This is a genomic window from Campylobacter concisus (assembly GCF_902460715.1).
Lineage (GTDB): Bacteria > Campylobacterota > Campylobacteria > Campylobacterales > Campylobacteraceae > Campylobacter_A > Campylobacter_A concisus_AK.
In genome coordinates, this window is the sequence record NZ_CABPUX010000002.1 from 415325 (window position 1) to 530667 (window position 115343).

Annotated in this window: 106 protein-coding genes, 2 pseudogenes and 2 CRISPR repeat arrays (1 of these 110 cut by a window edge); of the genes and pseudogenes, 42 read left to right on the plus strand and 66 right to left on the minus strand. The window is 37.2% G+C overall.

What is annotated here, in order from left to right:
• The 3 genes from F3G91_RS07930 to F3G91_RS07940 all read left to right on the plus strand — a co-directional run.
• Positions 1-1133: Cj0814 family flagellar-dependent secreted protein (locus F3G91_RS07930; RefSeq protein WP_223227848.1), on the plus strand; the 1133-nt coding region annotated here is incomplete at its 5' end.
• 25 nt (positions 1134-1158) lie between these two features.
• Positions 1159-1962: a Cj0814-related protein gene (locus F3G91_RS10470; protein WP_103606165.1), complete on the plus strand. Its 804-nt coding sequence runs from the start codon at positions 1159-1161 to the stop codon at positions 1960-1962.
• Between the two features lie 11 nt (positions 1963-1973).
• Positions 1974-2690 carry a cell surface protein gene (locus tag F3G91_RS07940; protein ID WP_508610254.1) on the plus strand — a complete coding sequence of 239 codons (717 nt, stop codon included), beginning with the start codon at positions 1974-1976 and terminating at the stop codon, positions 2688-2690.
• Between the two features lie 164 nt (positions 2691-2854).
• On the opposite strand, the gene F3G91_RS07945 is transcribed toward F3G91_RS07940, so the two are convergent.
• Both F3G91_RS07945 and F3G91_RS07950 read right to left on the minus strand, forming a co-directional pair.
• Positions 2855-3691, minus strand: a complete 837-nt coding sequence (locus tag F3G91_RS07945) for a Cj0814-related protein (protein WP_149701216.1) — start codon at positions 3689-3691, stop codon at positions 2855-2857.
• Between the two features lie 115 nt (positions 3692-3806).
• The gene (locus F3G91_RS07950; RefSeq protein ID WP_411160731.1) at positions 3807-4802 is read right to left on the minus strand and encodes a Cj0814 family flagellar-dependent secreted protein; all 996 of its coding nucleotides are present in this window, start codon (positions 4800-4802) and stop codon (positions 3807-3809) included.
• A gap of 74 nt (positions 4803-4876) precedes the next feature.
• Between F3G91_RS07950 and F3G91_RS10810 the strand changes: the two genes are divergently transcribed.
• The 3 genes from F3G91_RS10810 to F3G91_RS10820 are packed head-to-tail and all read left to right on the plus strand — an operon-like array spanning position 4877 to position 6719.
• Complete coding sequence (locus F3G91_RS10810; RefSeq protein WP_021092745.1) at positions 4877-6061, plus strand: recombinase family protein; 1185 nt, start codon at positions 4877-4879, stop codon at positions 6059-6061.
• A 6-nt stretch (positions 6062-6067) separates the two neighbouring features.
• A complete protein-coding gene (locus tag F3G91_RS10815; RefSeq protein WP_429800343.1) occupies positions 6068-6463 on the plus strand; it encodes a DUF4368 domain-containing protein in 396 nt (131 codons plus the stop codon).
• Positions 6405-6719: a hypothetical protein gene (locus F3G91_RS10820; RefSeq protein ID WP_429800342.1), complete on the plus strand. Its 315-nt coding sequence runs from the start codon at positions 6405-6407 to the stop codon at positions 6717-6719. The genes F3G91_RS10815 and F3G91_RS10820 overlap by 59 nt, the downstream gene beginning before the upstream one ends.
• Before the next feature lie 2 nt (positions 6720-6721).
• Here F3G91_RS10820 and dcm read toward each other — a convergent pair whose 3' ends face one another.
• Positions 6722-7903, minus strand: coding sequence for a DNA (cytosine-5-)-methyltransferase (dcm, locus tag F3G91_RS07970; RefSeq protein ID WP_009495138.1), 1182 nt, complete (start codon positions 7901-7903; stop codon positions 6722-6724).
• Positions 7904-8005: 102 nt separating this feature from the next.
• Between dcm and F3G91_RS07975 the strand changes: the two genes are divergently transcribed.
• The 8 genes and pseudogenes from F3G91_RS07975 (at position 8006) to F3G91_RS08010 (ending at position 12429) form a co-directional block, all read left to right on the plus strand.
• Complete coding sequence (locus F3G91_RS07975; protein ID WP_009495139.1) at positions 8006-8923, plus strand: type II restriction endonuclease; 918 nt, start codon at positions 8006-8008, stop codon at positions 8921-8923.
• Between the two features lie 77 nt (positions 8924-9000).
• Entirely contained in the window at positions 9001-9354 is a 354-nt protein-coding gene (locus F3G91_RS07980) for a cupin domain-containing protein (RefSeq protein WP_009295467.1), read from the plus strand.
• A 501-nt stretch (positions 9355-9855) separates the two neighbouring features.
• A pseudogene (locus F3G91_RS10480) lies at positions 9856-10044 on the plus strand (DUF3847 domain-containing protein); the annotation flags it as partial.
• 769 nt (positions 10045-10813) lie between these two features.
• Positions 10814-11158: a hypothetical protein gene (locus F3G91_RS10485; RefSeq protein WP_009295465.1), complete on the plus strand. Its 345-nt coding sequence runs from the start codon at positions 10814-10816 to the stop codon at positions 11156-11158.
• A gap of 201 nt (positions 11159-11359) precedes the next feature.
• Complete coding sequence (locus F3G91_RS10825) at positions 11360-11584, plus strand: hypothetical protein (protein ID WP_009295464.1); 225 nt, start codon at positions 11360-11362, stop codon at positions 11582-11584.
• Positions 11538-11897, plus strand: a complete 360-nt coding sequence (locus F3G91_RS10830; protein ID WP_009295463.1) for a P-loop NTPase family protein — start codon at positions 11538-11540, stop codon at positions 11895-11897. Before F3G91_RS10825 ends, F3G91_RS10830 begins: the two co-directional genes overlap by 47 nt.
• Positions 11898-12194, plus strand: a complete 297-nt coding sequence (locus tag F3G91_RS10835) for an ATP-binding protein (RefSeq protein WP_107698022.1) — start codon at positions 11898-11900, stop codon at positions 12192-12194.
• A gap of 61 nt (positions 12195-12255) precedes the next feature.
• Complete coding sequence (locus F3G91_RS08010; RefSeq protein WP_009295461.1) at positions 12256-12429, plus strand: transposon-encoded TnpW family protein; 174 nt, start codon at positions 12256-12258, stop codon at positions 12427-12429.
• A 667-nt stretch (positions 12430-13096) separates the two neighbouring features.
• On the opposite strand, the gene F3G91_RS08015 is transcribed toward F3G91_RS08010, so the two are convergent.
• From F3G91_RS08015 to F3G91_RS08060, 10 genes are all read right to left on the minus strand, one after another.
• Entirely contained in the window at positions 13097-14689 is a 1593-nt protein-coding gene (locus F3G91_RS08015; protein ID WP_009295460.1) for a relaxase family protein, read from the minus strand.
• A 47-nt stretch (positions 14690-14736) separates the two neighbouring features.
• Complete coding sequence (locus tag F3G91_RS08020) at positions 14737-15066, minus strand: plasmid mobilization protein (RefSeq protein WP_149701217.1); 330 nt, start codon at positions 15064-15066, stop codon at positions 14737-14739.
• Positions 15067-15410: 344 nt separating this feature from the next.
• Positions 15411-15698, minus strand: coding sequence for a type II toxin-antitoxin system RelE family toxin (locus tag F3G91_RS08025; RefSeq protein WP_149701218.1), 288 nt, complete (start codon positions 15696-15698; stop codon positions 15411-15413).
• Positions 15688-15939 carry a type II toxin-antitoxin system Phd/YefM family antitoxin gene (locus F3G91_RS08030; RefSeq protein WP_084042015.1) on the minus strand — a complete coding sequence of 84 codons (252 nt, stop codon included), beginning with the start codon at positions 15937-15939 and terminating at the stop codon, positions 15688-15690. Before F3G91_RS08030 ends, F3G91_RS08025 begins: the two co-directional genes overlap by 11 nt.
• A gap of 396 nt (positions 15940-16335) precedes the next feature.
• The gene (locus F3G91_RS08035) at positions 16336-18363 is read right to left on the minus strand and encodes an AIPR family protein (protein ID WP_084042016.1); all 2028 of its coding nucleotides are present in this window, start codon (positions 18361-18363) and stop codon (positions 16336-16338) included.
• A 9-nt stretch (positions 18364-18372) separates the two neighbouring features.
• The gene (locus F3G91_RS08040; protein WP_084042017.1) at positions 18373-19281 is read right to left on the minus strand and encodes a PD-(D/E)XK motif protein; all 909 of its coding nucleotides are present in this window, start codon (positions 19279-19281) and stop codon (positions 18373-18375) included.
• Positions 19274-21937 (minus strand): Z1 domain-containing protein, encoded by a 2664-nt coding sequence (locus F3G91_RS08045; RefSeq protein ID WP_149701219.1) that lies wholly within the window; start codon positions 21935-21937, stop codon positions 19274-19276. Before F3G91_RS08045 ends, F3G91_RS08040 begins: the two co-directional genes overlap by 8 nt.
• The gene (locus F3G91_RS08050; RefSeq protein WP_084042019.1) at positions 21927-23330 is read right to left on the minus strand and encodes an ATP-binding protein; all 1404 of its coding nucleotides are present in this window, start codon (positions 23328-23330) and stop codon (positions 21927-21929) included. The genes F3G91_RS08045 and F3G91_RS08050 overlap by 11 nt, the downstream gene beginning before the upstream one ends.
• Positions 23311-24336 carry a DNA cytosine methyltransferase gene (locus tag F3G91_RS08055; protein ID WP_149701220.1) on the minus strand — a complete coding sequence of 342 codons (1026 nt, stop codon included), beginning with the start codon at positions 24334-24336 and terminating at the stop codon, positions 23311-23313. Before F3G91_RS08055 ends, F3G91_RS08050 begins: the two co-directional genes overlap by 20 nt.
• Positions 24337-24561: 225 nt before the next feature.
• On the minus strand, positions 24562-26343 hold the full coding sequence (locus tag F3G91_RS08060; protein ID WP_149701221.1) for a site-specific integrase: 1782 nt from the start codon (positions 26341-26343) through the stop codon (positions 24562-24564).
• 763 nt (positions 26344-27106) lie between these two features.
• On the opposite strand from F3G91_RS08060, the gene F3G91_RS08065 reads away from it, so the two are divergent.
• Positions 27107-28522, plus strand: coding sequence for a plasmid recombination protein (locus F3G91_RS08065; protein WP_149701222.1), 1416 nt, complete (start codon positions 27107-27109; stop codon positions 28520-28522).
• A gap of 119 nt (positions 28523-28641) precedes the next feature.
• Here the strand turns inward: F3G91_RS08065 and F3G91_RS10590 are convergent, their stop codons facing one another.
• Entirely contained in the window at positions 28642-28767 is a 126-nt protein-coding gene (locus tag F3G91_RS10590) for a hypothetical protein (RefSeq protein WP_262974806.1), read from the minus strand.
• Between the two features lie 413 nt (positions 28768-29180).
• Between F3G91_RS10590 and F3G91_RS08070 the strand changes: the two genes are divergently transcribed.
• Genes F3G91_RS08070 through F3G91_RS08090 form a run of 5 tightly spaced genes read left to right on the plus strand, consistent with a single transcriptional unit; the run spans position 29181 to position 35010 of the window.
• Positions 29181-31355 (plus strand): TonB-dependent receptor, encoded by a 2175-nt coding sequence (locus F3G91_RS08070; protein WP_149701223.1) that lies wholly within the window; start codon positions 29181-29183, stop codon positions 31353-31355.
• Positions 31356-31365: 10 nt separating this feature from the next.
• A complete protein-coding gene (locus F3G91_RS08075; protein ID WP_149701224.1) occupies positions 31366-32217 on the plus strand; it encodes a class I SAM-dependent methyltransferase in 852 nt (283 codons plus the stop codon).
• Positions 32210-33220 (plus strand): FecCD family ABC transporter permease, encoded by a 1011-nt coding sequence (locus tag F3G91_RS08080; protein WP_149701225.1) that lies wholly within the window; start codon positions 32210-32212, stop codon positions 33218-33220. Before F3G91_RS08075 ends, F3G91_RS08080 begins: the two co-directional genes overlap by 8 nt.
• Positions 33217-33993 carry an ABC transporter ATP-binding protein gene (locus tag F3G91_RS08085; protein ID WP_122873919.1) on the plus strand — a complete coding sequence of 259 codons (777 nt, stop codon included), beginning with the start codon at positions 33217-33219 and terminating at the stop codon, positions 33991-33993. Before F3G91_RS08080 ends, F3G91_RS08085 begins: the two co-directional genes overlap by 4 nt.
• A gap of 9 nt (positions 33994-34002) precedes the next feature.
• Complete coding sequence (locus F3G91_RS08090; protein ID WP_149701226.1) at positions 34003-35010, plus strand: ABC transporter substrate-binding protein; 1008 nt, start codon at positions 34003-34005, stop codon at positions 35008-35010.
• Between the two features lie 580 nt (positions 35011-35590).
• Here F3G91_RS08090 and F3G91_RS08095 read toward each other — a convergent pair.
• A complete protein-coding gene (locus F3G91_RS08095; protein WP_149701227.1) occupies positions 35591-35893 on the minus strand; it encodes a type II toxin-antitoxin system RelE/ParE family toxin in 303 nt (100 codons plus the stop codon).
• Positions 35886-36149, minus strand: a complete 264-nt coding sequence (locus F3G91_RS08100) for a type II toxin-antitoxin system prevent-host-death family antitoxin (RefSeq protein ID WP_103614475.1) — start codon at positions 36147-36149, stop codon at positions 35886-35888. The genes F3G91_RS08095 and F3G91_RS08100 overlap by 8 nt, the downstream gene beginning before the upstream one ends.
• Before the next feature lie 202 nt (positions 36150-36351).
• Here F3G91_RS08100 and F3G91_RS08105 point away from each other — a divergent pair, with 202 nt between their 5' ends.
• The gene (locus F3G91_RS08105; RefSeq protein WP_149701228.1) at positions 36352-40152 is read left to right on the plus strand and encodes a hypothetical protein; all 3801 of its coding nucleotides are present in this window, start codon (positions 36352-36354) and stop codon (positions 40150-40152) included.
• Between the two features lie 3 nt (positions 40153-40155).
• Positions 40156-41523, plus strand: coding sequence for a thioredoxin reductase (locus F3G91_RS08110; RefSeq protein ID WP_149701229.1), 1368 nt, complete (start codon positions 40156-40158; stop codon positions 41521-41523).
• A 74-nt stretch (positions 41524-41597) separates the two neighbouring features.
• Here F3G91_RS08110 and F3G91_RS08115 read toward each other — a convergent pair whose 3' ends face one another.
• Positions 41598-43532, minus strand: coding sequence for a site-specific integrase (locus tag F3G91_RS08115; RefSeq protein ID WP_223227850.1), 1935 nt, complete (start codon positions 43530-43532; stop codon positions 41598-41600).
• 1115 nt (positions 43533-44647) lie between these two features.
• Here F3G91_RS08115 and F3G91_RS08125 point away from each other — a divergent pair.
• The 4 genes from F3G91_RS08125 (at position 44648) to F3G91_RS08140 (ending at position 48437) form a co-directional block, all read left to right on the plus strand.
• Positions 44648-44950 (plus strand): hypothetical protein, encoded by a 303-nt coding sequence (locus tag F3G91_RS08125; RefSeq protein WP_149701230.1) that lies wholly within the window; start codon positions 44648-44650, stop codon positions 44948-44950.
• Positions 44928-45476 carry a ferritin family protein gene (locus F3G91_RS08130; protein ID WP_149701231.1) on the plus strand — a complete coding sequence of 183 codons (549 nt, stop codon included), beginning with the start codon at positions 44928-44930 and terminating at the stop codon, positions 45474-45476. Before F3G91_RS08125 ends, F3G91_RS08130 begins: the two co-directional genes overlap by 23 nt.
• A gap of 158 nt (positions 45477-45634) precedes the next feature.
• Positions 45635-45997, plus strand: coding sequence for a plasmid mobilization relaxosome protein MobC (gene mobC / locus F3G91_RS08135; protein WP_149701232.1), 363 nt, complete (start codon positions 45635-45637; stop codon positions 45995-45997).
• Between the two features lie 91 nt (positions 45998-46088).
• Positions 46089-48437, plus strand: a complete 2349-nt coding sequence (locus F3G91_RS08140) for an aminotransferase (protein WP_223227851.1) — start codon at positions 46089-46091, stop codon at positions 48435-48437.
• A 397-nt stretch (positions 48438-48834) separates the two neighbouring features.
• On the opposite strand, the gene csm5 is transcribed toward F3G91_RS08140, so the two are convergent.
• The 6 genes from csm5 to cas6 are packed head-to-tail and all read right to left on the minus strand — an operon-like array spanning position 48835 to position 54135.
• Positions 48835-49872 (minus strand): type III-A CRISPR-associated RAMP protein Csm5, encoded by a 1038-nt coding sequence (gene csm5 / locus F3G91_RS08150; protein ID WP_149701234.1) that lies wholly within the window; start codon positions 49870-49872, stop codon positions 48835-48837.
• Entirely contained in the window at positions 49862-50749 is an 888-nt protein-coding gene (gene csm4, locus F3G91_RS08155; protein ID WP_149701235.1) for a type III-A CRISPR-associated RAMP protein Csm4, read from the minus strand. Before csm4 ends, csm5 begins: the two co-directional genes overlap by 11 nt.
• The gene (gene csm3, locus F3G91_RS08160; RefSeq protein WP_149701236.1) at positions 50749-51387 is read right to left on the minus strand and encodes a type III-A CRISPR-associated RAMP protein Csm3; all 639 of its coding nucleotides are present in this window, start codon (positions 51385-51387) and stop codon (positions 50749-50751) included. Before csm3 ends, csm4 begins: the two co-directional genes overlap by 1 nt.
• 9 nt (positions 51388-51396) lie before the next feature.
• Positions 51397-51807 (minus strand): type III-A CRISPR-associated protein Csm2, encoded by a 411-nt coding sequence (gene csm2 / locus F3G91_RS08165; RefSeq protein WP_103607999.1) that lies wholly within the window; start codon positions 51805-51807, stop codon positions 51397-51399.
• Positions 51804-53312: a type III-A CRISPR-associated protein Cas10/Csm1 gene (gene cas10, locus F3G91_RS08170; protein WP_149701237.1), complete on the minus strand. Its 1509-nt coding sequence runs from the start codon at positions 53310-53312 to the stop codon at positions 51804-51806. Before cas10 ends, csm2 begins: the two co-directional genes overlap by 4 nt.
• A complete protein-coding gene (cas6, locus tag F3G91_RS08175) occupies positions 53299-54135 on the minus strand; it encodes a CRISPR system precrRNA processing endoribonuclease RAMP protein Cas6 (RefSeq protein WP_149701238.1) in 837 nt (278 codons plus the stop codon). The genes cas10 and cas6 overlap by 14 nt, the downstream gene beginning before the upstream one ends.
• 473 nt (positions 54136-54608) lie before the next feature.
• Positions 54609-55022: direct repeats of the CRISPR family, unit length 37 nt; unit sequence ATTTAAACAAATTTGACCCGATTAAGGGGATTGAAAC.
• A 105-nt stretch (positions 55023-55127) separates the two neighbouring features.
• Between cas6 and cas1 the strand changes: the two genes are divergently transcribed.
• Positions 55128-57362 (plus strand): CRISPR-associated endonuclease Cas1, encoded by a 2235-nt coding sequence (cas1, locus tag F3G91_RS08180; protein WP_149701239.1) that lies wholly within the window; start codon positions 55128-55130, stop codon positions 57360-57362.
• Positions 57362-57637 (plus strand): CRISPR-associated endonuclease Cas2, encoded by a 276-nt coding sequence (gene cas2 / locus F3G91_RS08185; protein WP_149701240.1) that lies wholly within the window; start codon positions 57362-57364, stop codon positions 57635-57637. Before cas1 ends, cas2 begins: the two co-directional genes overlap by 1 nt.
• Here the strand turns inward: cas2 and F3G91_RS10595 are convergent.
• Positions 57634-57768 (minus strand): hypothetical protein, encoded by a 135-nt coding sequence (locus F3G91_RS10595; RefSeq protein WP_262974807.1) that lies wholly within the window; start codon positions 57766-57768, stop codon positions 57634-57636. The genes cas2 and F3G91_RS10595 overlap by 4 nt on opposite strands.
• A gap of 313 nt (positions 57769-58081) precedes the next feature.
• A CRISPR array of direct repeats spans positions 58082-60447; the repeat unit is 37 nt; unit sequence ATTTAAACAAATTTGACCCGATAAAGGGGATTGAAAC.
• Positions 60448-61187: 740 nt separating this feature from the next.
• Here F3G91_RS10595 and F3G91_RS08190 point away from each other — a divergent pair.
• Positions 61188-62147 (plus strand): helix-turn-helix transcriptional regulator, encoded by a 960-nt coding sequence (locus F3G91_RS08190; protein ID WP_149701241.1) that lies wholly within the window; start codon positions 61188-61190, stop codon positions 62145-62147.
• Here the strand turns inward: F3G91_RS08190 and F3G91_RS08195 are convergent, their stop codons facing one another.
• The 4 genes from F3G91_RS08195 to csx20 form a co-directional block, all read right to left on the minus strand.
• Positions 62148-62831 (minus strand): macro domain-containing protein, encoded by a 684-nt coding sequence (locus F3G91_RS08195; RefSeq protein ID WP_149701242.1) that lies wholly within the window; start codon positions 62829-62831, stop codon positions 62148-62150.
• Between the two features lie 10 nt (positions 62832-62841).
• Positions 62842-63462: a DUF4433 domain-containing protein gene (locus tag F3G91_RS08200; protein WP_188116818.1), complete on the minus strand. Its 621-nt coding sequence runs from the start codon at positions 63460-63462 to the stop codon at positions 62842-62844.
• A gap of 69 nt (positions 63463-63531) precedes the next feature.
• Positions 63532-64854: a CRISPR-associated DxTHG motif protein gene (locus F3G91_RS08205; protein ID WP_149701244.1), complete on the minus strand. Its 1323-nt coding sequence runs from the start codon at positions 64852-64854 to the stop codon at positions 63532-63534.
• Between the two features lie 94 nt (positions 64855-64948).
• Positions 64949-65323 (minus strand): CRISPR-associated protein Csx20, encoded by a 375-nt coding sequence (gene csx20 / locus F3G91_RS08210; RefSeq protein ID WP_149701245.1) that lies wholly within the window; start codon positions 65321-65323, stop codon positions 64949-64951.
• A 166-nt stretch (positions 65324-65489) separates the two neighbouring features.
• Here csx20 and F3G91_RS10295 point away from each other — a divergent pair, with 166 nt between their 5' ends.
• On the plus strand, positions 65490-65630 hold the full coding sequence (locus tag F3G91_RS10295) for a hypothetical protein (RefSeq protein ID WP_188116819.1): 141 nt from the start codon (positions 65490-65492) through the stop codon (positions 65628-65630).
• A gap of 240 nt (positions 65631-65870) precedes the next feature.
• Here the strand turns inward: F3G91_RS10295 and F3G91_RS08220 are convergent, their stop codons facing one another.
• From F3G91_RS08220 to dnaG, 12 genes are all read right to left on the minus strand, one after another.
• Positions 65871-67070 carry an ATP-binding protein gene (locus F3G91_RS08220; RefSeq protein ID WP_149701246.1) on the minus strand — a complete coding sequence of 400 codons (1200 nt, stop codon included), beginning with the start codon at positions 67068-67070 and terminating at the stop codon, positions 65871-65873.
• Between the two features lie 137 nt (positions 67071-67207).
• On the minus strand, positions 67208-67576 hold the full coding sequence (locus tag F3G91_RS08225) for a tyrosine-type recombinase/integrase (protein ID WP_317454221.1): 369 nt from the start codon (positions 67574-67576) through the stop codon (positions 67208-67210).
• 97 nt (positions 67577-67673) lie between these two features.
• Complete coding sequence (locus F3G91_RS08230) at positions 67674-68438, minus strand: DUF996 domain-containing protein (protein ID WP_149701247.1); 765 nt, start codon at positions 68436-68438, stop codon at positions 67674-67676.
• Positions 68439-69027: 589 nt separating this feature from the next.
• Positions 69028-69177: a hypothetical protein gene (locus F3G91_RS08235; RefSeq protein ID WP_223227852.1), complete on the minus strand. Its 150-nt coding sequence runs from the start codon at positions 69175-69177 to the stop codon at positions 69028-69030.
• Positions 69178-69279: 102 nt separating this feature from the next.
• On the minus strand, positions 69280-70854 hold the full coding sequence (locus tag F3G91_RS08240) for an Ig-like domain-containing protein (protein ID WP_149701248.1): 1575 nt from the start codon (positions 70852-70854) through the stop codon (positions 69280-69282).
• A gap of 190 nt (positions 70855-71044) precedes the next feature.
• Positions 71045-72034, minus strand: a complete 990-nt coding sequence (locus tag F3G91_RS08245; protein ID WP_149701249.1) for an argininosuccinate synthase domain-containing protein — start codon at positions 72032-72034, stop codon at positions 71045-71047.
• A gap of 59 nt (positions 72035-72093) precedes the next feature.
• Positions 72094-73317 carry a peptidase T gene (gene pepT / locus F3G91_RS08250; RefSeq protein WP_149701250.1) on the minus strand — a complete coding sequence of 408 codons (1224 nt, stop codon included), beginning with the start codon at positions 73315-73317 and terminating at the stop codon, positions 72094-72096.
• 9 nt (positions 73318-73326) lie between these two features.
• Positions 73327-74637: a C4-dicarboxylate transporter DcuC gene (dcuC, locus tag F3G91_RS08255; protein WP_149701251.1), complete on the minus strand. Its 1311-nt coding sequence runs from the start codon at positions 74635-74637 to the stop codon at positions 73327-73329.
• A gap of 14 nt (positions 74638-74651) precedes the next feature.
• The gene (pepE, locus tag F3G91_RS08260) at positions 74652-75350 is read right to left on the minus strand and encodes a dipeptidase PepE (RefSeq protein WP_149701252.1); all 699 of its coding nucleotides are present in this window, start codon (positions 75348-75350) and stop codon (positions 74652-74654) included.
• Positions 75347-76666 carry an amidohydrolase gene (locus F3G91_RS08265; protein ID WP_149701253.1) on the minus strand — a complete coding sequence of 440 codons (1320 nt, stop codon included), beginning with the start codon at positions 76664-76666 and terminating at the stop codon, positions 75347-75349. The genes pepE and F3G91_RS08265 overlap by 4 nt, the downstream gene beginning before the upstream one ends.
• Positions 76667-76668: 2 nt before the next feature.
• On the minus strand, positions 76669-77907 hold the full coding sequence (locus F3G91_RS08270; protein ID WP_149701254.1) for a M20 family metallo-hydrolase: 1239 nt from the start codon (positions 77905-77907) through the stop codon (positions 76669-76671).
• A gap of 98 nt (positions 77908-78005) precedes the next feature.
• Complete coding sequence (gene dnaG / locus F3G91_RS08275) at positions 78006-79718, minus strand: DNA primase (protein ID WP_188116826.1); 1713 nt, start codon at positions 79716-79718, stop codon at positions 78006-78008.
• A 61-nt stretch (positions 79719-79779) separates the two neighbouring features.
• Here dnaG and F3G91_RS08280 point away from each other — a divergent pair, with 61 nt between their 5' ends.
• From F3G91_RS08280 to F3G91_RS08310, 6 genes are all read left to right on the plus strand, one after another.
• Positions 79780-80805 carry a tetratricopeptide repeat protein gene (locus F3G91_RS08280; protein ID WP_107936624.1) on the plus strand — a complete coding sequence of 342 codons (1026 nt, stop codon included), beginning with the start codon at positions 79780-79782 and terminating at the stop codon, positions 80803-80805.
• Positions 80783-81217: a ribonuclease HI gene (gene rnhA / locus F3G91_RS08285; RefSeq protein WP_087583474.1), complete on the plus strand. Its 435-nt coding sequence runs from the start codon at positions 80783-80785 to the stop codon at positions 81215-81217. The genes F3G91_RS08280 and rnhA overlap by 23 nt, the downstream gene beginning before the upstream one ends.
• On the plus strand, positions 81214-81885 hold the full coding sequence (rnc, locus tag F3G91_RS08290) for a ribonuclease III (protein ID WP_107936622.1): 672 nt from the start codon (positions 81214-81216) through the stop codon (positions 81883-81885). Before rnhA ends, rnc begins: the two co-directional genes overlap by 4 nt.
• Before the next feature lie 8 nt (positions 81886-81893).
• The gene (gene aroC, locus F3G91_RS08295) at positions 81894-82961 is read left to right on the plus strand and encodes a chorismate synthase (protein WP_149701256.1); all 1068 of its coding nucleotides are present in this window, start codon (positions 81894-81896) and stop codon (positions 82959-82961) included.
• A 564-nt stretch (positions 82962-83525) separates the two neighbouring features.
• The gene (locus tag F3G91_RS08305) at positions 83526-84794 is read left to right on the plus strand and encodes a Y-family DNA polymerase (RefSeq protein ID WP_149701257.1); all 1269 of its coding nucleotides are present in this window, start codon (positions 83526-83528) and stop codon (positions 84792-84794) included.
• On the plus strand, positions 84787-85119 hold the full coding sequence (locus F3G91_RS08310) for a YolD-like family protein (protein ID WP_149701258.1): 333 nt from the start codon (positions 84787-84789) through the stop codon (positions 85117-85119). The genes F3G91_RS08305 and F3G91_RS08310 overlap by 8 nt, the downstream gene beginning before the upstream one ends.
• Here the strand turns inward: F3G91_RS08310 and F3G91_RS08315 are convergent.
• The 11 genes from F3G91_RS08315 to F3G91_RS08365 all read right to left on the minus strand — a co-directional run bounded on the left by F3G91_RS08315 (position 85112) and on the right by F3G91_RS08365 (position 91797).
• On the minus strand, positions 85112-85558 hold the full coding sequence (locus F3G91_RS08315; protein ID WP_107965478.1) for a pyrimidine dimer DNA glycosylase/endonuclease V: 447 nt from the start codon (positions 85556-85558) through the stop codon (positions 85112-85114). The genes F3G91_RS08310 and F3G91_RS08315 overlap by 8 nt on opposite strands.
• Positions 85559-85776: 218 nt before the next feature.
• Positions 85777-86019: a helix-hairpin-helix domain-containing protein gene (locus tag F3G91_RS08320; protein WP_149701259.1), complete on the minus strand. Its 243-nt coding sequence runs from the start codon at positions 86017-86019 to the stop codon at positions 85777-85779.
• Positions 86020-86219: 200 nt separating this feature from the next.
• Positions 86220-86900, minus strand: coding sequence for an orotidine-5'-phosphate decarboxylase (gene pyrF / locus F3G91_RS08325; protein ID WP_149701260.1), 681 nt, complete (start codon positions 86898-86900; stop codon positions 86220-86222).
• Positions 86897-87292, minus strand: coding sequence for a transcription antitermination factor NusB (nusB, locus tag F3G91_RS08330; RefSeq protein WP_004317696.1), 396 nt, complete (start codon positions 87290-87292; stop codon positions 86897-86899). Before nusB ends, pyrF begins: the two co-directional genes overlap by 4 nt.
• 1 nt (position 87293) lies before the next feature.
• Positions 87294-87764: a 6,7-dimethyl-8-ribityllumazine synthase gene (ribH, locus tag F3G91_RS08335; protein WP_004317743.1), complete on the minus strand. Its 471-nt coding sequence runs from the start codon at positions 87762-87764 to the stop codon at positions 87294-87296.
• Between the two features lie 17 nt (positions 87765-87781).
• Entirely contained in the window at positions 87782-88900 is a 1119-nt protein-coding gene (locus tag F3G91_RS08340; protein ID WP_149701261.1) for a cation diffusion facilitator family transporter, read from the minus strand.
• A 9-nt stretch (positions 88901-88909) separates the two neighbouring features.
• Positions 88910-89233 (minus strand): DMT family transporter, encoded by a 324-nt coding sequence (locus F3G91_RS08345; protein WP_149701262.1) that lies wholly within the window; start codon positions 89231-89233, stop codon positions 88910-88912.
• Positions 89230-89559: a DMT family transporter gene (locus tag F3G91_RS08350; protein WP_103558934.1), complete on the minus strand. Its 330-nt coding sequence runs from the start codon at positions 89557-89559 to the stop codon at positions 89230-89232. The genes F3G91_RS08345 and F3G91_RS08350 overlap by 4 nt, the downstream gene beginning before the upstream one ends.
• Before the next feature lie 4 nt (positions 89560-89563).
• Entirely contained in the window at positions 89564-90082 is a 519-nt protein-coding gene (locus F3G91_RS08355; protein ID WP_149701263.1) for a hypothetical protein, read from the minus strand.
• A 13-nt stretch (positions 90083-90095) separates the two neighbouring features.
• Positions 90096-90896 (minus strand): 3-deoxy-8-phosphooctulonate synthase, encoded by an 801-nt coding sequence (kdsA, locus tag F3G91_RS08360; RefSeq protein WP_004317708.1) that lies wholly within the window; start codon positions 90894-90896, stop codon positions 90096-90098.
• Positions 90897-90906: 10 nt separating this feature from the next.
• A complete protein-coding gene (locus F3G91_RS08365) occupies positions 90907-91797 on the minus strand; it encodes a DMT family transporter (RefSeq protein WP_149701264.1) in 891 nt (296 codons plus the stop codon).
• 151 nt (positions 91798-91948) lie between these two features.
• Here F3G91_RS08365 and der point away from each other — a divergent pair, with 151 nt between their 5' ends.
• The 6 genes from der (at position 91949) to F3G91_RS08395 (ending at position 99523) form a co-directional block, all read left to right on the plus strand.
• Positions 91949-93337, plus strand: a complete 1389-nt coding sequence (der, locus tag F3G91_RS08370; RefSeq protein ID WP_148824440.1) for a ribosome biogenesis GTPase Der — start codon at positions 91949-91951, stop codon at positions 93335-93337.
• Positions 93318-93839 (plus strand): shikimate kinase, encoded by a 522-nt coding sequence (locus tag F3G91_RS08375; protein WP_149701265.1) that lies wholly within the window; start codon positions 93318-93320, stop codon positions 93837-93839. Before der ends, F3G91_RS08375 begins: the two co-directional genes overlap by 20 nt.
• A 648-nt stretch (positions 93840-94487) precedes the next feature.
• Complete coding sequence (gene trpS, locus F3G91_RS08380) at positions 94488-95453, plus strand: tryptophan--tRNA ligase (protein WP_149701266.1); 966 nt, start codon at positions 94488-94490, stop codon at positions 95451-95453.
• 8 nt (positions 95454-95461) lie between these two features.
• Positions 95462-95902 (plus strand): copper resistance protein CopD, encoded by a 441-nt coding sequence (locus F3G91_RS08385; RefSeq protein ID WP_149701267.1) that lies wholly within the window; start codon positions 95462-95464, stop codon positions 95900-95902.
• Positions 95903-95912: 10 nt separating this feature from the next.
• A complete protein-coding gene (gene serS / locus F3G91_RS08390; RefSeq protein ID WP_149701268.1) occupies positions 95913-97157 on the plus strand; it encodes a serine--tRNA ligase in 1245 nt (414 codons plus the stop codon).
• Entirely contained in the window at positions 97157-99523 is a 2367-nt protein-coding gene (locus F3G91_RS08395; RefSeq protein ID WP_149701269.1) for a tetratricopeptide repeat protein, read from the plus strand. Before serS ends, F3G91_RS08395 begins: the two co-directional genes overlap by 1 nt.
• Positions 99524-99570: 47 nt before the next feature.
• On the opposite strand, the gene F3G91_RS08400 is transcribed toward F3G91_RS08395, so the two are convergent.
• The 15 genes and pseudogenes from F3G91_RS08400 to selA all read right to left on the minus strand — a co-directional run.
• Positions 99571-100149 (minus strand): hypothetical protein, encoded by a 579-nt coding sequence (locus F3G91_RS08400; RefSeq protein ID WP_087583491.1) that lies wholly within the window; start codon positions 100147-100149, stop codon positions 99571-99573.
• A gap of 8 nt (positions 100150-100157) precedes the next feature.
• Positions 100158-100652: a TlpA family protein disulfide reductase gene (locus F3G91_RS08405; RefSeq protein ID WP_009294896.1), complete on the minus strand. Its 495-nt coding sequence runs from the start codon at positions 100650-100652 to the stop codon at positions 100158-100160.
• On the minus strand, positions 100642-101331 hold the full coding sequence (locus F3G91_RS08410; protein WP_004317741.1) for an ABC transporter ATP-binding protein: 690 nt from the start codon (positions 101329-101331) through the stop codon (positions 100642-100644). The genes F3G91_RS08405 and F3G91_RS08410 overlap by 11 nt, the downstream gene beginning before the upstream one ends.
• A 1-nt stretch (position 101332) precedes the next feature.
• On the minus strand, positions 101333-102475 hold the full coding sequence (locus F3G91_RS08415) for an ABC transporter permease (RefSeq protein WP_103598595.1): 1143 nt from the start codon (positions 102473-102475) through the stop codon (positions 101333-101335).
• Positions 102462-103754, minus strand: a complete 1293-nt coding sequence (locus F3G91_RS08420) for an ABC transporter permease (protein ID WP_149701270.1) — start codon at positions 103752-103754, stop codon at positions 102462-102464. Before F3G91_RS08420 ends, F3G91_RS08415 begins: the two co-directional genes overlap by 14 nt.
• Complete coding sequence (locus F3G91_RS08425) at positions 103751-105130, minus strand: Fe-S-containing protein (protein ID WP_149701271.1); 1380 nt, start codon at positions 105128-105130, stop codon at positions 103751-103753. Before F3G91_RS08425 ends, F3G91_RS08420 begins: the two co-directional genes overlap by 4 nt.
• A gap of 51 nt (positions 105131-105181) precedes the next feature.
• Positions 105182-105703 carry an iron transporter gene (locus F3G91_RS08430; protein WP_004317727.1) on the minus strand — a complete coding sequence of 174 codons (522 nt, stop codon included), beginning with the start codon at positions 105701-105703 and terminating at the stop codon, positions 105182-105184.
• A 20-nt stretch (positions 105704-105723) separates the two neighbouring features.
• A complete protein-coding gene (locus F3G91_RS08435; RefSeq protein ID WP_149701272.1) occupies positions 105724-107667 on the minus strand; it encodes an FTR1 family protein in 1944 nt (647 codons plus the stop codon).
• A 315-nt stretch (positions 107668-107982) separates the two neighbouring features.
• Positions 107983-108543, minus strand: a complete 561-nt coding sequence (gene fdh3B, locus F3G91_RS08440; RefSeq protein ID WP_149701273.1) for a formate dehydrogenase FDH3 subunit beta — start codon at positions 108541-108543, stop codon at positions 107983-107985.
• 10 nt (positions 108544-108553) lie between these two features.
• Positions 108554-111208 carry a formate dehydrogenase subunit alpha gene (locus tag F3G91_RS08445; protein ID WP_223227859.1) on the minus strand — a complete coding sequence of 885 codons (2655 nt, stop codon included), beginning with the start codon at positions 111206-111208 and terminating at the stop codon, positions 108554-108556.
• A gap of 60 nt (positions 111209-111268) precedes the next feature.
• A pseudogene (locus tag F3G91_RS10505) lies at positions 111269-111529 on the minus strand (hypothetical protein); the annotation flags it as partial.
• A gap of 11 nt (positions 111530-111540) precedes the next feature.
• Positions 111541-111747 carry a twin-arginine translocation signal domain-containing protein gene (locus tag F3G91_RS08455; protein ID WP_009294906.1) on the minus strand — a complete coding sequence of 69 codons (207 nt, stop codon included), beginning with the start codon at positions 111745-111747 and terminating at the stop codon, positions 111541-111543.
• Positions 111748-112027: 280 nt separating this feature from the next.
• The gene (locus F3G91_RS08460) at positions 112028-112735 is read right to left on the minus strand and encodes a thioredoxin domain-containing protein (RefSeq protein WP_149701274.1); all 708 of its coding nucleotides are present in this window, start codon (positions 112733-112735) and stop codon (positions 112028-112030) included.
• 53 nt (positions 112736-112788) lie between these two features.
• Complete coding sequence (selB, locus tag F3G91_RS08465) at positions 112789-114609, minus strand: selenocysteine-specific translation elongation factor (protein ID WP_149701275.1); 1821 nt, start codon at positions 114607-114609, stop codon at positions 112789-112791.
• Positions 114606-115343 carry the 3' portion of an L-seryl-tRNA(Sec) selenium transferase gene (selA, locus tag F3G91_RS08470; RefSeq protein WP_149701276.1) on the minus strand. It continues 588 nt past the right edge of the window, so 738 of the gene's 1326 nt are visible here — the last part of the coding sequence; its start codon lies beyond the right edge, outside the window; its stop codon occupies positions 114606-114608. The genes selB and selA overlap by 4 nt, the downstream gene beginning before the upstream one ends.

Consider the following 115343-nt stretch of genomic DNA (forward strand, 5'->3'; position numbering starts at 1 on the left):
TAGAGCAGAACATAAAGGTATCAACCAAAGTTGCCACCAAACAAACCAGCTCAGAGGTTTTAGGCTACAAGGTAGATAAGGATGGCTACTTTACAGATGAGTTTAATAAACAAGCTGGCATCCCAAGTGAATATAAAATTCACTCAAGCACGCTGGAGTCTTTAGTCAATGTTGCAGAGGGGACATCATTTTTTAGTCGCACCTTTAAAAGCATAGATATAGCAAAGACTGCTGGCAATGCCTACAAAATTCTCTGCCAAGTCGTTGGCGAAGACACGCTAAATTCAAAAGATAGCTTTAGCATTGACGAGATAAGAAATTTCCCACAAGGCTTTTCTTATAACCGCCAAAGTATGCAAGTAACTAAGATCCATAACTCCATTTATGACTTTGATGCAGCTGCTTCTAGCTTTAACTACAAAGAGTCAAACAAGCAGATGATAAGCACGCTCTTTTTCAACCCAAGCTTTGATGGCGGAGATGGCATGCAGCCACTAAAGCCAACAACAGATATCTTTAACAACAATAATGGTGGCAAAGAGAGTGTGGGAAGTGGTGTTTTTATCGATCCACACGGCGAAAGATACACAAACAAAGATGGCTCTATAACTAGAGGCGGACTTTTAGCAGCCGTTATAAATAGCAACCTTGACGTCAAAGAAGGTGAAACCACCGTTTTTGGAAAGAAGCAAGGCTTTGATAAGAGCGTAGATAGTAAAGAATTTAGTAGGGCATTTGAGCTATTTGAGCTTATGGGTGAGATGAAATTTGGAGCAAATTTCAACAAAGCAAGCGACTCTGATCTATCTGGTATGCCTGAATATATGCAAGAGTATGTTAAGTATAAAAGAGACCTTGTCTATGTAGATCTAACGACTGGGTTTGTCGGTAAGTATTCAGATGAAGAAGACGAACTCTCATTTAAAAAGATGATGGAGCGTAATCTAAAAATGCTAAAGCTACTTTTTGGTGAGATAGATAAGGACGGCAAAAAGAGCAAGGACTTTATGGATAGCTTTTTAAAATTTAGCATACCACCTTTAAATTTAGTAAAAGAGCTAAATGAAAAACCAGCTGGTAAATACCTAGTAGATATGCTTGGTATAAAAAGAAATGTTGATATAAAGGCGTAAATTTAAAAAAACTAAGGATAGTAAAATGCAAATTTCTAATAATCTTTCAACTCCTAACTACCTCTCAAGAGAGAATATAGCAAGAGAGATGGGCTTTAAATTTAACGATATAAACGAGATACTTAGTAACGATATGGGTCATGGTATGACATTTCCTAAGTATGCAATGCTAGATGACAAAGAAAGAGCAAGAGAATACGACAGATATGATCACTCACTAACTGGCTTTGTAAAAGGCGAAGGAGAGGCAAGAGTAAGCATACTTGGCAAGCTAATGGGCTATGACGACTCTTTTTCAAAAGATGAGATAGATGAGCTAAAGAAATTTATAGATGATAGCGGTGCTTTAGGGCTTGAGAGAAATCCAGCGTTTGAGCCAAAGGGAATTTTCAAAGATCCATTAAATAGTAAAAAGCTTAGTGTTGATGATTTTATAGATCAGTTTGCAAATAAAAAAATCCTCTCTTTTATAGCTTTTGGTGGTAGCAAAACAGCTGAACTGCTTGATAGCGATATGAGTGTTGATGAGTTCAAGGGCAAATGGGCTAAATTTGCACTAAAGGAGCGCTTTGGTTTAGAGCTTGACGAAGAGCTAGCAAAAGAGACCATAAATTCCATAAATGATCTTGAAACACAAAATGAAGAAGAGAAGAAAGAGAAGAAATTTACGCCTATACAAGTTACTAAAAAATCTCAAACCTATAAGCTTGAAGCCGATGAGAGATTTAAGGAGCTTTATAAATTTATAAAGAGTGAATTTGATAGTGGCAAGAGTATGTTTGAGATTTTAGAAAAAGTGGCAAAGCTTAAAGTGGATAAGATGGCGTAAGGGGAGCTGAAATGATAAGCATAAACGGACTTAGCAACACATCGATACAAGATAACACTATTCAAAAAGAAAATGCAACAGAAAATATAACCAAAGAAGGTAAGCAAGACAAAAACGCTACCGAAGAAAAATTTGACTACTCAAAGAATCTTTTTAAACCCTGGAGCGAAACTATAAAAGAATTTATTGATATAGACCAAAGTAAAGAGGGCTGGATAACAGATACTATAAATCGAATAGATAATATGCTATCTGATTACCCCATGAAAGAAAGAAGAGCTTTAGCATCAAAATATCCTCCAGAAACTATGGAAGAATTTAGAGTTGGAGAGTTACAAAGCTATATGGATTGGCTACTTACAAACTCTGTTGATGGCAAGCCAACAATAAATGGCTTTATGATTGGTCTTTGCACAGCAGAAGAGGAGGCGGAACTAGAAGCTTTTGTAAAATCATTTCCTGAAGGCACTATGATGAGTAATGATGGTGCTGCTTTATTTGTTAGAGCTGATCTAAGCATAGAAGAGTTTAAAAAGCTTTATAGAGAAGACGTAGAAAAAACTACAAAAGAGCATAAAGAATTTCTAGCCAAACTACACAAAGAAGAACAAGAATATAATGCAAATTTTGCCAAAGAGCAAAGTGAGAAGAAATTTAAACCTATGCAGGTTAAAAAGAAGTATGAGACCTATGATATAAACAAGGATTCTATGCAAGAGAGCTTTTAAATTTCAAAGAAAAAAGAGGCATAGACGTCTTAGAGCTTATGCAAAAGATAGATAAGAAGCAAATTTTAAATAAGATGGTTTGATGAATAAAACAGAATGAGGATAATCCTCTATCTTGTCATAGGATGACTTAGTGGCGGCTTGCGCTAAATACAAAGATAAATTTAAACCTTTTTATCGACAACCTTTTTACCATTTTCTTCAAGTTTTTGCATGATACGAAGCACATCGATACCTCGTTCTCTCTCAAGTTCTTGAAGCTTAAGTAAATATGAGAATTTCTCATCCTTAGTAATGTCATAAGTTTCAGTGTTTTTGCTTTCAGCTTGGATGGGAGTAAATTTTTTCTCTTTGGTGTCGTCTTTTTCTTCTTCAACGCTCTCTATATCCTGAAGACCTTTTTCATTCATCTCTTTTAGTATATTGACAGCATTTTTGGCATCTTCGCCAGATAAAGTTATGTTAAACCGCTCTTTTAATGCATATTTAGCCCACTCCTCTTTAAACTCATCAACGCTCATATCGCTATCAAGCAGATCAACAGTCCTTGAGTTTTGCATAAATAGCAGTTGTCGATCGCCACTATATTCATTTAAAAATTCATTTACAGTGTATGGGATATCTCTTAAAATTTTTGGCTTATCACTGTCTGGTTTTGCTTGCTGACCTTGTATATACTCTACAAACAAACCCTTGCTTTCATTTATGAAATTTTTAAGATCTGATAGCTGCTCGCTTGTAAAATCAGGATCATAGCCTCTAAGCTTTCCTATGATAGTGACTTTTGCTTCATCGCCTTTTGTAAAGCCAGATAGTGGATATATGTGTCTATCGTAAGCCGCAGCTTGAGCTTTTCTATCAAGCCTTGCGTATTTAGGAAAGCTCATACCATATCTCATGTCGTTACTAAGTATCTCGTTAATATCGTTAAATTTAAACCCCATCTCACTAGCTATGTGTTCTCTAGACAGATAAGGATATGGTGAGCTAGAAATTTGCATTTTACTATCCTTAGTAAATTTTAAACTACTCAACGATTTTCAAAATTTGTTTGAGTAAGGTTTTTCTTTGATTTAAATCGACCTTTCAACAATTTAGTTTATATATAGCCTATCTCTACACAAAAGTATTGCTGATAGCGCTTATCCTCCCACTCCAAGAATTTGCTAGAGAATTTATATCCTCGCTAGTTGGCTTAAATTTCTCATATTCGTTTGAGGTAACACTTTCTGCGCTAGTGTTCTTTGATCTTGCATACATTAAAAGAGTTAGCTCTTTAAGTCTTTCTTTTATGAGCGCTTTTATGCTCTCACTATCTTTACCCACTTTTTCAAAATCCACAAAGTACTCTTTATGCTCTCCAGTGCTTGAGATATCATTTAAGGCAGCGCTACTTAGCTTAGTCTTTGCACTATCACTTGGTAGCGGTCTAGAGCTGCGCAAAAATCCCATAAAAAGAGCCTCTTTACTGTAACCTTCATCTGCTTGATATACCGACATATCAGGGTTAAAGCTAAACTCATCACCTGCTTCGCTCATCGTAAAATCAACCTCTTTTACTATGAGCCTAACGCCTGCACTTGAAAGCTCTTTGCTAAGAGATTTAGCGCTATTTAGCTCATCAGTGCTAGAGTAGATGTTTGAGATAGTAGAGTTTGATAGATCTTTTAGCAAGTGTCCTTTGGCATCATAGCGAGTGCCTTTTGTGCTGTAGCCTTTTGGTAGTTTGCCTATATCTGCAAGGGTGTAGCTCTTTTTATCATCACCTAAGGCAGAGGTCATTTGGTCAAATAGTCTGTAGTAGTGCTTTATGGTGTCAGCCATATCAATATTATCAAAGATCTTTATCTGCTCGTCCTTGCTCTTGATGCGATTTAGCACATGGTTATGTTCGGCAAATCTACTAAGCTCATCAAGCGTGCTTTTGTGGATTTTAAAGTCCTGCGGCAAACCTGCAGCTTTATTAAAATCAGCTCCCATAAAGCCTGCCTTATCCACTGTGTAGCCATAAGCTTGAAGGTTATAAAAATTTAAAGAGGCGAGGCTATTTTGTGAAGAAGTAGTATAAGTAAATTTAGCTGGCTCTTGGAGTAATAGAATTAAGGAGAACACTTAATCACTATATTAGTGAAATATGTACTTCTTAATTCTTTTTTATTTAAGAAACTAAGAGAAAGGGGGTAAAAATGAGGAATTATGAAAAGATAACAGCACTCTATGAGAGATTAAGTCGTGATGATGAACTTCAAGGAGAAAGCAATTCTATTGTAAATCAAAAGAAAATCCTTGAAGAATATGCAGGTAAAAATAATTTAAGCAACATCATACATTTTACAGATGATGGAATAAGCGGAACACAGTTTGATAGACCGGGCTTTATGGCAATGATGAACGGAGTTAATCAAGGTAATATAATAGGTTGTATAATCGTAAAAGATATGAGTAGACTTGGCAGAGACTATCTTAAAGTCGGTCAATGTATGGAAATCTTAAGACAAAAGGGAGTTAGGCTCATTGCTATCAATGATAATGTAGATAGCTTTTATAGAGAAGATGATTTTACCCCTTTTAGAAATATTATGAATGAATGGTATACAAGAGATACTTCAAGAAAAATACAATCTACATTCAGGTCAAAGGGGGAAAGCGGAAAGCATACGGCAAGCTCTCCACCTTATGGATATATCAAAGATGAAAAAGACAAAGATAAGTGGATTGTAGATGAAAAAGCAGCGGAGATAGTAAGGAGAATATTCAATCTGACCATGCAAGGCAATGGTCCGTATCGAATAGCAAAGATATTGGAAAGTGAAAAAGTAGATATACCTGCTTACCATCAGCAAAAATTAGGATATGGACTACATCAAAGCAAAGTGTTTGAACATCCTTATCGTTGGTGCAGTTCTACAATTGTAAGTATCTTAAAGAAACAGGAATATTTAGGTCATACTGTAAACTTCAAAACAAGAAAGCATTTCAAGGATAAGAAAAGCAAATATGTATCTGAAGAAAACTGGCTGATATTTGAAAATACCCACGAGGCAATTATAGACCAAGAAACCTTTGATAATGTGCAAAGGATAAGAGGAAATGTAAAAAGGTATCCCGATGGTTGGGGAGAATATCACCCTTTAACTGGGCTTATGTATTATGCAGATTGTGGCAGTAAAATGTATGTTCATAGAACAAGTAATTACAAAAATATTCCCTACTACACTTGCAGTGCTTACACGAAAGTACCCTGTGGAACGCTTTGTCCATCTACTCACAGGATAAAAGCGGAAGCAGTCTTAAACCTTATACAGGAAACCTTAAAAGACATTAAAAAATATCTTGATGAAGATCACGAAGCCTTTATCCGTTCCATTTAAAATGAAATGGAAGAAAAGGAAAAAGTAGAGATAGAAAAGAAAAAAATAAGATTAATGGAAAGTAAAAACAGGCTTCAGGAACTTGAACGATTGATGTGCCGTATTTACGAAGATATGATACTTGAAAAAATACCAAGTAATAGATATGAGATACTTAACAGTCAATATGAAACAGAGCAAATAGCTTTAAGCAAAGAAATTAAAGACTTAGAGTTTGCAATATCAAGATATGAAAAAGAAACAGATAAGGCGAAAAAGTTTATATCTCTAATAAGCCGATATGAAAATTTTGATGAACTTACAACTACAATGATAAATGAGTTTGTAGAAAAGATTATTGTTCATGAAAGGAATAGAAAAGGTAGTCAAACATCAAAGCAAAAAAATAGAGATATATTTTAATTTTATCGGTAACTATGAGCCACCAAAAGAAGAATTGACTGAAGAAGAAGAAAGATTAAAAATTGAGGAAGAAAAGAGAAAAATCAAGGAAAGAAAAGATAGACTTCATCAAAACTACTTAAAGCGTAAAGTAAATGGAAAACAACAGGAATATGAGGAAAGGTATAAGGCAAGGAGAGAACAGAGAAAACAAGAAAAATTAAAGGTTCTGAAAAGGGCAGGTATACAAGTTAATAAGTTAGAAAAAAGAGATTGAAGTTAGTCAATCTCTTTTTTAGTACAGGTATCAAGTATATCAATTATGTTATTTGCAATTGCATGGATAACAGTAACGGCAACAGAATTACCAAACTGTTTGTAACTTTGAGTATCACTTACAGGAATGATATAGTTTTCGGGGAAGCCTTGAAGTCTTGCAGCTTCACGAGGTGTTAGTTTTCGTGGATTTTTTCCTTTTTGCTCAATAAGTATTTCACTCCCGTCTTTATAATATCTTGCAGATAATGTATTTGTATAAGGACTGTTTTCATTGAACAATGTGTAACCAAATCCATTTCCCTTTATTTTATGTTCTTTCTTTCGTCGTTGATGACCTTGCCAAAGTGCATTTGAAATGGTGTATTTAGTATCAACATTTTGCTCTAAAATATTTCCCACAGAAACATCTGGGCAGGGAGGAATTGGAAAAGAAAAATCTTTATAGTTATCTATTTTATCCTTATCAAATCCAACAATGTAAATACGCTCTCTATTTTGTGGAACACCGAAGTCTTTTGCTTTAAGTATAATAGAATGAACATCGTAGTTTAAATCCTTTAATGTTTTTTCTATTGTTTTATAGGTACGACCTTTATCGTGAGATTTTAGGTTTTTGACATTTTCAAGAAGAAATGCCTTAGGTCGTTTCTCTTTAATAATTCTTGCAATTTCAAAAAATAATGTTCCACGAGTATCTTCAAAACCAAGCTTTTTACCGGCTTGACTAAATGCTTGACAAGGAAAACCACCGACAATAATATCATGATTAGGAATATCTTTTTCAGATATTTTTGTAATATCTCCAAAAGGAGTTTCACCAAAATTTGCCTTATATGTTTTTACTGCAAATTTATCAATTTCACTACTGAATACGACATTTGTTTTACCTGTTTGGTAAAATCCAAGCCTTGTACCACCAATTCCGGCAAATAAATCAATGATTTTATAGGGGGCATTTTCATTATTAGGGAAAGGTACTTTTTCAGGAAATGATAAAATATGTTTCAGCTCAATGGACGATGGCTGACTTTCTCCATTTTCCCATCTGCGAATTGTCCTATCTCCGAATTTGGACATACCAACAGCATCAGCTAATTCTTTTTGAGTCATTTGTAATCTGATACGCTTATTTTTTATTAAAATAGCAGGGGAATTATCTATGATTTGTGGTATAATATTCATATATATTCTCCTTTTTATATATGTTATTTCAAGGACTAACTGTCCTCTATTTGACACTATTGTACCATATAGAAGAAAATTTTTCAAGAAAGGAAAAGAGTTATGGCAAATATTTCTCTTGATGAATATAAAAACTTAGTTAAAGAAAAAAGGAAAGAAGGCTTTAAACAGCCTTATGACTTAGTTTATGATAATTTTATTACATTAGGATACGACAAAGTCCCTAAAGAATTCTTTTTAAGTAATGCAAGTGAAGTTGTTGAAAAACTTAGAAATAGCTGTTGGAGTGAATTTCAGCCATTAGAAAAAGACTTTACTTCAAAAATGCTAAAAGAGTTAGTTGATGATGAGTATATCAAAACTCTTACACCAATAGAGGCAATTACTTGGTTTGTGGAAGAATTTCCGGAACATATATATGCTTTGACTTTGTCAAATACTCAAAGTAGGAGGAGTAGAGCAGGTAAAGAATTTGAAAGTATTATAGAACTCATTTTGATTGGTGCAGGGATTCCACTTGACAGTCAAGGTAATATAGGTAAACAAGAGTTTGTCAATAAAGGTCTTGGTAAATTGGTAGATTTAGTTTCTCCGGGTGTTTTAGAATACATTGTAAATAAGAGAAATACTGTCTTAATTAGTGCAAAAACCACATTAAGAGAAAGATGGCAAGAAGTACCTGAAGAAATGGGAAGAACAGGTGCAAGAGAAATGTTTTTAGCAACTCTTGATACTTCTATTAGCTCTGATGTATTGAACACTCTATATGAGGCTAATATACAAGTTACAACAACAAAAAATATAAAAGAAACATATTATTCCGATAATGAAAGGGTATTAACCTTTGAAAAGTTGGTTGAAATATGTTTAGACAATGTTTCTCATTGGAAAAATTTCAACTACACAGTAGAACAAAATGAGCAAATGATAGAGCTTATCACTAAGCAAATTGAAAAACACCAAAATCATAAATTTGTAGAAGAATATTATGATGAACGATTAAAAAACATAAAGAAGTAGACAAATTAGAATTTGTCGGTATATCATTAAATCGCATTTTTTCGATTAAACTATGGAATACAAAGGAGCAAATAATCATGAGCGAACAGAGAATCTATTGCATGGACCTTGTAAAAAAAGAGGATCCGGAAAAGGCTGTCAGAACACCGTTTTATCAGACAGAATCTACAGGCGGATCGGTCTGGGTTATCAAACCCGGTCAGACATTGCAAAAGCACTATCACCACAATTCCGACGATATATGGATCGTCCTTCAGGGAGAGGGAATATTCTACCCCCAGCCTAATGAAGAGGTTCCATTCAAGAAAGGCCATGTCATAGTATCGAAGAAAGACTCCTGCCACGGAGCAAAAAATACTGGAGATGAGGATATCATCTTTGTAAGTATAGTAGCACCTGTCCCTTCCGACTATGATCCTATAAACGAGTGACAGGAGAATAAAATTCCCGTTTGACAAAGGATTGTGATTATACTTGAGAAAGAAAAATGTTTATATAACATTGGGATACATAGCTGTATATCTGGTGATATATTGGTGAGAGCAACTTGATTGGTTGGCTATTTACTAATATTCCAACTGGTGAGCATAGTTATTTATATGGTTGGTTGCTCAGTAGTAATCTGTTTTGGTATGCACTTGCGATTTCTGCGCTTCCTTCTCTTTGGGGTAAGTTTAAGTTTTCGGCTGTTACTACGGCGGGATTTATTGTAGGTATTGTAGCAGGCATAATCGTTGAGAAATACAAGAAGTAAGTCAAATTTCAGTTTGTCTAGCTGAATAATACAGATTCAAGACGATAGAAAGTAAAACATCTATCGTCTTTTCTTATGAAAAAAACTTGAAAGGAGATGAAATTTATGGACAATAAAAACAGAATTAGAAAAAGTAAAAGAAAAGATTGAAAGCAAGTAAGAAGAAAAAAAATATGAAAAGAAACTATCTCAGCTTAAAAATCAGGAAAAGAAAATCAGAAAGCAAACGAGCCTTGAAGAAAGAAAAAAGCGAAACCATAGATTGATAGAGCGAGGAGCAATCTTAGAAAGTTTAATTGAGGGAGCAAGCGAGAAAAGTAATGAAGAAATAAAGGCTATTTTGCAAAGAGCATTTCAAAAAGACTAAGAAACGCAAGGACATAGTATAATTGTAATTCCCTTAGATTTTCTAAGGGCGCAATTATACACCCTTTAGGTGTCCTTGCGACCTGCGGTGCTTTTACCCTTGCGGGGAGCAAAGAAAAAAGCCGAAGCATTTTTCCGTATTAAAGGCAAAAGACAACTGAATATAATTCATTCGCTTTTTTATCATCAAGGGTAAAGCGCATTCACTATCGCTCACCCTTGACAATAAAAATTTGAAACAGATAGCTTACATTAAGCCGACATACTGAAACAACAAAAGTTAAAAGTATAGTCGGCTTTTTCTATTGTACCGTTTCAAAACGCTCATTCAGTTTATAGAAAAGCAAAAGTATTTTTAAGACCGACATCTAAAACAACAAAAGAAAAATAAGAAGATGACAAATGCCACATTCCCAAAATGGGAGTGTACCTAAATCAAAGACAGTACTAATCAAAGGGGGTAGTGAAACACGACTTCCTTAAAAGATAAAAGGAGTAACGATTTGTTGCTACATTTTCATAACAAAAGATAGGAGAGAAAAATGGCAGATAAAAGGATGTTTTCAATAAAGATAGTGGATAGCGACTTATTTTTGGATATGCCATTAAGTAGCCAATGCCTGTATTTTCATCTATCTATGAGGGCAGATGATGATGACTTAAAAATTCTAATTACAAAAGGTTTTGTAATTGTCTTTTAAAGAGGGGTTATAGTCATTACCTATTGGAAGATAAATAACTACATCAGAAATGACAGACGAAAAGAAACGATGTATCTTGAAGAAAAGCAAAGTATAACGCAAACGGAAAATGGAGCATATATCAAGGTTGAAAATCTTGGTATACCAAATGACAACCAAGTGTCAACCGTTTGTCCGCATAGTATAGTTAAGGGTAGATTAGATAAGAGGAGAATAGAACAGGTTGCCCCAGTGTCCCTTTATGGAGAGTATCAAAATATTCATTTAACCGATGAAAAATACCAAAATCTAAAAGATAGGCTGAAAGGTCATACAGATACAATGACTGAAAAGCTATTAAGATATATCAAAAGTAAAGGCACAGACTACAAAGACCACTATGTAACAATCCTTAATTGGTATGAATTGGTATGAACAGGATAAAAAAAAGCTATCACAGAAAAATAATCAAAATAAAAGCCATAGAACCTATTCAACCAACTATGAAGACAGCGACAGCCTATAAAAGGTGTTTTTAAGGGTTTAATCATAAAAGAGGTGTCAGACTATGGTTAAGATAAAAATAAGCCTTAAAAACGCATTATAGAGCCTGATGTAGAAAAGGAGACTAAAATTATGAATGATAAAGAAAATATGATTACTACAAAAATTCAAGGGACAGATTTTATCTACAACAAAGATACTCACTATGAAGAAGACGGACATATCTATTGCAAGATTTGTAATGAAAGAATAGACGGTAAGGTAATTCCGATGTTGGATAAGCCTATGATTATCAGAACGGCTTGTAAATGTGATAGAGATAGAGCTGAACAAGAAAAAACTGTTAAAACAAGATAGGTTGAGACAAAGCTGCTTTATATCCAAAAATCAAATAGCCTACACCTTTAAAAATGCCGATGAAGATACAGATAAGGAAATCATCAAAAAAGCAAAGAACTATGTAAAACATTTTGAAGAAATGAGAAAAGATAATGTTGGACTGTTACTTTACGGAAATGTAGGAAGTGGCAAGACCTATGTAGCTTGTGCTATTGCCAACGCTATAATTACAGAATATAGCCATACAGTAAAAATGAGGAACTTTGCACAGATATTAAACGACTTACAAAAAGGCGGCTTTAATCTTGATAGAAACGAATATATCGAATAGATAACAAGCCCTACCCTACTAATTCTTGATGATTTTGGAATAGAGAGAAATACAGAATATGCCTTAGAGCAAATTTACAATGTAATCAATGCAAGATACCTAAAGGCAAGACCAACCATTATAACTACTAACCTTAATTTCAAAGATATAGAAAAAGAACAGGAAGATATAATGCTTGGCAGAATTTATTCAAGGATAATCGAGATGTGTTTACCTCTTAGGATAACGGGACTTGATAGAAGAAAAATACAGAGCAAAGAAAAGCTGAAGAAAGCACAAAACTTAATAGATGAATGAGAGCGATTGGAAAAGTAAAAAATTCTAATCGCTTTTTAATTGCAAGAAAAGGAATGATGATATGCAAAAAAATAATACAGAAACAAAAACAATAAAGAAGATTGGAAAAACTACCTATGAAGTTGTTGTACATTTTAATAAAAATACTACTGAAACAATGCAAGACAAATTGAAACGCATAATGCTTAGAGAAATTGAGAGTGAAAAACATCAAAAAAATGATAAAAATGATTAGAAAGTCCTTGACAAGTTGTTACAGGTTTGGCTCGCTAATCTTTTCTTTGGTCTTTTGGTTAAAAATATCACTAAAATTTGCAGACCTGCCTTGTTTGTGCTGTTGCTTAGTGTATGAATTTATATTGGTGCTTAAGATGCTAATATCATTCGTGGTTTGCCTCCTAGCTTCTTGCTTTTTAAGTTTTAATTAAAGTAACCATAAAATAATTGACTATCCAAATTTATCAGTCAAAATAAACAAGTGACAAATATGCCAATCACAAAAATTACAAAAATTTACTTTTACTAAGTCATTCTTTGGTGGGACTGATTTAATTCCAGTATGCGCCAAAATTCAATTCAGATATTAGGGCGAGCATACTCTATGTAGCTACAAAATGTTACCATTTGCATCTCCATAGAGGCTCGCAAGGATAGCTTGCCGCTCCCTTGACCCACGCTTAAAAAATATTTTCTTTATTAAAGTGGCCATGCAAGATAGGCTTTTTTTAATAAAAGCTTAAGTTGATTAAAGGCAGCCATAAGAACAAAAATAATTAGACTAAATTATTTTTTATGATCTACAAAATATATTTTAGTATATTTTTAAAATGGCAACGTAACAAATAATGTTTGGAAGTAATAAATGAGATGATTATGTAATAAACTTAGTAGAGTCTCTACGTTTAAAACATATCTAGACTTTGAGTTTTTTCCTTGCATACATCACCCACATGGTGATATATGCTGGCTTTTTGGGAGTATTCACGCTCCTCTATAAATTCTCTACATATTCTTGTAGCATCTTGTGCTCTATCTGTAAGCTCTCGTATTCTTCTCTCAAATTTTGGAATTTTTCTTCTAAATTTTCTAATTTTTCTTCCAAGCAAGATATTGAACTCTCGTACATATCTCTTTGTTGCTGCAAAGATTCCGTTAAGGCGTCGTTGCAATCTTTGTTCAAGCTCTTGACTTTCTTTGTTAGCTCTGTCACATTTGTCTGTAATATCGCGAGCTTCTTCTCGCAGTCTTGTTGCAAATTCATTGTTTCTAATTCGTGCTTGCTCCTTTCGTCTTCGATCGTCTTCGTCAAGCGCTCGTTCTCTTCTAGCAATGCTTTCTCTAATGCTGTCATCCTCTACTCCATTTTCATTAATATAAATTTCCTGCTCTCGTTCTCTATTATCTCTTTGTCTTTTGGAATCGATATGTAATACTCCCTCTGGGTCTTGTCCGCAGTAGGTTGGCTGTATCTCCATTGTTTTGGTATCGTCCAAGCTACTTCTTCCTTTAATATCATTGCGTGCACTACCCAGCCAATTGCTATTCCCAAAATTAGTGCGGTAGCCGCTGATAGCGAGATTATCACCGATCTGTCCTTGTGATGCAAGGATATTGTTTTTTGAAGTTCTTTCGACATATCTTTCTTGATTAAATCTATCTCTTTTAGCAATAAGCTCCTCAAGTTTTCGCCTATTTTCTCTGCACTCTGCTTGTGTATTTCTATCATGGAATTCTCTAATTCTTCTGCTTGAGCTTTGGCTGAGTTCTCCAAGTCTTTGAGCACTGGTGAAGTCTGCATCGTATATTCCTCCTTTTAGACGATTTTTTGTTTTTTTAGTAGGCAGTATGATCGTTATGCCTTTTTTGTTGATCCTGGTTATTTCGATACCATTTTGTTTAAGAAGTTCAATCATGTGGTCTCTATTTTTAATATAGCCTTGCTTAACCAGATCGTGCAACTTTTGGTCTAGCTCTTCTAAATTTTTATAATGATTGATGTTTTTCTTGCTAGACAATATAGTTTGCTCTTTTGCTGGATCATCTGGACTTGATAGTCCATACTCATCGTTAATGATCTTTTTGATTAGATCTATTCTCGTTTGATCATATTTGGCAAAATAAGGATTAAATGACCTGTCTGTTTCAAGATCTATCTTAGGGATAAGGAAATTTAACTCAAGCCGTCCATCCTTGTCTGAGTGTTCTACCCATAATACATTTGTACGTTCAAGCATATATTCACCCAAAAGAGCATATTCAAAATCCTTAATAATTTTTAGTTTTTGCTCTTCAGTTAAAAAGTCATGCCTCTCTTCAAATGATAAAACACCAAAACAGGTCTTTTGTTTATAGGTGATGCCTTTTATAATAGCTCTAGTTAAATTTTCATCACCTTTTATAACTCTTGCTGTTCCAGCAGCTTTTCTCTCATTTAAAAGATAATTTATGCTCCCAAGGCCACCACCAGTATAAGTACGAAGAAATTTAACTAGCATCACTAGTGCCTTTATTTGTATTGATACAAGGCAAATCAAGCAACATATTATTTACCCAATGCTTCATAAACTTTATGTAAGACATCGTTATCATCCGCTATGATCTTGATACCAACTCTATCTAGGCTTTGCCCACTATTTAATTTGGCGGCTATTTGATTTATGTTTTGTCCATGTCTAGATAATTCAGCTAAAAGCTCTCTTCTAATTGGTGCATAAATCTGCTTAGACAACATAGCTCTTAAGGCAAATTTTGAGAAAGTTAGGCCACTTTCTTGTAATTTATCATTAATTACCAACCATTCTTCATTACTTAGCCTAAGTCTTTTAGTTATGACTTTGGTTACCTTGCGCTTTTTTGTCTTTTCAGAACTCACGTAAATTTTCTCCTAATCTAAAAAAGAAGCCACTCAAAAATCTTATGTCATAAAAAGTTTGGCAGACTTGCTCTTTAAATATCTTTTAAGATTATTTTATAAAATTTCACAGCCTAAAACAAGGAATTCGGTAGGCTTCAGGCCGCTAAAATGCGTGTTTTTAAAAAATACTATGAAATATATAATATAATTTTTGTAGCTTTTAAATTTCTCTTAGAAATTTAGTCTAGTATGAAATTAAGAAAATAAAATAATAAAAATATAGAGATTGCGCTCATCATAAAAGAAGCACTACAAGTTAGTCAAATTTAGTCATTGGTAGTTAAAGATAAGGGACTTAATGCTTAGTTAAATTTATCCTTTAGCATCTCATACACTTCGTTGTTCTCTCTTTTGCCGACAACTAGCACTAACACTACGATCTCATCATCTTTAACTTGATATGCCAAGCGATAGCCGACATCTCTTAGTTTGATCTTATAGACATCTTCATAGCCTCGTAGCTTGTCCTTGGCAACCTTTGGGTTTTCTAGACGCTCACTTAGCTTCTTTTTTAACTGCACCTTTATGCTATTGTCAAGCTTTTGCCACTCTTTTAAAGCACTTGGCAAGAACTCTAACTCATAACTCATCTAGACTTACTTTTACTGGTTTTTCACCACTTGCTAAAGCAGCGTCTACTGCTTTGCTTAGATGATACTCTTCTATTATCTCTGCCATTTTTTCATAGACAGAGCTGGGTACTAGATAGGCACTAGGGACATTGTGGTTTAGTATAGCTACGACATTATCTCCAGCTTGTTTTAAAATTTGAGCTGGAGACTTTTTTAGCTCGCTTATGCTAGCTGTGAAATTTGCTTGTATGGTTTGCATTTTTATCCTTTATTTAATACCTAAAATAATACTAAATAAGATATAATAATAGTCTTAAAACTCATGCTTTAAAATTTACTCCTATTCATTTTCATACGTCACTATCTCTACTAAAGACTTTAAAAATCTAAGACAATATTTCTAGGGTTACAAGCCCTCAGTAGTACATTCTAACGCAAGATCCTAAATTTAACATACCATGAACTTGATATCTTGAAGCACGACACTTAAAAAGGAATACCAAAAATTCTCTTCTATTTAATTTTATACATTTTTAATATTCAGTTAAGATTCATTTTTATCTACAATCAAAGAAGTATAGCTTCCAAAATAGTTTTAACACTATACATACAATTACTGAAGTATATCCTTATTGACTGGTATAAAATATAGCCATTATATCAAAAAACCTTCTTTTATAGCATTCTCATAAAGATCATATAAAATAATAGCTTGCTTTATAGAAGGAAGTCCTATACTTCCATTTGCAATTTTTGCCAATATATCCATTTGCTTCATAGATATTTGGTGTCTTATTTCATCTTTTTCATAATATTTTAAAATCTTGTCCCAATCTTTAAATTTAACGACAAACGATTGAACTTCTATATTGTCATCAAGTTTCTTGTCTTTTCTTGCTTCTTTTTTTATATACTTTTCTTCTTCTGCACTACTTAATATCTCATCATCAAATCCTAAACTCAATTCAATATCTTTTATACTATCCCAGCATAACTTCTTTTTACACCATTGACCTATATTTGCATTGCCTTCCGGCGGGTTAGTTATGTTAGTATATATTTTGCTAGCAACTATAGAGATTATATTCTCTAAATTATTAGATATTTTTTGTTCATCCCATATTTTAGAAAAATTTAAAAATAATCTATTTTTTTCTAAATAATACGATAAGTACGATAGGGTATAGGCTACGCATTGTGCCCTATAACCACCATTGTACCAAGTGGCGTAAGAAACAAGTTTTTCAACTTGTTTAAACATTATAATTCTAGATACTGCTTCTTTAAAATAGTTGCTCGTTATACAAAGCTCATCTTTTTCTAACATTTGAGTAATATGTTTTGCAAAAGCCATAAAGCTATATTGTGCGCCTTTTGATACAATATCCGGCGATTGTAGCCAAGCGATTTCGCTTTTAGCTAAAAATGTTTTATCTATAAGTTGTGACTTGGGGTTTTCTATTTGAAATTTCTTTTTATCTGTGCCACTTAAATATGCTTGTTCATTTAAGTATTCGCCCCTTACCCTCTCATAAAACCAATGAGTTCTTACTTGTATTCCATCAACAGCTGGTGCCAAATTTCTTCTTGAGCATTCTTTGAAATCTTTATGGAAAGGACTATTTGAAAAGAAATCCGATTGATTTATCTTGTTTTGGGTATTTGCGTATTCGCTAACTTTTGAGACAAATTCATCTTGTTTTTCGGCGTCAGCAACTACAGATAGTTTCATCTGAACATAAATTTTTGATACGTCTAGCTTTGAATTTTTACTTGAAGCATATATGGCCGATACGGTCTGACCTCCATTGACAATCTGAAAATTTGATATTTTTATAATTTTGCCATCTTGTAAAATAACATCATTAGCTGTTGCAGTTATGCCATTATTGTATGCGAAAAACATCTCTGGCTTATATTCTATAGTGTTTCGCAACCCCTTATTGACGTTGCCTCTAAACTGCAAAAAAGTTCTGACGTTTTGTTCTAAAAGTCTAGAGCCAAATGTATCATAAATTTCAACTATTGTCCTACCATCTATTACGCTTAAATAAGATCTGTAGTCTTTCGCCGGCGTGTCTACTACAAGCGCCGGCAAATCAACCTCAACGTCAAAGTTGTTTTTTGAGTTATTTATAGTATAGATTTTATATAAAAACTCAATATCTATGATGCGATATTCCGCATCAATGCCAGATAGTACTTTATTTGGGATGCTTGCTAAATTTTTAGTAATTTTTCCATCTGTTATAATGATAAGGCGGATTTTTTTAATTTCATTTTTAATTAAATACGAATATATATTATAGGCCATTGAGTAATGCTCAAAACCCTCCTCCATAGTATCATAAAGTTTTTGGAAACTCCTTAAAAGGAAATTTTCCAGCTTTTTAAATTTTGATTCTATCTGCGCTTTTATGAGAGTTTGTATATCATCACTTTGAAAAAAACAATGCACTAGAAGACTAAGCTTACCACGCTCTACATCAAAGTCATATCCACTTACTTCCATATCTCTTTTATTGTATTCAGCAATCATGTAGTCTTGCGATAGCTCTCCTTCGTCAACAAGAGAGTCACAGACCGACTCAAAAAATGCTTCTTGTTTGCTTATACCTCGGCTTTGGGCTTGACTCACGATATCCTGCATAAAATCTTGATGAAAGTCATCTAAACTAACCATTTTTTGCCTTTAAAGTTTTATTCTATCCAACAAAAATTCATTGCATTTTAATAAATCTACCGTATATTTTACGTTATGAATTCTGGAATCTATATCTATGGAAGTAATTTTTGGAAATTTATTATCTACATTAAAAAATAAAATTTTATCTATTTTAAATTTTAATAGTTCTACTTGGAAATTTGATTTATAGCCATACGAAAAAAGCTTTTTATAAAATGATTCTACGTCAGCGACCTTTACTTCTATACTCTTTATGATATCCTCAACACTAAGTCCTTGCGAATTTATAGATAAAGAGTATACCGCGAGATATAATTTTTCTTTAGTTGTATAAAGTTGATAAGCAGATGAAATTATAACATGTGGTGACTTTGAAGCTTTATACGTTTTAATCTCAACAGCGCAGTCATTAAATAAAAAGTCTTGTTTATCAAAATCTGCCCCAACCCAAGAACTTAATGCCTCTTCAAAACCAACTTGTTTAGCTGCAATATTATTTAAAAAACTAAGTTCACCAAATAGCCCCATTTGCCTTTCTGTCCCAAAATCATCATCATTTGAAATAAAAAATTTTTTCCATTTTAGAAGTCTTGCTTCTATATTGTCTAAAACATTTTCATTATTATTGCAAGTATTTAAAAGAGAAATAATATCGTTGCAAACCAATACAAATAGTTGCCAATTGGAATTATCGTTTAGTGCTATATAAAATTTGGTAGCATCTTTAAAATCTTTTCTTAGTGTATTTAAACCAATAAATTTTATACTCTTTTTACTAGTTTTTATACAAAAATCTAGTTCAATGCCAAAAGTATATCTTCCATCCAAATCCACTATCCAAAAAATATCATATCTATTGTCACCATTAATCCTTCTTCTGGTATTATTTTTCATATCATTCCAAGGATTAATCATCTTGCTCTTCTAATTCTTCAAATTCAAAAAGCATCTCTTCTTGATATACCTTATTGATTAAATATTTAATAGTTTGAGAGCTACTACAAACACCATCATTAGGAAAACAAACGCCATAGGCTGGTAATATATCGCAACCAAAGCCGATTTGATTGTTCTTAGTGTCTAGTATATGTAACATTAAAATTGGATTTTTCAAATTTTTTCTTAAAAATGAAGACCTGTCGCCCCTTTTTTCTTTCTTGCTTTGTTCATAAATTTCATCATCTAGTAATGCTTTCTCAGGATCTCCTGCCGATAGTTTTCTATTCCCAAGTTCTATGTAATCACCCTTGTCTTGCAATTTTGAGCGCTCTTCCATATTTATCCCAAATTTTTCTAAAAACATACCCCTTCCTCCATAAAGAACAACATCCCACACTGTATTCTTATCTTCCAGATACGCCTTTATAAAATCTAACTGCATATGTGCTTTTATAACACTAAAGTTATTTATAAATTTTAATATTTCCATTTTATCTATATTTTTATATATAGTGGCGCTTCCTTTTTTACTACCTCTATTAAGTGATTCTATAAGCTCTTTTAAAATATTTAAATTATTATCGTGTAGTTGTGGGTTTTTAGCAAATCTTACGGTTTCTATTAGCTTTCCACTTAAATCCAATGACATACATTTTTCTTCTGCGTTTTTCATCTTATTTTTGGCTGTAATTTGTAATTGACTGTTTGGATCTTGTCTGACAGCTAGTCCAAAATTATAAGGAGTTAGACCATCTTCCGCCATCTCTTTAAATTTATACATAAGCTCATTTGTAGCCTCAATAATAAATCTAAAATAGTTTTGAATATCTTTTGGCATATAAATTTTACATAAATCCTCATAGCCTTGTCTATACCCAAACCATCTACCCATCTGCATAAGCGTATCATAGAATATTGTACTTCTTATAAAATAACTAACACTGAGTCCTTCTAGAGTAAAGCCACGTGATAGGCTAAGTCCTCCAACCGCAATGACATTTACTCTTTCGCCAGTATTATATTTAAGCGGCTTCTTACTATTTTGGTAAACCGCTATTACTTGAATACTATTTGCGATTTCGGATAATTTTTTTGAAATCTCTAACCATGAAAATTCTATATCAAATTTTGTCTCAAAAATATTCTTTAAGTTTAGTATCAAGCTACTTTGTTTTACTGAATTTGGAAGTAAAATAAAAGCATTAATATCATTTTTTAACGCTTTTAAATATTCATCTATCAAACATTCAATTTTTTCGTGCACATCAGAAAAGCGACTAATATTAACAAGCATGCTATTATGCTTAATTTGACCCCTTAAATCCCTTGTTGCCACATTTAGTATAAATACATTTATAGCCTCGTATAGACTTTGTGGCAATTCTGATATAAGGTGATCTTTTTTATGTTTTAAAGGAATCTTTTCATCATAATCATTAATATCTATTAAATATTTATCAGGATTATCTATAAAAATCTTTTCGGCGCCGAAATAATTAGTTGGTGCATCAAGGGCATATATAAAATCTCTTGGAAATAAATCTTTAGAAATCTGCTCATTCATGTTTTTAATTTTTACGCTTTGCTCATCTTCTATTGTATGATCTATAAAAATATTTGCATAAGGTGTGGCAGTATATGCAACATAAGAGCTTTTTTCGAAAAGCTCCAAAAGAGCCCTTAATTCTTTATTTATAGTGGTTGGATCACCCTCCTCTTTTGTATTTATGGAGGCATAGTCAGACTCGTCATCTATCAATAACATGGCATGTTTTGAAATTTTATTATTATAATGAAACTTGATCCATCTTATGACATTGGAAAGAGTGCTTGCGTTTTTCTTTATAACCAAAAGTACTGGCGTATTAATATTATCAAAATTTACACCTTGTGAGTTTTTACGTGCATCTGTTGTATTAAAATCGCTTATTTCCGTAGTCAAGCTAATGGGTTGCATTCTATTTGCATTAGGCAAATCATCAAGTCCAACCCCGACTATTTTTGAGTCATTTTTACCAACAAAAGCCTCATTTATACGAATTTGAGTCTGGTTTCTAAGATTGTTTTTATCTCCAGCAACAATAACTATAAATTTATAACCAATATCGGCAGCCTTACATATCAAGGAAGCATAGTTTGAAGTTTTGCCAGACTGAACATGCCCTACAACCATACCGTATACACTAAATTTATTCTCTCTTGGATCTCCAATTTGATTCATTATCATATCAGTATCATCATCTACAGTCTTGATAACTTGCGGAGGCAATAAGCCTTTATAAAATTTTTCCAATCTATCCCAGTAAAAATTACTATTATTGGCTTTTGTGTTTATGCTATACCAAGACGTATTGCGTCGTTTTTGTTCATCGCCTTTTATTACTAAGCCCGTACTCATACTTACATTAAAATATTTCTCTAAGTCGTCTTTTAGTTTTTCATAATCATTATCTGAAAAATCGCCGTCTTGGTTAAATATATCAACTTTAATGTCGGACTTAATAAATCTTTTTACTCGAGATATTTCGTTGTCAATATCTTCCTCTTGTAAAACCTCATTCTGTTTAGAGTACTTGTTGGTCAAACTACTTTTTGAAAAATTAAAAACTTCTTCATAAAAACTACATTCCATCCAACGGCTCCTTATATTTTTTAAAAATCTCTATTTTTTTAATTTCATCTTCGCTAAGTCCTATATTTTTTAGATATTCCAGTATTTTAACCGCTTCTGTATTTGAAATAATACCCTCTTGCCTAAAATTATGTGGATTTTGCTGGACCTGTACCTGTATAGCTTCTAATGGTATGCATGCCTCAAGTGATTTTAGGTATAGCTGAAATAGTTCTCTCGTTTGCAAATCCAATAAATCTAATAATTTTTGATGCATTGGATTTTCTTTATTTATTGCAAAATAAATTTTGCTATCTTCGCAAACTAAATCCCAAAATCTAATAACATTTTTGTCATTTATTTTACGACCACGAGTGAAAAAGGGCTTTACCCCATCTTTTATGGAGTATAGAGCAACTCTTTTAAGCTCTTCTTTCAAGCCAGCAACTGGATTTGCGATAGACTTTTTTACATCAATATTCCACAACTCGTCTTGATCGTTTGAAATTTCAATCTTTATACGAACAAGCTTTGTTGTATCGCTAGATTTAAGAATACCCCACCATTTACCGTAAACAAGTAGCCTGTGGGCTCTGTATAGATAAAAACCTTGAGATTTTATATAGCCTTCTCTCCCACTATATTTTTCCCATTCCGATAAAGTCACTTTTGAATGATGCGGTAAGATAAATGGAGTAATTTTTATTTCTTTTTCGTTGTATTTAATTATTTCTGTAGATTTCATAAAGGTTGCATCATGTGTTGGATTAAACGGATTAAAAGGTATTAATGGATTATTGTTGATGGATATTTTTATTTTTCTTGCGCCGTCAGCTCCCTCTAAAAATTGATGAAAAACCAAAGACAAATGCTCTCTTAGCGGTTCTAAACATTCTGAAATTTGCTCGATTTTGTCCATATCTTCCCATACAACAAGAGTAGAATTATCGTTTTTATAAAAATCTTTAAAGATTTCAAGATTTTTATACTCGCTCAACTCAGGCGTCAAAAGTAGCCATTTATCGCTTTTAGAGATATAGTCCAAGTCCCATTGTTTAATGTTTATCTGATTACATTTTTTTGATACAACGGTAAGTTTTTTACATTGAGAAAATGAAGCCGTTTTAAGACCTAAACCAAATTTACCAAGTGCGATATCATTTCTTTTCTCATCTGGATTTTTTGATGATAGCCTCATAGCTTCTATTAGTTCATCTTCGTCCATTCCCGCACCATTATCTAGAATGCAAAAAAACGGTTCAGGATGCTGTATGGCATAAATTTTTATATCATTTGCGCCAGCTGATATACTGTTATCAATGATATCTGCAACTGCTACCTCGAAAGTATACCCTATGTCGCGAAGCGATTTGATAAAATTTGCAACATTTGGATTAATTTCTATCGGATCCATCCAACACCGCTACAATCTCTTTTGCAATTTTTTCAACCATTGGCACAACAACAGAATTTCCAGCCTGCTTATACAACTGTGCTCTTGATATGTTTGATGGGAGTATAAAGTCCCTTGAAAAGCCTTGTAAATTAAAACATTCTTTTGGGGTTAATCTTCTTATTACACTATCATCTAATATAATTGGTATATTGTGTCCACCTGCACCCATATTTGCAGTTAGAGTAGGGCACACATTTGATTTATTAGGGCGAACATAATAGCGTCTATACTGATAAACAATATTTTCATCCACAACACTCTCTATCACTTTACGGTGAATTTTATTATTTTTGTCGTTATAAATATCAGTCAAGGTAACGCACGAGTTATCTAGAAAGAATTTTATACTTTTTGGTTTCTTATTTGTTTCCTTGGGAATTTTAAACTTGCTAGATAGTAGATTGGATTGTTCCGTTTCTTTTATATTTTCTTTTATAGGTTTTTCAAATAAATAGTCGTCTTCATCCTTAAAGCCTACAATATAAATTCTTTCCCTTCCCTGTGGTATGTCTGTATACTTTGCAGCGTTTAATATAAATGGTATAAAAGAATATCCAGCTCTTTTTATCTCATTTCTAATGGTTTTAAAAGTTTCACCGTTATTATGAGAAGCTATAGTTTTAACATTCTCTAAAAAAAAGGCTTTCGGCCTTAATTCTTTTAGTAATCTTGATACTTCAAAAAAAAGCTTACCACGTTCATCTTCAAACCCTCTGCCATGTCCAGCAAGTGAAAAGGGCTGACAAGGAAAACCTGCTGTTAATATATCTATATCACTTAAATTTTTACCATTTAACTTTTTAACATCTCCTTCAATGAGGTTGGTGCTGACGTGATTCAATCTGTAAGTTTTACAAGCGTCTTTATCAATTTCATTTGCCCATACAACATTACAATTTGAATTTTTAAATGCTTGGCACACACCACCAACTCCAGCAAATAAACTTCCTACTCTGTAAGTCACAAAAAACCTTTTTAATTTTTATGAATTATATAACAATACTTATAAAATATAAAAGCATTTAGTTTTAGAGTAGTTAGCCTCAAAATTCAACTTCTTTTCCTTAAGTGCTGTGCCATATGATATTGCTTTGCGTATGGTTTGCATTTTTATCCTTTATTTAATACCTAAAATAATACTAAATAAGATATAAGAATAGTCTTAAAGCTCATGCTTTGAAATTTATTCCTATTCATTTTCATACGATACCATCTCTACTTTACTCTTTAGTGTGTTTGCATTAATAGGCTTAGCATAAGTGTTTAGCAAAATTTTATACTGCTTTTCATGTCCTACTATCTGAGCTATAAGGTTAGCTTCTACCTCGCGCTGCACTAGATAGTCTATAAAGTAGTGTCTAAAAGAGTAAAAGGTCTTTTTAGAGTCTTTGTCTATAAACTTTCTTTGGATCTGGCTTCTAAAAATTTCAGAGAAGTCCTTATTGCTTACCTTAAATATATTTCCGCTTTTCTTGCTATTAACATATTTTAGCAAACCTAGATCTATGAGCTTACTATGAATAGGCATAAATCTAATACTATTTTTAGTCTTGGTAGTTTTACCATCATTTGTATTGATGTTAAAGCAGTAAATTCCATCTTTTAAGACTATATCTTCTTTATGAAGTTGTGTGATCTCTTTTATCCTCATGCCACTATAAGCAGCTATCATTGTGACGTAGTAGAGCTCACTAGCCTCTATCCTTGAACTTGGTGATTTACCACTTTGTTTGATACTAGTTACTATCTCAAAGATCTTCCTAGCTTCTGATGCTTCGTATGGAAGCACTGCCCTTTCGCTAGGGTCTATGTCTATCTTGACGTTCATTTTTGCAGTTATGCTTTTACCTATATAGCCACTATCAAAGCAGTAGTTAAAAAACTGAATAACCCTTATCATATATTTTTGGATAGTAGGCTCAGAGAGTTTATCGTCCTTTTCACCTAGCTTAAGTATCTGAGATAAACTTTTATCTTTATACCTACTCTTTTGGGCTAGCTTAGTTGGAACTTTATAAAGAAGATCTCTAAATTCAAGCAAGTTATCTCTCGTGATCTTATAAACTGGCGTATCTTCTTTAAAGTATAAAAATAAGAGCTTTTTTACGCCAGTAACTAATCTTTGCGTATCTGGCGACCACTTGTCAGCTCTTTTAGTGTTTGTTTCAAATATATGAAATGCATCCTTTAAGCTCTTTTGATCTTCTAAATTTAAAGCTGTGAATTGATTGCTAGAGCCAGATGCCACTTGCAATGCTTGCCTGATCTCATACTCTTGTGTTACTTGGGCGCTAGGATTAAAAATACTAAAGCTACTATCGTCATCTAATTTTATCTTGATATTTTTTGGTGGATTTGGATCCATTATGATATCTTCCATGCTTCTATGGCTATTATTTGTTCTTACTAGCTTTAAATTTGAGGTCGAGCCATACTTTTGATCTAGTATGGCATAAACCGTTTCGCTAATCCTCTGAGCCATAGCCTTAAGCTGTCCATCCGTAATAGGCAAACAACCGCTATCTTCAAGCTCTTTTATATTTTCTTGGAATGAAGCTATGTCCTTAGCGTCAAACGAACTAGGTTTGGCATGTTTGGCTAAGTTATCACTAGAATCATCTTCGAGAAAGTATTGCTCACGCTTATCATCAAAGAGCACGCTGCTCTTCTCAAGCTTTGATACAAGATAGTTAAGTGTTAGTATATTCTTCTCTAAAAGAGTTTGCCCTATGTTCTCTTTATCCTTACTACCAAGAGCGCCAGCAGTGTTAGTGATATTGCTTATATCCTTAATTAAAATTTGAGGTAGATCGCCATCTATCAAACTTTGTTTAAAGTAGTCATTGAGCGCATTTAGAAATTCTACATCCATTTTCTTGTTAAGAAGAGAGTGCTCTTTGATGCTCTTGCTAAGCTTTACTTTCATAAAAGAATTTACAAAAGATTGGATTATGTTATCACTAAGATTCATGTGAACCGCCCTTTTTATCAGGTAAAGATTATTATCTAGAATTTTAGCCCTTTTTCTGGCTTTTTCCAAGAGATTAGTGGATGTGGAGAAGCAAATTTCTCGCTTTTCGTTAAAAAATTTTCTGATGCTTGGAGCAAGTGTGACTCGGTAGTAATATATACCGTTTCGCTCCCTTAAGTGTTGTCCCATATTTAATAGCCAACCGGTCAAAAATGGAACAGTTTTATGTAACGACTAAGCAAAAAATCGTCTAAAGTGCGTATTTCAGGCTTTTGTGAGCTCATATAAAAAATCCTCATAAGCCGGAGGTCGGGAGTTCAATTCTCCCCCTTGACACCATAACACCCTATTTTAGGCACTAGCAGTAATGCTTTTGTTCTTTCCCTTTCTTTAAAATTTCCTTTAAGAGTGGAACACTTAGTTACTAAAGTGGGACAGTCTCTTAAAAATTCCAATGATTATAAAGCCATCGTCCTTTTAATACCATAAAAAATAGATTTGCTTTAAATTTTTACTTCTAGCTTTTTATCTATAATCCCCATAAATACGCACTTTTGGCATTTATCCTTTTACTATTTTTAATTTATTCTTTTTCTAATTATGAATTTTTTTACAAAAATTTGCATTTCTAGCGCAGATTTTTTCCAAAATTGGTGTAATTACTATAAAGACATTTTAAAAAGGAAGAAAATGAAAAAATTTTCATTAATAGTAACTAGCACTGCTAGCACGAGAGAAAGTTCAAATGGTGAGGTGATTTACTATGGCTAATGCATATATAGTAAATGATCACAGCCTAGTCATAAATGTGAGGTCAGGTTTTTTAACATATGGTAGAGCCATAGGCAGGTTTGCACATGCGTGCCGTGAGAAAAATCAAACTGAGCATATAAAGTATCTCAACAAAAATCCAGTCACTATTAATCGCTACAAGCTTCTAAGCGAGTTTAATGGCAATGGCAATATGAGAGATGCTAACAGCAAAGATGATGAACTACATAATATGGCTTTTGTAAAGAAATTACTTAAAGGCTTCCAGGATAGCTTTGAGAAAGACTATACCAAGCAGTCCTATACGCAAAAGCGAAATGGCAAAGATACTGTTATAAAAAAGTCTTGGCGCAAAGATATGGCTAGTTTTTGTGAAGTCATCATCACGTTTGGCACAGACAGAGAGAAGGAGCCAAAAGAAGGGCTAAACGACGAAGAGTCAAAATTTATAAATGAAAACATACATATGGATAGAGTAATGAGATTTGTAAACGCATACTGCGCGAAGTATGGCGCAAAGTGTCTGCTTGTAGCTGAACATAATGATGAGAAGACTAAGCACTTTCATATCTTTTTTACAAACTACAGCTTTGAAAAGCATGCAAATTTGAGATTTAGCGGCAGGTCAAAAACAGCAAAATTTGGCCAAGATCTACAAGATATGGGTGCAGAGGCATTTGAAGGTCAGGTACTTCGTGGTAAGCCAAGTAAAAATAGACATAAGAATTTAACCAAAATGCACCAAATAGCAAGTGAATATAAGAGTGAGCAAGAGTTAAAAGAGAAAATTCAAAAGCTTATAGAAGCGGAAGCAAATAAGTATATGCAAAAGAAAGAGCCTTTGTTGGGCGACGAGTACTTTAGGTTAGAGCCAAATGAAAAAAGAGCTTTAATAGTAGGTCTTAGAAATTCTGTTTTTGAACAAATGCAAGAAAGCATAACCATCACATCTGATGAGCAGCTAAAAGAAAAGGTAGAGCTTCTTGATGAGCAAGTAACAGAACAAAACAAGATCATAGAAGAAAATAAAAAGAAAAGCTTAGAAGTCTTAAAAGAAAAAGAACAGCTAGAAAAAGAGCTAGATGATTTAAAAGAGACCAAAGCTGAGCAAGACAAAGAGATAATGCTTCTTAAAAATAGACTAAAAGCACATACTAATCAGCAAACAAAAATAGATGAACAAAATGCATTGTTAAAGAGCAAGGATAAAGAAAATCAATCTCTAACTCGTAAAAGCGAAAGCTTGCAAAAAGAAAATATCAGGCTAAGAGACTTTAATGACAAAAGCTTAGGTCTCTTACTAGGAATAGCAAGCTCCAATCCTGAGCTAAAAGGGATGATAGTAAATGAGATGCCAGAGCTAAGTAGTAAATTTACAAAAGATGAAGCTGGGATAGAGATGGGGTAGCTAGCATTCTTTAAATTTTACAAAGCGTAATCTATAAATTTAAGCCACCAAAGTAAGCTAGTCGTGCAAATTTTACTAAGTAAATTTACACTAGCTTGCTTACAAACTTGCGATATATTCTACGCAACACTCCTATATCTCATATAGACATACTCGTAAATTTTCTCTCTGCACGCTGAGACACTTGCGTCATCATAGCAATCAGGTAGCTCGTTCCAGAGCGTATCGCAAAAAGATAAGACCAAGCATTGGCACGTAGTATTGATACGATGTGAGGTTTGAGCCTGGGCACAAAAGGTCCGCTGACTCCCAAAGGTCATTTTCTAGTTTTCTAATGTTTATCTTCTTTTCTCCGTTTTGCAGCTAAATTATCTATAAAATCAGTGTATAGGCGCTTTATCTAGCTTGTAAATTTAGCTATTTATATTTTGTTTGTTATTTTAGCATTTTATGGTTGTGGAATGTTGCTTATGTAAAATAAATTCGGCTCTTCTTGTTTAAATATGCAAAATAGCCACTTAGCAAAGAAATTTTAATCTAAATACAATAATTTTATTAAATTATAAAAATATATTATGCTTAAATTGCATATTAAGGTAACTATATATAATATTTCATAAACCAAATATAATAAATTATATTTATAAAAAGGATTCACATGAGAGTTAAATTTTCAGTTACTGCTTGTGCTGTTTTGGCGTTATTTGTAGTAGAAGCAAATGCTATCAAAACAACTAAACTTCAAGGTGTTGAGGTAAATTCAGTCGGAGATAACATCAGCGAAAGCGGTATCGATGAAGGAATTTTAGATAAAAGAGTTGCTGCTGGCCCATTAGCTGATAAAAAAGTGCTAGATATGCCTTATCAAGTAAATACAATATCAAAAGAGGTGCTTGATAACCAAGGCGTAAAAGGCTTTGAAGACGCGGCTAGATACTTCCCGTCGGCTCAAATTCAGTATCGTGGCGGAGCCGAAATCGGACGTCCGCAAACTCGCGGCTTTCAAGGAAGTGTCGTTGGTAATGTTCTTTGGGATGGCTTTTACTCCACATCTACTACAGCTGTTCCAATGGCAATGTTTGAGAGCTTGCAAATTCAAAACGGAATAGCTGGCTCACTTTATGGCGGCGCTACACCTTCTGGATATTTTCTCTACTCTCGTAAGCGTCCAGTTCCGTTTCAAAATATCATCTGGACTGATTACAGCTCAAGGTCAAATCTAGGCGTAGGGCTTGACACTTCTGATAAATTTGAAAAGGTTGGATATAGAGGTGTGTTTTACTATTCAGGTGGGGCAAAAAACGCAAAAGATAGTAAATTTTCTCGCCGCTTAGCCTCAATGGGACTTGACTTTTATCTTACAGAAGATTTAGCACTTGAGACAAATTTTAGCCATTATGAGCACAAAAACTCAGGAATGCCAGGTGGATTTAGTATGCCACTAACAAACGGCGTAGCTAACTTCGACGTCCCTAATCCCGCAAAAGACACAAAAAAAGGGCTCGAACAAACTTTTGGTGGCAACCATCTAAAAACTACGACGGCTAGCGTGAAACTAAAATACGCTCCGAGTGAGAATTGGTACTTTGAAGGTGGCTACCAATGGCAAAAAGCGATCCGAGATATGTATGGTACAAGCGGGACGTTTTTAAATGAAAATGGTGATTATAGGGTTGTTAAAAGTGGTGGTAACGGAGCATCTGGTAGATTTGATGTAGATAGCTGGTTCTTAAAAGGAAATACAAATTTCCAAACTGGCTTTTTGGATCATAACTTTGCTCTAGCTACAAATGGCTACCGCTGGACTATTTATAGTGCTAGAAATAGTGGCGGCAGAGCAAATCTTGGCATATCAAATTTATATAATCCAAGAGTCTTTAACGACCCTCACGTAAAAAAGGGCAGTGGCACATATAAAAGAAGTAGTAGCGATATGAAAAACATATCTATCGTTGATGATATTAAATTTAATGACCACTTTAGCACGATCTTATCGGTCTCAAGGAGCTGGTTTACGAGCTACAACCTAGATCCTTCTAAAGAGAAAAATTACGATAAAAGTGGCTTTAACTATGGCGTAAGTCTTGTTTATAAGCCAGTTGAAAACGTAAGCCTTTACACTACTTATGCAGATAGCATCTCAAATGAAGGAACAACATATACATTTTCAAATGGAGCTAGAAAAGGCGAGACTTTAGTGGTAGAACCATTTAGAAGCAAACAATACGAGATCGGTGCGAAAGCTAGACTAGGTGAGCTTGATCTATCAGCTGCGATATTTGAGATCAAACGTCCAGTAGCATATCTAGTCGGTAGCGGAGCAAATGCAGAGTATAAAATTCAAGGCACACAAAGAAACCGCGGCTTTGAGCTAACTACTGGAGGAAAGCTTGTTGATACTTTAAGTGTTTATGGCGGTTTTACACTTCTTGATGCTAAGATAAAAAATGCTAAAGATGGCGTGTCTGAGGGAAAAACTGTTATCGGTGAGCCAAAATTTCAAGCAAATGTCTTGTTTGACTACGTAGTTCCTAGCACAAACAAACTTGCATTTACAACGAATTTCCACTACACAGGCAAACGCTACATCGACAATGCCAACGCTCATAGCGTAAATGGCTACTTTACAACAGATGTTGGAGCTAGATATACTACTAAAAATTGGCTAGGCAAAGAGACAACTATAAGATTTAACATAAACAATCTCTTTGATAAAAAATATTGGGCAGGAATGTTCCCTTCTGACGTAGACGGAGCGATCGCAGCTAGAGGAACTTCGCTTTTCTTGGGACAAAGCAGAACCTTTATGCTTTCTGCTCAAGTCAAATTTTAAGGGAGCAACCATGCAAGGACTACTAAACTGGCAGGCGATTAGAGAACTCAAATTTGCGCCTATGACTAGAGATGGAGCTGGCGGGAGTGCGGTTGATTGGGACAAAGTAGCTGTGATGTATAACGGCATGGCTGAGCTTGAAAAGCATAGCGCACAAATTTTAGTTGATGCCTTGCCTGTTACAGATAGAGATAGCGTGCTAGACGTTGGCTGCGGGCCTGGACGCCTTAGCATACCTATGGCTAGACGGGCTAAAAGCCTAACCGCGCTTGATGCGTTTGGAGAGATGCTTAAATTTTGTAAGCAAAACGCCAAAAACGCTGACGTAAAAAATATAAAATTTATGCAAAAAAGCTGGCTAGATAGCGATGCGCTAGATATGATCGGCAAGCACGACGTCGTCGTCGCCTCTCGCTCAGTTGGTCTTGGAGATATAAAAAGACTAAACGAAGCATCGAAAAAATACGTATGCATAACTAGCTTTTTAGAAGACTATCCAAGTCTTAGAGAAATTTGGATGGATTTGCTTGCAGGCATCGACGAAAGAGCCTCTAAGCGTCCGCCTTTCATAAATGAAAATCCTAGAATGTTTGGCTACAACGTCACTTTTAATATGCTTTATGATCTGGGTGCAAACGTAAATGTGCGGATATTTGACACCGTTTATGAAAAAAGTTTTACGAGCAAGGACGAGGCTTATGAGTTTTTAAAATTTGTAGGCGAGATCCCAAAAGAAAAAGAGAAAATTTATAGAAAAAACGTAGATAAATGGCTGGTAAAAGATAAAAGCGGAGTTAAATTTTACCGCGCGACAAAAAGCTACGCTATGTGGTACGATGTAGGCGAGGTAAAATTTGAGTAACAAAGTCTTTTTTACTATTTTAACGATCGTGCTGATAGTTTGTGCCTTTGCTTCTCTAGCTCTTGGCAGATATAGTCTCACTGCGTCTGAAATTTTTAATAGCCTTTACTCTTTAATAACAGGCTCAAGCGCACAAAATGAGCAGGCAAACGCTGTCATAACACAGATCAGACTTCCTCGCATCGCCTTTGCGGTGCTTGTAGGAGCTGCCCTTTCTGCGTCTGGTGCTGTATATCAGGGGCTTTTTAAAAATCCCCTAGTCTCCCCAGATATCCTGGGCGTCTCTAGTGGCGCGGCGGTGGGCGCTAGCATCGCTATCATCCTATCTCTACCTGTACTTTATGTCTCGCTAGCAGCTTTTGGCTTTGGACTTGCGGCTGTTTTTGCGGTGGTTTTCTTAAGCCAGCTAATCGCTAGAGGCAAGCTAAACGTCATCATAATGGTTCTCTCAGGCGTCGTCATATCTTCGCTTTTCGCCGCCTTTAGCTCGCTTTTAAAATTTCTAGCAGATAGTGAAAACAAGCTACCGGAGATTACATTTTGGTTGATGGGTAGCCTAGCTCGCACCGGAGGATATCAAAACGTCCTTTATATGCTAGGCGTCACGGCGCTTTGCTTGGTGCCTCTGTTTTTGCTTAGATTTAGACTAAATATCTTGGCATTTGGCGAAGAAGAAGCAAAGGCTATGGGCGTCAATGTCAAATTTTATAGCCTCATCATCATCTGCGCCTCTACTTTACTGACAGCTTCTAGCGTGGCATTTTGCGGTATCATAGGCTGGGTTGGGCTCATCGTGCCACACATAGCTCGCTCTATCGTGGGGGCAAATTTTAACGTCCTCTTGCCCGCTTCAATGCTAATTGGAGCACTATTTTTACTAGTGGTAGATACGATCGCAAGATGCGCTATGGCTAGTGAAATGCCCCTTGGCATCATCACCTCACTTATCGGCGCACCGGTTTTTATCTACCTGCTTTATCAAAGCAAAAAGGGTTGGCTGTGAAATTTGAGATAAAAAATTTAAGCTGCGGATACGGCAAAAAGCTAGTCGTAAAGGACTTTAATGCAGAGCTAAAAGATGGTGAAATTTTATGCTTGTTAGGGCCAAATGGCGTGGGTAAGACGACGGTTTTTAAGACGATTTTGGGATTTTTAAAACCTTTTGGCGGGGAAATTTTAGCTGACGGACGAAATTTTTTCGCCTTAAACGATAAAGAACGTGCAAAGCTCGTTAGCTACGTGCCTCAAGCTCACACTCCGCCATTTGCTTTTAAGGTTTTAGACGTCGTTTTAATGGGGCGCTCACCCTTTATCGGAACATTTGAAAGCCCTAGCGCAAATGACGTAAAGATAGCCCTTCAAAAGCTTGAAATACTAGGGATAAGCGAATTTGCAGATAAAATTTACACCGATATCAGCGGCGGCGAAAGGCAAATGGTCTTGATAGCAAGAGCTTTAGCGCAGGAAGCAAAGGCTATTATGCTTGATGAGCCTGCATCAAATTTAGATTTTGGCAACCAAATAAAAATTCTAAAAGCAGTAAAAGAGCTTGCCGCTCAAGGAAATAAGGTTATTATGACTTCGCACTTTGCCGAGCATGCTTTTTATATAGACGCCAAGGTCGCGCTTTTAAAAAGGGATCAAAACATCATCTACGGCAGCGCGAGCGAAGCGATAACAGATGAAAATTTAAGGCTCGCATATGGCGCGGATATCAGAGTAGTAAAAAACGAGATCGAGGGCAGAAGCGTCTACTCCTGCGTACCGATCATTTAAGGAGAAAAAATGAGAAAAATTTTGGCGATTTTGATTTTGGCGGTTTGTATCTTGCAGGCGCGTATCGTCGTTGATGACGATGGCAAAGAGGTGCAAATACCTGATAATGTAGAGCGCGTGACGCCCACGATAGGGGCTTTTACTCAGATGAGTGCAATGCTAAGTGATGAAAGCAAGATCATTTCGGGAGCACCGAAGTTGCCAAAAATGATGAGTAAAATTTTCCCTAAAATAAGAATGACAAATAACATCAGCGGCTCATTAACAAGCAGTGTTGAAACTATCATTGCCTCAAATACTCAGGTGGTTTTTGGGCCACTAGGCATGATATTTGACGAAAATCAAAAGGCACAGCTAGAAGCAGCAGGCATCGCGGTCGTAAATATCAATAAATTTAGTAACCCTAGCGAGATAAAAGGATCAGTTAGTAAAATCGCTGAAATTTTGGGCGGTGATGCTATAAAAAGGGCTAGCGAATTTAACACATATTTTGACAAAAATATAAAATTTGTAAGCGAGAAAGTACAAAATGTCAAGGATAAAAAGCGGGTTTTGGCCTTAAATTTTAACTCTGGAAATTTCACTACCATAACCACCAAAGATATCGGTGCGGAATACATAAAAATCGCTGGCGGGATAAATTTAAGCTCTCAAGACAATGAAACTGATTTTAAAATCTCAAAGATAATAAACGAGGAACAAATTATCATCCTAAATCCTGACATCATCATAACAAATTCGCGCGAAGGCAAGGAAAAAATATTAAAAAATCCTCCGTTTAGTAACATAAAAGCCGTTAAAAACGGTGCCGTATATGTCGTGCCTAGTGGGGTATATCTATGGTCGGTTAGAAGCGCTGAGGGTGCTTTACAGCCACTTTGGCTAGCCAAAATCTTTTATCCTGAAATTTTTACCGAGCTAAATTTAGAAGACGAAGTCAAAAAATTTTACCTCAGATTTTACCGCTATAAACTAAGCGATGAGGAAACAAAAGAGATACTAAATCCTGAAAATTAGATGAACTATAAGGCAAAAGTAAAAAAGCAAGTCTGCTCGCAATGTCGGCAAATCCAACTAGCCTAGAGACAAACGCTAATGATGATTCGAGTGGCTTTAATAATGGCTGTTGCTTTATTGACTATTTTTACAGCATGATGAACGAGTTTTTCTTAAATAAAACTTAGACATTTTATCGACAAAAGTAATCTTTAATGGATAAAGTTTTGTTTAGGTTGTATCTTAGTAAATAAAAATTTCGCCCGTCTGGCTAAGACCTTACAGCAAGCTCGGACCGAGCTTGCTAAGTAAGTTTATCAACATACTAAAAATGTTGATAAATATGCTAAAAACTGGCATTAAATTTTTTGGATTATAACAAATAAATTCATAATGTAGCATACTGCATGTGATGTAATGTGCAGTACTTGATGTCACGTCAAGTATGTGATGTCACATGCAGCACATGATGTAATGTATAGTACATGATGTAACATGCAGTAGGTGACGTCATGTATAGTATGTGATGTATATTTTACAGGTGTAAAGAGTGTTTGGATTTGGAGAATATTTTTCTAGATAGATATTATTGAAGTTATTTCTAAAAAGCGCTTGGTGTATATCTAATAGTGATGATTATAACAGCCTTATCTTTTTCATTGACCCTATAAATCACTGTGTAGTTTTTAACAAATAGCTGTCTATAGCCCATATTGACATATCTGCCAACTTTTCTAATAGCACCACGATTTGGCATCTCATCTAGGCTAAGAATAGCGTTTTTGATAGCCTCTAGTGTAGAGTTTGCAGCACCTGACGAGAGCAAAGATAGTGCGATATATTTATAAATCGCTTCAAGCTCTTCATAGGCTTGTGGTGAGATAAGGACTTTATATTTATTCAAGATACTTATCTTTTAAACTAGCAAAAACATCTTTTGCTTCTAGCATCTTTGTATCTGCTGTTATCTTAGCTTCAGATGATGCGATAGCGCTATCTATATCGGCTGTGGCTACTAGCTTATCATATGTCTTTATACTCATCACAACCAAGTCGCCATAGCCATTTTTAGTGACAAACACTGGCTCATCCTTGCTATTGCATAGCTGTGAAATTTCATTTGTGTTTCTAAGCTCTTTTATAGGTACTATTTGAGGCATATGCTATTTCCTTTTAATAATATGACATGATTATAGCATAATTATGATATAAATTTAGATGGCTTTATCTAACTAACTTGGCAAACTAAAAAATATAAGCCCAAGTATTAAACATTTCCTACCTTCCTTTAGCCCATAATAAATTAATAATATTATAAATACAATCACAATAAAATATCAAAAACAGTAGTGGTGGCTTAATATGCAAAACAACGAAATAAATATAACCTACTCTTGCGAAGAGACATTAAAAAAGATAAAAGAGTATATGGCTGATGCGAAATGCGTAACTCTTTATACATCTAGTTTGAATTCACTCACATCGTACTCTAACGGCATAGCTAATGAGATCATATCTAATCTAATATTTTCTAAGAAGAGAGATAAAAAAGATGTGTCGATCGTATCTGACTTTTATATAGATAAAGAGAGCTTTACTGATAGCAAACTAAATAGAATAAGAGAATTTGAATATAGAGATATACCAGTAAAGATTGTCCATAAAAAGAGTGCAGTTGACAAGTTTTTTGCAAATTTAAAAGAGAAGATAAGCCCCATAAAAAGCAAAGCAAGATATGAAGCTGAACTTGAAGCTGCTCAGGATGAGCATGAGAGAAATTTGCTAAAAAGCATGGGTGAAACAAAGACAGAAGCTATAAGCTTTTATGATATGTTTGAGACCGTAGTATCCAACTACGACGACGCCAAAGATATTGTAAAAGAGTGCCTAAATACCTTAAAAAATGATCTACTAAGTGATGCTAGCTCTTTGATATCTAGCGAGGGACTAGATGGAGCTAAATTTGAAAAAAGTATTGAAGAGTGTTTTAGAGAGCTAGATAAGAATTTAAGCGAGTTAAATAAAGAAAGCGGAGAGTTTTTGCTAAAGCAAATATTTCTTTTTATACTAAGCATAGTTGATCTAAGTGATCCAAAGGCAGCGCTTAAAAAGGCAAACGGATGCTTTTTATTCTATGAGCTTAGTAAATTAACCTACAAGATGGTTGAGCATCAAAGTAATAGATCTCTTTATGGCGTAACCTTACCTATCCTTAGCTTTTTCACATCTAGATTTGCTTCTATTATAAATACTCTAAATATAAACTCAAGTTGCAATGTATTAGTTTTTAAACAAGATAAATCCTCTAACTCTGGCTTTTTTATAGACTTTACCCATCTAAATTTAGACTATATCTACTTTAGAGACGACAATAACCTAAATGAGGTTAATTGCAATGCAGATGAGGGATATAGTGTGTTTGGTCATTTGGATGATCTGTCGGTATTTGATCACACTAAGGACGTTTGCTCTTATGATATAGTAAATAAAAACTTAGGCTTTGGCTCTAGTGATGATACGCTCTTTAAAAGACTAAAGGATCAAATAAAAGGACTAAATGCAAACCTAAATTTCATCTGCGCTTCAAATTTTAATTCCGTAAAACTAGCCAATCTAATATCAGATAAGTCTAACAAAAACGGCAAATCTACAAACGACGAGATGAATAGCAAGGACTTTTCTAATTTAAATAAAAACTATATCGTTCTTTCAAATTCTCCTTTTAGATCAAGTGCAGGGCTAAGAGAAGAAGTAATAAGTAAATGCCTAGATCAAGTGATAGAAGACGGGCTAAATAGACCCAACAAATCCAACCTAGTAAAACAAAAATTTACTGACATAAAAACCCTAAGTCCTATTAAGGATTACAGCCAGTACAGCATAAATATCAATAAAGAAAACAATAAATCAACTCTTGTCTTAAATTTATCTCCATTTGCAAGGATAGATAAAAAATATATAGACAACATAGAGCAAAAGAGGGAAGAATTTAAAGAGATCGCCTATCAAGATGATACTAACTATCTTGATAATTACACCAAATACGAAGAGTTATTTAAGACAAATTTCTCTCACGTAAATGCTTATGTTAAGCAACCAAATGATATGGAGAAGATCAAAAAAAGCGAAGAAGAGTATATGAAAAAGGTAACTCTCTCTTTTAAAGCAGTATTTGATAAGGTAAATGAAAACGCCTTAAACAGAAGAGAGGCTGAAGCATATAACAATAGCAATATCTCAAGCCAACTTATAGATGATATAAAAAATGGCTCATCAACCGCAGATGAATACCAATCACAAATGCAACGTATAATACAAACCCTCCCAAAACGCTACTCTTTCATAGAGGCACTATCTCTTGGCGTAGCTTACTTTATAATAACTAAAAGCTATTCAAAAAAAATGATAAAGAAAAGCATTAAAGATGGTGATGAATATATAGTAATAGAAGATGATAAGATAAAAGCTTTGCACTCAAACTCTATAATAAGAATTTTTGATAGAGATTTAAAGTTATTTTTCTACAAAGACTCAGTAAAAAGTAGTGGTCTAAAAAGTGGCGAGTATCTATGTATAGAAGAAATTTCTAAATATATGGATGGAGTAAATAACAAAGATGTAGTTAGTGTAGAAGAGCTTTTAGCTGAAAATGAAGTTGGTAAGAATGCAGATATCAAAGACCCTTTGCAAAAAGATCTAATGAAACTTCTTATAGAACAAGCTGACAAGATAGATGAGAACTATAAAAAAGATGAAGCTACTATAAAAGAGGCTATCACCACCAAGAATAAAAACATTCTAAAAGAGGCTATAAATTTAAAAGATATAGCATATAGCAATGATAGAGATATAAATAAAGAAGTAACCTCATTATTAGTAAAAACTACTATAGAAGAGGTATTTCCACTAGCAAAATTTGTTGGTGAAGATGGCATATCTAAGATATATGAATCACTTGGCTCTTATATATTTAATAAAGACGCAAAGGCACTAAGAGAAACATTTCTTGATGAGCTTGGGGTATTAAATTTAGTAAAAAGCCTACTTGGTGCAAGAAAGACTAAAGAGATAGATAGATATATCTTGCTAATAACAAGTCTAAAAACTACAAGCGTAGTTTTACAACATTCAAAGCTTAATCTAATCATTCAAGCTTCAAATGCTTTTAGGCTTCATATGGCGATGGAGTATTATAAACTAAGTATAACTTATACAGAGATCACAACATATACCTTTATGAGATATACTCATAGGTTTAGCTATACAGATTTTCAAGAGATAAAGAGACTAATAAAAGATTATGCAGGATCATTAGGCAAGAGCATAGGTGCTTCTATGGTTAGTGGTGCATTAGAACTCTGGAAAACATCCTATGAAAAACTAGAAGAGAACTACAACGAGATAATGCATACAAGATATACATATAAATTTAATGAAGCTTACGCGCTAAATAATATCTCATATAAACCTATGTCTATAAAAGAAGCTTATGATAAAAATAGTACAAATAGCTATTGCTACTATCCAGTAATGATCTATCAAAACTATATAAGCCTAAATTTAAATAGACTATTTCTAGGAGCTAATATAAGTAGTGGAGGACTAGACTATAACTCATTTATATACTACGACATAGACCATAAGAAAAACAAACTATCTTTTAACCTAGCCTCTAAACTAGCACTAAATAACCTTAGTGCTTATCTATGCTTAGATGAGCTAAGAGGAGCTGGTAATGAGATAGATGCAAGATATTTTAAATATGCTAGAAGTAGATACACTGAATCTGATGTAGAGATAAGGAAGTTAAATTTGGATGTGAAAGAGGAGAAAGAGATATACAATAATTACAAGGATGGCGCATTGCCAAATAAAGCAGCAGGCAAACCAAAATATCCGATAGATGCCTATCAAGAGGCTGCAAATATTATATATATGCTTAGACTAGGAATTTTTAACACCAACTATGGCAATACTCACCGCAACCTCTCAAGAGATCTAGTAGAAGCTCTTGATATTATAGGTAACAATAACATAAAGGGCATATATGTGGGGTGTAGATTTCCTAAAAACAAATCTAGAGGCAAAAAAGATATGTCTCCTCGCCTAGTAGGTCGTCTAGCCACTACCATAGTTATGGAAGATGGTCTATATATAGGATAATCAATGAAGAAGATAATATTTATCATCATAGCTCTTTTAGCAGTCGCAGTAGTAGTGGTAATAAGCAAAGGAAAATTACAAGATAAAGGAAATTTAATGGATAATAGTAATACATATACGGTTATAGCCCACAATGGCAGAGAGGTAAAATTTGATAAAAAGACAAATTTGATTGTTTCAGAAAATGAGATAAAAGGCCAAACACATAATGACTTATTATCTAAGCTAGTTCTAGATTCCCGCTCCATCCTAGACTCATCCCCATATAAGAACTATAAACCCTTATACTATAACCCTAAACCAAATTCTCTAGGTCAAACAGACTATTTAGCATTTAAACCATGGCTAGACATTAGCTATAAATCAAGCTCAAATAAACTATCTCCTTGGACTAAATCAGAAAAAGCCTACTATGAAAGCCTAAAAGATAAAAGAGATAGATATATCTATCTAGTAAAAAGAAGCAATCTAAAATGCACTATGATAGATATCCCAGATGATGCCATAGGTAGAGTGGATAGTAATGGCAAACTAACAAAGCCAGAGTATGCTGAAATTTATGATGAAGTAAATGCTCACAAAGGTACATTAAAATCAGAATTATTTGCAGCTGAGTGGAATATATGTGCTGGAGTATTAGGAAGCACTGTTGGATTTTCAGGAGGAGTTGGATTAGGTTATGCAGGATTTAAAGCAAGAGCATATCAATCAATGTTTCTATCAGCCCAGCTTGGTCAAGACGGAGCCTTAGAGGCATTAGCCGACATGTTTGAATACTCTACCTATCTAGTAGGTCTAAATAAAAATTTACAAATGGCTGAAGAATTTAGGAAACTAGCTAAAAATCCTCCACTAGATGAATATGGAATGATGCCTTATCTTGATGAGATAGTAGGAAGCTACTTCGTGATGGATTTTAATAGAGGCGGGGTAGCGGCTATGCCAGATAATTCTTTATATAAAGACCTAAGAGAACTCGTAGAGGATGAAGGCAAACTACTAGACCCTAGAGACATAGACGCAAATGAGACCACGAGGGAGGAATTTGTTTCTTATGTAAAAAAAGAATTACCAAATTTCCAAGACAAATATGAAGTTCCTGGATTTCCGCAAGAAATGGAAGAGAGGGATATTTCTCTTTTTATCGACTCCACCCTCCTAGAAGCCAAAATAATGTCCCTAACCCCACCAGAGGGATATCCAAATGCACCATACTATAACACACCAGAAGAGCTAACAAGACTATATGAGGCTGGTAAATTAGATAAAAAGCTAAACCCTCTAACACCAGTGATGTATAGAGATAGCTTTCCAGAAGATCTTAGGCAAAAGATACTAAGCTATGCTAAAGAGCATAATATAAAGGATTAAGTATAAAATCATGTAATAGATTATGGTTTATAAAAGGAAGTATGTATCCACTATATAAACCATACGTCTAATATCTAATAGCACACCATTTCTACTTTTGCTTTTAAAACACTAGCATTTATATTTGTAGCATATGTTCCGAGTAAAATTTTATACTGCTTCTCATGTCCTACTATTTGAGCTATGATATTTGGCTCTACTTCTTGTTGGACAAGCGTATCTATAAAGTAGTGCCTAAATGAGTAAAAAGTCTTTTGCTTGTCGCTGCTTATTAGCTTTCGTTGTATTTGTGATCTAAAAATTTCTGAAAAGTCTTTGTTACTTACTTTGAAGATGCTTTTATTTGCACTAGCTCTTTGTTTTACAAACTCCATTAGTCCAAACTCTATTAGCTTGCTATGGACTGGCACAAGCCTTATGGAGTTTATATTTTTGGTGCTCTTGCCATCATCTCTATTTACACTAAAGCAAAGCACATTATTGTGTTGCACAATGTCACGTGCTCTTAGCTGAACTATCTCGTTTATCCTCATGCCACTATATGCTGCTATCATGGTTATATAGTATAGATCATTTGCACTTATGCGTTTGCTTGGTGACTTGTTGGTCTCTTTAAAATTTTGGACTATTTTAAAGATAGCATTAGCCTCTTCTTTGCTATAAGGCAGAACCTTACGCTCCATTGGATTTATCTCTACTTTTACGTTTAGATCATTTACGATGCTCTTACTTATGTAGTCGCTGTTATAGCAATACTTAAAGAACTGCACTACTCTTATCATATATTTTTGTATGGTTACTTGTGATAGCTTGGCATCGTTTTTGCCTATATGTATGATTTGCTCTAGGCTTTTGTCTTTATATTTGGCTTTTTGGTTTAGCTTGGTTGGTATGAGAGCCAAAGTATTTCTAAATTTAAGCAGGTCATCTCGTGATATGGTTGTGATATCTTTGCTTGGATGAAAAAATTTAAACAATATATTGCCTACGATATTTACCAGATCCATAGTGCTACTTGACCACTTTTGACTAACGCTAGTGTTAGCTGTAAAATTTTCAAATGCCATTTTTAATGTGATGATCTCCCTTCTCTCTATCTTTTTTTGACTAGGAGAACATGGCACTATCTCGTATTCTTGTACTGCCTCATCGTTTAAGCTACCCATGTCAAAGCTGCTATCTCCTACTTTTATGCGTTTGCCTATTAGATGGCTATCGCTAGTTAGTATATGCTTCGCATCCCTCTCATCACCTTTTGTTTTTACTAGCTTAAAAGGAGTGTTAAGTCCGTATTGTTGCTCGGCAGTTGCCATTATGGCATGTGAGAAATTTTTAGCTAGGCTTTTGATATCTTCTTTATTAAGAGGTAATCCACTTGCTTCATCTAGAGCGTTGATGTTATCTTGGAAGCTATCTATATCGTTTGGCTCAAAGCTATAACTTTCATCTTTTTTGCTTAAAAATTTAAGTCTTTTAGACACAAGGTTTGTGCTCTTATCAAGCTTTGATATTAGGTAGTTTAGGGATAGTATATGCTTTTCAAGCAAGTTTTGAGCTATGCTGGCTTTATCATCTTGATCTATGGCTTCATCTGGACTGTTAGATAAAATTTTAGCCTTACTTATCAAAGTCTCATTACTTTTATTAAGTAAATCAGGAAAGGCATTATCTTTTAAAGCCTCTTTAAAATGCTTATTTAGCGCATCTGCAAAGTCAATATCTATCTTTTTATCAAAAAGTGAATGCTCTTTTATGCTCTTATCCACCTTTGCCTGCATAAAACTATCAACTAATGAATCTATAATTCCTTGATTTAGCTTCATATCAACTGCCTTTGTTATGAGATAGATATATCTATCATAAATTCTAGCAGATTTTCTGGCTTTTAATAAAGAATAAGTCCCCAAGGAGAAAGATAGCTCTCTTGAGCACTTTAAGACTTTTCTTGCGTTTGGTGCGATGACGCTTCGGTAGTAATAAATTCCATTGCGGTTTTTTAGATGTACCATGGGTTTGCAGTGGAACAAAAGTGGGACACTTGGCTAGTGCTTATTGGGAAAAGTTGTTTGTAATGGCGATGTAGCAGGGCTTTAAGCGATATTTAAAAATTTATCTCATAAGCCGGAGGTCGGGAGTTCAAGTCTCCCCCGTGACACCATAAATACCTAAACTACGATGTTTCTACAATATTATATTGCAGTCACCTTTCATGAAATATAGCTTAATGTTTGTAGCAAAATAAAATTTTATGTAGCAAATTTTTAAGCTCGCAGTAATTTTAACACGTTTTTTGTAAAATTTTAAAAAACAAGTAATTTTTTTAACGAATCATCTACTATGATATAATCTGTCACTTTACTGGGTTAAATTTTTATCATAACTTAAATAAAATGATTATGGATGTATAGTATAAATGGCGCTTGTAGCTATTGAATATATACTAAAAAATATTTTTGATGGTTATGATTCATTTATATTTCCTAGCAATAAAACACAAAATAGAGATAGACTGCATAAGTATTACGAGATCCTGCGTATGGTCAAATATTGGCTCCCATTTATCAAGATAAAAGATCCAGAATATCTAAAGACAAAATTTGAGAATTTGCTTGGAGAGTATTTGGTGCGCAATTGATGATGATGCAATAATTTTTATTTGGTAATTTTAAGATATTTGTTTCGATTCCTCATATAAATACTAGCATTAAGTAATTCATAAGTATTTTTATGCTATACAATCAATTATAAGCAAAAACCCCTTGATATATCGTGCTTTTTAAAACATAAAATCATTTTTTTATTCTACTTACTATCAAATTCATTGACTCGACTATAAAAAAAGATTATAATGCTCACAATTTTTAAAAATATATTAATTAAAAAAGGAACCAGCATGAATAAAACTAATTAAAAGTAGAGGTTCTATTTAAGTATTTAATTAAAGAGAACCCCTACGATAAGTTGCGAGAACCCTTATTGTAATCGTTCTCTACTTTTAAACTACTTAAATAAAAACCTTATCAACAACTACCATATCAAAATAAAAGGCACACTATAGGTATGTCCATTTGGTGAGATGGCTATTACTGTCTCTTGATTTTTTAAATGGCAAAAAGGAGAAAAAATGCCAAATAAAAAAATAATTTTAAATGATTTAAAAACCATTAGAAAGAATAAGAAAAAAGAGGAGATTAAACAAGTATGTATTGAAGTCTTGTTTCCAGAAAAAGCAACACTCAAAGAATGCAAGTTACTAATCGAAAATCGTTATAGCGTAAAGCTATCAAATAAAGAGTTTTTCAAATGGAAGAAAGAATATGAAGTACAAATAACAAATCAATCATCTGATGCAGATCAAATTTCTGAGGTTAAAGAAGATAATAAAAAAGATGAGGAACTAAGCAATGGCACTAACAATCAAGAGTAGCGATACAGCAGTTGCGGCAAATGCCGTAATTGCTCTACAAGAATATATCGAAATGGGCAATAAGGCTAGTGAAAATATTAGAAATAATATTGAACTTTTTAATCAAACCGCAGATAGCTTTAATAAAAGCTTTAAAGAAAAAATAGAGCTTATAGAGCAAGGAAGTGTTGAACTTACAAATGCAACAAAAGAGATTCAAAATGACTTTAAAAAGACATTACGGAGTGCGGACAAAACCATATCGAAGATCAACTCATCTTTTAGCTCTTTGATGAAAAAGATAGTATATGCATTAATTGCCTTTGTATTTATAGAAGCGATCTTCTTTTTTGGTTACTTATTTTATAACAGCCATAAGATAAATGAAGCTGAGTCCACATTAAAAAGTAGGCTAGATAAAGTACTTCATGACGTGTCTAATCTTAAAGGCTTTATCATCCATATCTACAACCAAGATAGCCAAAAAGCTAGTGAAGATTTTACTAAATGGCTAAACACAAATGGTGGTAAAAATGTTCAGCAGTAAGCAAATTTTTCTAATAGCAAGACACATACAATGTATGACACTTCGTTTTCATACCTTGTATAATCTTGCTCTGCCGAGGGCTACAATGCGAGATATAAGAAGCGTTAAAAGCGCTTCATCTGCTAACATATTTAACGTATTTTATGAAAGGATATCATATGCCAAAAAATATCAAGGATAAGGTACTCTCTATAAGGATCACTTCTCAGCAAAATAGCAAATTATCTGATATGGCTAGAGAACTAAAAATATCAAAATCAGAAATCATTTCCTATCTTATAGATAATGGCACTATAAATTCTGAATCCATAAAAAAGAAAGAGCTATATCCAACAATCATTACATATTTTGCTAGACCTTTTAATAACATCAATCAAATAGCAAAGAGACTAAATATAGCTTATAAGACTAGTGGCAATATAGATTTAAAAACGATACTGCGAGCACAAGAAGAGTTGTACAAAGTTCAATCAGTCCTAACTGAAATTTTAAGCCTAATAAGGAGTAACTATGATAGTTAAGATCTCAAAGGGAGAAAAAGGCGTAGCTGATTATTTAAAAACTGGTAAGAAAAGAGATTCAAAGCTAACTAGAGATGAAAAAGATGATAGATTGCCACTGGCTGGAAATTTAGATCTTATCGAGATGTCTGAAAGGCACCAGAGCAAGAAAAAGAATAAGAAATATAACTACTATCATATATCCTTGTCATTTACTTCAGAGGAGTGGAACAAGCTATATGAAAGTGGCAATATAGATGAGTTTATAATGGATTTTTTAAGGCTAACTTTCCCAAATCACGACATAGATGAGCTACTTTTTTATGCTGAAGCTCATCTGCCTATAATAAAAGAAGAGCCATATATTCCTCGTCCAGAAGGGGCGCTAGAAAATAGAACATTAAACAAGAAACATAAAAATGGTGAACCACTAAAAAGAGAGCCTCATGTTCATCTAATAGTCTCTTTTGAAAATATGAAATTTACCCATAGTGTAAAAACTGGTGGAGTTATATATACAAAAGGTGCAGCCAAGCAACAAATAAAAGCCATCATGGCTAAATCAGCAGAGAAATTTAAAAGAGTGGTTAATGATATCTTATCTAACAAGTATGGTCTAAATAATATAGAACCTTTAGGTATGGATGAAGACCAACTAAATAAACAATATGAAAGCTTTAAAAGTGCAGCACAAAAGGTTAAGAAAGGCAAAGAAAAAGATACACAAATGAAGATAGAAACAGATGTGGTGATCGAGCCAAAAGCAAATACAAAAGAGCAAAATATAAGTGTTGAAGAGCTGCTAGCTGATGCTAGAAATTCTACAGCTGATTATCTATTAAGAATGATAGAAGAAGATGAGAGTTTCAAAAAAGACTACTATGATAGAGCAAAGAGGCTTAATGAGATAGATATAAGAGAATTTTTGCCTATGATCAATGCAAAATTTAACATCACCGCAAAACATGAAATGGTAAATGACAAATATAAAGTAAGTGTAGATGGGTTTAAGGGAACTTATAATCTAACTGATCTAATGTGCAAGATAGTCTATAATGGCAGAAAAGGAGCATTATTTCATGTAGTTAATGAACTAGAGCAAATGCTTATAGAGCTTCAAGCCAATAAAAATGAGCCAAAGATAACATTAAGTGTAAGTAGTGACTTTAACACGCCAAATAAGGACCCGAAAACTCAAGTGCTAAATAGCTGGAAAACGATACGAATAGAGCCATATAACCTAAAATCGGTACTTAAAAACTATTCAGCTATATCAGTGGCAAGTTTCAAAGATAAAAGTGAAGAAGCTAGTAGTGTTGATGGCATAACTCCTACGCTTATATATGATATAAATAACTCTAAATTTACTGCAAATGATGCTCAAAATTTACTACAAAGCAAAGGAATAAAGGGCTTTATATATCCAACCACTTATCAAACACCAGATACAAAAGTAGAGAAATTTAAACTCATAATACCCACAACAAAGGCTCCAAGCTTAAATGAATATGATGAATACATAAAAGAGATAACAAGAGAGCTTGGATTATATAACATAGTAAATAACCAGAGCCTATATCATAGTAAATTTCACTACACTCCAGTATCAGGATCTGAACTTGTAAGCATTAGTGGAAAAACTTTTGATAATACAAGAGCCATTGAAGATGCCAGCCTAAAAACAGATATTAATAATATGGATATTAAAGCCATATATGAAGATTTACAAAAACTAAGAAGATATGAGCTTAGCCATGAACCAAAAGATAGCAACTTACATATTAAAAGAGCAAGCTACCAAGCTATTTCATCAAAGATTCCAATAAAAGAGTTAATAGAATACTTTGACGAGAGCACTGTGTTTAAAAAATATAAAAATCATCAAATACTTTCTGGCAAGAGCGGCAGATACCTATACCTGCCAGAAGAAAACACAGCCTACTCTTTTAACCAAAATAGACACTATACTCCATATATCTACATTAGAGATAAATTTTATGAAGCAGCCAGAAAGATAAAAACTGGATTTTATGATGATGATCTCATTCAAAAGCTAAGTATTACAAAAAATGAATATGAAGGCTTCGTAAAAGATATCGATAACCATCTAGATATGAATAGATACTATTTAGCTTTTATAAATAGAACCGAAAACTTTAAAAAATATCTATCAGATATAGCTAAGATTAACTATAAAGGCTTAATTTATAATATAAAAATATATATGAAAGATTGGCAAGATATGCAAGGCTTTAATAAGCTAAAGGAGCGTTATGAAACAGATAATATATCTCTAGCAAATGATCATATATCATTTGGCTCACTAAAAATAACAAATCAAGAGTTATATGGTCAAGGACTTGACAGTAACTTTGGAGCAGAGCAAACAAAACAACCATCAAGTGTAGCAGAACACAAAGATCAGGATGTGAAGTCAGAGTATGATGGTTTGAGAAGGTAGATTATCGTAAGCTGTTATAGAAACCAAATTATTGGCCATCTCTTACCCCATAAAACCAAACGGCAATGCAAACATATCATCATCTAGGTACCAGTAGCAAAAATTTTTAGTATCTATGAACCTTTTTAGGGCGTTATTGAAATATGAGCTAAACCAAAGATATTTTGATTTTTCAGAGGTTATCTTTGTGATCTATGGGTAGCCGCCGTTTATGATCTTTTCAGATAAATCGTCTTTATCATACTTTTTAGCATCAAATGGTCTATATCATCACTTAAAATATCTATCAAATTTTCATCGCTATAGTTTAACTCTTTTTTGAGAAAGTGAATATAGCTCTACTCAAAACTTTTAGTTCCAACTGCATTAAAAACTAGGTTGCATTGTTTTTAAAAGATCAATCCTCTTCTAAAATTTCACAAAGTAGCCAACCAAACGGCTGTTTATTGATAAGCCAAGCTGTAGTCTCTTCCTCTTGGATAGATGGTTTTCCCCTGCCTCTCATTATTTTTATCCTTCTCGCGCCATCTACCGTAACGGCTCTTGCACCACTATGCTTTCCAACTCTCAATAAAAATTGATTATCCGTAAGTTTTAAATGCTCGTATTTCTCAATAAATTTATCAGATAGTCCTTCGCGTGTAAATTCGTCCGTTTCATAGCTAAACTGAGAGGCAAATATCGGCATATAGTGAGAGTTGCAAGCTTTTATTAGCTCGTCTATGCCAAATTTATTATTTTTTATCGTAAATGTTGTTTTAAATTCGCTTTTTGAGTTTATCACCTCATATCTTACTGGTATGCCTTTGCTTTCATTTTGGTCTCTTGAGGCTCTATTTCTTTTTATATTTGTAGCAACAGAGGCAAAAGTATGTGACTCTATCACCTCACTATCAGCCACTAGAAAATCACCAAAATACTCTTTTGTATCATAGCTTTTACTCTTTTTATAAAGCATTTCACCAAAAGCTGTAGCTATAGCGCCTTTTAGTGAGCTTCCTGGGATTATGGCTTTTTTTAAATTTGGAGATATAAGTGTCTTTTCGACCACTAGTTGGTTTATGACTTTTTTGCCACCACCTTCTCTTTGAACTACCTTGCCTATTTTGTCATTATAGTCTTCTGCGATGTTTTTTAGTGCCTGCATTTTGTAGTAAGAGACCTTTTTTGCCAAAGAACTCTTCTCTTTTATAAATTTTTGCAGCTTCAATATGCCATCACTAGTAGTGTCTGAGGCTATTTTCATAAATTCATCTTTAGACTTATCGTCAAGTTTTTTAAAAAACTCAAATTCATCAAAAACATACATATAGTATTTATCATCCGCGCCTCTATCTATGACGTAGTTCATAGGCTCATAGGCCTCTCCAGTACCTATATGTATAGGGCTTATAGGGTTTAGTTTGATCTTATAGTTTTTAGTTTCATTGTGCATTTTTTATCTCCGTAGCTATTAGTATGCTATATCCTTGGTGCACTGTGTTTGCGTTTGTAGAGTGTCCGCTTATAGCCTTTCCTATATACTCTTTTTCGCAAAATTCATCATATATCACCACGCTACCGCTATCTGCCATTAGGAGTGGGCTTTTAAAAGGATTTGTGCTTGCAAGCCCTCCACCATGTTTGCCAAATCTAGTAAATGGCTCATAGTAAAATTCTTTTAAATTTTCATCATCTATCACGACTGGACTAAGCGTAATAAAGGCATTTGAGTTCTTTTTTACAGACACCTTCTCAAACGCTCTGTACTCAAACGCTCCTTTGCCTATGCTAGCTCTCTTGCCATATCCACTTTTAGATACAACTTCAAGCACTTTTTCTAGTTCGTCAAGTTTAAATTTATCATCTAGCAAAAAGTAGATATCTTGCTTGCTAAATTTCATCTCCATTAAAGCATAAGGCGCAAATTTACCGCTCTCATCGGTCGTAAACGTATGGTAGTTTATGGAGTTTTTTATCGTTGCGTTTTTTGTTAGCTCATAGCCAGCTTCAGCACTTGTTTTGGCATTTTTGAAATTTCCACCTTGCAGATCCTCCATGCTAAGCCAAATTTTCTTCCTATTTTCTTTTTTTAGCTCCAAATTTTCGCCCAAAAAATGACTTGGCATGCTAGGCTTTGGCAGATACCCGCTAGCAAAGCCATCAGACACTATCAAAAATGGCTTTTTGTCATAGTCACTTAGTAGCTCATTTAGCCTATTTTCTCCGAACCTATATCTGATCGCCCAGCAAATTTGTCCAAACAAAGTATCGCCCTTTAGTGGCGTTGTGAAATTTGACTTGGGTGTTATGGTAGTTTTATAAAGTGTCATTATTCCCACCTTAAATTTGTAAATTCAACCCTTCCGTAACCTCTTGAGCCGCTACCGCCTAGATAGTCGTTTTGTATTAGCTTGAGTCCACTCTCAACCATCTCTTTTAGCTCGTTTTCGTTGTCGTTATAAGGCTCTTTTTCATCAAAAACTTTTAGTCTAATAACAAGGTCAAATTTCACTCCAGCTGGCACACGCTCGATCTGGCGAGGATGCTCGGCAGTTCCACTTTCTCTGTTGATCACGTTTTCATATTTTGCTTCGCTTAGTTTTAGCCCTTCACTCTCGCTAGACAACAAACAATCCCCAACGCTTATCCTAGTAATGCCAAATTTATTCTCTTTATCGCCAAAAATTTTTAGTAAATTTTGTGCCGCTTTTTTATCTGGCTCTGGTACTTTTTCTAAAACTTTAGAGTTAAATACTTCTCCTTCACCATATCCAACCAGCCTATTATTCCACTCTAGCAAGCTTCTCATTTTACCTTTTAGCGAGCTTCCAGGGATGTAAGGCTTACTTGTGTTTATATCTTTTATCACCTGCGAGTCTATGCCACCTATCTTCATAGTATCATCGCCGCCACCTATATGAAGTCCGCTTAAAAGCTCTATTTGTCCCTTTAAAGTTAAAATTTTCATATTCTCTCCTTATTTTTTAGCAAAGCCTATAACGGCCTCAAAAAAGAGTTTAAATACCCTTAGATCATCTTTTGTCTTTACCTGAGCTACACATTTATTTATCATCTCGACAAATTCATCACTTGAGCATTTTCTTGACTTAGAGTAAGCCGCTTTTGAATTTAGCATCTTTACAAATGGCAAAACTTCGCTGAAGTCTTCACTATTTGACTTTTGCTCTAGCTCGATTATATAGTCATAAAATGCTCTTATCTGAGTAGCTTTTGTTCTAGCAGAGACTAGATCAGCGACGATCTTTGCTGTTTCGTCAAACAAATTTGGATTTTTCTTGTAGTCCAAAACTATCGGCGGTAAAAAGTCAGCTTGCGGTTTATTGCCGGCATTATAGTTGCCACCGCCACTTCTATTGTATCCACTCATCGTTCTCTCCTTTTATATATGTATTCACAAATAGCCATCTTGCTCTCCTTTGGATTGTTTTCTATCACATTATTTAGCATAAGAAGTAGCTCGTTCATCTCACTACCACTTTGCATATTTCTAGTAAAGCTATAGCTTAGCTTTGACTTCCACATCGTATTTTTCACATCCTCGCATACTTTTTTGCTCATCTCGCAAAGCTCGAGCAGCCTATATAAAAACGCCGTATTGTCTATATTAAATTTCATAAATTCATCTAAAATTTGACTTCTGACGCTTAAATAGCTATTCCACTTAGCAGTCTCGCCAAAGATACTAATCGCATCTTTTCCACTCATCTCTTTTGAGCTCTCCAGCCATTTTTCGCTAGTTTGCGCTAGAAAGCTTATCGGCGTGGACGGTTTTGCTAAAATGATGCTAAAAGAGATGCTTAGATCCTTTGTCTTTATAAATTTCATAAACTCTTGCCTTACAAAAATGGCAAGCTCTATCATCTGATCATAGCTACCAACTATCAGCAGATCATCACCACCTGCAAAGACCGTATAGCTATTTTCAAATTTCTCTTTCATCTTTCTTGGCACGTATAGAGAGAAAAAGTTATTTATCCCCTTTGAAAATGTGTCAAAATTTGCAAAGTTTTGCGTAACGTCGCTATGTTTTATGAAATTTCCCATATTATCCACGTCGGCTTTTATCACAGCGATCGCATTATCTCCGCGAGATTTTTTAGCCATATCTTCAAAGTCCACTATCTCGCCCGCCTCTTTTGCGACGTATGATCTTATATTTTCGCTTATCTCAAGATCAACGTCCATAAAGTCTATGCCTATAGCTTTGCTATTTATCTTCTTGCTATCGCTAGCCAGCTTTTCACCAAGGCGTACAAAGGCGGTGCAAATTTCGCATTTATCCTTGTCGTGAGCTATCTTTCTTATATTGCAAATCCTGCAAAGAGTTTGATTTGTTATGCCCTTATCGTATGAAAGCACCGGTTCTTGCTCTTTTAAATTTAACTTTTTAAATTTCTCTAGCTCCACAGCCTTGCTGATCTTGTCCCTTAGCTCTTTATATTGCTGTGGCTCCGTAAAGTCAGCCCTCTCGCACTCCACGCAAGATAGGCTAACACCGCTAACGCCAAAGAAATTTTTTATAAAATAAGCATTTATAACGCCTTTTATCTCTTTAAAAGCAGCTTCATCAAATTTAGGGGATAGTATCTCAAATTTACCAGCCGTACATGATAAGATACATTTTTCATCTATGCCCAGTTTTTGGCAGATAAATTTAGCCAAGACCATCATGAAAAGCTCGCAGAATGCAGACTTTGCCCTTAGTACCTTGGCCGCATTTTTTGAGCCTAGGTTATCAAATATAAATTTTTGTATCCCGTAAAAGTCTCCACCTATTAAAAACATCCTATCTTGCAATATCTCATCTATGCTCTTAGATCCTTGCTCCAAAGAGGCAAACTCATCATTAAAATAACTGCTAAATTTGCTCATTCATATCCTCCGTTTCTATTTTCCCTAGTCCAAAAACAGTCTGCTTGCCTACGCCTATTATCTCGCCTAGCTTTAGTAGCTCCATGCACTCTTTGCTAACGCCCCTCATCTCTAAAGACCCTACCAAGCCACCAAAATTCATAGTAGTATTTTGTCTATTGCTACGCCTAGTTAGCTCCACGTATTTTAGGTCTTTTTTGGTTATCTCGCCCTTTATCTCGCACGTTAATGCCTCGTGATCTTGTCCAAAGAGTCCAAGCCTTCTTTGGTAGATGGAGTTTAGTATCTCTTTTAGACTTATATTGTCATTTTTTAAAAAAACATTATCTTTTTTTATCCTAAGCGGAGTTATAAATTTAACCCTAACATCGCCCCCATCACCATCAAAGCTAAATTCTCTCACGTACTCTTTAGGCAGGCTTATCTTATCCTCTGCCATACACGCCTCACCATTTATAAACATATCAAATTTCTCATACCTAACCCTATCTTTGCCAAGGCCATATCTCTTTAACATCATATATGCCGCAGAAGCGATATATGGTAGTTTTTCGCACGCGCTCTCTAGCAAAACTATGCCAAAGTCATACTCTTTAGCCCCTAGCTCAAAGTCCAGCCTATATCTATGGTAGCTATTTTTCTTTTCATAAAAGTCGTAGTACAAACAGCTCTCATTTGCAAAGCACTCGTCGCACTTATGGGCGTGATTTATACAGCTTACGCTTTTTAGCGCATACCCAAAGGCTCCTCGCACCTGCGAGCCGATAAAAAATGGCGGCTTTTGTGACGGCTCAAATTTCACTCTAAGCTCGGCATATCTCATCTAAACTCCTTATATTCACATATTTTAAAGCTACGCCCACTATGCTCTTTTTTAGAGCATTTTTTCTATTTATTTTAAGTTTGGGGATAAATTTATTAAGCTCTGGTAGTTTTATCAGCACGCCAAGGCTAACTCTTGCTGCCCTTATATAGCGAGAAAAGGTCAAAATCATATTAGTTTCGTTATTCACTTCAACGCTCGATTTTAAAATTGTCTTATTATATATGATTTAAAGGTAAATGTTTATGATTTTTAAATTTTTGTTTAAAAATTATTATTTTTGTATATTTTTCGCACCTTTATCACTCTTGGTTTTTAGCTTAAATTTCCATCTTTTTGGCTAAAATTTCAAAAACTTGTGATTTTAAAGCTATTTAAAATAGGTTCTTTTTGCTTATCATTGTTAAATTTGACCTGACTAAGGGGATTAAAACAGCACAGTAATGTTGGCAACTTGTATGATGGAAGCTAACATTTAAACAAATTTGACCCGTTCTAGGGGATTGAAACATCTTATCTCCGTTCATTTCTAGAATTGAGACTTGCATAACATTTAAACAAATTTGACCCGACCAAGGGGATTGAAACAATTTTGTGATCCAGCTTTCTGCACCACTGTCGTTCACATTTAAACAACTTTGACCCGATCAAGGGGATTGAAACAAGCTAGAAGGGACTTTCACGTAGATGTGATCTGCCCATTTAAACAAATTTGACCCGATTAAGGGGATTGAAACAAGCTAGAAGGGACTTTCACGTAGATGTGATCTGCCCATTTAAACAAATTTGACCCGATTAAGGGGATTGAAACGCAATAATCCACTCCATAGTGTCTCCTTTTAATAAAGTTATTTAAACAAATTTGACCCGATTAAGGGGATTGAAACAGTTTTGATGCACAAATTTCGCACCTTTTAATTTTTTATTTAAACAAATTTGACCCGCTCCAGGGGATATAGCGACCCATACCACACTTAAAAGGTAAATTCAAAATGTTTACTAAAAACCTAGAACACATATTTACAAAAGGTGCTTTAAGCTCTGCATTTGACGAAATTTCTGCAAATTCTTTAGGTTTAGATGAGATCTCATATGCTGATTTTAAGAAAAACTTTGACGAAAACGCAGATCATCTCATACGATCAATATTAAATGCCACCTACACGCCAGAACCGCTAAGAAAGATAAACATCCCCAAAGAAAATCGTAGCGGAGTAAGACCCATAGGCATATCCTCCATAAAAGATAAGTTGATTCAAAGAGTTTTATACTCGGAGTTAAATCCATATTTTGACGAAACGTTTTTATCAAATTCCTATGCCTACCGTCCAAATAAATCGACTTACAAAGCCATAAATAGAGCTAGTAATTTCATAAACGAGGGCTACTGCTGGATACTAAAAGCCGACGTAAAAGACTTTTTCGAGTCGGTAAACCACTCAAAGCTACTACAAATTTTACAAAAACATATAAAAGACGCAAAGATCACAAACCTTATCTCGCTCTTTTTAAAAACCGGCGGATTTTTAAAGCGCGATTTTAAAGAGCATAAAATCGGCGTGAACCAAGGCGATATCCTATCTCCTATGCTATCAAACATCTATCTTGATTTGATGGATAGGTTTATAATCAAGACCACGGATAAATTTATAAGATATGCAGATGACTTTATAGTATGCTTTGCAGAACAAGACGAAGCTTTAGAATTTGAGCAAAAGCTAGATGACTTTTTAAAACTACTAAATTTATCTCTCAACAAAGAAAAAACAAAAGTCGTAAACATAAACGACGGTTTTGTCTTCCTAGGCGTTCGTTTCTTTGGTAAAAACCGCTGCGTAGATAACGACAAAATTCAAAAGATCATCTCAAATTTACACTCTGCAAGCAAAGAAAAGTCAAATTTCATAGACTATATCGATGAGATAAACGCTATCTTGCTTACGCTTAAAAACTACTATCTAAAGATCATACCGCCAAACTCACCGCAGATAACGCAGATAAAAGAGCACCTCATAGACTCTTTAGCGCAAAAGATCGCCCTATACAAACAAAACAAAAGTATAAATTCAAAAAAAGAGTTTACCCTCTACCTTGAAAAGATCGACTTTGGAGTATTGTTTGGTCAAAACGAGATAAAAGACAAGATAACCCTAGCCATAACAAAAGGCTATGACAAATATCTATCACAAAAAAGCTACGAAAACGAGCCCCGCAAGATAAACCAAAAGAGAAATTTCTACGCCACCAAGATCGCCTCGGATTCTACGCTTCATATCAACCAAATAGGTGTCTATCTAGGCCTTAGCAAAAATAAATTTACCATAAAGCAATACGGTAAAATTTATAAAGAATTTCCCATCTCTAAAATTTCCCGCATCATCGTTGATAGCGAGCATATCTCACTATCTTCTGCAGTGATATGGCGCTGCGCAAGAGAAAAGATCCACATCGATTTCATAGACAAGCACTACGTCCCATACGCCACTTTGCTAGCTTACAACAGCGTCTCTACTCAGACTACGCACAAACAAGCCATGCTCCTAAACACACCAGCCCAGCTATATCTCGCCACCTCTTTTGTCGAGGCAAAGATAAGAAACCAAACCAACTATCTAAAATACCTAAACAAATACCATAAATTTCCAACTCCAAACATCCTAAAATTAGAAAATATCCTAGAAAGAAAGCTAAAATACATCAAAAACACAAACGAGCTCATGGGATTTGAGGGCTCGGCTGCTGCTATTTACTGGGACGGTATAAAGAGCATATTACCGCTAGAATTTGAAAAACGCATAACATTTGGCGCCAAAGATATCGTAAATTCCTCACTAAACTACGCCTACGCCATACTCTACTCCAAAGTCCAAGAGTGCCTATATCTAGCAGGCCTTAGCCTACATATCTCATTTTTACATGCGCTTGACAGCACGAAGCCGACCCTAGTCTTTGACATGATAGAGCAGTTTAGGACATTTATGGTAGATAGGGTCATAGTCTCGATGCTAAACAAAGATGAGCCCATCTCACTAAATAAAGAAGGGCTTCTCACCGACGCTTCTAAAAAGCTCATAGCGCAAAATATGAAAGAAAAACTCGGCAGCTACACTATGTGGAAAAAGGAGTCATGCAAATGCGAAAACATAATCATGCAAGAGTGCTACGAACTAGCTCGCTTCGTAAACGGCGAGAGCAAAAGCTATAGACCTTTTGTAGGGAAATTCTAATGAAATTTGTAATAGCCTACGACATAAAAAGCGATAAAAATCGCAAAAAACTCTCAGACATCCTTGAGGGCATCGGCTACCGTGTAAATTTTAGCGTCTTTGAGTGCGAGCTCAATGAAGCCAAGCTCAAAAAACTGATAAAGTCCGCCAAGGCTTTACTAAATGTCAAAACAGATAGCCTAAGATTTTATAGACTATGCGAAAACTGCGTGGGAAAAAGCTTTGAGCTATGCGATAAAAAAGGTATCTTTGAGATGCAAGAGCTCTTTGTCTAGCTTATGTCATTCTTAAATTTCTTTTGGATTTTTGATTTGCGAACTTTTTTAGCTGAAATTTGACCCTTTTTAGCTAAAATCTCGCAAAATAGGTTCGCAAATCTAGTTTTTTCAAAATATCTCTCATACATTTGCGAACTTTTAGTTATGCCTAAGTTTAGGATAGCCTATTTTAGGACCTTGCGAAACTTATATACCGCTTAAAGTTCGCAAACCTATAAAATTTGAAATTTTTAAAAGAGATTTGCGAACTTTTTTAAGATGACAAATACCTAAATTTAGGGGTTCTTTCACTTATCATTGTTAATTTTATGAAGTTAGTATTTTTAAATACCTATACATTTGCGAACTTTTTTGAGATTTTCACGAATTTTAGGTATCTTTAAAGCCGGTTTCTTAAATAATTTTGCTAATTTTTCCTTTGCAAAAATAGTCTTTTAGGCTATTTAAACAAATTTGACCCGATAAAGGGGATTGAAACGTCTTGGACTTCTATTTCTAATAAGTCCGCAGCCTCTAATTTAAACAAATTTGACCCGATAAAGGGGATTGAAACATCTCTACTTCACAGAGTTCCGCTACTTCAAGTACAATACATTTAAACAAATTTGACCCGATAAAGGGGATTGAAACGAATATACTCTACCTCTCTTATCATAAGCCCACTTGAAATTTAAACAAATTTGACCCGATCAAGGGGATTGAAACTCTTCAACTTTGACGCCGAGATACTTCGCACTAAAATTTAAACAAATTTGACCCGATCAAGGGGATTGAAACAATTCGCAGACCTCTAAGGTAATATTAGCAGCTACATTTTTAAACAAATTTGACCCGATAAAGGGGATTGAAACTAAGTTGCTCAGCTCTACCTCGCCTAGACCACTAGGCACATTTAAACAAATTTGACCCGATCAAGGGGATTGAAACTCTTCAACTTTGACGCCGAGATACTTCGCACTAAAATTTAAACAAATTTGACCCGATCAAGGGGATTGAAACAAGACTACGTTGGCTGCAATACTAGCAGCTGCCTCTTTATTTAAACAAATTTGACCCGATAAAGGGGATTGAAACACTAAGCTATTCTTAAGCTGTCGATGCCTACAGATTTAAATATTTAAACAAATTTGACCCGATAAAGGGGATTGAAACTAGGTAGGTAATTTAAAGAACGGCTTATTTTCTCGCCATTTAAACAAATTTGACCCGATAAAGGGGATTGAAACGCTTATTTTCTCGCCGTTCATTTCAAGAACTGAGATTAAATTTAAACAAATTTGACCCGATAAAGGGGATTGAAACAATCTCGATCTCGAATAGCTCAGCAGCTTCAACTGCTGTATTTAAACAAATTTGACCCGATAAAGGGGATTGAAACCTCGATCTCGAATAGCTCAGCAGCTTCAACTGCTGTAATTTAAACAAATTTGACCCGATAAAGGGGATTGAAACCTACTTCACAGAGTTCTGCTACTTCAAGTACAATACCTATTTAAACAAATTTGACCCGATAAAGGGGATTGAAACACGTTTATGTATCTCAGCTAATAGAGGCTCATAATATTTAAACAAATTTGACCCGATAAAGGGGATTGAAACCTACGATGTTCTCGTCTTTTCTGCTTTGCAAATAGCATTTAAACAAATTTGACCCGATAAAGGGGATTGAAACCATCTTGACGGGTTTGGAGGTATGTAAGAGTCTCCTCTGGTGTATTTAAACAAATTTGACCCGATAAAGGGGATTGAAACACTGCTTAACAGCAGCTAGAGCTTCTTCAGCATTCTTAGATTTAAACAAATTTGACCCGATAAAGGGGATTGAAACACCATTTTGTGGTCTTTGACCACAATATTGTAGTATATTTAAACAAATTTGACCCGATAAAGGGGATTGAAACCAGATGGCAGATAGTTGAGTGAACGGCTTATTTTTTCGATTTAAACAAATTTGACCCGATAAAGGGGATTGAAACTTTGAGACAATGTTGTAGAATGCTCTACCTTGTGGGAGATATTTAAACAAATTTGACCCGATAAAGGGGATTGAAACGCTACAACGTTGTAGTAATTCCTACCTTGCGGTAGGTAATATTTAAACAAATTTGACCCGATAAAGGGGATTGAAACCTTTGATGTCCTGAACTTCAATCTCTAGGACATCACACACATTTAAACAAATTTGACCCGATAAAGGGGATTGAAACCCTACGCTATGAAATTGGCTAGGGACCTTCACATAGTATTTAAACAAATTTGACCCGATCAAGGGGATTGAAACTCTACCGATTTGTTCTGAGCACGAAGACCTTTCTTCGCTAATTTAAACAAATTTGACCCGATCAAGGGGATTGAAACATACGTTTGTTCTGTTTAGCTAAGCCTTTCTTAGCATTTAAACAAATTTGACCCGATCAAGGGGATTGAAACCTTTTTTCTTGTTCAAAAGCAACTGATCCATCGTTATTATTTAAACAAATTTGACCCGATCAAGGGGATTGAAACTCTTTAGTTAGTGGCCTGATCGTAATTTCATAAGGCAATATTTAAACAAATTTGACCCGATCAAGGGGATTGAAACAGTTTGTTGTATGCTTCTAGGCTGTTACTTGCTACCATTATTTAAACAAATTTGACCCGATTAAGGGGATTGAAACACTTGAACTTCTATCTCTAGAAGCTCCGCTACCTCAAGGATTTAAACAAATTTGACCCGACTAAGGGGATTGAAACACTTCGGGCGGTATGATGGCATCGATGTCTAGGATGTATTTAAACAAATTTGACCCGATCAAGGGGACTAATGAAATTTGGTAAAGTTGTAGGTAGTGGCTTATATTGTTATTTGTAAAAATAAATGAGTGGTGCTTATATGCGTTTATTGGATAAATTTGGATAAGAACAGATTGGCTTAGATTTATGAAAAACTACAATAAAGATAGGTTTTTGTGATTTGCGTAGATAAATAAAAGCTACGAAAACGAGCCATGAATTTTGCTTCATGGCTGCATGGGCCAACTATTTAGAAGTTGGCTTCATACGAAATGTGCCCTTAGTGGTTTGGACTTTGGTATAGCCACCAAAGCTTTGACCCACTTTTTGGTGAGCACGAGCAGATGAGTAAGACCTGCTTGAAGACGATGAAGAAGACTTTGAATAAGAACGTGAATAGCATTTTGCCATTTTAACCCCTTTGTGTTGAATTATTTTGTTTTTACATAGACTACTTCAAATGAGCCATGAATTTTGCTTCATGGCTGCATGGGCCAACTATTTAGAAGTTGGCTTCATGCGAAATGTACCCTTAGTCGTTTGGACTTTGGTGTAGCCACCAAAGCTTTGACCCACTTTTTGGTGAGCGCGAGCAGATGAGTAAGATCTGCTTGAAGACGATGAAGAAGACTTTGAATAAGAACGTGAATAGCATTTTGCCATTTTAACCCCTTTGTGTTGAATTATTTTGTTTTGTTGGGAGAATTATAAAAGAGTGTATGGACATATTGTGTATAATTCATAAAAAACTTTAGAGAATATAAAGGATAAAGTAATGGACGCACAAACCAGGATACTATGGCTACTTAAAAAGCTAAATCGTGGCGAGATAATCAACACTGCACAAGACGAGCTGTGGGTAAATGAAAAAGATGATACTCCGAGGCTAAACTATAAAACAATAAGACGAGACTTTGATGCTATAAAAAGTGTATTTGGTGAGATAGAGATAAAGCGAACAGATCCTGGCTGCTACCAGGCTATCAATACGAATTTACTTGATGATTTGCTCGATGAGAGAAAGAGAAATGTCCTAAAGATAATCTACACGATGCTTGCCAAAAACTCTCAAAAATTTAACGAAACCAGCAAGAAAACGGCTATATCTCAAGCTATAAACGAGTCTTTGGGCGTTTATGACTTTGTCACAAGCCCGATCGAGACGGAACTAGACAAAAGCGTCATAAAAACACTAGAAGATGCGATACGCTATAGAAAAAAGCTCGCGATTGAGTATACGCCTACAAGCAGATCCAATAGCAAAAAATTTAAAGAGGTGAAGCCATATAAAATTTTGCTAATCAATGAAAATTTATATCTGGCAAATAGCAACAACGAGTATGATTTTTCACTTTTTAGGATAGCTGGGATAGTAAATTTAGAGGTTATCAAAGGCGAAACGTTTAATCACGACTACAACATCGACGACTTTATAAAAAACATCCAAACGCCGTTTGCTGTTTTTTCGCATGAGTGGAGAAGCTCGCTTATAGAAGTACGGCTCGAGATCAGTCCGCAAAAAGCCTTTTTGTTTGAGAGAAAAAAATTTTTTCGCTCACAAAAGATCATAGAGCGCAAGTCAGACGGTGCGATCGTGGTCAGTTATCATTTTAGCGATCTTAAGGAGATAGAGTTTTTTATCATGGAGTTTTTGGGATACGTCAAAATTTTAGCCCCAGTGGGGCTAAAACAAAAGATCATAAAAAAGATAGAAGAAGGTAAAAATTTACTCTAACTAAAATAGTCTTTTTGGCATGCTTTTAACTATCCTAAAACATGCCTCAAGCGACTTATCGCCTATGCCAGGAGCCCTTAGCAAAGAGCTTAGCGAGTGATATAGCCCACTATCTATAGCATCTTTGATAGCTTGAAATCTTATATTTTTTACGCCCAAGATCTTGGTCTGCCTTTTTAGCTCATCGATATCAAAATTTAGTGCAAAATCATCATACAAGTCATCACTTGCATTTTCATCAAATTCCCAAATTTCGCACTCTATATTTAAAGGCTCTAGAAATTTCATCATCAAATTTATAACTTCGTCTTTATCAAGTCCGCCATTTGCAGCGCCAAGAAGCGGAAATGCGACGCTATCGATATTTTTGCTCACATAGGTATTTGCAAATTTTTCAAGGCCGGCTTTTATGTAGCTCATTTTTGACGGATCTTTCCAGTGCTTTTTGGTAGGGAAATTTAGCACCTGTCGTCCATCGTTTACTTTATATAGCCATAGCTTGCCTATATCTATTTTATTTGGGTTATCCTCACTACAAAGCTCGACATATCGCGCAAACATCTCAGGATAGCGCAGTCTAAACTCATAGGCTATACCAGCACCCATGACGCCTACGCAGTTAATGGTATTTACGATAGTGCCTGCCTTGGTGTTAAATATATTTCCATATTTTAGTGTTACCATTTTTTTATCCTTAGAAAAATTTAGCTGGATCAACTATGACGTTGATATTATACATTTTAAGATCGCCAGCTAGTTGCTCTTCGATAGCTTTTTTACTAATTTGATCTTTAACATATATAGAGCGTATATAGCGGCTATAAACTACATCATTGATCAAAATTTCTGCCATCATTTTTTGCTTGATATCATTGTTTGCAATGCCATTGTTGCACCATCTTGGAGAAAAGACATCATCAAAATTTATAAAATTTGGATCTTGCAAGTCGGGCAAATTTTTACTAAATTTAGCCTCATCTGCAGACGCATTGCGATTTGAGATCAAAAAGCCATTGCGATGATCTTTGATAACCCGAACGTCAAGTCCTAGAATGATAACGCGAGCATTGCTTCTATTTCTATAGAGCATGGCATTGCGTGGATTAAAATAAAAAGGAACATAGTCGTGAATTTTATGTCCATATATGCGCTCAATCTTTTCGCGCCTTGCATTTACCTCTTGGTTGCTGATATCTACTTGTTTATAAGTGTTGTAGTGATTTTGCAAGCCATGTAGTAAAATGTTTTGTAAATTATTTCGGTCTGTCATATGGAAAATTTCTCTCATGCCGTCTAAGAAAGCTTGGTTGCTCATTATAACCTCCGTTATTTTTTCGGAGATTATAAGGGGCATTATAGACATATAGTGTCTAAAAATATTAAATTATAGGCTTTGTTGTATATTTATAAAATTATGGTATCTATCAAACAGCTTTTTTATCTCTTGTTTAATATGGCTAAATTCTTCTTCGCTGATATTGCCATGTGCAAAGTCGTTGCGTAGGTCGTCTAACTGCTTGTGATATTTTGCCAGTTCATTGCTAGAGCCAAATTTTGTATTTATAATCCGTCTAATCTCTTTTATATCTTCTTTTGAAAGTTCAAGATACTTTAAATTTTTCATAGTCCTGCCAACAAAGTCATCATCAGTTTCATAAGCTCTAGTTTTTAACGACTGAATAAAGAAATTGCTTATCAGATAATTTTTTCTAACGCCCATAGTAGAGCATTCATCTAAAATTTTCTTATACACGATAGGGATATTTCTTTCAAAAACTCCAACTATGTAACTATTCACACTTTCAAACAGCAGCACCAACGACTGCAGCAAATAACCCTTTTTAAACATATCTTTGGCTAATTTATACCTAAAAATATATGCGCTATCGCTCCAGTCACATATTTTATTTAGCCTATCTTTTAGATCCCTAGCTCTTGATATCAGTGCGATATCATCTATCTTGTCAAGTTCTTTGATCAACTCGTTATGCGAGCTTTTTAACTTTGCAATATTTAGGCTTAGTATATTATTTGAAAAATCGTTTAAAGCATTTACTAGCGACTCAAATTTCTTTGCTCTTATGTGTTGAGCCAAAGTATAGTTTTGAGAAAAAGCTGCGATCACAAAAGCAATGTTGGCGATATCTAAGTATTGTCTTAGATCTATTATCTCGTATAGCTTGGATTTTTCTATCTCTTTTGCAAATAAGATTTGATCTATTTGAGAGACATTTGAGAAATTTTGTATGAGTAGATCAACTAGCGCTAACAAAGGCAGATGCCTAAAACCATGCGTCACGTCAAAGACGATCTTGCCAACACCACCTTTAACTAGGTCATCTACAGCTCTTTCAAATATCTCAAATATAGCTTCAAAATTTTTCTCATCTGTGATCTTGTAGCTATCGTTAAAATTTATCCTAAAATTTACATAGTGTGCCATTACCTCTTCGTTAAACTCTCTAGCATCGGCAGTATATATAGGCACTATATTTTCAGCACCAAATTTATCTGCTAGAAGAGGTAAGGTGTTAAAAAATTCTTGCGAGTTATCAGGGCTCTCACCAGCAAAATAGTACTTAGCACAGCCTTTGGTTTTGATGTTGTCTTTTTGTCCTTGTATACCAAGGATGGTGATAACGGCTGTTTTGTTGTTGATCTCTTCACTCTGGGGCGGATTTGCTTTTTTGACTATAGTTAGCGGCATTTTGCTTCCTTTGAATTTAACAACTTATATTTTTGAAGTATAGGAGATTATCTCGTTTTGCAACTTGTGTTTTACTTAATAAAAAAGGTGGTTTTTATAAATACTCCCTAAATTTTTCATGCTTAAATTCACGCCTAGTTACTAATTTACCATCTATGGTAAGCTCCTGAGCGATGCGTTTAGTGGTTGCGTAGATGGTTTTTATCCCGATATTTTTAGCGAAATTTATCATGTTGTAAGTAGCGCCAAAGTCACCTTGAACCAACAAAATATCACCAGCTTTAGCTTCAAGCATCAACTCTTTTTTGTATGTATTTAAAGCATATAATATATTTTCATCTGCTGGGTTGATGTTTGACCACGTATCGTCGGTAATGTTTATTATAGAGTCGATATCAAATGATTTTATAGCTTGATCTTTTTGCTCTTGTGTTAAATTATGGTTTATTAGAACAAACATTTTTTTCATTATTATTCCTTTTTAAATAAACAAGATGGGATAGTATCTAGCAAGTTGGACACATTGTGGCAAAAAAGGAGCAAAATAGAAAAATTGCTTAGTTTTTAATTTTTATGACACATGCTGTCGTTTTTGGGCTTTATAATTGCTGTACTTCTATAAAATAAGGATAAAAATGAAAACAAAAACAAGAGATACAGTTATAGTAGCGTCTATCAAAGGAAGCATCAGCCTGCATATAAGAGTCGTGAGATCTAAAAAGACCTATACAAGAAAACAAAAGCACCCAAAGGATATTAGAAGATCAACATATTAGATTTATATAAATGCAAATCATTCCAAAGCTATTGCACAAAATTTACATCTAGCCTATATCCAGCAGCACTAGCATAGGCATTTAAAGTAGAGCCAGTTTTTTCTTCGTTAAATCATTTTTTCAAATCTTTTGAAATTTTAGACACTATTTCCGATTTTGTGTTGTATATTCTAAAAAAATATTATCCCACCGCCCTTTGGCAACTCTTGTTCTATTTGGTTTCTTACTCATGCATAAATCCTAATACAAAAACCCCAATAGCCATAATGGTATCTTATTGCCGACACCGACTTCAATATCATCTGCTGCTATAAATGAATTTGGCATATCTTTTATCTGCTCAAAGCTCTTTTTTGCTCCGCCTATTTCAAAGGTGAATTTATCATCCACTATAAAGTCACCATTTTTGCCAGAGTAAATTTCAGTGATATTTCCAAGCTGATTGGCAAAAAATGTCTCTCTCACATTTCCTATATCAGGGCTATTTATATACATTAAATTTGTATTTTCAAGGTAAATTTTATCTGCCTTATCCATATTTTTTATAGCAAGCTCGTTTTTCATTAAAAGCCTTATAAGCCCAGCACTATCAAGCATAGCAAGATACTCTTTTAGGGTTCTATCGTCTCTTATATCAACAAGCGATTTTAGGCTTGAGTAGTTTGGCTGGTATGGGACGTTTGTGCTTATAGCATGAGTTAAAATCTTTAGTTTTCTTGCCGTATTGCCGTTTAAATTTGGATATATGCTTAAAAGATCGCTATCTATCGTAGCTTCTATGCTTTGCCTTAGAGTCTGATAAAAGACAGTATCATTTGGCATACCATTGTAGTATGGGTAGTAACCCACCTTTAGATACTCTCTAAAAAGCTTAATGACGGCTAGCTCTTTTTGTTTTAAGGCGTTAATGATGTCAATAGCTATCTCCTGATGATTTGTAAGTAAATTTGTAAGCTCAATAGCTTCTAAATTTATACCATACCTTAGCCCTAGATACTCCCTAAAACTCATTCCATTCATCTTATATACGATCGCTCTTCTACTTAGATCATGAGAGCTTTTTAACACTTCAAGAGCAGACGAGCCAGTAGCTACTATGTTTAGCTCTTTAAAATTATCATAGGCAAATTTTAATACGGCCGATATATCTTTACTTTTATGAATTTCATCCAGATATAGATGTTTTCCGCCATTTAATACAAACTCTCTTATAATCGAGGTTATGTCATTTGATATCTCTATGTCATCTAGGCTTAGGTAAAGACTATCTTTGTTTTTACTAGCTAGCTGAGCTAGTGTAGTTGTTTTACCTATTCCTCTTTGTCCCAGGATAACGATAAGTCTATGAGATAAGTCCTTGGAGTCTATAAAGTATCTTTTAAATTTATGGTTGTTTAACCTTATAAGGTCATTGCTCTTTAAAAAAAGTTGATCTAGCATATTATCCCTTTACTATGTAATACAATACAATTATATCATAAAAAGATATGGGATATACTACAAATATAGTTGATCTTAAAAAGCATAAAAACTCTCTCTATTGTAAATGGCTATATACATTTACAATTAAAAAGCACTCACTCTTCCCCTCCTTGATAAAAATTTACCTCTTCAACTAGATCCTTTAGAATTTTTGGAGTTACTGGTTCGCCATAAGTATTCATGGTGATCTTGTATTGTTGTTCATGCCCTACCAGAGCAGCTATATGCTCAACTCTTTGGCCACTTTGAATGAGCTTGTTTATGAAAGTGTGTCTAAATGAGTGAAACGTCCTTGTTTTATCACCATCTTTTATAACTTTAGTATTGATATTCTTTCTAAAATATTCAGAGAAGTCTTTATTATCACAATTAAATAGTCTAACTGCTTTGCCACATTTCCTAGCTTGCTTCTTTTTATTCTCTATAAATTCAAATAGCCCAATGCTATTTAGCTTAGAATGAATATATCCTTAATGCTAGTTTCATTAATTAAATACAAGTTTTGTGTTGTATAAAGAAAGAAAATCGGAGCAGAAAATTCCCTCCGATTTATGATTAAATTTAAGCTGCTTTAACCTCTTGTAGTCTATACCATGCGACGATTTGTAAAACAAATGCCACAATCAACAAGATGTAACCAATGATTATAAATAAAGTAATGGTTCCAACAACCGAACCTATAAAATAGTATAGGAAAAATTTATCGCCAGATATGTTTGAAAGCTCGTTATAGACTTGAAATTCTTTGAAAAATGCATAAATCATACCTACAACGCCCACTAAACCTAAAATGACGCCAAAAATAGCACCTGTCCCACCAGCATTCGCATAGCCAGAACCCATACCAGCAAAGCCTAATGCCCCAGTTATCACGCCGATCGAGATCAGGATAGTTGATGCTACCGCAACAACTAGATATAAGATATAGTTTTTCTTTAGCGTAGGACTGCCAACTTTATCTGATAGCTTAAATATAGCAAACAACATACATAAAAATCCGGCGATAAAAAAGATAAATCCGATGAATGGGATAATGCCCAAAATAGGTAAAGCAGAGCCTGCTAATCCCAGCGTTCTAATGGTAGATAAATCATTGCTTTTGATATCAAAATTTATGTTATCTAAATTTAGATTCATAGATTTTGTTTTTGTAAGATAAATTTGTTTTGCAGTTTGTCCATCCGCGATAAAATCAACCTCATCGCCTTGTTTTAAAACTATGGCAGCTCCGTCTTTTGCCACAGACGCTACGTCTTCTTGTATATAAGTAAAACGCTGATCATCAGCATTTAATATTATGCCAGGAGCTAATACAGTCCCTTTCATGTTTATTCCTTTAAGATTAAGATAAAAAAGGCTTATTATAAATTTGTTAAACAAAACCTTGGCTTAAGTTTATAAGGTATAAAAGATAATTTTATAGAAACTAAATAATGTGGGGGGGGATTATGTATATCTCTAAGCAGTGACTACTTTATAGCATTAGCTTCTCTTTTTAGTATAACTGGCGACAAAAGAACTTATATAATAGGTCAATCTCTAATTAAATTTTTGAAAAGCAATTAATTTAATTGCGAGAATCTCAAGCTAAAGAGTGGATTATATTTTTAGGTATTGACTCTTTCTCCTTCTTTCCTCTCCCCAACCATCTCTATAACACTACCATCATAGATCTAAATAAAACAGCAATATAGATACTACTAGAGCTAACTGATCGCAATTGTGATAAAGTAGCTATAAAGTATCTTAAATAGGCAAAGAAAGAGATCATGTTATTTATGATAAAAAATTTAATAGGAAATAGTTTTTTAAATTTTTTGGATTTGCGACGTAGTTGTAAATTTGAATAGTAAATATTTTAAATTTTTTATCTAGCTTTTGCCACTCCTTTAAAGCACTTGACAAGAACTCTAACTCATAGCTCATCTAAACTTACTTTTACTGGTTTTTCACCACTTGCTAGAGCAATATCTACTGCTTTACTTAGATGATACTCTTCTATTATCTCTGTCATCTTTTCATAGACAGCACTAGGCACTAGATATGCGCTAGGGACATTTTGCACCGCGTTATCCTACTTGAAATTTGTATAAATCTAAATTTGTGTCAAATAATAATTTTTTAAATAATAAGAAATAGCGAAGAGCAAAACTCTTCGCATAATTGATTATAGGTGATCTTCGGGTGCAGTTGTTGGCATGAAAAATGTAGTTGGAGTAAGATCAAGCGTCTCACCTGATGGGTTGGTAGCTTTTGCCTCAACTGTGTGGTAGTCAAGCATAGAGTCTTTATAATCAACTTTTGCCTCTACGCTCCATTTGCCATTCTCATCAGCTCTTGTTGTTAAAATATCTTGTATCTCAACTGGAGTTCTCGTTTCTGTATTAAAATCATAACCATGATGCTTAACAACTAATGTTATCTCAGCATTTGCTTCTGCTGTGCCCTCAAATGTTGGCTTTCTATCCCCATCAACAGGTCTATAAACAGGACTATAATCGCCTTGCACTTCTGTTAGATCACTAAAATCATCATCATATATGCGCTCTATTGAGAATGCACCATTTTTTGGCGTATAGTTTTTAGGCAAATTTGTAAAACTTGAATTACCAGCAGGATCAAATACCTGTGTTGTGAAAGAGTATTCGCCAGGTACAAAGTGCTCTGGGAAACCATCACCCATTGTAGATTTATCTACTGTGAAATTACCATTATCATCGGCTGTTACCTTGCCTTCAAAAACTGTATTAGCTCCATTATCATCTATCTTGCCTATTTTTACATTTATTTCAGAATTTGGCTCAGTCTTACCACTCATTGATGGCTCAGGATCACTATCGCTCATAGAAATTACATTTTTTCTTATAATGTTATGTGGCAAATCTGTCCACTCTATTGTTGGCTTAGTTGCATCAATAGTAACCTCAGCTCCTTTGCTGCTAAGGCTTCTCTCGCCATCTACAACAGCCACAGTTGTGATAGTATGCTTTCCATCAGGAAGGTCATTTTGCACCACATACTCCCAAGTGCCATCATCATAGGCTCTTGTTTCATCTATCTTATTGCCATTGTCATAGATTTCAACTATTGATCCAGCTTCTGCTGTTCCTTTGATAAATGGTCTATTATCATTTGATAGATCACCTATTACATCAGCATTCCACTTACCACCATAAGTACCATCTATTATCGATGTAATAGTTGGAGTTGGAACATTGCTAGTTGGATATATCGCGTCAATAGCAGCTGCAAGGTTGTCAAGTGTAACTGCACCACCTACACCTGTTTGAACTGGGGCATTTGCGCTTGCTTGAGATGAGAGGTTGTTAAAATTCGCATTTATATTTGAGTAGTGGCCACCCTGTGCAAAGCTAGCAGCACCAAGACTTACTCCGTCACCTCCAGCGTTTCCACCAGCTTGGTTTCCACCAGCTGCAGTCTCTTCTAAACCAGCTAAACCTTCACCACTTAAGATTGATTTTTGAAGTGAAGTTATGTCTGCTGTTGTTTGAGAATTTTCACCTACACTTTGGTCTAAATTTATTGAGTCTTTACCTATTAGGCTTATCTCTTTTCCATCTGCTTTTGCTATTACTACTTTTGCGTCAGTTGATTCAGTGACTATCTTTTCTCCTTGATATACTATGTCACCTACTTTTAATTCTCTGCTTTCGCCTGTTAGGCTTACGGCTTTTACGCTTCCTTGCGTTACATTTTTTACTACGCCTATTTCCTTTGACATGCATCTCCCTTTTTAAATTTTTTCCTAAATTTAGCGGTTTTATTAAAATCAAACCATTGTACTTTGGTACAGTTGTGACATATTTATGACTGGGAATTTTGTAAATTTAGATTTTGTGGGGGCTTGAAATAGTTATAAAATTTTAGATATTGCAAAGAAATTTAGATCAAATTCCTTTGCAAATTTAAATTTACTTCACAAAAAACTCTTGTGCTAGCTTTTTATCTTCAGGCCTAATAATAAATTTCTCATTAGCGATGCTAACTTCAAATTCATCATCTTGGCTAGCTTTTGTATAAGCTAGTGCGAGCCTTGCAGCAAGCTCTTTGTCAGCTTTGCTAGCGTTTTTACTTATAAAACTAACAGCTCCGACGATATCATCTCGCTCATCAAATTTGATCTTAGTAAATTTATCATTTGGGTGCGCCAAAAGTGCGTTATTGTCGTTTTCATCACGTCCTATTATCATTTTTGCGCCATCTACCAAGCGCAGATGCCTACCAAGTTTTAGCCAAGTAACATCGATATCTCGCATCTCTTTATCAAATTTCAAGTAGTCTTTTATCTTTACAGCAAAGCTCTCAATCGTTAGCAAACAGCCACCTCCAGGCGTTGCAAAGTCCTCAAAGCCAAATTTCTTTGCCAAAGCAAGCTGCGGCTTTCTATCGCGCCCGCTTATGTCAAGCAGCTTCTCTCGATCGACCCAGCCCTCGCGCTCTGGCTTAGTTGGTGGCAAGAGTTTAGCGCACATCGGACGAAGCACTAGATCATCCTCGTCATCAGCTAGGCGTTTAACCTGAAAAAGTGCATCTCTGCGCTGGCTCATCGGCCTTTGTCCTACGACTTCGCCTGTGATTATAAAATTTGCATTTTCGCTTTTTAGCATATTAAGAGCGGTTTTAAACATATATCCGTGGCAGTCGATGCATGGGTTAAACTGCTTGCCGTAGCCGTATTTTGGGTTAAAAAGCACGTCGCGAAGATACTCGTTTCTCATATCAACCACTTTTAGGCTAGCCCCAGCCAAGGCTGCACGGCGCCTTAAAACTTCGTGCTTCTCCTCATCCACGCCAAATCCAGTATCCATATAAAGCGCGACCACTTCGATATTTTGATCGCTTATTATTTTCATAGAGAGCATGCTATCAAGCCCTCCGCTAAACAAAGCTAAAGCCTTCATTTTTGTCCTGAAAGTAAAATTTAAAGCCTAAATTTACTAAATCTAGGCTTTTATGAAGTTTATTTAGCAGCGTTAATTACGATTTTTTTAATGACTTCGCTTGCGGCTTTTAGGCTGCTAACTGGCAAGTACTCGAAGACGGAGTGAAAGTTGTTTCCGCCTGTGAATAAATTTAGCGTTGGCACGCCCTTTGCAGAGATCGCAGCACCGTCGTATCCGCCACGCATCGGCTTTATGTTTGGCGTGATATTTAGCTCGCTAAAGGCATCTTTTGCCAGTTTTATAGGCAGTGAGTTTTCATCTTTTAAGAACTTAAAGACATTTTCATATCGTGTTTTTAGCGTGATCTCGCAACGATCCCCATAAATTTTATTAAAAGAGCTTGCCATCTCACTTAAAAACTCAAGCCTTTTTTGAAATTTCACCTCGTCAAATTCTCTTATGTCGATCTTGAGCGTCGTTTTCGCGCTGTTTCCACTAAGCTCTTTTACCCAGAAATAGCCCTCTTTGCCCTCGGTGCACTCTGGCACTTCGCCACCTGGCAAAAGCGAGATAAATTTATGCGCAAGAAGTAGCGAATTTACAAGCTTGCCCTTTGCATTCATCGGGTGAGCTGAAACGCCTTTAAAGACCACCGTGCAGTCAGCTGCGTTCCAGTTTTCGTATATTAGCTCGCCTATCTCACAGCAGTCTAAGCAGTAGCCAAAGTCAGCCCCAAGCAAATTTACATCAAGCGCCTTTGCACCAAGCAAGCCCTGCTCCTCATCAGGCACAAAGCAGATCACGATCTTGCCGTGCTTTACATCAGTATTTTGCATGAAAAAGCTAGCCATATTTACGATACTAGCGATCGCCGCCTTATCATCAGCACCAAGCAAGCTAGTGCCGTCAGTCACGACTATGTCGTCGCCAACGTATTTTTTAAGCTCTGGATTGTCGCTAAATTTAAGATAGATGCCCTGCTCTTCGTTTAGGCAGATGTCGCCGCCTGTGTATTTTACTATCTTAGCTTTTGTGTCGTTTTTTTGCTCGCTGCTTGTATCTAAGTGCGCAAAAAAGGCGATACTTGGAGCATTTTCGCAGTTTGCAGGGATCTTTGCTATCAAGATGGCATTATCTTGCAAGATGATATCTTTTATACCAAGCGAGCTAAGCTCATCTTTTAGAAATTTGGCTAGCTCATACTCGGTTGGATTAGAAGGCATAATGCCTTTTAATCCATTCTCTTTATTTGTCGTGGTGTTAAATTTCGTATAGTTTATAAATCTCTCTACGATATCCATCTTTCATCCTTAGATGACGAAAAATGCGATCGCCACAACAGAGAGAAACATACCCAAAAATGTCCTTTTTGCAAGCTCGACTGGGCTAACCATAGCAATACCTGCACAAACGATAGCAGCTCCAGCGATCGGAGAAGCTGAACGTCCAAGTGAGCCAGCGATTGCCGCAGCCATACCAAGCTTATCTTGCTCAAAGCCAAGAGCAGCAGCGTTTGTTGTAACAGCTTCGTTAAATGCAAATGTAGCAGCGTCGCCTGAGCCTGTAACTATACCCATGATAAATGGCACAAATGTTCCGCCAAATTTAACGTAGCTTTGATCAGTTTTTAGCCACGCGATGACCACATCAACAGCTCCACACGCCTTTAGACCTGCGACAAAGACGCCAGCTGCGATGATGATACCGATAACATCAGCGTAAGCGTGACCCATGCCGTTAAAGAACTCTTTTGTGATCTTTTGTGGGTTTGTAAGCGTAGCAAAGATAGCTATGATAGCACCAAGTATCATCGCCTCAGCAACGCCCATCTTTGTCCATGCCAAAAAGCTGTAGTCTTTTGCTAGGCTTGTTCCGCCGATGACTAAGATAACAAGTGGGACAAGTGGCATAAGAGCGTAGATCAAATTTACTTTAAACGCTGACTTCTCTTCGCTTGAGGCGCCATTTTCAAGAGTGAAATTTGTACCTTTTTGATAGTCTTTAAATAATATTGCGACAATAGTTAGCATGACAACTACGATAACAAGAGCTGTAAATGCGCTAGGAATTTGCACTTTTATGATGTCTTGAACTGTATATCCCTCAACTGTCTTTTTAACAAGGTCAGCCACATATATGTTGTGCGCAGAGCCTGGGCTTAGGACCGAGCCAAATGTGCCTGCAAAAACAGCCGCACCAGCCATCGCAGGGCGAACGCCTGATGCCATAAGAAGTGGTATAAGCGTCGCACCAACAGCAGCAGAGCAGCCAGCAGCTGAAGGGATGGCGATATTTATAAAGTAAGTTAGCACGGTTGTTACAGGGATCAAGATAAATCCCACGTTTTTAAGTGGCTTTGTAAGAAGCGCAACAAGGTGTTTATCGCACATTGTGTATTTCATAACGAAAGCAAAACCCATACTTGCACAAATAGCCTTTATAAGCCCTGCTTTAGTCATATAGTCAGTAAAAGCACTTAGTGCTCCCATCGGTTTTAGTGCGATTATACAAAGCACCAAACCAACACCTATTAGCACCGTTCTTGTCTCTTTTTTTAAGACTAGAAGTGCTACAACTGCAACGATGCCAAGAATGGCAGCAATTAGCTTGAATGATTCCATACCTCTCTCCTTGTTTAGATTTTAAATTTAGTTCCAACTTCTATTTTTTCTATCTCTTTTTGATACTCAAATTTTAAAATTTCGCTGTGTCCTATGACCTCAGCTTCGCTACCAGCTATAAGCAAAGCCGTGCCCTCAGGCAAAGCATAGATAGTCTCTTTTGGATTTGCTATCAAAAACTCCTCCAACCTCTCCTCCCTGCTCTCGCCGTTATGACCTGCTAGTTTGCCACTTATAAAGTGCGGGTTGATCTGATATGGGAAGATATTTAGGCTATCAAAGGACTTTGGCATGATGATAGGCATATCATTTGTCGTCATCATCGTCTTGCCAGCGATGTTTGCGCCAGCTGACCAGCCAAAGTATTTTGCTCCGTTTGCCACAGCCTCTTTTATAGGCTCAATTAAATTTAGTTTATAAAGCGTGTAAAGAAGCATAAAGGTATTACCACCGCCAACTGCGATACTGCTGGCGTTTTTGATAGCTGAAATTTTATCCTCGTAGTGGTGGATAGATTTTATATTTTTATTTTTTAGGCGGTCTATGACCTTTTGCTCGTATTCGTCATTACTTCGTCTAACTCCAGCGTAAGGGATAAATAAAATCTCCTCCTTGCCACTCTCGCCCAAAAAGTCCTTAACCCAGTTTTTGCAGTGTCTCAAGTAGCCAGTATCTTGGTAGCTTGAAGCGCTGATTAGTAAAGCATTTTTCATTTTTTAGCTCCGTTTAGTTTGTAAGCAGCCCTTAGATAGATATCAACCCCAGCGACCAAGCACTCCTCGTCAAAGTCAAATTTGCTGTTGTGATGGCCTGCTTTTAAATTTGTACCGATCATCATATATCCGCTCTTTGCGCCCCTATCTTGCAAAGCTCTCATAAAGTGGGCGAAGTCCTCGCAAGCGCCAAAGTCAAGCTCTTTAACGATCTTATCGTCATCTATAAATGGACTTTGCTTTGCTGCTTCATAGAAAATTTCAGTCACCTCTTTGTCGCTATTTGCCCCGCTTGTGCCCCCAGTCATCACGACCTTGCTCTCAACGCCGTAAATTTCACTCACGCCTTTTACGATATCCATACATTTTTTATACATAAACTCATTTAAATTTGTATCCTCGCCCCTTGTTTCGCAGGCTAGATAGCCGTTTGGTGCGATGACGTTTCTGCCCTCACCTGCTCTTAAAACGCCCACATTTATCCTAGTCACGCCCTTTGCGTGCCTTGTGATGCCATGCATATTTAGAGCCATTTGAGCAGCGGCTAAAAGGGCATTTGCTCCCTCTTGCGGCGCTCCTGCTGCGTGAGCTGAACGACCAGTGATATGCACGTCAAATTTAGATGTTGCAAGCAGTTTGTTTGTGCCACAAACTATGCCCCCATTTGTTTCTGCTTGAAAGCCGATGTGTCCGCCAAGTAGATACTCGATGCCCTCAAGCACCCCAGCAGCCTCCATAGCCACGGCACCTCTTGTGCCCTCTTCTGCTGTTTGAAATATAAATTTAAATTTGCCGTTAAACTCGTCTAAATTTTTAGCGATCAGCTTTGCAAGTGCTAGACCCATCGCCATGTGTCCATCGTGCCCACAAGCGTGCGTGATACCAGCGATATCTGAGCCAAAACCCTCTTTACAAGGTCTATGAGCAGCCTCTGCGCTCTCTGTCACATCAACGCTATCAATGTCAAATCTAAAAGCGCTAAATTTACCAGGCCTTTTTGTGTCGATGAAGGCTGTTAGCCCAGTTAGGCCATCTTTCATGCATTCAAGGTATTTTGCCTCGTCAGGATTTAAAAGACTTTTTGCTCGCTCGATCGCTTTTTGGCACTGCTCTTTGCTGCCAACTCCAAGTCTTGCATCGCTTTTTACGACCTCTTCGCCAAGCTTCACCTCATAGCCTAGCTCGCTAAGTCTTTTTGCCAAAACCGCAGTCGTAAAAAAGGTAAACCAGCCAGTTTCTGGGTGCGAGTGAAAGTATCTGCGATCTTTGATCATATCCTCTTTTAAAGATAGTGCTAATTTTGCTATTTTATCCATGACTACTCCTCGTTTGAAAGTCTAATTAGTGCGTTTGTTAAAATTTTTGTTGCAAAAACGGCGTCATCAAAATTTATCGCCTCTTTGACGTTGTGGCTGATACCATCCACGCAAGGGATAAAGAGCATGCCAACGCTACTTGCAAGCTTTGTTAAATTCATCGCATCATGCCCAGCCCCACTTGGCAAAGTAAGCGTTTTTATGCCAAGCTTTTTGGCTTCATCTTCAAGTAAATTTATGGCGTGCTCGCTTAGTTTTACTGGCTCGTCGCTACTTAGCTCTCTTATCTCGTAGCTAAATTTAAGCTCACGGCTTAGTTCGCCAACAAAATTTCTAAGCTCTAAATTTAGCTCCTCTAAGCTCGCCTTGTCGATATCTCTTAGATCAACGCCAAGCCTCGCCTCGCCTGGCACGACGTTTAAAACGCCTGGTTTTGCATGCGCGTAGCCAACGGTCGCGACGGCTGTTTTTTTGTTTTTAGCAAATTTATTTGCGGCGATTATGATGTGTGAAGCAGCAAGCAGGGCGTCACTGCGCATATTCATAGGAGTTGCACCGCTGTGATCAGCCTTGCCATGTATTGTGATCTCAAATCTAATTGGAGCTGCGATCCCGCTTACCACGCCAACGCTTATACCGCTTCGCTCAAGCACTGGGCCTTGCTCGATGTGAAGCTCAAGATAGGCGTGTAGGGAGTTTTCTTTTAGTATGGCTTCATCTAAATTTTGTGGTTTAAATCCAGCCGCACTCATCGCCTCAAAAAGCGAGATGCCATCTTCATCTTTTAGCTCATGAAGCCTTTGCTGGCTTAGTTTGCCGCTTATTATCTTGCTGCCGATAGTGGCTGTCTTAAAGCGGCTTGACTCCTCACAGCTAAAATTTATGAGCCAAAGTGGGCGCTTTAGCTTGATGCCAGCCTCTTTTATCGCAGTTAGCGCCTCAAGACCAGCCATAACGCCAAGTGTGCCGTCATAAAAGCCGCCATTTGGCACGCTGTCTATGTGAGAACCCACGCAAACTGGCTTCGCGTCTGCCTCGCAGCCATCATTATAGATGGCGTAGATGTTGCCGACATTGTCAATTTTAAGTTTAAAGCCATTTTTTTCTATCAAATTTATAAGAAATTTTCTTGCTTCAAGGTCCTCTTTGCTAAAGGCTAGCCTTGTTAGCCCACCGCCTTTTAGCGCTCCAAACTCGCTTATAGCGTTAAAATTTCTCTCAAATCTTTTAGCGTCTATCATCATAAATCCTTAAAATATAAAGCCAATCTTAAAAAGATTTATTACTTTAAGCATTTTACATTTTGTTTTATGATTTGAAGCTGAAAAAGTGTGATTTTTTAAATTTTATAAAGCTGAGTCTTGAGATCTTTGATGATAAATAGCAGTTTTTCTAAAATTTCTATCTTATTTGGGTTGTCAGAGCCTTTTAAAATTTGCTGTTCGTTCTCGTAAAAGGCGATTTGCATATTTAAAATAGCCTTTTGCAAAGTGGTTGCATCGGTGATCTCATGGATCTTTTCGTCCATTAAAATTTCTCTAACCATCTGCTCATCGCTCACGTCGTATCTATAAAGGATGGCGTTTAGATACTCAGGATGCTTTATGAAGTATCTAGCCCCAAGCTTTGAGAGTATCTCATCTCTGTAGTTTGGGTTGTTTAGCATGGTTTTAAAAAGTGCAAACTCAAGCGGGTCTTTGTTCATCACAGCTGGCACCTCATCTACCATGACAGAGTTGCTAAATTCATCTTTATCTTTTTTTCTAAATTCTCTTTTAAATTTATATTCATTTTTTGGCTTCTGCTTTAGTCCAAACCTATCTGCCACGCTTTGTGGAGTGAGGTTAAATCTTGCCGCTACCTCTGTCACATACGAGCTTGCTATCTCTTCTCCAAGCTCGTCCATATAGGCTTTTATCTCGCTAAGGCAGTTATCTCTTTGCATTGAACGCGTGATGTCATACTTTTGCATGATCTTTTCTATATAAAACTTCACCGCGTCCTCGCCAGAGCCAAAGAGCTCATTAAGCTCCTTTATCTTACCTGCAAAGACCATATCAGCAGGATCTGCGCCGTTACTTATGATGACTACTTTTGTATCTATCTTATTTATGCTTAGCAGGTGAGCTGACTTTATGGCTGCATTTATGCCAGCGCCATCGCCGTCAAAGCAAAGCACCACGCTTATCTCGCCTCTTTTTAAAAGTGGCAAGTGGCTTGTAGTAAGTGCTGTGCCAAGCACGGCAACAGCATTTGTAAAGCCAGCGTAGTGAAGCATGATGACGTCTAAATAGCCCTCAGTTATTATTATCTGATTTTTCTCAAATATACTTTGTCTAGCTAGGTGGTAGCCATAGAGTAGCTTTGACTTATCAAATACCGCACTTTGAGGAGAATTTACATATTTTGCAGGGTGATCTGAGATCGTTCTGCCACCAAAGCCAACTAGCCTTGTGGTGTGCGAGTAGATAGGAAATGTTATGCGCTCGATGAAACTAGCGTAAATTCCCTTTTCATTTTGCTTTACGATGCCAACTTCAAGCGCCTCTTTAGGCTCTATGTTTTCATTTTGCAAAAGCCTAATGGTGCTTTTACTATCCCCAGCCCAGCCAAGCTCAAATTTCTCTATCATCGCATCATTTATGCCGCGCGACTTGATATATCTAATGGCCGCTTCGTTTTTGTAAAACTCACTTCTATAAAAGGCATTTACCTTTTCTAAAATGTGCTTATTTTCTTTTTGCGTTGGCACCTTGTCGTTTGTGTATTCAAGGCTGAAATTTGAAATTTGAGCGATCTTTTCTATCGCCTCTGGGTAGGTGAGCTTTTCATAATCCATCACAAATTTAACCGCATCTCCGCCAGCTTTGCAGGCAAAACAGTGATACATCTGTTTGTTTTGATTTATGCTCATGCTTGGGTTTTTGTCGTCGTGAAACGGACAGACACACTTGTAGCTTGAGCCCATCTTTTTAACTGGGATATACTGCTCGATGATATTAACAATGTCTATTTGGTTTTTTAATTTTTCAATGGATTTTGGATCTATCATAAGCAAAATTATACAACTGCTTTGTTATAATTAAAGTAAAATTTTATTACAAAGTATAAGCGTGGATATTTTTTTCATTGGACACAGAGATCCGATATTTAGCCTTATTATTCTATTTAGTATCATCTTGATGATCGCTGCTTTAAGCTACGCTTGGGGCATATTTTCAAGTAAAGATGAGAAAAAACGCATCGAGAAATTTATCAAGAAATTTGACAGCAAAGATGGCATAAGCGACGAGCACAAGCAGATGCTAAAAAGTCCAGAAGTAGATATACCAAGCCTTAGCATGCTAGGTCAAACATTTGCCAAAAATGGCGACTTTGAAAAATCAATCGGCGTCTATCTAATCGCACTTGAAAAGGTAAAAGATAAAAACGAGAAGGAATTTATCCTAAACGAGCTTGGAGAGGTCTATTTCAAGGCTGGATTTTTAAAAAAAGCTAGCGAAGTCTTTGAAAAAGCGCTTGAGCTAAGCCCTAGAAACGTCCTCGCACTGCGCTTTTTAACGATGATAGATGAGAAGCTTAAAAACTATAAAGAAGCCCTTTATGCGCTAAATTCGCTTGAAGAGCTAGGGACAAATGTAAAAGATCAAAAGGCCTATATAAAGGCGATCAGCACGCTTGATGATAGAAATTTAAGCTTTAGTGAAAAGGTGGAAATTCTCTCACACCTTAGCCAAAATTTTGAGCTTTTAAAGCGCATGATCTTAGCCCTTTTCATAAGACACAATGAAAATTTAGAAAATTTAAAAGATTTTGCCAAATTTGAAGATGTGCTTGATCTACTTTACAACCTAAAAACACCTATAAATTTAAGCGATCCAAAATATAAATCCCTCTTTTATGCAAAGGGCGATATAGAAGGTCCATGCGAAATTTACGGCTTTGAGCTAAATGTCATAAAAAGGCTAAAGGACGCTAAATTTGACGCGGCAGGGCTAAGCTTTAACTACGTTTGCAAAAACTGCAAAAACTCATTTCCTATGCACTTTTACCGCTGTCCAGTCTGTCACGAGCTAGGAAGTGTCAAAATTTTATCCCACATCACAGAAAAAGCAAGTGAAGATAGTAACACTTTTTAGTGACGGCTCATGCCTTGGAAACCCTGGAGCTGGCGGCTGGGCTTATATATTGAGATTTAACGAAGCGCAGAAAAAAGCAAGTGGCGGCGAGGCATATACGACAAACAACCAAATGGAGCTAAAAGCTGCGATAATGGGGCTAAAAGCACTAAAAGAGCCATGTGAAGTTAGGCTAATAACCGATAGCTCATACGTGGTAAATAGCATAAATGAGTGGCTTGCAAACTGGCAAAAGAGAAATTTTAAAAATGTAAAAAATGTCGAGCTTTGGCAGGAGTATTTAGAAATTTCAAAGCCACATAAAGTCGTGGCTAGCTGGGTTAAAGGGCACGCTGGACATCCTGAAAACGAGGAGTGTGACCAGATGGCAAGAGACGAGGCATTAAAAATAAAAGATGAGAATAAGATATGAAAAATTTAGAAGAATTTGAACGTAATCTTGGCTATAAATTTAAAAAATCTGAGCTTTTAGAAGAGGCGCTAACGCATAAGAGCACCAAGCAGGCGTTAAATAACGAGAGGCTTGAGTTTTTGGGCGATGCGGTGATGGATCTGCTCGTGGCTGAGTATCTTTTTAAGAAATTTAGCAAGATCGCAGAGGGCGACATGAGCAAACTTCGTGCCGCACTTGTAAATGAAAAAAGCTTTGCAAATATGTCTAGGCGGCTAAAAATGGGCGAGTTTTTAAGGCTTAGCCAAGCTGAAGAAAATAACGGCGGTAGAGAGAAAGATAGCATTTTAAGCGACGCATTTGAGGCGGTGATGGGTGCAATATACCTTGAGGCTGGACTTGATAAAGTTAGAGAAATTTCTATCACACTGCTTGAGCTTTGCTACCCAAAGATCGACTTTGCGCACCTTGAAAAAGACTACAAAACCGCCCTTCAAGAGGTCACTCAAGCAAACCTTGGCGTCATACCAACGTACGAGCTTATAAGCTCTTTTGGCCCTGATCACAAGAAAGAATTTGAGATAGCTCTACTGCTAAATGGCAAGGAAATTTCACGTGCCGTTGGCAACTCCAAAAAGCAAGCCCAACAGCTCGCAGCAAAGATAGCGCTAGAAAAAATCAAAAAATAGGATAAATTTTGAACACATTTGGCAAAAAACTAACCTTAACTAGCTTTGGCGAGAGCCATGGGGTGGCGATTGGTGGCGTGATAGACGGCATACCTGCTGGGTTAAAGATCGATGCAGACTTCATCCAAAGCGAGCTTGACAAACGTCGTCCTGGACAAAGTAGCTTCACAACGGCAAGAGATGAGGCTGATAAGATAGAAATTTTTAGCGGCGTCTTTGATGGCATGAGTACTGGGGCGCCGATAGGTTTTGCCATTTTTAACAACAACCAAAAGTCAAATGACTATGAAAATTTACGTGAGATTTTCCGCCCTGGGCATGCTGATCTAACATATTTTAAAAAATATGGCATTAGAGATCATAGAGGTGGTGGGCGTGCAAGTGCCAGAGAGACAGCTGTAAGGGTCGCTGGTGGGGCATTTGCGCAGCTACTTTTAAATGAATTTAAGATAGAAGTTTTAAGTGGCGTGCTTGGCATCGGCAAGGCTGTTAGCGACAAGATTGATTTTGATTTTGCCAAAAATTCGCAAATTTATGCCCTTGGCAACGAAGAGGCGATGAAAGAGGCGGTAAATAAAGCTAGAAGCGAGCACGATAGCGTTGGAGCTGTGGTTTTAAGCGTGGCTAAAGGCGTGCCAGCTGGTCTTGGCGAGCCACTTTATGATAGGCTTGATAGTGCTTTGGCGGCAGCTTTAATGGGCATAAACGGAGTAAAGGCCGTAGAGATCGGCGCTGGCGTAAATGTAAGCTCTATGCTTGGCTCAGCAAACAACGACGAGATGGACGAGCTTGGCTTTTTAAGCAACAACGCTGGTGGCATACTTGGGGGTATAAGCAGTGGTGCTGAGATCGTGCTAAAGAGCCATTTTAAGCCAACGCCTTCAATATTTAAAGAGCAAAAGACGCTAAATTTAAAGGGCGAGGCGGTGGATTTTGAGCTAAGAGGCAGGCATGATCCTTGCATAGGCATACGTGGCAGCGTCGTAGCAACTGCGATGATAAGGCTGGTGCTTGCTGATATGCTCCTACTAAATGCAAGCACAAAGCTTGAAAATTTAAAGAAAATTTACAGCTAATTTTGATTTGCCCCCAACGGGGGTTAAATTTATATAAATTCTATAGAAATTGCAAAATTTTTGGTTTAGAAAACGCGATGATCGGTTTGATCTCGCCTTTAAATTTTTCTAAATTTGCTAAAACTCTGTGTCCGCAGTTGTTTTAAGCGGTGCTAGTGTGCCTTTGTCGCTAGTTAGGACTTGACGCAGCCATGCTTGCAAAGGCTCTTTTGCTTAGACTTCAGGATCATGCCATGCGCCTTCGCAGATGGCGATGACGTGCTCTTGGATGATGAGCAACAAGCGCGCCAACTAAATTTCACCTTGTCATTAACTCTCATCACGTCGCCAGTTGCGATGTCTTTTTCTTGGCGTCATTTACGTTTATAAGCATTGGCTCGCGCGCATATTTTAGCGTAGTTTCTGATTATTGAGTTATTTAGCTGTGAGTGGAGGCAGTATCTTTAGCGCATGGTTTTTGCACTCAAATTTAGCTTTTTTCTAAAAGATTTTTATTAAAATTTTAAGCCATTTCAAACAAAATTTACAAACTAACTTTTACCAAATTTCATCTATAATCCTCTCATGAAAAATGAAAATCCAAAGAGCAAAATTTACGCCGTTATCGACCTAAAGTCCTTTTACGCCTCGGTTGAGTGCGTAGAGCGCGGGCTTGATCCATTTAAGGCCGATCTGGTCGTGGCTGACGCTAGTCGTGGCAGTGGCGGCATCTGCTTAGCTGTTAGCCCTGCGCTTCGTGCAAAAGGGGTGAAAAACCGCTGCAGGCTCTTTGAGATACCAAGGGATATCAAATTTATCATCGCGCCACCTAGGATGCAGTTTTACATCGACTACGCCGCAAGGATCTATGAAATTTATCTAAAATATGTCTCCAAAGAGGACATCTACGTCTATTCGATCGATGAGTGCTTCATAGACCTCACTTCTTACTTGAAATTTTACGCTCTTGGTGCAAAAGAGATGGCAAAGATGATGATGGATGAGATCTTAAAAACGACTGGAGTGACGGCTACTTGTGGCATGGGGACAAATTTATACCTCGCAAAGATCGCGCTTGATATATTAGCAAAGCACCAAGATGACGGCATCGCCTATCTTGACGAAGAGCTTTACAAAAAGCAGCTTTGGACGCACCAGCCACTAAGTGACTTTTGGCGTATAGGTAAGCAAACTAGGCTAAAGCTCGAAAAATGCGGCATCTTTTGCATGAAAGATATCGCAAATGCACCAAAAAGCCTGCTTGAAAAAATTTTTGGCGTCGATGCCTATATCACGATAGATCACGCAAACGGCATAGAGCCAACGACGATAGCTGAGATAAAGGCCTATAAACCAAGCACGAAGTCCTACTTTAGCTCGGAAATTTTACCAAGAGATTATGAGCGCTGCGAGGCGGTGATCGTGCTAAAAGAGATGGCTGACAGGCTCGCTCTTAGGCTCATAAACAAAGATGTGAGGGCGAGTGGGCTAACGATAAATGTGAGATTTGCCGATAAGCTTGAGCCACAACAACGTGCAAGCGTGAGATTTAAAACTCCCACAAATATCTCAAGCGTGCTGATGAGTGCGGCTGAGGAGCTACTTTTAAACAAGATAAAAAATGTCGGGCTAATCAGGCAAATAGGCATATCTGCAAACGATGTAGTGAAAGAAAATTTGGTTGAGTTTAGCCTATTTGAAGATGACGCCAAAGAAAAAGCGGTGTTAAAGTCGCTAAATTTGATAAAAGAGAAATTTGGTAAAAACTCGATCCTGCGCGCGATCGACCTGCTGCCAGAGGCGACTGGGCAAGATAGAAACAAAAAGATCGGAGGGCACAAGAGCGGTGAGTAAAGATAGGGCGAAAATTTTTAGCTCGTTTAATCCTCTTTCTACCTTAGAGCGAGCCTTGCGCCAAAAAGAGCGAGAAAAATGCGAAAAGCTCGAGCTTGATGAGAGCAAGATCGATGAAATTTTAAAAAAGATAAGCGAGATAAAAATAGCTGACGAAGTGCGTGTAAGCTACCACGACGGCTTTACTTACGTAAGATCTGGCGGACTAGTCTCAGATGTAAATTTCAAAGATAAAACCCTCATGGTCGTAAAAACTAAGATCAAATTTGAGGATATAAATAGGATAGAGATCGTTAAAAAAATTTGTAGTATAAAAACTAAATGAGCGTTTTTACCTTCTCCCAAAGCTCAATGTCGCCGTCTATCTCCGTAAAAATAGTCGAAATTTCTATATTTTTTACATTTAAATTTTCTTTGTATTTTTTTAAATCTCTTAGTTTTAGTTTTTCTTGCAAGAAGCTAAATTCATACTCGATTTGACCTCTAGTAACGGCGATCTTGGATAAATTTTCTGCGTCAAATTTTCCAACTTTTGCAACATCAAATTTATATCCACGAGCGCAAGCCTCTTTATAAACTTCCAAAAGATAGGCATTTATAGCATCTATAGAGTTTTGATGAGTGTAAAATCTAATTAATTGTGGGTGGTTTTTATAGCCTTTTGTCAGCCCCTCTAAAACATTTTTAGCCAGCAAAGCCTCTCTCCACAGAGCCACAAGACCCTTTGCATCAAGATATTTAAAATTTATCGTCCAGAGTCTCATTTTTACCTTATTTATATAATTAAAAATATTAGTTACCCTTTGCTATCTATGGTTTTTGTTTTACTAAGTCAAAAAGTCAACTAAAAAGTTCTGATAATAATAGTTTGTGATTTTATGCATAAAGGCTTTAAAATAACGTTAAAACCGTGGCTCAATGCTTGTAAAAGTTGATAAAAGTTTGTGCTGTTTATAAATAGTGGCTACCAAATTTTAAAAATTTAATCCTTCCAAAGCCACCATTTTAGCTTGGCTTTGTCTGGGTGCGGAGTGTTTGCGTAATAACAAATCATGCGGTAAACATATAGAATGCACCTATCACTGCCGCGCCCGAGAGCCTTTGTGCGTTCAAACATCTCCTCAGGGTCCGCGCCCTTTAGCGAAGCAATATCCTCGTAGTCCAGTGCCAGCAAATCGGCCTCGGTTGCCTCGCCGACATATGGGATTTTTTTAAAATCGCTCAAATTTACCTCAAATTTCTTTTAAATTCCGTCAAGCTCGCCGTAATTAAATTTTATTCGTGCACTACAAAGCTTGCTAAATTTTATCTTGCTACTGCGCTAAGTCGTTATCCAAGCTTCTTGCGAGGTGGTTTAATTAAAATTTCTTACACGAAAAACCATGTTTAAAATGATTTTAGACCAAATTTATGCAAGTTATGGCGCTAAATTTGCTCCAAAATGCGTTCGCAAATTTCTCTTGGATTTGCGTTTTCATAAATCGGCCTGCCAACGACGATAAAGTCGCTGTCCTCTTGCTTTGCGCTAACCAAATTTGCAACCCTCTTTTGATCGCCAGCGTTCTCTCCAAAAGGCCTAACTCCAGGGCAAAGCGTGATGAAATTTTGATTTGTCACGTCTTTTATGAGCTTGCTTTCAAAGACCGAGCAGACCATGCCGTCAAGCCCCGCTTCAAAGCTCATCTGGCTAAATTTCCTAACCGAGCGAGAAATAGTATCGTTATAAACCGCTTCAAATTCGCTTTCGTTAAAGCTAGTAAGTGCTGATACAGCAAGCACCAAAGGGCGATTTTGCAGCGCATTAAGACGCTCCATGACGGTCTTCATCGCTCTCTCGCCAGCACTTGCATGCACGTTTATCATATCTACGCCTATCTTTGAGACGACCTCAGCGGCGTCTGCCATGGTGTTTGGGATATCATAAAGCTTTAGATCAAGAAAGATTTTAAAATCCCCTGCCCCTTTTAGCTCCTCTATAAATTTAGCTCCGTCTCTAATATAGCTTCTAAGCCCCACTTTAAGCCAAAGGTCAAGCCCTTTTAGCTCACGAACGAGGGCTAAATTTTCATCCTTGCTCGCCATATCAAGAGCGACGCAGAGCCTCATAGGTCGCCCTTTATCTTATCTAGCACACCGTTTATAAATTTTGGCGCCTGATCGCTTCCAAGCTCCTTTGCAAGCTCGATCGCCTCGTTTATGATGACGGCTTTATCAGTCTGGCTAAATTTCATCTCATAAAGCCCAAGTCTAAGGATAGCAAGCTCAGTTGCGCCAACCTTGCTAAAGTCGCCGTCTTTTAGGTGCGGTTTTAAAATTTCATCTAGTTTTTCTTTGTTTGCAAGCACCTCTTTAAAGGTCTGCTGCGCCTCATTTTTGCGCTCATTTCTTATCTTTTTCTCTTCTAAAAATTCCTCTTCAAACTCCGCAGTTACGGGATTTATCTCGTTTGAGTAAAGTAGCGAAACTATGGCTTGTCTCACTTGATGACGTGTGGCCATTTTACTCTCCTAGCTTTTTGTATAAATTTAGCATCTCTATAACGCCCGTCATCGCTTCAAAGCCCTTGTTTCCAGCCTTGCTGCCAGCTCTCTCGATCGCTTGCTCGATGTTATCTACCGTTAGCACGCCAAATGTGACTGGTTTTGCGTATTTTAGCGTCACGTTTGCGATGCCTTTGGTGGTCTCAGCGCTTACGTAGTCAAAATGCGGCGTTGAGCCTCTTATCACCGCTCCCACACAGCAAACCGCATCAAATTTACCGCTTGCAAGCACCTTTTCAAGCGCCATAGGTATCTCAAATGCGCCAGGGACTAGCACTAAAGTTAAATTTTTCTCGTCGCCGCCGTGGCGTAAAAATGCGTCTTTTGCGCCCTCCACCAAGCGGTCTGTGATGATGTGATTAAACCTTGCGTTTATGATCGCTATCTTTTCGTTGCCTTTTAGGGCTAAATTTCCCTCGATTATTTTCATATTTGCTCCTTAAATTTCTATCCATTGTAGTCCGTGTCACGTGTGATGATGACCTTGTAGCTAGGATAGGCGCTGCTTACTTGCGATAAAATTTCGCGGTAGAGTGCCGAGCTATCTGGTGCGTTAAAGTCTATGACGATATCAAACGTGATCGTATTTGTCTCTTTGTTTATGTAAAATCCATGCATTTGCTTGATAAATTTATGCCCAAAAACTATCTTTTCGACATTTAGCCTTGTTGCGTTGTTCTCTTTATCAAATGCATAGATGCCAATGGTATCTAAAACAATGTTAAATTTCGCAAAAATTTCATTTTGTATGCGCCTAGTAAGCGCGTCTATCTGCGCAGCGTTCATGTCGTGCGCCACCTCTATATGCACGCTGCCTAGCTTCTTGTCTGGTCCGTAGTCGTTAAATATAAGGTCATACGCCCCAAGCACGCCGTCAAACGAGCCTATGCACTCATAAATTTGCGAACTATCGCTGTTAGGCATCCTTGCGCCTAAAATTTTATCTATCGCGTCACGTAAAATTTCAAGTGCCGCCTTGATAAGAAGTAGCGATATCGCCACGCCGAGATATGCCTCAAGGCTAACGCCAAAAAACACAAATACTAAAGCCGCCAAAAGCGTGCTAAGCGAGATTAGAGCGTCAAATTTCGCATCCACTCCGCTTGCTATGAGCGAGTCAGAATTTACCCTTTGTCCGACCCTTTGCGTGTAAAGCCCAAGCGCAAATTTGACCACTACCAAAATGGCGATCAAAACAAGCGAGATAGTGTCGTAGCTTGGGGTGCTTGGTGAGATGATCTTTTTAGCCGACTCGACTACAGAGGTGCCGCCTGTGTAAAGTATGATCACGCCTATAACGATAGCTGTTAGATACTCCACCCTGCCGTAGCCAAATGGGTGCTCTTTATCTGGGCTTTTCCCAGCTATTTTTATGCCGACAATGGTAATGACCGATGAGAGCGCGTCGCTTAGGTTATTTACCGCGTCTAAGATGATAGCGATCGAACCGCTAGCAAAGCCCACTACAGCCTTTATAGCCGCTAAAATGGCATTTGTCACTATACCTATAATACCTGTTTTTATAATGGTCTTATCTCGCGACGTGACCTGCTCTACTACTTCCAAATTTGCTCCTTAAACGATCTTTAACATCACCACGCTAAAGATGATGAGCGCTAAAAACAAGGCTTTTTTAAAATTTATCTTCTCACCTTCAAAAACCACGCCCACCACGACTGCTCCGATCGCTCCGATGCCTGTCCAGATCGCATACGCCACCGACATAGCGATAGTTTGCATCGCATAGCTAAGTAGCGTTAGAGAAAGGGCGAAATTTCCAAGCAAAAGGATGAAATTTGCCCACTTTTTTACGCCTGTGCTTTTTGAAAATTTCGTGATAAAAAAGACGCCAGAGACTTCACAACATCCAGCTAATAAAAGCGCCAAAAAGTGGATCATTCTTTTATACCTTTTAGCCCAAGCACGCCTAAAATGAGCGTCGCTATGAAAAATAGCCTAATGAAATTTGGCATGATCCCGCTTGCTACGTAGTCGCTAACGATCTCAGCTATGACGATAAAAACCGTCCCAAAGCCCACAAATACAGCATAAGAGATGCTTACTGGCAGATATTTTAAAGCCTTCATAAACGAAACAAAACTTATGCTTACAAGCAGCGTCGTAAGCAAAAATTCACTTAAATTTGACGCGTGCTTTAGCCCATACGCCCAGCCACACTCAGCCACCGCACCTAGAAATATCCACAAAAAGCCTCTATTTGACATAAATTTACTTCATACCTTTTATGGTATCAACGATCTCTTTTACATTTGCGCTAATCGCCTTATTTTCAAGGCTATCATCGTTATTTTGTCCAACTAGCCCCTTTAAATTTCCAAAGACTCCAGGATTAAACCTTAGCTCGCTAGAGCTATAATGCCTCAAAACTTCGCCATTTCTAACGACTTCTACCTCGTAAGTAAGGTAGATATTGCCCATCCTGTCGCTTTTAGCAAAGGTTGCCTCGCCTATAAATTCCCTGCGGTGAGTTATCTTTATCTTTAGCTCGTCGCTTGAGTTAGGATCGAGCAAATTTTCTTTTGTAAGCGCCTCAGTGATTTGCTTGTTATACTTTTTCTCGATCATTTTTGGGCTTTGGTAGAGAAATTTTGTCGGCTCATGGCGCTGCACATGAGTGTAGCCAATGCCCTCAAATTTATACTTGCCAGCAAGTGGCACCTTTGGCTGAGATGAGCCACAACCTACCAAAAATAACACTCCTAAAAGTAGCGCTAAAATCCTTTTCATCTCTCTCCTTAGTTTAAAAATTTAAAATTTCCTCTATCTTTAGCGTGTCATTTACGACCTTTTCAAGCTCGTCTAAATTTAGCATATTTGGTCCGTCGCAAAGCGCTTCGCAAGGGTTTATATGCGTCTCATAGAAAAATCCATCCACCCCAACGCTAGCTGCTGCTCTTGCAAGATAAGGGACAAACCTAGCATCTCCGCCACTTTTTTCGCCAAGTGCGCTTGGCATCTGCACGCTGTGGGTCGCGTCAAAAATGACTGGTGCAAATTCTCTCATCATCACCAAATTTCTCATATCAACGACTAAATTTCCATATCCAAAGGTGCTACCTCGCTCGGTTAGCCAGACGCCATTTGCCTTTGCGACCTCGTATCCATCGCCGCTCACGCCTCTTGTTTCAAGCACTTTTTTAACAGAGTGTTTCATCGCTGAAGCCGCTAAAAACTGCCCTTTTTTGATATTTACGACCGCTTTTGTCTTTGCAGCTGCCACGAGCAGATCAGTTTGGCGGCACAAAAATGCAGGAATTTGCAGCACATCAGCCACTTCACCAACTGGCTGAGCTTGATAGCTCTCGTGGATATCGGTTAAAATTTTAAAGCCAAATTCTTTTTTTACTTCAGCCAAAATTTCACAACCTTTTTCTAGTCCAGGGCCACGAAATGAGCTAATACTCGTGCGATTTGCCTTATCAAAGCTCGACTTAAAATAAAAATCAAGCTTTGGATTTTCATTAAATTTAACTAGCCTTTTTGCCACTTCAAAAACAAGCTCCTTGCTCTCTATCACGCAAGGTCCAGCGATTAAGATCATATTTTCTCCTTTATTTTTCTTTAACAACTAAAATTCCACTCACCACAACTAGCAAGATGCCTAAAAGTGCCAAGTGATTTGGCAACGCATCGCCCATAAAATAGCCAATAATAAGCGTAAAAATGACGTCTGCGTAGCTAACCGCAGCGATCACACCAGCCTTTTTGCCAACCGCAAATGCCTTTGTCATAAACGCCTGAAAATAATAACCAGTAAGCCCCATTAGCAAGATGAAAATGAGGTTGTTCCAGTTTGGCATGCTAAATTTTGAAAACAAAAAATCAAGCGGCTCGTATGTAAAGAACTCCGCCAGTCCCATGCAAATAAGCGGCAAAAATGTGCCCCAAAGCATGAAGCTTAGCACGATGATGTTTGTGCCGTAGCTCTTGTTTAGCTCCTTGACGCTTGTGTAGGCGATAGCCGCTCCAAGGCCGCTCCAAATGCCGATGATATCGGTTTTATTGATACCTAAATTTGGCTGAATAACAAGCAAAATTCCACCAAATCCTAAAAAGACAGCAAACCAGCCAAGCGAGCTTAGACGCTCCTTAAAAATAATAGCTGCGAGAATGGCTGTAAATATCGGATTTGTCTTTTGAAAGGTAAAGGCTGTGGCTAAATTTACGTGTGCTACGTTATAAAAAAATGCAAAAAGCGCCACCGTGCCCACAAACCCACGAAACATCAGCAAGAAAAAGTGCCCACCAGTTTGTTTAAATGGAAATTTATATATGGCGTAAACCACGATAACAAGGCCGATGAGATTTCTAAAAAAAACAACTTCTATAGAAGGCATATCTTTACTCAGATACTTTGCAAATGCGCCAGTCACGGCAAACATAAAGCAAGCAAAGAGCATATAAAAAATGCCAAGATGTGAAATATAAAACCTTTTTAACATCGCAAAACCTCTAAATTTAAAGCACTCATTTTAATGAAAAATGGCTTAAAATTTAGTTGTTTTTTCTTTTATTTCGGCGCTTTTAAGCGTAATTTTATACTTTATATAAGAGAAAAATTTGTATAATCAGCCATCATAAAAAGGACAAAATTTGCAAAAAGTAATACTAGTAGGCAAGCCAAATGTCGGCAAAAGCTCACTTTTTAACCGCTTAGCAAGAAGACGCATCGCCATAACAAGCGACGTTAGCGGCACCACAAGAGATACAAACAAAGCTAAGATCGAAGTTGAGGGCAAAGAGTGTATATTAATCGACAGCGGCGGGCTTGATGATAGCAGCGAGCTTTTTAAAAACGTAAAAGCAAAGACCTTGGCAGAGGCTAAAAACTCAGACGTTATCTTATACATGGTCGATGGCAAAATGATGCCAGATGATGAGGATAGAGCCATTTTTTACGAGCTTAGCAAGCTAAATTTACCAATCGCTCTAGTCATCAACAAAATCGACAGCAAAAAAGACGAGCAAAGAGAGTGGGAATTTGTAAGTTTTGGCGCAAAAAACTCATTTGGAATTTCAGTAAGCCACAACACTGGCGTCGATGAGCTTAGCATCTGGCTAGCGAAGCACCTAGAAGAGAAAGTGCAGATAAAGGCCGATTTGAACGATGATTTTGATGATTTTTTAGAAAACTATAACGACGAGGGCGAGCTAAGCGACGAGATAGACTATGAGAGCAAAAATATAAGAGTTGGCATCATAGGCCGTGTAAATGTCGGCAAAAGCTCACTTCTAAACGCTCTTGTAAAAGAGAGCCGTGCCGTCGTTAGCGACGTAGCAGGCACTACGATCGACCCAGTCAATGAAATTTACGAGCATGATGGCAGGGTTTTTGAGTTTGTCGATACTGCCGGTATCAGAAAGCGTGGCAAGATCGAGGGTATCGAGAGATACGCACTAAATAGAACTGAGAAAATTTTAGAAGAGACAGACGTCGCACTACTCGTGCTAGATAGCTCTGAGCCTCTAACCGAGCTTGATGAGCGCATCGCTGGCATCGCCTCGAAATTTGAGCTTGGCGTCATCATCGTGCTAAACAAATGGGACAAAAGCAGCGAAGAATTTGACGAGCTTTGCAAAGAAATAAAAGATAGGTTTAAATTTCTCTCATACGCGCCGATCATCAGCGTTTCGGCACTTGGTGGCAAAAGAGTGCATAAAATTTACCCACTCATAGTTGAAATTTACAAAAACTACACCCAAAAAATCCAAACTTCAAAGCTAAACGAAGTGATCGGCGAAGCGACCAAAGCGCACCCACTGCCACGCGACAAAGGCAGGGTCGTGAAAATTTACTACGCAGTGCAGTTTAAGACAGCACCTATCATGATAGCGCTCATAATGAACCGCCCAAAATGCCTGCACTTTAGCTACAAACGCTACCTAACAAACAAGCTTAGAGAGAGCTTTAGCCTAGCTGGAGTGCCTATCGTGCTAATCCCTAAAAAACGTGGAGAGAGTGATGAAGACAAAGAACAATAATATTGTTTTAATAGGGTTTATGGGCGTTGGCAAGGGCACCACTGCAAGGGCGCTAAGCAAGGCGCTAAAGACGATGAATCTTGACTGCGACGACTTGCTAGAGAGCTCGCAAAATATGAAGATAAAAACTATCTTTGATGAATTTGGCGAAGAGCATTTTAGGCAGCTTGAAAAGGATCTGGCTAAATTTCTAGCCACAAATGTCAAAAATGCGATCATCTCGACAGGTGGCGGCTTTGCGAAGGTTAAAAATTTAAACAAAATAGGCACCGTGATCTATCTAAAGGCAAGCTTTGATGCGATCATGCAAAGGCTAAAAAATAGCAAAAATAGCGAGAAAAAACTCGCCAAACGCCCTCTTTTAAGCGACCTAAAAAAGGCTGAAGCGCTACATCTGGAGCGCGAGAAGCTTTATGAGAAAAAGGCTGATTATATCGTTGAAGTAGAGGGCAAGACCCCAAAGCAGATCGTAAAAGAGATAAGGATACTTTTAAAAGTTTAGTTGCAAAGTACGTGGGCTGCTTGCAACGATAAATTTCAAGATCAGGCTAGATGGAGTCTGGCGTGGTGTTGAAATTTGTGATGTTTGAGCTAAATTTAACGTTTTATAGTGAGAAATTTTGGCGAAATTTTGAGATAAATTTTAATCAAGACTAGGCATTTAGCCTGCGAGATAAACTTTAAGATCAAGCTAGACTAGAAAGTCTAACATGATGTTAAAATTTAAACGTTTTGGCAAAGAATTTTTTGTTTAGGCAAGGCAAAATTTTGTTTTTCTGCCGAGTTAAATTTTAAGATTAGATTAGATACAAAAGTCTAATGTAACGTTAAAATTTAAAAAGCATTTTGGCGAAGTATCGTGAGATGAATTTTTGCTTCACTTGTTCGCAACGCTAAAGCGACGAGAGTTGTGAAGAAATTTTAAGCCGAGGCTAGACACATAATGCCATGCTAAATTTTAAGATCAAGCTAGATACACAAAGTCTAACGTGATGTTGAAATTTAAACGTTTTGGCGAAGATTTTTTTTGTTTAGGCAAGACGAAATTTTGTTTTTAAGTGAGGGCTAGACAGATGGTCTGCCGAGCTTGAAAACAAAATTTCAACGAAGCATAAGCGAAAAAGTCAAAGCCAAAATTTGAAAGGATAAGATGAGAGTATTAACCGGCCTCCAACCAAGCGGAAAGCTGCATTTAGGCAACTATTTTGCCTCGATAAAGCAGATGGTTGATATGCAAGAAAAAAACGAGATGTTTATGTTTATAGCAAACTACCACGCGATGACTAGTCTTAGCGAGGCAAAGGCGCTAAAGCAGAACACATTTGACGCTGCTTGTGCCTTTTTGGCGCTTGGAATCGACCCAAACAAGAGTATTTTTTGGGTACAAAGCGACGTTAAAGACGTGCTTGAGCTTTACTGGGTGCTAAGCCAGCACACGCCTATGGGGCTACTTGAGCGCGCACACAGCTACAAAGACAAGGTTGCAAAGGGGCTTAGCTCGCACCACGGACTCTTTAGCTACCCAGTTTTGATGGCAGCTGATATCTTGCTTTATAACGCGCAGGTCGTGCCTGTGGGCAAGGACCAGATCCAGCACGTAGAGATAGCACGTGATATTGCGATCAAATTTAACAACGAACATGGCGAGATTTTTACTCTGCCTGAGGCAAAGATCGATGAAAACGTAGCCACCGTGCCTGGCACAAACGGCGAAAAGATGAGCAAAAGCTACGGCAATACGATCGATATCTTCTCTGACGCCAAGACGCTTAAAAAGCAAATTTCAAGCATCGTGACTGATGGCACGCCGCTTGAAGAGCCAAAGCAGTGGCAAAACTGCAACGTCTATAACATCGCAAAACTTTTCTTAGATGAGAGCGGACAGCGCGACTTGCAGGCTAGATATGAGCGTGGAGGAGAAGGTCACGGACACTTTAAAGCCTATCTAAACGAGCTTGTTTGGGACTATTTTAAAGATGCAAGAGAGAAATTTGAATACTATCAAAACAACCCTGACGAGGTGGCTAAAATTTTAGATCTAGGCGCTAAAAAAGCTCAAAATGTAGCTCACGAAACGATAAAAAAAGTGCGTGAAGCAGTTGGAATTTACAGATAAGGAAAAATATGCAAAATTTATATCCCTACGCGCAGATAATTCACCTTTTTTGTGCGATCATTTTTGTTGGTTATCTATTTTTTGATGTGATCATATTAAGAGCGGCGAGCAAAAAGATGCCGCCAGAGCTTGCTCAAAAGGCAAAGCAAGCCATCGGCTCAGTAGCTGTTAAAATCATGCCTATTTGCGTGCTACTTTTAGTTTTAACTGGTGGCATGATGATGAGTAACTGGGTCGGCAGCAAGGCTGGAGGCTACTTTGAGACAAATTTACAGATCGCTTTTATGATCAAATTTTTCTTAGCGATGGTGATCGTGGCTGCGGTTATAACAAATTTAAGCTGCAAATTTATATTTAAGCGCCCTAGCCCACTTGGCAACATCCACCCTATCGCACTTACGCTTGCGGTGGCGATCGTCTTGCTTGCAAAAGTTATGTTTATGGTTTAAGGAGAGGATAATGATAAATTTAAAACTACTTGAGACAAACTACGATGAATTCGTAAAAAAACTAGAGGGCAAAAACGTTAAAGCTAGCTTGCTAGACGAGCTTTTGCACACTTTTAACGAGCTAAAGCAAAAGCGCAAAGCGCTTGAAAATTTCCAAGCGATCCAAAACGCAAAGAGCAAGGAGCTTGGCGTAAAAGCAAGAGCTGGTGAGGACGTGAGCGAGCTTAAGAGCGAGCTAAATTTAAACAAAGCTGCCCTTGCTGACGCTGATGAGATCGTTAAACAATACGAAGAAAAACTTGAGCAAATTTCATTTAGCGTGCCAAATATCACCGACGATGACGTGCCATTTGGCAAGGACGAGGACGATAATGTCTGCATAAAAACGGTGCTTGAGCCTACTAAATTTGACTTTACGCCAAAAGAGCACTGGGAGCTAGGCGAGAGCCTTGGCTGGCTTGACTTTGAAAGAGGTGCAAAGCTCTCAGGATCTCGCTTTACCGTGCTTCGCGGCATGGGAGCAAGGCTTAGTAGAGCGCTTGTTAATTACATGATCGACTTTAACAGCGCGCGCGGCTTTGAGCTTGTAAATGTCCCTTATCTAGTAAGCTCAAACACACTTTTTGGCACTGGTCAGCTGCCTAAATTTGAAGAGGATCTTTACAAAGTGCGCGACGAGGATCTCTACCTCATCCCAACTAGCGAAGTGCCTGTAACAAATTTATACAATGACACGATCATAGAAGCTAGCGAGCTGCCTATAAAGATGACTTGCTACTCAGCATGCTTCCGCCAAGAGGCAGGCTCAGCAGGACGTGACACAAGGGGCATGATCCGCCAGCACCAGTTTGAAAAGGTCGAGCTTGTAAGCATCACAAAGCCTGATCAAAGCGAGGGCGTGCTTGCTGAGATGATATCTTGCGCGAGCGACTTGCTAACTAGCCTTGGTTTGCCTCACCGCCACATGCTTCTTTGCAGCGGCGATCTAGGATTTAGCGCAGCAAAGACGGTAGATCTTGAGGTTTGGCTACCAGGTCAGGGCAAATACCGCGAGATAAGCTCTATCTCTAATACTCGTGATTTTCAAGCAAGAAGAGCAAAAATTCGCTTTAAAGATGGCAAGAAAAATATGCTTGTAAATACCCTAAATGGCTCAAGTCTGGCAGTTGGCAGGACGCTAATAGCGATAATGGAGAACTACCAAAAGGCTGATGGCACTATCGAAATTCCAGAAGTTCTTAAAAGGTATATGTAGTGGCTGATGACGAGGTTGTAGTTCTAAAACCACCTGGCGAGCAAGCAGAGCAAGCGCCTGAGGAGGCAAAAGCCGAGGCGCCTGAAGAGATCGTCTCGCTTGATAGCATCGCAAATGACGGCGTGCTTCAAGATGAGAGTATCCCAGAGCCAATACCAGTAAAAAAGAGCAAGAAAAAGCTCTTTATCATCATCGGTGCGGCTGCTTTGGTGCTTGTCATCTTGATCGCTGTTTTGTTAATCGTCTTGCTAAAAAAAGATAAAAAAGAGGAGATAGACACTACAGCTATCGTAAAAAATATAGAAAACAACTACCAAACGCAAAATTTTGGCGCTTCAAAGATCGATGAGATGATCAACAAAGCAAACCAGCTTTATGAGCGTGGCAATAAATTTGAAGCGTTAAAAATTTATGAAAACATAGCTGTTTATAACCAGTCACTTTCAAACTACAATCTTGGCGTTTCGCAGATGAAACAAGAAAAATGTGACGAGGCGATCATCTCATTTAACAAAGCGATAACTGATCGCGAAAATACCGCGGTGAGTGCCATAAACGCCGCTGTTTGCTCACTTGAGCTAAATAACACTAAAAATTTCAACTACTACATAGGGCTTGCAGACTCCTTTTTGCAGTATGAAAACAGCTCGCCACTTTACAGCTACTACTATGCACTGGTTAATTATTACAAGGGTAATTACTACGAGGCGCTGCAAGCACTCTCTCACCCTAGCACAGATGACTACAAGGGCGAGTATGCCTACTTGAGCGCCAAAATTTTATCGCTTCTTGGAGATGACGAGAGAGCCATAGCTGAGCTTGAAGGGCAAAAGGCCTTTAAGGCTGACTTTACGCTAGCGCAGCTTTATGCAAGGCTTGGCAAATACGACAAGGCAAGGGACCATCTAACAAAGGCTTCTAAAAATACACCAAATATCGATCTTATCAAGATGACTGAGGCGCTAATCGATCTAAAGACTGCTGATTATGGCGACGCGGCGGCATTTATCAAAGACGTTTATGACTACAACGCCTCGATGCCAAGTAAAATTTATAAGATAAAGACCATACTAAAGCCAGATCTCTTTGACGTCAGCCTAGCTCAGGCGCACTTTAGTGACGATATGTTTTTTGATAGAACAAGGCGCTACGAGACGCTATTTTACTTTGCGCCTTACAAGGTTTTTGACGCGAAACGGAGCATCGAGCAGATAAGAAAAGGCGGAGTTAGCGTCTTTTTAGATGACACCTCAGCGGCAAATGACTACCTTAGCCAAAGTGCCGCCGCCTCAAAGGTCAATGCAAAACTTAGTGAAGCCATCGCAAAGGCACTTAACTACCGATTAAAAGAGGCAAACAAGGACTTTGAAGAGCTAGCCAAGGCCTATCCAAACCACTCGATCTTGCAGTATAACCTGGCTCTAAGCTACGCTCAGCTTGGGAATTTTAGCCTTGCAGCAAAGCACTTTATAGCAAGCTATCATCAAGATGTAAATAACCATCTTTCAGGCATCTTTGGCGCGATCTGTATGGATATAAATAGAAATTTAAATCCAAAACTAGTTGAGGAGATCGGCGAAAATTTAGAAAACGACAAAAGCCTAAAGCCTGTAAATTTATATGCCTCGCTTTTAAGCCTAGTTAGTGGCAACCAAAGTGCGATGATAAGGTGGCTTGAAGAGCCAAAAGAGCCTACGACGCTAAATTTAGCCTTTGATATCATCACCGCTAAAATTTCAAACAACGATGAGCTAATGTCAAAAAAAGCTGATGAGCTCATGAAAATCTTGCCAAACGACATCATCGCAAATATCTTAAATTTCATCTCTAAAAACAAAGATCAAAACATCAAAGAGTACGCAAAAGCGATACAAATTTACTTTAACGATAAAAATCTCGACTCAAATGCCTTTTATCACGGCGCTGACATCATCAAAAAGCAATACATAAAGCTACTTCAGATCTCAGGCTTGCTAACAAGGGAGCGCGACAAGCTAAGAGCCCAGCTAAAGAGTGCGCCAAAGAATATAAATTTGATCCAAACTCTAGCCTACGTGGATATCTTTACAAATGACTTTGACGAGAGCTATAAGCTTTATAATGAGGTTATAGACGAGTTTAAGATAAATGACGCTGGCACGTTATTTTTGGCCTCTGTGGCTGCGACTGGAGCTAACAAAATAACAAATGCGATCGCACTTTTGGAGCTTACAAAGCTGAGCGACCCAAGCGCTGTTGAAAACAGAGCTGCCCTTGGCTTTATGTATCAGCAAATTGACAACATAAAAGCAGCTCTTATACAATACAGCAAAGTAGGAAACGTAGGATATAACAACGAATTTTATGATTTTATGATAGACAACTAGAAAATTTAAAGCTAGGTCTTTAAAAGCCTAGCTTTAGATAAATTTCTCTACCTTTGTGAGACGTTATAGAAAAAGCTAACGATCTGTTTTGCTAGGCGCTCTTTGAAAAATGGCCAGATGTAGCTTGGCGAATAGACATTGCCCGCTTGCATGAGCGAGATATTTGTCGCTTTCTCACCGCCATCTTTTGGGCGCACTAGCACGCTTACTTGCATGTAGTAAGCATAGCTGTTTGTGCTAAAGTCATCATCGTCATCATAGTCAAATGGGAAAAACATCGAGTAGCCAAAGCCAAAACTTGGTCTGCCAAAGCCATATCCCATGCCCATTGAAAATCTAGGATCTCTTTTGGTTGTCCTAGAAAAGCTTTGCACGTCGCCAAGGATGATGAAGTCGGCATTTTTGATATTTGGCTCATTTCTAAAGCCAGCCTTTGCAAATTCGCTTAAAATTTCAGCATTTACATCTTGTCCAGTCGCGCTATTTTTAAAATTTACATAGACGCTTTTGTTTGCTTCTCCAAGCGTAAAAAATATCGGATCGCTCGTTTTTACCGAGATATTTGGCGTGCTGCTAGCACATCCGACAAAAAATACCGCTAGAACAAATAAAAAGAAATTTCTCATCTTCACTCCTATAAGAGCGATCTTATAGCACCTTCAAGCACACTTTTTGGTGTAAGACCGATAAATTTTGATCGCATCTTACCATCTTTATCAAAAAAATAGATAACTGGTACGCCCATAACGCCACCAACTGCCTTGCTGAAGTAATCCACCGAGACCTTGTCGCTTGTAGTTTTAAAGGTGATGTTGTGCTCTTTTAAGATTTCGATATCCTTATCAAAACCCTTGCTAGGTCCTAAAATGCCAATGAACTGAACCTCTTTGCCATACTCTTTTTCAAGTGCGTTTAGATCAGGGATCGCAGCCTTGCAAACTCCGCAGTCTGTGCCAAAGAAAAAGAGCATATATGGCTTATCGCCTATCTTTAGGCGCTTCTCAGTAGGGAAAAACTGCGTATCGATGCCACTTGAGTCATTTAGAGTGATGTGGTGCTTCTCATACTGCTTGACGCAGCCCAAAACTAGGGCTGAAACTAGACATAAAAGTAAAATTTTATATCGCATTTGGCACCTTTGGATTTTCAATAGTGCGGATCTTCTCTAGTTTGCCGTGTCTTAGATAGACGATCTTATCGCCATACTCGCCTAGATCTGGGTTGTGAGTGACTAGAAGTATCGTCTTGCCCTCTTTTCTTAGCTTGCAAAATAGATCAAGTATGATCCTCTCATTTGCCTCGTCAAGGTTACCAGTTGGCTCATCTGCTATTAAAATTTCAGGGTCGTTTATGAGTGAGCGCGCGATACAAAGGCGTTGTTGCTCGCCACCACTTAGCTGACTTGGTCTGTGCGTTAGCCTGTGAGAGAGACCAACTGCCTCAAGCGCCTTTTTAGCATCCTCTTCATCAACTGAGCTATGATAATACTGCGCTATCATCACGTTTTCAAGAGCGCTAAGATATGGCACTAGGTGAAACTGCTGAAAGACAAGTCCGATCTTTTCACGTCTAAATTTAAGCGTATCATCGGCATTTAGGTTGCTCGCATCATCGCCGCCAAGCATATATACGCCGCTACTTGGAGTATCCATTAGAGAAAGGATATTTACAAGAGTACTCTTACCACTACCGCTTGGTCCCATGACGCTGACCCACTCGCCCTTTTTAACCTCAAAACTTATATCATCAAGTGCTTTTACATCGCCAAAAATTTTACAAATATTTTTAAGTTCTAGTGCATTTTGCATATCATTCTCCTCTTAGTGTATCTGCCATTTTGTTATTAAGTGCCCGTTTAATCGGGTAAAATGCTGCGATCGCTGCAAAAAGAAGTGATATGACCACAGCTACTGGGATGCTTAGAATTCTAAAATCAATACTAGAATCAAATATCGCATAACCTAAAATTTGAGCTAGTAGATAACCTAAAAACGCTCCAACTAACGCTGAAATGAGCGCTGTCACAAATGTTTCAAAGCCAAATAGCCTTAGCACGTCTTTTTTGCTAGCGCCTATGGCTCTAAGAAGTGCGATCTCACGTGATCGAGAGAGCAAGATAGCACTAAGCGTTGTATTTACGCACATTGAAGTGATAAGCAAGATGACAAGGCTCACAAGCGCCATTAGAAGTTTGATCTTCTCTAAGATGTAGCCCTCAGACTTTGAGACCTTTGCCACTGGTTTTGCGACTATTTCATCGTTGCTTATAGTCTTTGCAAGCGATGTTATCTCGTCAAAATTTCCAAGCACAACAGCCTCTGCGTAGTTTATCTTGCCAGCTTTGTTTGAAATTTTCTGAGCCAAAGATAGTGACGTGATCAAAAGAGCGTCCTCTTTGTCGCCACTTGCCACTACGCCTTTTATCTTTACATTTATGCTCTCGTTTGAACCAATGGCACGAATTTCTATATCATCGCCTGCTTTAAAGCCAGCTTGACGAGCAAGATCGACGCCTATTAGCACGTTTTTATCGTCAAAATCGACATTTATCATAGTTCCATCTCTAACATCTAAAAACGGCTTAACCTTTTTTAGATTGCTAAATTTTGTCCCCATGACGATGGCATTAGTTGGGCCGATATTTGCCTGAGCAAAGAGATATCCACTCTCGCCAAGAAGCTTATCTTTTGGGACTTTAGCGATCATTTCATTATAGGTTTTTTCACTCATATCATCGCTTGTCGCCATATCTTTTGGAGCAAAGATCATATTTGCACCATAAGTTTTTAGCTCACGTGAGACCTTTGAGTCGATGTCCAGATAGACATTGACAAATGCCGCACACACGCACGCTCCAAGCAAGATCGAGATCACGATGACCATAACCCTTGATGAGCCATTTTTTAGGCTTTTGTAGATAAGGTTGTAAAAGAATTTGCTATTTGCGGTCATATAGCACCTCCGCAGGTAGTAAATTTATGACGTTTCTCATTGGCATTAGCGAGCCAACGACTGAGATGAGCAAGGCAAATGCCACGCTAATTGGCAGCACGATCCATGCTATGCCTATGCCGTGAGAGAAGATGATGTAAGACATCACGTAGCTTAGCGCGTATCCTAAAAATGCTCCCGTGATGCCTGCAAAAAAGGCAACCACAAGGCTCTCGCTAGCAAAAAGGGCGTAAATTTCAAAGTTACTTGCGCCTATGGCTTTTAAAAGTCCGATCTCTTTTTTACGGCGGTAAATTTCACTTGTCATTAGCGATGTTATGCCAATAGCTGAGACCACAAGAGCGATGATACTAACGATACCCATTAGACTTTGAATTTTCTTTACGATATTACTCTCCGCATCACTTACTTGAAGGCTTGCCTTTGCGCTAACGTTTGGTAAATTTTCTTCTATCTGAAATGCGATCGATCCCGCATAAGCTGAGCAGTACCATTTATCATACTCTGCGCTATCAAGGTTGTCTAAATTTCTTCTTGCTTTTAGAGATAGGTCATTTTCTGGGATCGTCATGGCTGAGACCTCGGCTTTTGTGTATGAGCCAGCGTGTCCTGAGAGATCACCAGCAAGTTTGAGCGAGCCTATTAGCTTATGAGCCTCATCGCTTGATCCTTTTAAGATGCCAACCACGCTAACCTCTTTTGTGCCGTTTTTGCCAGCAAGGCTAAGCTTGTCGCCAACTTTTAAATTTTTAGCCTTTGCAAGCTCATCGCCGACTAAAATTTCATCCATGCTCTCATCTTTTGGCCAAGCACCCTCAACACCCCAAAATCCATACAAGCTCTTAACACCTGTGCTAAATTCTGGCTCGTCTTTTAGTCCGATATTTTTATCAAAATATGTCCCCTCAAAGCTAAACTCATCGCCCTTAGCGTCTTTTACCTTTGTCTCTAAAAACGGAGCAAAAGCAACGATGTTATTTCTCCAAAAGATCTCTTTTATCTTGTAGATATCAGCCTCTGGGAGTAAATTTTGTGATTTTAGTGGGGTGAAATTTTTACCCTCGATCTCGATGCTTAGGCTCTCACCACGTGGTAAAACGACGATATTTGAGCCATATCCTCTAAGCTCGCTTGCCACTTGATCGCCGATTTTTAGCGTGATATTTAGCATGCAAGCTATCAAAAGAGCAGCTAGCAAGATAGTGATAAACGCCATCGTCTTTTGCACCTTTGAGCCAGTGATCGAGCTTTTTATCATTCTTAGTTGCATATTTTTCATTTTAACGTTCCATTTGTTTCTACATATTTTTCTGGATTTGCTTCAAATTTCGCCTGAGTTTCGTTGCTCTCAAAGAAATATGTGCGTCCGTAGTATAAATATGATCTTGAATCAAGATTGCTCACCTTTTTACGGCTTACAGGGTCAAGCACCATCTTTTCGACGACCTTGCTAAAGTAGTTTGCCCCTGCGACGATCGTTTTATAATCAACTATGATGTTTTTACCATCGAAGGTAAATGCCATAGGGATCGGGTTACAACCGCCCTCTTTGCCAACTGACGGCAAGAAAATTCTAACATTACAAGAGATACAAATAAGATCATTACCTTTTTTTATGTAGCCCATATCGCCGCATATCATGCACGAGTCAAAGACGATGACAGGAGATGGGCGGTCGCTAAAGCGGTTTAGCAAGAAAAATCTTATCTGTTTGCCCTCATCTGTGATGTAGGCAAATCTGTGAAGTTCATTATCTTTTAACATATCAACATCAAATATAAATTTATCTCCCACTGGCTCAACCAAGACTGGCTCTGAAATTTGAGGTGGGCGAGATGCGTAAAGATCAAAATAAAGTGAAAAGCCAAGCGCTATTAAAACGCTGCAAAATGCAAATTTTGCATTGTCAAAGACATTTTCTCTAATGGCTTTTGTAAAGCGGTATTTGATAGAACCAAACGTGCTCTTATCGATACTTTTTGGCATAAAGCAAAGTGCTATGATGCATAAAAGTAGGATCACAACTATGTAAAAATAGGCACTAAATTCTGTGACATAGATGCCTTTTGCGCTGATAGATAAAATTTGAGAATTTAGCTCGCTACTTATCTTTAAAGCGCCTGCACGTAAAAGCTCAAGTGCAGTTTGCGAGCTTCTATCGACTAGCAAAAATACTAATGTGATAAGAGCTAAAATTTTAGCTACTGATGATGGGATGCTAGCTTTTAAATTTGAAATGAAGAAAAATAAAAATAGTATCAAGATCATCGCAAAGATCATCAAAAAGAAGCTTATGACTGAAAGCGTATCAAGCAGCTCGCCACCAAATAGTGGGAACAAAGCGCTACTTGAGCTATAACCAAAACCAAAGCCGATGCCTAAAATAAAAAATGTTACGATTTTTGCTATCTTAAGCTCGAAAAATATCCATAAAATGCTAATTAGTAGAAAAACCAGCGTCACAGAATCAATAAAAATTTTAAACTGGTCATCAACAAGCGCATGACGAGCAGCTTTAAAGATAAGCACACCGGCAACAACGCCAAGAAATGATGGTAAAAAGATCGTTTTTAAACTTTTGCCATTGTTATTTAAGGCAGCAAAAAGCGTAAATCCAAGGAGGGCTAAAAAGACCTGATAGAAGTAAATTGACATAACTAAACCCTATGAGAATTTTTAAAAAGGGGCGAAAACGCCCCAAAGTGATTATTTAACAGGACCACCTGTCCATTGAAATTTATAAGTTGTTGTGAAAGGCTCAAACCATTTACCAACACCAGTCTCTTTGTCAGCGTGGCGACCAAAGCCTTGTTTTTCTGGATTGTCGATGTGGAATTTAAGCTCATAGTTACCAACACCTGTATCCATTTTTACGTTAGCGCCGTAGTGTGGGCCATCGCTTGCAACCATAGGCATAAATGTACCTTTTTTAGTTTTACCATTATCAAGGTTTTTTAGCTCATAGTTGATCTTTAGATATGGGATCCACTCGCCTTCGCCAAAGCCGTTTTTGTTGCCTTTTATAGCGTGGATGTCAGCCTCTAAGTGAAGATCAGCCAAGCTTGGAGCTAGATCAACGCCTTTTGGCTCCATGTCGATTGGCTCAAGATAAACTGCAGCTATCTCCATGCCATTAGCCTCTACAGGCTCGCCGATTGGGTGCTCTCCAGCAAGTGCAAAACCAGCTGCTAAGCTAAGTGCTAGAGCTGAACTAAGAATTTTATTCATATCCTCTCCTTTATATAAGATTAGTTTTTATTTTGTTTTGATTTCATGATAACGATGCCTATGATTAGGGCAAGCACCATAATGATCTGAGGTACTAAGCTCTCGTAATATGGCATAAGTCCTAGCCAGTCTCTCATCCAGTCAGGAAAATTTAGTCCTTTTATGATAGTTGGGATGAAAATTTTGCCCTCAACTAGCTCGCCAACGCCCTTGCCAACAAAGACGATCGACATATAAAAGATGATCGCTGATGTAAATATAAAAAATGGTTTAATAGGAATTTTAACAGCGAAAATTTTAAATAAGAAATAGACTATCAAAAGAACGATAAGACCTACGACAAAGCCAGCTGCGATCATTGAGTAGCCAGCTGAGTCTTTTGCGTCAAAGATAAGTGCTTGATAAAATAGCACTGTCTCAGCGCCCTCTCTAAATACCGCTAAAAATACAGTCCACCAAAGTGCTGTGCTTGAGCCACTTGAGATAGACTCAGAAACGTGTGATTTGATGTAGTCGTTCCATTTTTTAGCGCCAGCATTTGAAAGAAGCCAGAAGCCAACGTAAAATAGAAGTCCCACTGCAACAAGCATAGTGATGCCTTCCATAAGCTCTCTTTTTTGACCTGCTGCCTCGCCAAAGATGATGTTCATTATCCAAGCCATGACAAAGCTTAAGATGACAGCCACGCCAACTGAGCTATATACGACTTTGCCCATAGCTTTTGCATTGCCAGTTTTTACAAGATATGCAACAACGGCTGCAACGATGATAAGAGCTTCAAAGCCCTCTCTTAAGATGATAGTTAGCGCCCAGATAAATAGCGTCCAAGGTGAGCTTGAACCGCTAGTTTTCTCAAGTGCAGCTGCTAGCTGAGATGACATCTTGCTTGCACTCTCTTCAAGTGTTTTTTCGTCTGCGCCTGACTTCATAAGGGCTACAAGGTTACCAAATGTAGCTTCGATAGCTGTTTTTAAATTTACATCTATCGCACCTACTTTGTTCTCCATGCCGCTACCTTCAAACTCATCAAAGTAGATATCTTGGATATCGCCCATAGCTTTGGCGCTATTGCCACCTTTATAAAGCGCGATAGCTGCTTGAATTTTGTCATTTATGTTTTTAACAGTTTGAGTGTAGTCTGTGCCGCTATCTTCGCTGCTATCGCTAGATGCTGCACTACTCATATCAACTTTTGCTAGTTTTACTGTCTCAGCTGGGAGTTTAGCGATAGCGTCATACGCTAGCTTTTTGATCTCTTCTAGCTTTGTTTTAAAATCATCTTTTGTTATGCCATTTGTGATGCCACTGATCGCTTCACCCATCTTTCTTTGGATGTCAGCATCTATACTTTTGCCATTTTCTATATATTGGCGAACGGCGATTTCAAGTTGAGTATTTCTATAATCATTAAATTTAGCATCTTGGACAGAATTTTTAGCATCATCTTGTTTATCGCCCTCGTAGCTTGCTATGGCTTTATCAAGAGTTGCTGATAAATTTTCAAATGCCACCTTCCACTCAGGGATAAATTTAGAAGTGTCATAGCCACTTGCAGCAGCTTGTGCTGGGGTGTCTGAATACTCGCCAACAAGCTTATGTCCATTTAAAATAACTGGCAGAACTTCAGCGATTTCGCTATTTATCTGATCTATTCTTTTTTGCACATCATCTGGTGCTTCGCCAGCTTTTATCGCCTTTCTGATCTCGCCAAACTGCTTCTCCATAGAGTAAGCTTTTTTCTGACCTAAATTTATTCTGATGCCAGCTTCGACATCTTCAAACAGACCAAAATAAGCATTTTGAGTATCGCTAACTGCTTGCTCGACATTGCCAGCTCTATACTCTGTTATTACTTTTTGTAATGACTCTTTTATCTGAGCTGCGACTTGTGTGTAGTCGTCATTTTTTGCCACAAGCCAGATAGGCAGTAGCATGATAAGCATAAATTTAAAAAATTTATTCATTAATTAAACCACCTGTGAGATTATTTTAAAGCGAAATATTACCAAGGCTTTACTTTGATTAAAATAAAAACGATTATCATAAAAGAATGTAAATTGAAAGCACAAATAATATTTTTTACAATCTAATAATCAACTTTACGTAAATTTAGGGCTTTAGAGGATTAGAGATAAATTTCATATCAAGATAAAAAAGTTATATATTTTTGATAATTTCAATAGATAAGAAAAATTATTGATGAAATTTTAGATTATAAAAATCATAAAGATAATTTAAATTTTATAAATTTAAAAGGAGAGCAAGCGCCCTCCTTAGTGTTATACGTTTAGTCCTGTATTTCTTAGCATGACGCGTTTGCGATATACATTTGAAACCTCAGCAGCGTCGCCAACTAAAAGCGCGTTTGTAGAACAGATAGCCGCACACATAGGCACTTTGCCCTCAGCTATTCTGTTTTGACCGTAAAGCTCTCTCTCCTCGTGTGAGTTAGTTGGCTCTGGACCGCCTGCACACATAGTGCATTTATCCATTACGCCTTTTACGCCAAATGCCCCGTCTTTAGGGAACTGCGGCGCACCAAATGGACAAGCATATAAGCAGTATCCACAGCCTATGCACTTGTTTTTATCGTGAAGCACGATGCCATCAGCTCTAATGTAGAAGCAATCAACTGGGCAAACTTGCTCGCAAGGTGCATCGGTGCAGTGCTGGCATGCGATAGTGGTTGATACCTCTTTGCCCTCGATACCATCGTGAAGTGTGATAACTTTTCTTCTATAAATTCCTACTGGAAGCTCGTGAGCAGAAGAGCAGGCGACTTGACATCCAAAGCAGCTGATACATCTATTAGTATCTACAAAAAATTTCATTCTTGCCATTTTTCTCTCCTTACTCTTTACCTAGGGCGTCTCTCTCGCCATACTCGTGATAAAACGATGTTTTAAAGGTATTCTCTTCAGCTTTTTCTATGCGGCAAAGACCTGCGTTAAATTCTGAAATTTGAGTAACAGGGTCAAATCCGTAGTTAGTAACTGTGTTAAAGCTCTCGCCGATAACATAAGGCTTAGTGCCCTCTGGGTAGCGAGCTGAGAGATCGACACCTTGCATAACGCCAGCGAAGTTGTAAGGCATACAAATTCTATCTGGAGTGACCATGTAGCTGTGATAGCATCTTACTTTGATCTTCGTGCCTTGCGGGCTGTGGATCCACATCATATCGCGATCTTTTATGCCGTATTTTAAAGCAAGCTCAGGGTGAACGTTAGCAAACATTTCAGGCGTGATGGCTGAGAGGTATTTGCTAGTTCTTTCTATCATTCCCGCACCACTTAAATTTACGACGCGTTGCGTACTAAATACGATAGGGAACTCTTTTGACCAGTCTTTTGCTTGTTGCTCTGACTTAAATCTAGTAGAAACACGGAAATTTCTAGCTTGATCATCAAATGTCGGATACTTTTGAACAAGATCCCAGCGTGGTGAGTGGATAGGCTCTCTATGTTTTGGGATAGGATCAAGGAATTCCCAAACGATAGCTCTAGCCCTTGCATTACCATACGGCACGACCCCTTTTTCACGGCATTTTTCTAAGATGATGCCACTATAGTCCATGCTCCAGCTAGGTCCGATCTTAGCTTTCTCCTCTTCTGTTAGAGTGATGCCTAGGACTTTTTCTATATTATCTTTTGTGATTTGTGGGTAGCCACCTTTTATAGCTGAGCCAACAAGCGTGCTCTCTTCGCTAGCTAGCTGACTAACGCCGTTATGCTCTAAGCCAAAGCGGTTTCTAAAGCCAGAGCCACCCTCTGCATAAGGCTTGCTCATATCATAAAGTATCGGTGTGCCAGGGTGTTTTTCATCCCATGCTGGCCATGGCTTGCCGTAGTACTCGCCTTTTACTTCACCGCCAAGACCTATTAGCGTATCTGGGTCAAATTTATCCCAGTTTGCTTGGTGACGTCTAAACATCTCAGCAGTTCTGCCGCCATAACCGATAGAATTTCCAACTCTTGCTATCTCATTTGTCGCATCATCTGGCCATACAAAGTCATCTTTTACTTGTTTTAGCTCTCTATTTACAACAGCCATCTTCATGCCTTTTACGTACTCATCGTAAAAGCCAAATTTCTTAGCAAATGCAAACATAACTTCGTGATCGCCCTTGCTCTCATAAAGTGGATCAACGACTTTTGTTCTCCACTGACCTGAGCGGTTTGTAGCGTTTAGGTGACCTTCGTTTTCAAAAGCAGTTGCCACTGGCAAGATATAGACACCATCTTTTCTATCTGAAAGGATAGAAATTTCATTTACAAATGGCTCAGCAACTACGATCATATCTAGTTTTGAAGCTGCTTCTTGGATTTTAGCTAGGTGCGCCATAGATGTTAGACCAGTTCCTTGAACCCAAAGAACTCTTAATGCACCACTGCTAAAGGTATTTTCCTCTTTTAAGACGCCTTGCCACCATTTTGAAAGTGACCAGCCTTTTTCATTTCTCCAGTTTCTATCCTCTGGATTTTTAGGATCGTGGTAGTAATACTCTTCAAAAACAGTGTTTTTAACTGGTGTGCCGCCTTGTTTTGGCTCTTTAGTTGAGACTGCAAAGCGTTTTATAAACTCATCATAATCAACACCCCAGCCTTGGCAGTAGTACTTCCAAGCTGCGTCAGTTAGTCCGTAATACATTGGTAAGCTATCTGAGAGGTTACACATGTCAGTTGAGCCTTGAACGTTGTCGTGACCACGGATGATGTTACAGCCACCGCCTGGTTTGCCCATGTTGCCTAGGATTAGTTGAAGGATAGGTAAAATTCTCGTATTTGAGCTACCAACTGAGTGCTGAGTGATACCAAGTGCCCAGATCACAGTGCCTGGTTTTGTGTGAGCTAGGATATTTGCAGCCTCCATTAGCTTATCAACCGGCACGCCTGTAACATCAGATGTGACCTCTGGTGTCCAGTGCTCAGCCTCTTTTGCTATCTCATCGATACCATAAGTTCTATTTTTTATAAATTCTTTATCTTCCCAGCCATTTTTTAAGATGATGTGGATAAGTCCATAAACAAGTGCTATATCAGTGCCTGATCTTTGTCTTAGATAAAGGTCAGCGTGAGCGGCTGATTTTGTAAAATTTGGATCAGCTACGATCACTTTTGCGTTGTTTCTATCTTTTGCTTGCAAAGTGTGCTTCATGCCGCCAACTGGGTTTGCCACAGCTGGATTTGCACCTATTATAAATATACATTTTGAATTTGCAGCCATATCTCCAAAGTGGTTTGTCATCGCGCCATAACCCCAAGTATTCGCCACACCGGCGACTGTTGCGCTATGTCAAATTCTTGCTACGTGGTCGTTGCTGTTTGTGCCCCAAAACGCAGCAAATTTTCTAAAGTAATATGCTTGTTCGTTGTTAAATTTCGCAGATCCTAAGAATATAACGCTATCAGGACCATCTTCTTTGCGGATCTGAAGCATCTTATCGCCGATCTCATTTACAGCTTGATCCCATGAAATTCTCTGCCATTTGCCATCAACCTTTTTCATAGGGTATTTGATGCGTTGTTTGCTGTGTGTAAGGTCGATCTGATCGATACCTTTTGAGCAGTGTGAGCCTTGAGATATCGGGTGAAACATCGCCATATCTTGACGAACCCAAACACCATCTTGTACCTCAGCCTCGATACCACAGCCTGCTGAGCATATAGAACAAATAGTTCTAACCTTTTTTGAGCCAGGAAAAGGATCTTTTATCTCCTCTGCGCTAGCGTGTCTTATCGTATCATTTTGTCCAAAAGCCATTGTGGTGCCAGCACCAAGTGCGGCTAGCTTCAAAAATGAACGTCTTCCTATACGTGCATCACTCATGGTTTTCTCCCTTAGTATGCGATTTTATAGTAGGTTTCCCAATTTTTGCTTTTTTTATAAAGCACCTCTTTTTTGTTTGACTTGCCTACGACAACGCCATTGTCATCAGGAGCCAAGTCATCACTAGTCACTTTTGCTACGGCTGAGACTGCGAGTACACCGCCGGCAGCACCGACTTTTAGAGATTTTTTGAGAAAATCTCTTCTTGATCCTTGCATTTTTCCTCCTTATGCCTCAAAAATTTTTGAGAAATTTGGTTCATTGATATGTAAAATTTGCATATTTAGAATTTCTAAAATATCGCAAATAGCCTATTTAAGGGCATTTTAGCACCCTAAAGTTAAACTATGTAAATTTAGCATATTTCTAAGTTAAGCAAAGTAAATATAAAAGTTTAATTAAGAATGTTAAGTATTTATTAAAAATATAGTTAAATATACTTTAAATTTATAAGAATTATTTGTAGTAGAAATTCTAGGGAGAGCTCCCTAGAAAATGTTATTTTAGATCGCTTTTATTTACGATAAATGGCACTGATCTAACACCGGCTGCAAAGTATTTTTTGCGCAGATTATCGATCTTTGCGACATCTTCTTTGCTAACGCTCTTATCATCTACATTGTAGTCTTCAGCGTAGTATTTTCTTAAAATTTTAACCTTATCACTGTCACTCTTAGCAGTTTTTGCATCTTTGTAGATTAGTGAGCTTTTTTGAAGTGATGAGATGTCATGCACTGGAGTTAGGACGATCTCTACGTTGCTATCTTTTAGCGTTGTCTCGATCTTTGCTAGCTCAGCTCTGCAGTATGGGCACTCAGGGTCTGAAAACATTATGATAGTTGGCTTTTTAGGGTCGCTACCAAGAACGATGATGTTTGCCTTGTCTTCATCTTTATAAATTTTAGAAATTCCCTTTGCGATGACCTCTTTTTTCACTTCAGCGAGGTATGATTTTTGCTCTTTTAGATCGATCACGTCTGGGAAGATGAAGTCACCTTTTGTAAATACTATCTCATCTTGTGAGTTGCCATCTTTGCTTAGTTTTACCACGACAGCTTCGATGTCGCCTGCCACTTTGTGACGATCAGCTACCTTTACTTTTACGCTGCTATCAACCATTTGAGAGTAGAAGTCCTCTATTTGCTTATCGCTTGCTGCCATTAGGCTAGTTGCCGCTATGATTGAGGCTAAGATCACTTTTTTCATTTTTATCCTTTTTAAAAATTTGGCGGATTATATTTGCTTTTTGTAAATGAATACTAACTGCGAAAAACCCTATCATTTCCTTGCTTCATTATGTCACTCTCAAGATCGAGCTGCTCAAGGTAGGCGATTACATATTTTCTACTTAAATTTAGCGCATCCTTGGCGTTTGTGACATTTACAAAGCCTTGATTTTTTATGATCTCTCTTAGTTTATCAAGTGCCATTTTTAGTGAATTTCTAGTGATGAAAAGGTTATGCTCTAGCCTTATGACCCTACCCATTGCGGTTAGCTTTTTAAGAGCATTATCGCCACTAACCCTATCGATCTCAAGATCATCATATATATTATATGGCGCCGTTGGGGCTAGCTTGCCACTTTCTAAAATTTCATAAATTTTCTCTTCAAGCCTTACTTTTAGCTTGCTAAGATCAACGCCTTTTTTGGTATAGACACCGCTATCTTTGGCGATCAAATTTGCACTTTCAAGCTCATCAAGCGCTTTTTGGGCTAAATTTTGGCTAGCCCAAGCAAGTTTTAGGCTGATGCTTTGAGCTGAAAATACAGCAAATTCATTCTTTTCTATCATAAATTTAATGGCTGATTTTATCCGCTCAACCGCGCTTAGATCGTAGATATTTAAAGCCTTTTCATCGACAAAAACATTTGAGACTTTTTTAGCCACGGCTACGGCTTCTTCGTGATTTAGACCAAATCTTTGATAAGAAGAGATGATGCCAAAGCCATTTTTGTGAGCCTCTTTAAGTATAGAAAAGGCTTCTACAAAATCATGCTTTAAAAGCGATGCTAAAAAGAGAATTTTGCCAGCCTTTTTTAGTGGCTCAAGCATTGGGTTTAGCACCCTACCACCGCCTATCACGCGCGCATCTGAGATGAGCACAAAGGCCTCGTCAAATTTTAAAAACATATCGCTTTGAAATTTAAAGCTCACGAAGTAGCTATCATCTTTTTGGCTAAGGATTAGCACCTTTGCGGGCACGTTTTTAGCGCCCACGCAAAATGTTACACTTTGAGAGTGGATGAGATTTTTAGCAGTTACGACCGCATCAACCTCTCTAAATCCCCTAAAAAAGCCCTTTTTGCTAAGTAGCTGACCCTTTTTCAGCTCACTAAGCTCTATGCCAGTTAGATTAAGCGCCACGCGGCTGCTAACTCCAGCACTATCAACGAATTTATCGTGGCTTTGCACGCTTCTTACTAGCACCTCCTTGCCAGCGTCGTAGTTAAAAAGCTTCTCGTTTTTACTAACGCTTCCCTCTATCACAGTGCCAGTTACGACATTTCCGATACCTTTTAGGCTAAAAACTCTATCGATGTAGTATCTAAAAACGCCCTCCTCATCGCGCTTTTTGGCTCTTAGCGTAAAGAGGTAGTTTCTAAGCTCATCGATGCTCACCTTATCCTTTATGCTAACGGCGAAAATTTCTAAAATTTGCAGGTTTTTAAATTTAGAAATTTCATCTCTTATCTCTTTTTTTCTTAAATTTATGGTGGCTTCATCCACGAGATCGCACTTTGTAAGCGCCACGATTATAGATTTCACGCCAAGTAGATTTAAAATTTCAAGGTGCTCCAAGCTTTGAGGCATAAGTCCGTCATTTGCCGCCACCACAAACAAGCACGCATCAAAGCCATACGCGCCACTTATCATCGTTTTTATGAGATTTTCATGCCCTGGCACGTCGATAAACGCGATATTTTCATCATTTTTGCTTAAATTTGAAAAGCTTAGATCGATCGTTATGCCACGCTTTTTCTCCTCTTCAAGATTGTCCCCCTCAAAGCCGTTTAGCTCCTTTATAAGCGCGGTTTTTCCGTGATCGATATGCCCTGCTGTTCCTATTATTAAACTCATTTTTCTTCCGTTTCATTTATTATTTTTATTAGCGTCTCTACGTCATCATCAAGAAGCGACCTGAGATCTAGCATAAATTTATCGTTTTCTATGCGTCCGATCACCTTTTTTTGCCTAAATTTTAGCTCGTTTAAATTTGCATCGCCACCAAATGCCAAAGCCACACTTGGGATCTTTTTATTTGGCATCGCCCCACCTCCTACAAAGGTAGAAGTTCGCACTATTTCAAGCGGAGTTTTTAGGCTTTTATTTATAAAATTTGCCAAGCTTTCAAGCTCTTTTACGCTCTTGTGAAGTAGTTTTTGCGTTGTGATTAGCTCAAATTCTTTGTTTAGATAGGCTTTCATGCTCTCAGCCAAAAGCGAGATGATCACTTTATCGACACGAAGCATCCTTAAAAGCTGGTTTTTTCTAAGCTTTGCGATGAGCTCTTTTTTGCCGACAATGATGCCACACTGCACCGCGCCAAGCAGCTTATCACCGCTAAAACTAACTAGCGAAACATCTTTTAAATTTTTTAGATCTGGCTCGTTTTTGTCTAAGTTAAATGGTAAATTTCCGTAAAATCCACTGCCAAGATCAAAATAATCTATCAAATTTTGCCTGCTTGCTAGCTCACTAAGCTCATTTGCCGTGGTCTCTTCACTAAAGCCAACGATGTCAAAATTTGATCTATGAACCTTCACAAGCATCGCCGTCTCGCCACTTATCGCCTCTTCATAGTCCTTTAGCCT

Excerpts from the sequence above, each read along its gene's own strand:
- csm4 (WP_149701235.1), bottom strand. The coding sequence starts at position 50,749 with ATGACACTTTATAAAACTACCATAACACCCAAGTCAAATTTCACAACG.
- F3G91_RS08040 (WP_084042017.1), bottom strand. The coding sequence starts at position 19,281 with ATGATTAATCCTTGGAATGATATGAAAAATAATACCAGAAGAAGGATT.
- F3G91_RS08050 (WP_084042019.1), bottom strand. The coding sequence starts at position 23,330 with ATGGATCCGATAGAAATTAATCCAAATGTTGCAAATTTTATCAAATCG.
- F3G91_RS08305 (WP_149701257.1), top strand. The coding sequence starts at position 83,526 with ATGAAAAATGAAAATCCAAAGAGCAAAATTTACGCCGTTATCGACCTA.
- F3G91_RS08220 (WP_149701246.1), bottom strand. The coding sequence starts at position 67,070 with ATGCTAGATCAACTTTTTTTAAAGAGCAATGACCTTATAAGGTTAAAC.
- F3G91_RS08345 (WP_149701262.1), bottom strand. The coding sequence starts at position 89,233 with ATGATCCACTTTTTGGCGCTTTTATTAGCTGGATGTTGTGAAGTCTCT.
- F3G91_RS08385 (WP_149701267.1), top strand. The coding sequence starts at position 95,462 with ATGCAAAATTTATATCCCTACGCGCAGATAATTCACCTTTTTTGTGCG.
- F3G91_RS08455 (WP_009294906.1), bottom strand. The coding sequence starts at position 111,747 with ATGCAAGGATCAAGAAGAGATTTTCTCAAAAAATCTCTAAAAGTCGGT.
- F3G91_RS08435 (WP_149701272.1), bottom strand. The coding sequence starts at position 107,667 with ATGAATAAATTTTTTAAATTTATGCTTATCATGCTACTGCCTATCTGG.
- F3G91_RS10595 (WP_262974807.1), bottom strand. The coding sequence starts at position 57,768 with ATGTATGAGAGATATTTTGAAAAAACTAGATTTGCGAACCTATTTTGC.
- F3G91_RS08245 (WP_149701249.1), bottom strand. The coding sequence starts at position 72,034 with ATGAAGGCTTTAGCTTTGTTTAGCGGAGGGCTTGATAGCATGCTCTCT.
- F3G91_RS08105 (WP_149701228.1), top strand. The coding sequence starts at position 36,352 with ATGCAAAACAACGAAATAAATATAACCTACTCTTGCGAAGAGACATTA.
- csm2 (WP_103607999.1), bottom strand. The coding sequence starts at position 51,807 with ATGAGTGGATACAATAGAAGTGGCGGTGGCAACTATAATGCCGGCAAT.
- cas10 (WP_149701237.1), bottom strand. The coding sequence starts at position 53,312 with ATGAGCAAATTTAGCAGTTATTTTAATGATGAGTTTGCCTCTTTGGAG.
- F3G91_RS08035 (WP_084042016.1), bottom strand. The coding sequence starts at position 18,363 with ATGGTTAGTTTAGATGACTTTCATCAAGATTTTATGCAGGATATCGTG.
- dnaG (WP_188116826.1), bottom strand. The coding sequence starts at position 79,718 with ATGATAGATCCAAAATCCATTGAAAAATTAAAAAACCAAATAGACATT.
- F3G91_RS08075 (WP_149701224.1), top strand. The coding sequence starts at position 31,366 with ATGCAAGGACTACTAAACTGGCAGGCGATTAGAGAACTCAAATTTGCG.
- pepT (WP_149701250.1), bottom strand. The coding sequence starts at position 73,317 with ATGGATATCGTAGAGAGATTTATAAACTATACGAAATTTAACACCACG.
- F3G91_RS08315 (WP_107965478.1), bottom strand. The coding sequence starts at position 85,558 with ATGAGACTCTGGACGATAAATTTTAAATATCTTGATGCAAAGGGTCTT.
- F3G91_RS08115 (WP_223227850.1), bottom strand. The coding sequence starts at position 43,532 with ATGGTACATCTAAAAAACCGCAATGGAATTTATTACTACCGAAGCGTC.
- F3G91_RS10485 (WP_009295465.1), top strand. The coding sequence starts at position 10,814 with ATGTATCTTGAAGAAAAGCAAAGTATAACGCAAACGGAAAATGGAGCA.
- F3G91_RS07940 (WP_508610254.1), top strand. The coding sequence starts at position 1,974 with ATGATAAGCATAAACGGACTTAGCAACACATCGATACAAGATAACACT.
- F3G91_RS08200 (WP_188116818.1), bottom strand. The coding sequence starts at position 63,462 with ATGAGCAACCAAGCTTTCTTAGACGGCATGAGAGAAATTTTCCATATG.
- F3G91_RS10815 (WP_429800343.1), top strand. The coding sequence starts at position 6,068 with ATGGAAGAAAAGGAAAAAGTAGAGATAGAAAAGAAAAAAATAAGATTA.
- mobC (WP_149701232.1), top strand. The coding sequence starts at position 45,635 with ATGCCAAAAAATATCAAGGATAAGGTACTCTCTATAAGGATCACTTCT.
- cas6 (WP_149701238.1), bottom strand. The coding sequence starts at position 54,135 with ATGAGATATGCCGAGCTTAGAGTGAAATTTGAGCCGTCACAAAAGCCG.
- F3G91_RS10295 (WP_188116819.1), top strand. The coding sequence starts at position 65,490 with ATGAAAACAAAAACAAGAGATACAGTTATAGTAGCGTCTATCAAAGGA.
- cas2 (WP_149701240.1), top strand. The coding sequence starts at position 57,362 with ATGAAATTTGTAATAGCCTACGACATAAAAAGCGATAAAAATCGCAAA.
- F3G91_RS08270 (WP_149701254.1), bottom strand. The coding sequence starts at position 77,907 with ATGATAGACGCTAAAAGATTTGAGAGAAATTTTAACGCTATAAGCGAG.
- trpS (WP_149701266.1), top strand. The coding sequence starts at position 94,488 with ATGAGAGTATTAACCGGCCTCCAACCAAGCGGAAAGCTGCATTTAGGC.
- selB (WP_149701275.1), bottom strand. The coding sequence starts at position 114,609 with ATGAGTTTAATAATAGGAACAGCAGGGCATATCGATCACGGAAAAACC.
- F3G91_RS07975 (WP_009495139.1), top strand. The coding sequence starts at position 8,006 with ATGGCAAATATTTCTCTTGATGAATATAAAAACTTAGTTAAAGAAAAA.
- F3G91_RS08230 (WP_149701247.1), bottom strand. The coding sequence starts at position 68,438 with ATGAAAGGGACTGTATTAGCTCCTGGCATAATATTAAATGCTGATGAT.
- ribH (WP_004317743.1), bottom strand. The coding sequence starts at position 87,764 with ATGAAAATAATCGAGGGAAATTTAGCCCTAAAAGGCAACGAAAAGATA.
- F3G91_RS10820 (WP_429800342.1), top strand. The coding sequence starts at position 6,405 with ATGAAAGGAATAGAAAAGGTAGTCAAACATCAAAGCAAAAAAATAGAG.
- dcm (WP_009495138.1), bottom strand. The coding sequence starts at position 7,903 with ATGAATATTATACCACAAATCATAGATAATTCCCCTGCTATTTTAATA.
- pepE (WP_149701252.1), bottom strand. The coding sequence starts at position 75,350 with ATGAAAAATGCTTTACTAATCAGCGCTTCAAGCTACCAAGATACTGGC.
- F3G91_RS08355 (WP_149701263.1), bottom strand. The coding sequence starts at position 90,082 with ATGAAAAGGATTTTAGCGCTACTTTTAGGAGTGTTATTTTTGGTAGGT.
- kdsA (WP_004317708.1), bottom strand. The coding sequence starts at position 90,896 with ATGATCTTAATCGCTGGACCTTGCGTGATAGAGAGCAAGGAGCTTGTT.
- F3G91_RS08405 (WP_009294896.1), bottom strand. The coding sequence starts at position 100,652 with ATGCGATATAAAATTTTACTTTTATGTCTAGTTTCAGCCCTAGTTTTG.
- fdh3B (WP_149701273.1), bottom strand. The coding sequence starts at position 108,543 with ATGGCAAGAATGAAATTTTTTGTAGATACTAATAGATGTATCAGCTGC.
- csm5 (WP_149701234.1), bottom strand. The coding sequence starts at position 49,872 with ATGCACAATGAAACTAAAAACTATAAGATCAAACTAAACCCTATAAGC.
- F3G91_RS07980 (WP_009295467.1), top strand. The coding sequence starts at position 9,001 with ATGAGCGAACAGAGAATCTATTGCATGGACCTTGTAAAAAAAGAGGAT.
- F3G91_RS08425 (WP_149701271.1), bottom strand. The coding sequence starts at position 105,130 with ATGTCAATTTACTTCTATCAGGTCTTTTTAGCCCTCCTTGGATTTACG.
- serS (WP_149701268.1), top strand. The coding sequence starts at position 95,913 with ATGATAAATTTAAAACTACTTGAGACAAACTACGATGAATTCGTAAAA.
- F3G91_RS08030 (WP_084042015.1), bottom strand. The coding sequence starts at position 15,939 with ATGCAAACCATACAAGCAAATTTCACAGCTAGCATAAGCGAGCTAAAA.
- F3G91_RS08415 (WP_103598595.1), bottom strand. The coding sequence starts at position 102,475 with ATGACCGCAAATAGCAAATTCTTTTACAACCTTATCTACAAAAGCCTA.
- F3G91_RS08015 (WP_009295460.1), bottom strand. The coding sequence starts at position 14,689 with ATGCTAGTTAAATTTCTTCGTACTTATACTGGTGGTGGCCTTGGGAGC.
- dcuC (WP_149701251.1), bottom strand. The coding sequence starts at position 74,637 with ATGGAATCATTCAAGCTAATTGCTGCCATTCTTGGCATCGTTGCAGTT.
- pyrF (WP_149701260.1), bottom strand. The coding sequence starts at position 86,900 with ATGAGGCTCTGCGTCGCTCTTGATATGGCGAGCAAGGATGAAAATTTA.
- F3G91_RS08400 (WP_087583491.1), bottom strand. The coding sequence starts at position 100,149 with ATGAGAAATTTCTTTTTATTTGTTCTAGCGGTATTTTTTGTCGGATGT.
- F3G91_RS08460 (WP_149701274.1), bottom strand. The coding sequence starts at position 112,735 with ATGAAAAAAGTGATCTTAGCCTCAATCATAGCGGCAACTAGCCTAATG.
- F3G91_RS08375 (WP_149701265.1), top strand. The coding sequence starts at position 93,318 with ATGAAGACAAAGAACAATAATATTGTTTTAATAGGGTTTATGGGCGTT.
- F3G91_RS08090 (WP_149701226.1), top strand. The coding sequence starts at position 34,003 with ATGAGAAAAATTTTGGCGATTTTGATTTTGGCGGTTTGTATCTTGCAG.
- F3G91_RS08045 (WP_149701219.1), bottom strand. The coding sequence starts at position 21,937 with ATGGAATGTAGTTTTTATGAAGAAGTTTTTAATTTTTCAAAAAGTAGT.
- F3G91_RS08240 (WP_149701248.1), bottom strand. The coding sequence starts at position 70,854 with ATGTCAAAGGAAATAGGCGTAGTAAAAAATGTAACGCAAGGAAGCGTA.
- F3G91_RS08190 (WP_149701241.1), top strand. The coding sequence starts at position 61,188 with ATGGACGCACAAACCAGGATACTATGGCTACTTAAAAAGCTAAATCGT.
- F3G91_RS08130 (WP_149701231.1), top strand. The coding sequence starts at position 44,928 with ATGGCACTAACAATCAAGAGTAGCGATACAGCAGTTGCGGCAAATGCC.
- csm3 (WP_149701236.1), bottom strand. The coding sequence starts at position 51,387 with ATGAAAATTTTAACTTTAAAGGGACAAATAGAGCTTTTAAGCGGACTT.
- F3G91_RS08205 (WP_149701244.1), bottom strand. The coding sequence starts at position 64,854 with ATGCCGCTAACTATAGTCAAAAAAGCAAATCCGCCCCAGAGTGAAGAG.
- F3G91_RS08430 (WP_004317727.1), bottom strand. The coding sequence starts at position 105,703 with ATGAATAAAATTCTTAGTTCAGCTCTAGCACTTAGCTTAGCAGCTGGT.
- F3G91_RS08420 (WP_149701270.1), bottom strand. The coding sequence starts at position 103,754 with ATGAAAAATATGCAACTAAGAATGATAAAAAGCTCGATCACTGGCTCA.
- F3G91_RS08110 (WP_149701229.1), top strand. The coding sequence starts at position 40,156 with ATGAAGAAGATAATATTTATCATCATAGCTCTTTTAGCAGTCGCAGTA.
- F3G91_RS08265 (WP_149701253.1), bottom strand. The coding sequence starts at position 76,666 with ATGGATAAAATAGCAAAATTAGCACTATCTTTAAAAGAGGATATGATC.
- nusB (WP_004317696.1), bottom strand. The coding sequence starts at position 87,292 with ATGGCCACACGTCATCAAGTGAGACAAGCCATAGTTTCGCTACTTTAC.
- F3G91_RS10470 (WP_103606165.1), top strand. The coding sequence starts at position 1,159 with ATGCAAATTTCTAATAATCTTTCAACTCCTAACTACCTCTCAAGAGAG.
- F3G91_RS08350 (WP_103558934.1), bottom strand. The coding sequence starts at position 89,559 with ATGTCAAATAGAGGCTTTTTGTGGATATTTCTAGGTGCGGTGGCTGAG.
- F3G91_RS08025 (WP_149701218.1), bottom strand. The coding sequence starts at position 15,698 with ATGAGTTATGAGTTAGAGTTCTTGCCAAGTGCTTTAAAAGAGTGGCAA.
- F3G91_RS07945 (WP_149701216.1), bottom strand. The coding sequence starts at position 3,691 with ATGCAAATTTCTAGCTCACCATATCCTTATCTGTCTAGAGAACACATA.
- F3G91_RS08125 (WP_149701230.1), top strand. The coding sequence starts at position 44,648 with ATGCCAAATAAAAAAATAATTTTAAATGATTTAAAAACCATTAGAAAG.
- F3G91_RS08070 (WP_149701223.1), top strand. The coding sequence starts at position 29,181 with ATGAGAGTTAAATTTTCAGTTACTGCTTGTGCTGTTTTGGCGTTATTT.
- F3G91_RS08365 (WP_149701264.1), bottom strand. The coding sequence starts at position 91,797 with ATGTTAAAAAGGTTTTATATTTCACATCTTGGCATTTTTTATATGCTC.
- F3G91_RS08195 (WP_149701242.1), bottom strand. The coding sequence starts at position 62,831 with ATGGTAACACTAAAATATGGAAATATATTTAACACCAAGGCAGGCACT.
- F3G91_RS08010 (WP_009295461.1), top strand. The coding sequence starts at position 12,256 with ATGCAAAAAAATAATACAGAAACAAAAACAATAAAGAAGATTGGAAAA.
- rnc (WP_107936622.1), top strand. The coding sequence starts at position 81,214 with ATGAAAAATTTAGAAGAATTTGAACGTAATCTTGGCTATAAATTTAAA.
- F3G91_RS08060 (WP_149701221.1), bottom strand. The coding sequence starts at position 26,343 with ATGAATCTTAGTGATAACATAATCCAATCTTTTGTAAATTCTTTTATG.
- csx20 (WP_149701245.1), bottom strand. The coding sequence starts at position 65,323 with ATGAAAAAAATGTTTGTTCTAATAAACCATAATTTAACACAAGAGCAA.
- F3G91_RS10825 (WP_009295464.1), top strand. The coding sequence starts at position 11,360 with ATGAATGATAAAGAAAATATGATTACTACAAAAATTCAAGGGACAGAT.
- cas1 (WP_149701239.1), top strand. The coding sequence starts at position 55,128 with ATGTTTACTAAAAACCTAGAACACATATTTACAAAAGGTGCTTTAAGC.
- F3G91_RS08410 (WP_004317741.1), bottom strand. The coding sequence starts at position 101,331 with ATGCAAAATGCACTAGAACTTAAAAATATTTGTAAAATTTTTGGCGAT.
- F3G91_RS08100 (WP_103614475.1), bottom strand. The coding sequence starts at position 36,149 with ATGCCTCAAATAGTACCTATAAAAGAGCTTAGAAACACAAATGAAATT.
- F3G91_RS08065 (WP_149701222.1), top strand. The coding sequence starts at position 27,107 with ATGGCTAATGCATATATAGTAAATGATCACAGCCTAGTCATAAATGTG.
- F3G91_RS10810 (WP_021092745.1), top strand. The coding sequence starts at position 4,877 with ATGAGGAATTATGAAAAGATAACAGCACTCTATGAGAGATTAAGTCGT.